This window comes from Methylocystis silviterrae (genome assembly GCF_013350005.1).
GTDB classification, from domain to species: Bacteria; Pseudomonadota; Alphaproteobacteria; order Rhizobiales; family Beijerinckiaceae; genus Methylocystis; species Methylocystis silviterrae.
Window position 1 is genome coordinate 223,807 of sequence record NZ_JABVWW010000002.1, and the last position, 111,843, is coordinate 335,649.

Consider the following 111,843-nt stretch of genomic DNA (forward strand, 5'->3'; position numbering starts at 1 on the left):
GCGCGCTCGATGAATTCCAGGCGCTGCAATTTCGGCTCGCGGACATGGCCACGCAGCTTGAAGTCTCGCGCACTTTCCTTTGGCGCGCGGCGGCGGCGCTTGACGCCAAGGCGCCCGGCGCCACGACACTATGCGCTATGGCCAAGCGCGTCGTGACCGACGCCGGCTTCGCGGTCGCCAATGAGGCGCTGCAATTGCATGGCGGCTACGGATATTTAAGCGAATATGGAGTCGAAAAGATCGTTCGCGATCTGCGCGTTCATCAGATTCTCGAAGGAACGAATGAAATCATGCGCGTCATCATCGCGCGCTCATTACTGAAGTGAATTGATGGATCTCATCGCTTCACGCGAGGGCCGTCTCGGACGCATCCTCCTCAACAGACCACAGGCGCTCAACACGCTGACGCTGCCGATGGTGCGCGAGTTCCGGCGCGCGCTCGACGACTTCGGGACCGATCCCGGCGTCAGCGCCGTGCTCGTCACGGGCGCCGGCGATCGCGGTCTGTGCGCCGGCGGCGACGTGAGGAGTCTCTACGAGCTGAAGGCCTCGCAAAAGCGGCTGTTCGCCGACTTTTGGCGCGAGGAATATGAGCTGAACGCCCGCATCGCCTCCTCTCCCAAACCCTATGTCGTGATCATGGACGGCATCGTGATGGGTGGCGGCGTGGGCATATCTGCGCATGGCAACCGGCGAGTGGTCACGGAGCGAAGCCGCGTCGCGATGCCGGAGGTCGGCATCGGATTCTTTCCTGACGTTGGCGCGACTTGGCTTCTTTCGAGAGCGCACGAAATCGGCGCCTATCTGGCGCTTTCGGCGACGTCGGTGGCGGCGGCGGACGCGATAGAGGCCGATCTTGCGGATGTTCTAATTCACGCGGAGGACATTGCGCCGCTGATCGGCAGGCTCGCGACGATAGGAGCCGCCGAAGACGTCGATGTTGCACTGCGGCGCTTCGCCCGCCATCCAGGTATCGGCCGGCTCTCGCTGCACAGGCCGTTGCTCGCTGCAGCGACGGCGCATGAGAACGTCGCAGACGTGGTCGACGCCTTCGAGCGCGAAGGATCGGAATTCTCCTTGCGCGCGGCGGAGGACATCAGCGCGAAGTCGCCGACGGCGCTGAAAGTGACGCGCGCATTGCTGCTGTGCGCCGCGGGAGCGGCTGACGTCGAGACGTGTCTGACGAATGAATTCAAGGCGGCGTGCCGGATGCTGGCGACCCACGATCTTTATGAAGGCATCCGGGCCGCGATCATCGACAAGGACCGCCGCCCGACATGGTCGCCGGACCGGCTCGACGCTGTGAGCGACGAAACCGTCGAAGGTATTCTCGCCGGGGACGACACGCCCCTCCCGGCGTTCAAAAGTTGGGATTCAACCCCATATTTTGCTTGGAGGGGTTAGCTCGCCAGCCGATGAGGAGATTGTCATGAGCGCTGCCGCACCGGTCGCCATCGTCGGCGTCGCGCGCACCCCCATCGGCGCGTTTCTGGGCGAGTTGAAGGACGTCTCCGCGCCGCAGCTCGGCGCGCACGCCATCGAGGCGGCCGTGACCCGCGCCGGCCTGGCGCCGAACGACATAGATGAAGTCGTCATGGGCTGTGTCCTTTCGGCAGGCCTTGGCCAGGCCCCAGCGCGGCAGGCGGCACTCGGCGCCGGGTTGCTTGAGACGACGGGCGCCGTCACCATCAACAAGATGTGCGGCTCTGGCATGAAGGCGGTGATGCTCGCGAGCGATCAGCTCGCCGTTGGAGGCGCGCGGGTCGCGGTCGCCGGCGGTATGGAGAGCATGAGCAACGCGCCTTATCTGCTCGATCGCGCGCGCACCGGTTATCGAATGGGACACCGCAAGGTCCTCGATCACATGTTTCTGGATGGTCTCGAGGACGCCTACGAAAAAGGTCGGCTGATGGGCTCCTTCGCGGAGGATTGCGCGACGGAGTATCAATTTACCCGCGAGATGCAGGACCAATATGCGTCGACGTCGCTGGCGCGCGCTCAAGGCGCGACGGCCGACGACTCTTTCGCGCAGGAGATCGCGCCAATAACGCTCGGCAAAGGCGCCAACGCGCGAGTCATCGCCAGCGACGAGCTGCCCGGCAAAGCCAAGGCGCAGGATATCGCCCGACTCAAGCCGGCCTTCAGGGAGGACGGCACGATCACCGCCGCCAACGCCAGCGCGATATCGGACGGCGCGGCGGCGCTCGCCCTGATGCGCGTCGACGAGGCCGAGCGCGCCGGCGCGACGCCGCTCGCCGTCATTCGCGGCTACGTCACGGTCGCGGGCGCTCCGAGCCGCTTTTCCGTCATGCCGATCGAAGCGATCCGCAAACTCCTGGACCGGGTGGGCTGGGCGGCGAACGACGTTGACCTCTTTGAGATCAATGAAGCATTCGCCGTCGTCGCCATGGCGGCGATGCGCGAACTGGACTTGCCGCATGAGAAGGTCAATGTCCGTGGCGGCGCCTGCGCCCTTGGCCATCCGATCGGCGCGTCTGGCGCACGTATCATCGTCACGCTTCTTGCCGCTCTGGAGGCTAAGGGTCTAAAAAGGGGCGTGGCGGCGCTCTGCATCGGCGGCGGAGAAGCGACCGCGATGGCGATCGAGCGTCCGGGTTAGCCCCAGCGCCTCAGTTGCATGATCTTGCGCAGCCGGTCGGTCGAAAGTTCCATCGCGGCGTCGATAGGAGAAACGCTCTCGGCCCGCGACCGCTCCAGCGAGAGCCGCGTGTTGCGCCCGATTTTTTCCTCTATCGCCGCGAAGGCCGCCGCTTCGCCGCCGCCGCTGTATTCAATGCTCGCGCAGATCACGCCGCCGGCGTTGGCGATGAAATCCGGGACGCTGACGATTCCCCGCGCGAACATCATGCGTTCCGCTTCGGCGGTGGCGGGAATATTCGCGCCCTGCACCACCAATTTACAGTCGAGCATGTCGACATTGTCCGCGCGCAGCACGTCCGGGCGCGCAGCCGGAATGAAGATCTCGCAAGGCAAGGCGATGAGCGACTCAGGGTCGACGGCGCGTGCGCGCTCCAGATCGCCGACGCTCTTGCCCTGGCGCTTCAACGCGGCGAGCGCCTCTATATCGAGCCCATCCGCGTCAGCCACTGCGCCGCGGCTGTCGGATACGCCGACCATTCGTGCGCCTTTGCTGGCCAGAAACCGCGCAGCATGTATGCCCACGGCGCCAAACCCCTGCACGACGATGCGCGCTCCGCTTAGCGAAACATCGGCGAAGGGCGCAGCTGCGCACGCGGCGATCATGACGCCAAAACCCGTGGCTCCGATTTCATCGAGAGGAATGCCGCCAATTTCAGCCGGGAGGCCGACCGCTCGGCCGATTTCGTCATGCACCCAGGCCATCGCCGTCTCGTCCGTGCCCATGTCGGGTCCGGGAATATAGTCGACGAGCTGCTCAATGGATTTGGCGAACACGCGAATGAGCCGTTCTTTGTCGGCCTGCGCCATATCGGGATCGCCGAAAATCACGGATTTTGCGCCGCCATGCGGCAATCCGCATGCCGCGTTCTTCAAAGTCATCGCCCGGGCGAGTCGGAAGCACTCCGTGACGCTGACGTCCGGCGCCATACGTGTGCCGCCGATGGCGGGACCAGCGGCGACATTATCGATGACGACGACGGCGCGTAGTTTGACCGAGGGCGACCAGATATGGACGATCTTCGCGGGGCCAAATTCGTCTCGAAATGAGAAAGGATCGATTTCCGATTTGGCGGGCATGATCGGTAAATTGGACAACCGGCCATACAGTCAAGCCCGCAGTCGAGCCCCTTTTCCTGCGCTGCGGCGCCGGAAAATCGCCAAAAAAAATGTCGCAGAGCCGTGACGTCGCCTATCGCTGCGCTACTTCGCTCATCAGGAGCGGGGCGATGGGAAACATTGAGATGGGCTTCGATCTCCACATGGATCTTGTTCAGCTGTTGTCGCCGAGCGGCGAGATCAGCAAGGCGGCCAGCAAGTCGGCGAAGGACATCGAGCGACTGGTCAGATTCTATCGCGCGATGACGCGAACCAGAATCTTCGACAACAAGGCGATCAGTCTTCAACGCACCGGTCAGCTGGGCACCTTCGCGTCGGCGCTCGGCCAGGAAGCGATCGGCGTCGGGGCGGCCGCGGCGATGGAAGAACGCGACGTGCTCGTGCCGTCCTATCGAGATCATGCGGCGCAATTCTATCGCGGCATGGCGATGTCCGAATGTCTGCTCTATTGGGGCGGCGACGAGCGCGGCAGCGACTTCAAAAATGCGCGCAGCGACTTCCCAAACTGCGTCCCCGTCGCCACGCAGGCCCCGCAGGCGGTCGGCGCGGCTTACGCGTTGATGGCGCGGAAGGAGGATCGCGTCGTCGTCACGTTCATCGGCGACGGCGGCACTTCCAATGGCGCCTTTTACGAAGCGTTGAACATGGCGGGAGTCTGGAAGACGCCTGTTGTTTTTATCATCAACAATAACGGCTGGGCGATCTCGACGCCGCGCGAACTGGAGAGCGCGGCGGAGACTCTCGCGCAAAAGGCCGTCGCCGCCGGCATAGAGGGGCGCCAGGTCGACGGCAATGACGTCATTGCGGTTCACGAAGTGGTGCGCCGGGCGATCGACAAGGCGCGATCGGGCGGCGGACCGACGCTGATCGAAGCGCTCACCTATCGCCTTGGAGATCACACCACCGCCGACGACGCATCGCGCTATCGCGATCCCGAAGTCGTGCGCGCGCAGTGGACGCGCGAGCCGATCGCTCGGCTGCGCGCCTACCTCGTGAGCGAAGGCGCCTGGTCGAAAGAGCAAGAGGCGGAGCTTCATAAAGAATGTGCGGAAGAGGTCGATCGCGAGGTTGCGGCCTATTTGAACGCCTCGCCGCTGAACTGCGACGCCATGTTCGAACATCTCTACGCAAAGCTCCCGGATACCCTGCAGTGGCAGCGGGAAGAAGCGCGCCGATTTGCCCAACGCAGCGCGAATGGCAACGGAAACGGTCATGTCTGAAATCACTCTTGTCGAAGCGGTCAATCTCGCGCTCGCGCGCGCAATGAGCGAAGACAAGGACGTCCTCCTGCTTGGCGAGGACATCGGCGTCAATGGCGGCGTGTTTCGCGCCACGAACGGCCTGCAGGCGCGCTTCGGGCGCGAGCGGGTGATCGACACGCCCTTGGCCGAAGGCGGAATCGCAGGCGTTGCGGTCGGCATGGCGGCGATGGGGCTGAAGCCCGTCGCCGAAATCCAGTTTTCCGGTTTCATCTATCCGGCGATCGACCAAATCATCAATCACGCGTCCCGCATGCGCAATCGCACGCGCGGGCGGCTGACCTGTCCAATGGTGCTGCGCTCGCCGTGCGGCGCCGGCATTCACGCGCCCGAGCATCATTCCGAAAGTCCGGAGGCGATGTTCGCTCACATGCCGGGGCTCCGCGTCGTCGCACCCTCTTCTCCTGCCCGAGCCTACGGGCTGCTGCTGGCGTCTGTGCGCGATCCCGATCCGGTGATCTTTCTTGAGCCCACGCGCCTCTATCGTCTCTTCCGTCAGGAGGTCGAGGACGACGGCGTGGAGTTGCCGCTCGACGCCTGCTTCATCCTGCGCGAAGGCGCCGACGCGACGGTCGTCACCTGGGGCGCGATGGTGCCCGAAACGCTCGCCGCCGCCGAAAAGCTCGAAGAAGAAGGCGTGATGATCGAAGTGATCGACGTCGCCACGCTGAAGCCTCTCGACGTGGAAACGATCCTGCGCTCCGTCGAAAAGACCGGACGCTGCGTCATCGTTCACGAGGCGCCGCGCACGGCGGGCTTTGGCGCCGAGGTCGCCGCCGAAATCGCTGAGCGCGCCCTCTACTCGCTGCTGGCGCCCATCAAGCGGGTCACCGGCTATGACGTGGTCGTGCCGCTGGCGAAGCTGGAGAAGCAATATATTCCGAGCGTGGACCGCATCATCGACGGCGTTCGGCAAGTGATGGAGGCGTCATGAACATCTTTCGTCTTCCCGATCTCGGAGAGGGTTTGCAGGAGGCCGAACTCGTCGAATGGCGCGTCGCCGCCGGTGAGGACGTTAAAGTCGATCAGCCGCTCGTGGCCGTTGAAACCGCCAAGGCGGTCGTCGAAATTCCATCGCCTCAGGGAGGCCGCATCGAGCGGCTGTTCGCCTCGGCGGGCGACGTAATCCGCATCGGCGCGCCGCTAGTGGGTTTCGAGGGCGCGGGAGAGGACACCGGGTCAGTGGTCGGCGCCGTTCAGCAGGGTTCCGGGGTCGTCCGCGACCAGCCGATCTCAGTCGGCCACGTCGGCGGAGCGGTGCGGGCGACGCCTGCCGTAAGAGCGCTTGCGCGCAAGCTGAACGTCGATCTCGCCATGGTGACGCCCTCCGGCGCGGACGGGGTGATTACGACGCAGGACATCGAGCGCGTCGCGCGCATTCTCAGCGAGACGGAAGCCGCCGAGCCGCTGCGGGGCATGCGCCGCGCCATGGCCCACAATATGGCGCAGGCCCAGGCGGAAGTCGCGGCGGCTACGATCGTTGACGACGCCGATATCAATGCCTGGAGTCCTGGAAGCGATACGACTGTCCGCCTGATCCGCGCGCTTGCCCAGGCCTGCAAGGCGGAGCCTGCGCTCAACGCCTGGTTCGAGCCTCACGCTTTTGCGCGCCGCGTGATGAAGAAGATCGACCTTGGCGTCGCCGTGGATCTGTCGGAAGAGGGCCTGTTCGTGCCTGTCTTGCGGGATGTCGGCAATCGCGACGCGCTGGACTTGCGCAAGGGCCTCGACCGCATGCGGCAGGACGCCGCGGCGCGGCGAATCCCGCCCGAGGAGCTGCGCGGCGCGACCATCACGCTTTCGAATTTCGGCATGATCGCCGGGCGCTACGCCGCCCCGATCGTGCTGCCGCCGACGGTCGCCATCCTTGGCGCCGGCCGGATCAGAGACGAGGTGGTCGCTGTCGATGGCGCGCCCGCCGTGCATCGGATTTTGCCTCTGAGCCTGACCTTCGATCACCGCGTCGTCACCGGCGGCGAAGCAGGCCGCTTCCTGGGGGCTGTGATCGCCGATCTGACGCTCGCGTCCTAAAATCTCATTCGGCGTCCGGCTGCGCCTCTGGACGCGCTTCCATGAAAGCAGGATGCGCGGCGCAAGCCGCCTCCACGGCAAGGATGCGCGGGCAGGCCTCAAGTGAAACGTCGAAGCGTCGCGCGTTATAGACCTGCGGAATGAGGCATATGTCGGCAAGCGACGGCTCGACGCCAAAGGCGAAAGGGGCAGGCGGCGCGATAAGCGCCTCGACCGCGGTGAGGCCGTCCAAAATCCAGCGCCTGCGCCACACGGCGATCTGATCGTCCTTCGCGCCGAACTGCTGCTGCAGCGCCTCAATCACCCGCAAATTGGCGAGCGGATGTATCTCGCAGGCGATCGTCAACGCCGCCGCCCGCGCCTGCGCCGCCAAAATAGCGTCTCGCGGCAGCAGCGGCGGCTCAGGCTTCAGCGCGTCAAGATAATCGATAATCGCCAGCGACTGGGTAATCAACGTGCCGTCATCAAGTTCCAGCGTCGGCACGATGGCCAGCGGGCTTTTGGCGCGATAGCCGGGATCACGCTGTTCGCCGCGCAAGAGATGGACTGGCCGGCGTTCGACGACGAGCCCTTTGAGCGCGATGGCGATCCGCACGCGATAGGCGGCCGAAGAGCGATAGTAGTCGTAAAGGATCATGGGCCTTTAACCGGATCGGGAACGCAATATTTAAATAGCAGGTCAGCCAAAGCTGTATATAGGGCCTGCACATGGACTCGACGCTTGGCGGCGCTGGAACGTCCGCCGAAAACCCGATGGGAACAGATGGATTCGAATTTGTCGAATTCGCTCATCCCGATCCCGCGCAACTCGCCTCGCTGTTCGAGAAGATGGGCTTCGTCGCCGTCGCGCGTCATCGCTCCAAGGACGTGACGCTGTATCGGCAGGGGGAAGTGAATTATGTGCTGAACGCGGAGCCTCACAGCTTCGCCGCCGAATTCCAGAAAGCGCACGGCCCTTCGGTGTGCTGCATCGGCTTCCGCGTCGTCGACGCTGCAAAAGCGATGCGCCGCGCCGTTTCTCTGGGCGCCAAGCCTGTCGCCTTCGGCGTTGGCCCGATGGAGCTGAACATTCCCGCCATCGAGGGCGTCGGAGGTTCGCTCATCTATCTTGTCGACCGATATGGCGCTCAGGGTTCGATCTGGGACATCGACTTTCGATGGATAGGAGAGCGCGATCCCAATCCCCCAGGCGTGGGGCTGACCAACATCGACCATCTGACACACAATGTTCGGCGCGGCCGCATGGACGCGCTTGCGGCATGGTATGAGCGCATCTTCAATTTCCGCGAGATTCGCTACTTCGACATAGAAGGCAAGATGACGGGCTTGCGCTCTCGCGCCATGACGAGCCCCTGCGGCAAGATTCGCATCCCGATCAATGAAAGCTCCGACGAAAAGAGTCAGATCGAGGAGTTTCTGGACGCATATAAAGGCGAAGGCATTCAGCATATCGCCTGCGCGTGCCGGGATATTTATGAGACTGTTGTCGCGATGCGCAACAACGGGCTCGATTTCATGCCGGCGCCGCCGGACGCCTATTACGACGCCCTCGAGCAAAGGCTGCCGGGGCACGGGGAGCCGACGCAGCGGCTCAAGGAGCTCGGCATTCTGATCGACGGACTCACGACGGGCGCCCACCGTCTGTTGCTGCAGATTTTCTCCAAGACGGTCATTGGCCCTATCTTCTTCGAATTCATCCAGCGCAAGGGCGACGAAGGGTTCGGCGAAGGGAATTTCCGGGCGCTATTTGAATCGATCGAAGAGGATCAGATCCGCCGCGGCGTTTTGAACCGGGCGGCAGGCTAGGCCATGTCGCCCACGCGCTATTTGCACGGCTTCGGCAATGAGTTCGAGAGCGAAGCTCTGCCCGGCGCGTCGCCCATGGGTCAGAACTCGCCGCAGCGGTGCCCTTATGGCCTTTACGCCGAACAATTGTCCGGCTCCGCATTCACCGCGCCGAACCACCTCAACCGGCGCTCCTGGCTCTACCGGATACGACCCTCCGTCCTTCACGTCCGCAATCCGAAGGACATCGAGCGGAGCCACTGGGAAACCGCGCCCTGCCGCGATGTTGACGCGCCGCTCGGGCAGCTGCGCTGGGGCGCAAGCGACATCCCAGAAGACGCAGGCTCCTTCATCGAAGGCATTCGCACCATCGTGACGGCGGGCGATTGCAGCCTGAGAGTCGGCATGGCGGCGCATCTCTATCTCGCCGGCCAGTCGATGTTCGACGACTACTTCTACAACGCCGACGGCGAGTTGTTGATCGTGCCGCAGCTCGGCGACCTACGCATCTTCACGGAGTTCGGCCTCATCGAGTGCTCTCCCAGTGAGATATGCGTTGTTCCGCGCGGCGTGAAATTTCGGGTTGAGCTCTCGGCGGGCCCGTCTCGCGGCTATGTTTGTGAAAACTACGGCGCGCCATTTACATTGCCCTATCGCGGCGTCATCGGCGCCAATGGGCTCGCCAATCCGCGCGACTTCTTTTCGCCGACCGCCGCGTTCGAAGACAAGGAAAAGCCCTGCCGCCTCCGCGTCAAATGGGGCGGAAGTTTCTATCGCTGCGACATAGACCACTCGCCGCTCGACGTCGTCGCCTGGCATGGGAATTACGCGCCCTATAAATATGATCTGCGAAAATTCTGTCCTGTCGGCGCCTTGCTGTTCGATCATCCCGATCCATCGATATTTACGGTGCTGACCTCTCCTTCAGACGAAGCCGGCGTCGGCAACGTCGATTTCGCGATTTTTCCGCCGCGTTGGCAAGTCGCGGAGCATACGTTCCGGCCTCCCTGGTATCATTTGAACATTATGAGCGAATTCATGGGCCTGATTTACGGGCGCTACGACGCGAAGCCGTCCGGCTTCGAGCCCGGCGGCATGTCGCTGCACAACGCGATGCTGCCGCATGGCCCGGATACTGAGGCTTTCGAACAGGCCTCTGAAGCGGATCTTGGCCCGGCGAAGATCGATGACGCGCTCGCCTTTATGTTCGAATCCCGACTGCCGCTCTATCCAACCTCTTTCGCCATGTCGCTTGAAACCCTGCAGCAGGATTACGCGGAGTGCTGGTCGGGATTGCGCCGCAATTTTACCGGCAATGGACCGTGAAGCTCGCATCCCTGAAGAGCCGACGGGACGGCGCCCTCATCCTCGTCTCGCGGGATCTCACGCGGGCTGTCGCGGCGGGCTTCGTCGCGCCCACCCTGCAATCGGCGATCGAAGATTGGGACGCCGTGGCGCCGGAGCTGCGGGCGCTGGCGGCGCGGCTCGAATGCGGACTTCGCGAGAGCTTTCCCTTTCGTGAGCAGGATTGCGCCTCGCCGCTGCCGCGCGCCTATCAGTGGGCGGACGGCTCGGCATACGTCAATCACGTCGCGCTCGTTCGCAAGTCCCGCGGCGCCGAAATGCCGGAGAGCTTCTGGAGCGACCCGCTGATGTATCAGGGAGGCTCCGACGTCTTCCTTGGCCCGCGTGACGCCATTCCCTTGCTCGACGAAAAGCACGATCTCGATCTCGAAGCCGAAGTCGCCATCGTCACCGATGATGTGCCGATGGGCGTGACGCCACAGGACGCGCGCGATCACATCAAGCTCGTCATGCTGGTCAATGACGTGACCTTGCGCGGGTTGGTCCCTCCGGAGCTTGCAAAAGGCTTTGGTTTTTTCCAGTCAAAGCCCGCTTCCGCCTTTTCCCCCGTCGCGGTGACGCCCGACGAGCTTGGCGACGCTTGGGATGGCGGGCGGCTTTCGCTGCCGCTTCTGTCCTTCGTCAATGGCGCGCCGCTCGGCCGGCCCGACGCCGGAAAGGACATGACCTTCGACTTTCCGCGCCTCATCGCGCATGCGGCGCGCACGCGCGCGCTTAGCGCCGGAACGATCATCGGTTCCGGCACCATTTCCAACCGGGACGCCGACGGCGGTCCTGGCAGACCGATTGCGCAGGGCGGAGATGGTTACTCATGCATCGCCGAGCAGCGCGTCGTCGAGAAACTTATCGAGGGCGCGCCGCGCACGCCGTTCCTGAAGGCTGGCGATGTGGTGCGCATCGAGATGCGCGCCGCCGATGGCCGCTCGATTTTTGGCGCCATAGAGCAACAGGTGGTGACCTCGGGTCCGCGCTTCTAAGCGCTGCGCTTGGCGCGGAAATAATGGAAATCGCCGCGCGAGATGATGCGGTCTCCCGGCGCCAACTCATGCGCAGCGAAGTCGGAAGCGTCGCGCAGCCGATCATAGATCGGATCAAAATCCTGATAGCCATCGGCGAGAAGCTTTTCGAAGCTTTCGATGACAAAATATGTCTGCTGGAAATCGCTGATGATGTAATTCGTTCGCATGACGCGTTCGAGATCGAAGGCGACGCGGTTCGGCGAGGAATCTTCTAGCGAAAAGATCGTCTCGGAAGGCGAGGACATGATTCCGGCCCCGAAAATGCGCAGTCCTTTTGGCGTCTCGATCAGGCCGAACTCGATCGTGTACCAGTATAGCCGCGCGAGATTGTGGAGCTGCCCGCGCGCGAGCGCGCGTCGGCCGCCCTCGCCATAGGCTTGGAGAAAGCGCGCATAGGTCGGATTGGCGAGGAGCGGCACATGGCCGAAGACGTCATGGAAGACGTCGGGCTCCTGCAGATATTCAAGCTCCGACTCCGGGCGAATGAACGCGCCGGCGGGAAAGCGCCGATTGGCGAGATGATCGAAGAAGGCGTCATCAGGAATCAGCCCGGCCACAGGGACGACGCTCCAGCCGGTCATTGCCCCCAACCGGCGGCTCAGGTCGGCGAAATCCGGAATGCCGGAGCGCGACAGTTCGAGCTTTTGCTTCGCCTCCAGGAATTCGTCGCAGGCCCGTCCGGGCAAGAGCTTTGCCTGGCGGGCGAACAGCCTGTTCCAGCGATCGTGCTCCTCATCGCTGTAGGAGGCCCAATTCTGATCGATCGTCCAGTCCGCCTGTCGCGGCGCCTGCGCGTATCTATTCTTGCTTTCGCTCGTGAGCTGCAGTCCCATCGCCGGCGTCCGTCGTGGAAGGCGTCTCTCTCCAACATATAGGCGCCCGATCCCGTCTTGCGAGATGACATCGGCCGGACGCGCCTTAGATGAGCGAACATGGAAGAGCTTTCGCATTTTATCGGCGGACGCCGGGTTAAGGGAAAGTCCGGCCGGTTCAGCGAGGCCTATGAGCCGATGACGGGCGCGGCGATCTCGCGCGTGCCGCTCGCCAGCCGCGACGAGGTGCGCGAGGCGATCGCCGACGCCGCCGCGGCGCAACGCGTGTGGGCGTCGGTCAATCCGCAGCGCAGAGCCCGCGTGCTGATGAAATTCGTCGATATCGTCGGGCGCGAGAAGGAGAGGCTCGCGGCGATTCTCGCGCGCGAGCACGGCAAGACGCTCGCCGATGCACAGGGCGAGATCCAGCGCGGCGTCGAGGTCGCCGAATTTTGCATCGGCGTTCCGCATCTGATGAAGGGCGAATTTACCGATTCCGCGGCGGCCGGCCTCGACGTCTATTCGATGCGCCAGCCGCTCGGCGTCGTCGTCGGCATTACGCCTTTCAATTTTCCGGTAATGATTCCGATGTGGAAATTCGCCCCGGCGATCGCTTGCGGCAACGCCTTCATTCTAAAGCCCTCCGAACGCGATCCAGGCGCGCCTTTGTTTCTGGCCGAACTGATGCTCGAAGCCGGCCTGCCGCCGGGCGTGCTCAATGTCGTCAACGGCGACAAGGAAGCGGTCGACGCGCTGCTCGAAGACCCTGAAGTCAAGGCCATCGGCTTCGTCGGTTCGACGCCGGTCGCCGAATATGTCTACTCGCATGGCGCCGCCCACGGAAAACGCATGCAATGTTTCGGCGGCGCAAAAAACCACATGGTGATCATGCCTGACGCCGACCTGGATCAGGCGGTCGACGCCCTCATCGGCGCCGCCTATGGGTCGGGCGGCGAGCGGTGCATGGCGATCTCGGTCGCCGTGCCGGTCGGGGAAGAAACCGCCGACGCGCTGGTCGCGCGGCTTGAGCCGCGGGTCGAAAATCTGCGCGTCGGGCCTTCGACCGATCCTTCAGCCGATTTCGGTCCGTTGATCACCCGCGCGCATCTGGAGCGGGTCAAGGATTACGTCGCGCTTGGCGTCGGGGAGGGGGCCAAACTCCGCGTCGACGGACGCGGCTTCAAAATGCAAGGCTATGAGAACGGCTTCTACATGGGCGGATGTCTGTTTGACGAGGTGCGGCCGGAGATGCGGATCTACAAGGAGGAAATCTTCGGTCCGGTGCTCTGCGTGGTGCGCGCGCGCGGCTTCGACGAGGCGCTATCGCTGGCCAATGATCACGAATATGGCAATGGCGTCGCGATCTATACCCGCGACGGCGACGCCGCGCGCGAATTCGCCTCCCGCGTCGAAGTGGGCATGGTCGGCGTCAATGTGCCGATCCCGACGCCGCTGGCCTATTACACCTTCGGCGGCTGGAAGCGCTCGATGTTCGGCGATCTCAATCAGCATGGGCCCGACGCCATCCGCTTCTATACAAAGACCAAGACGGTCGCATCGCGCTGGCCGGGCGGCGTCAGGACGGGCGCGAGTTTCGTCATGCCGACCTTGTCGTAGCCGTGATGCGAGCGGCTTTCATCGGTCTGGGCAACATGGGCCGTCCGATGGCGGCGGCGCTGGCGCGCGCCGGCGTTGAGACGCGAGGATTCGATCTCAACGCCTCGCTCGTCGAAGCCGCCGCCCGGGAGGGCGTCGCCGCCGCAGGTTCGTTGCGCGAGGCGATCGAGGGCGCTGACGTTGCGATCACCATGCTGCAAAGCGGCGATCAGACGCTTGCCGTCTGGCGCGAAATCGCGCCTCAAGCGCGTGGCAAACTCCTCATCGACTGCTCCACGATTGACGTCGGCAGCGCGCGCGCCGCGCATCGGCTGGCGCAGGAGAGCGGCGCGCTCTCGGTCGACGCGCCGGTGTCCGGCGGCGTCGCCGGCGCGAAAGCGGCGACGCTGACTTTCATGTGTGGCGGCGAGGCGGAGGCGTTCGCCGCGGCGAGGCCGATCCTCGAGCACATGGGCGCGCATGTGCTTCATTGCGGCGGCGCCGGCATGGGGCAGGCGGCGAAAATCTGCAACAATCTCATGCTCGGCATCACGATGATCGCGACGGCCGAGGCCTTCGTCCTCGCGGAAAGGCTCGGCCTCTCGCACAGGGCGCTGTTCGACGCGGCGTCGATCTCCTCGGGCCAATCATGGTCGCTCACGACCTATTGTCCCGTGCCGGAGATGACCCCCGCGTCGCCCGCGAACAATGACTACAAACCCGGCTTCATGACCGCCCTGATGCTGAAAGATTTGCGACTCGCGCAGGAAGCCGCCGCGCAGGCCGGGGCGGCCTCTCCGGTCGGGGCCGTCGCGACGCAGCTCTATGCGCTGCATCAGTCTGCCGGCCAGGGCGGCGCCGATTTTTCGAGCATCATCAGACTGATTCGCGGCGAATAACAATTTCAAACAATCTTGATGTTGAAACAAACACGACATAGCGTGCGCCCGCAGGCGCTCAAAACAGATCAGCCGCACATTCTCTTCCACGTTTTTAACGGAGGCGACACGTGTCGAATCATTTTACGGGCCTTAGTCTTGGTCCGCCGCTCGGCGATCAAAGGTTGGACCTATGCGATCTTTACGCCTTTCAGTCTCCAAGCGATCCATCTCGGACGGCGATCATCCTCAACGCCAATCCCGCTTGCGATGAATTTCATCCCGACGCCATCTACCGGCTCAATATCGACAATGACGGCGATTGCCTGACGGATATTGCGATCAGCTACGTGTTCTCGCCCAAGCAGAACGGCAGGCAGACCTTCGACGTTTACCTGGCGCGCGGGGCAGAGTCGCATTCTCCCGAAGCCGTCGGCGAGAAGATCGTTTCGGGCGCGGAAGTCTCGTTCGGGCCCAAGCCGAACATCGTGCGATCAGGCGATTTCACCTTCTTTACAGGCGTTCGCAGCGACGCGTTCTTTTTCGACTACGACGGCATTCTGGCCTTGTACGACACGTCCGGCGGCAGAAATTTCACGGCGCCGCATCTGGGCGGCAAGTCTCCCTGGACCGGCAAGGATTCAAACACCGAAGCCAATGTGCTTTCGACGGTCGTCGAAATGCCCACAAGCGCCCTTGGCGGCAATCCGGCGGTCAGAATCTGGGGACGGTGCAGCGTGCGCGAGGACGGCAAGCTGATTCATGCCGATCGCGCCGGCCATCCGTCGGTCAGCAGCTTCTTCAATACCGACGAAACAAAGGAAGAATATAACGCCAGCGAACCCGTCAACGACCGCGCGCGCTGGCTCGAGCTGTTCATCCATCTGATGGGCCATACCGGCGACTACACGAGGGATGAAGCGATTACGGCAATCGACGCGCATGGCATTCTGCCCGATATGCTGAGCTTCGATCCCACTAAGCCCGCGGGCTATCCCAATGGCCGCACCTTCGCCGACGACGTCATCAATTTCCGGTTGTCCTTTCTCTCGAAGGGCGACATCCCGCCGGATGGGCTGGAGCCGCATACCGACACTTTGAAAGAGTTCCCCTATCTCGGGACGCCGCACTCGAAGTAAATCGCGGGCGCAAAAAAACGGGCGCGCTGGCGGCGCGCCCGTTTTTCTGTCCGTTGCGTCGTCGGAGATTACCGATGCGCGCGGGTTTTCTTCGGCTTGGCGGCCGGCGCGAGCGGCGGCGGCGGCGGGGTCACCGGCATATATTGCAGGCTGACATTGCCGATGCCGGCGGAAACATTGAGGCCGGTGCCAAGGGAGACGGACACGGGCTGCAGGGAGATGGTCTTGTTCGAGCCGCCGACAAGGACCGCGCCGCCGGCGCCGGCGCCGACGGCGACCGACCCTTCTGCGCCGACATAGTCTCCGGCCAGCGCGCCAGGCGCCACGCTGTTCGTGGCCGCGAGAACCGTCCAAATCATCTGGCCCGGACCGCTGATGCCGATATTGGCGCCGACGTTGGTCAGCCTGCCGATGTAATGCTGGGGCGGGCTGCCTTTAGCGTCCGTGTAGACGCAGTCGAGCGCCTGATTCTCCATGATGATCATGCCGACGCCGCCGGAGACATGGCAGAGAAGGGTGCCGACTTGCACCGACTGAGCCATGGCGGCGCTGGACGACAGCGCGATGAAAGACATCGCGCACATCGCGCGGCCGAGCGAGAAATGAGACATTATCGAACTCCAATCGATGGGTGCGGAACTTAGCCGCGCGGCGGGACTTTAATGGCGAAAAATACAAAAAGTAACCCCGCAGCGAATCCCTTGGGCAGTCACATGAATATTTGCGCACAGCGGATCGCGCCCAAGCCGAGCGGGCGTGGGTTCGCGCCGGAGCGATCCGACGCCGAAACGCCAGCGCCGAATTTCGTACGCGGATCAATGCGCGGGCGCGGAGTTCGACGCGCCGAGCCGGACGCGGCGCAAGAACCAGGTGAGCGGGATGATCGTCGCTGCGACGAGCGTCAGGGCGTAGAAAACGTCGATATAGGCAAGATGGGACGCCTGCGTTTGCATCTGCCGGCCAATCCAGATGATCGCCTGCCGCCGCGCCTCCGACGCCGTTCCGCCGAGCGCGAGAAAATGCGCCGCGCCAGCTCCGAATTGCTACAGCCTGCCGATAAGCGCCATCACGACGATGATGGCGAGCAGGTGCCGACAATGCCGCCGGGGCCATATCCCCATTGAGAGCTATAAGGCCATGTCGGCAGGGCGCCGATAAGCAACAACAGTAGAACGACGATGAGGACGGTCGAGAGCATGGCTCAACTCCGCTTGTCCGCGCGCTTCACTTGCGCGACAGTTTCAAAGCGCAACTTTCACGCTCGAATAATGTTCCTCGCGAGCTCTGGGCGCGGAAGAGGGCGCAACGGCCCTGCTTGCTTTCGGTTGCCCTGGGCCTAGGTTTTTACCGAGAGGCGGCCGCTGCCAGCGGTAGCCCTACACGGAACGGCTCGCGACCTCGGATGTAAAGGCGCGAGCCGTTTTCTTTGAAGCGTTTTCCGCTTAGCGCACAGGCGCTCCCGCAGGCGCAATATTCAGCCGCGGGTCGTCTTTCGGATCGTAATAGTCGATCTGCCAAGGACCGGTGGCGTTGATCTGGAGCACTGAATCCTCGTCGACGAAAACATAATGCAGCACGCCGGCGGGCATTGAAATGAAGCTTCCCGCCGGTAGGTTTTCGACCGTGGCGCGGTCGGCCGCCTGCCCTCGACCGAAACTGAATGCGCCGGAGATGATCGTGACGAACTCGGCTTTGGAATGCGTGTGTGGCGGCACCCGATAGCCTTTCGGCGCTTTGATCCTGACGACGAAGTCGCCTTCTCGGCTTGGATCTCCGTACAGCACCGCCATTTCGGCGCCGCCCGGCAGCGAACTCGGCGCCAGCTCCCATTTCATGTTCTGCGGAAGAAATACGCGATGCGCTTCGACTGCGCCGCCCTGGGCCGCTCCGCCGCAGGCGAGGACGCCAGCGACGACGATCGCTATTGTTGTTTTCATGAGTCCCTCCCACCGCCGCGATCTGTTTTCCCGCACGACGCCAAGCCGCGTCGGCTCTGCGGCGCCTTCAGGGCGAGAGATATAGGGCGAGAGCGACTGGGCTCATCCCTTCGCGGCCGGAAAAAGCATAGAATTGAAAAGGCGTCACGTTGGCGCCGGCCGGGGCTAACCCCACCAGAAGATCGTCGCGACAATGACGTAAAGACCAACCAGCGCGGCCCCGTCGACCATGTCCGCCCGGCCGTCGACGGTGACCACCGTGACCACGAGCACTGAAAGAAACATGGCCGCCGCAAGAATCGGCGGAATGGCGAGCGTGAACGGCGCCGCGCCGCCCATCGCAAAGCTGACGAGCACCAGAATCGGAATAAGCGCCACGGCGACCTGAAGCGCCGAGTTCAGAATGACGCTGACCGCGAGATCGGCCTTGCCCTGAGCCGCGAGCCGAATTCCAACGACGTTTTCGACGGCGTTGCCGGCGATGGCGACGATCACGAGGCCCGAGAAGGCTTCGCTGACGCCCAGCGTTTCGATCGCTGGACCGAGCGCGTCGACAAACCAGTCCGAGACGAAGGCGGCGCCGCCGCCGCAAGCCGCGAGAACGCCGATCGCGGCGCCGAGCGACCATGCATGCGCGCGCGCATGGGTCTCGGCCGGCAGCGCGCGCTGTCCCTGACTGAGCATCGCATGGGTGAGCACAACGAAAACGAAAAGAAGCACGACCGCGCAGACGACGGCGAGCTCCTGCTCATGCGCGCCGCTCGGCAGGTGCAATTCCTGAGCGAGCGTCGGCAACACCAGCGCCGACACCGCCAGCAGAAGCAGCGTCGCGATCATTCGCGGCGTCTGACTTTCGAAGTGAAGGACGCCGACCCTCCACCCGCCGCTGATAAAAGCGAGGCCCAAGACGAGAAGCGCGTTCGACAGAATGGAGCCGATCAACGACGCCTGCACGACGGTCAGCAGTCCGGCCCTGAGCGCGAAGATGCAGACGAACAGTTCGGGGAGATTGCCGACCGCCGACTGAACAATGCCCGTCGCCGCCGGCGAGAGGTGATTGCCAAGGTGATCGGTGGCTTCGCCGATCACATGCGCGACGCTCGCCAGGGCCAAAGCCGAGGCGATGAAGTTTACGATGGGTCCGGAGTCGGTGAAATGCAGCGCCGCGGCGACTCCCACAAGTCCGGCCGCTGGAGCCATCGTCGCGAGGACTTTCCGGTTGGCGGCTGCGCTCATTTGCTTTTCCTTTATTCGGCGACGCGCGCCACAGCCCGTCGACGCCTTGCGCGGGCGCCGAGGGTGGATGGCGATCTAGACAATTCTAGAAGATGCGCTCGGCGGTCAATCCACCTTTCGCGGCTCTCGACCGAGACGCTTCTCCAGGTCGACGATGCGTCTTGTGGTCTGCAGCACCGTGTCGGGATTGAGGCTGATCGAATCGATTCCCAAGCGCACGAGGAACTCAGCGATCTCTGGATAATCCGAGGGCGCCTGGCCGCAAATCCCGCAGTGACGTCCGTTTCGCTTTGCGCCCTCGACCGCCAATCGAATGATCTCCTTGACGCCTTCGTCGCGTTCGTCGAAGTCGAAGGCGACGATTTCGGAGTCGCGGTCGACGCCAAGCGTCAGTTGCGTCAGATCGTTCGAGCCGATCGAAAAACCGTCGAAATATTTGGAGAACTGATTGATAAGCATGACGTTGTTCGGAATTTCGCACATCACGTAGATCTCGAGCCCGTCCTTGCCGCGTTCGAGACCGAGCTCGCGCATCAGCGCAATGACCTTTTCCGCTTCTTCAATCCGGCGGCAGAAGGGAATCATCAGCTTGACGTTGGTCAGACCCATCTCGTCGCGCACGCGGGTCATCGCGGCGCATTCGAGCGCGAAACCTTCCCGGTAAGCAGGGTGCGCATAGCGCGACGCGCCGCGAAAGCCAATCATCGGATTGGCTTCCTGCGTTTCGAAAACCTCGCCGCCGAGCAATGAGGCATATTCATTGCTCTTGAAGTCGGACATGCGCACGACGACAGGCTTTGGATAAAACGCCGCCGCGATCGTGCCGACGCCTTCGGACAGGCGCTTCACGAAGAATTCGCTGGGGCTCGCATAATTGGCGGTCAGTCGCGCAATTGCGGCGCGTTCGCGCGCGCCGAGCCGCTCCGGGTGAACGAGCGCCATCGGATGCGCCTTGATCGAGTCCGCAATGATGAACTCCATGCGCGCAAGGCCGACGCCATCGTTCGGCAGCGCCGCAAGGCCGAAAGCGATGTCGGGATTGCCGACGTTCATCATCACATGCGTGGCGGGTGTCGTCAGAGTTGAAAGATCGACGCTCTCCACCTCGAAGGCGATGGGCCCCTCGTAGACCTTTCCGACGTCGCCCTCGGCGCAGCTCACCGAGATCATGTCGCCGGTGCGAATGAGTCGCGTCGCCGCGTCCGTGCCGACGATTGCCGGAATGCCAAGTTCGCGCGCGACGATCGCCGCATGGCACGTGCGACCGCCGCGGTTCGTCACGATGGCGGCGGCCGATTTCATCACCGTTCCCCAGTCGGGCGACGTCGTATCGGCGATGAGGATCTCGCCCGGAACGAATGTTGAAAGCTCGCTGGCGCGCTCGATCACGCGCGCCTTGCCGCTAGCGATCCTTGCGCCGACCGCGCGTCCTTCGACTTTCACCGCGCCGTGCTTCGTCACCTTGTAGATTTCAGCGATGTTCCGGTCGCGTCGGGACGCGACGGTTTCGGGGCGGGCCTGAACGATGTAGAGCTGGCCGTCGAGACCATCCTTGGCCCATTCGATGTCCATGGGGCGGCGCGCGCCGGCTCTGGCGCTATAGTGGTCCTCGATCTCGATCGCCTGGCCGGCGAGCGTCAGCGCCTCTTCGTCGGAGATGCAGAATTTCTCTCTTTCCTTGGCGTCGGTGGGGATGTTGCGCGTCGTCGTCCGGCCCCGGTCCGAAAAGACCATCCTGATTTTTTTCGCTCCCAGCGCGCGCTTCAAAATGGCGCGCTTGCCCTGCCGATAGGTGGGCTTGAAGACGTAGAATTCGTCCGGGTCGACGGCGCCCTGCACGACGTTTTCGCCAAGGCCATAGGCGCCGGTGAGGAAGACAACGTCCTCGAATCCGCTTTCGGTGTCGATCGTGAAGATGACGCCGGACGCCGCCAAATCCGAGCGCACCATTTTCATCACGCCGACGGAGTTGAACACTTTGAAGTGATCGAATCCGTTGTCGATGCGATAGCGGATAGCGCGGTCGGTGAAGAGGCTCGCAAAGCAATGACGGATAGCGTCGAGAACGGCGGCGGGGCCGCGCACATTGAGATAGGTGTCATGTTGTCCGGCGAAACTTGCGCTCGGCAAATCTTCCGCCGTCGCCGACGAGCGCACCGCGACCGTCAAATCGGCTCCATATTCGTCGGTGAGGCGGGCTAGGGCGGTGCGGATTTCGGCCTCGACGTCCGGGGGCGTCTGCGCGCCATAAACGATGTCGCGGGCGCGCGCGGCGCGCTTGGCGAGATCATCGACGTCAGACGGGTTCAATCCGTTGAGCGCCTCTTTAAGCGCGGTCCAGACGCCCGCTTCATCGAGCGTATAGCGATAGGCTTCGGCGGTGACGGCGAAGCCATTGGGCACCAGGATGCCCTTGGCCGTCAGCTCCCGGTACATTTCGCCAAGCGAGGCGTTCTTGCCGCCCACCAGCGGCACGTCGGCGATGTCCACCTCGTTGAAAAAACGAATAAATTTCCCCGATGCCGAATTCGCCGGCTTTGTCTCTTTGGAGTTGGTGGAGTCGGTCATTTTATTCATGACGAGCTCTTTTGGTAAGGGAGCGAGCGTGAGGTCCCTGGGCTATTGCGCCAAAATTATTACAGCTGCGCGGTGATATTGAGCGCTTACACAGAATTTGTGTGAACAAGGCACGTTTTCAGTCGCATCGGCGCTCTTATTAGCTTAAGCATTGGCCCCTGGAGGCCGATCTGTCCTAGGAAAAACGCTTACCCCGCTGGTTATGGTTAAAACTTGACCTAATGGTCGAGATTTGGCCGGATTCTTGACCATAATAGGAATCTGATTGGATGGCTGGCCCAACTCAGTTCGTGCGATGGCGGGAGGCGCAAATGGATTCGCTGGATCTGGATCAGGTGATGGACGAAATCATCCCGAGAGGGGACAACAGGCCGCTGGCGCCGCCGGCGCCGAACTTTCCTGTCCGTCAGCGGCCTCGCGCCACTGACGACGCCACGGCGGCGCTGGACCTCGTGTCCCAGGCCGCCGCGGCGATCAAGGAGCTCGAAAAGCAGTCCGCTCAGGCGGTGGCGCGCGCGCATAGCGCCGCCAATGTGGTGAGAGAGAAGCTGGAGCGCGCGGAAGACCGCGGCGATCGCGCCGAAGCCGCGTTGCGCAAATCGGAGTCAGAAGCCGCCGAACTCTCCGCGGCCCTCATTCAGACGCGGAAAGATCTCGACGGGGTGCAGTCGCAGCTCGCGGCGAGGCAGGCCGAACTGGCGGCGATGGAGCAGCGGGCGGTCGCGGCGGAGAAGCGCGCCAGTGAGGCCGACGCCTCCGTTCAGAGGATCGTCGACGCGATACGCACGCAGCTTCCGGTCAAGGTCGCTGAACAGGCAAAGCCTGCGGCCTAGAATCCAGAACTTGGACGCCGGAGGGTCGCGAGCGGCGTAGGCTAATCCGGCGGTCTGAGAATTGACGAGTGGGCGCGCAAACCGGCGTCAGATGCTCCACTCCTTTGGCGCAGCGGGCAGCGCGTCAGCGCCGGTATGCTCAGGCGCAGCGCCCGCGGCGCCATCCTCCCGCACCTTTTACTATCTCGGCGACTTCATCGCAGCGTTTGGCAGGGGGCGATAAAGAAAGCTGCAAGGCTCGACCACACCACGCCGGCGCTCGACAGCAAGATGAGCAGCAACGTCGCATACATTTGAAATTCCGCCGACAGGGCGGCGTCGCCGTCGCGCTCCATCACATAGCGACGCCAGCGGCGCGCCGCGCGCGCGAGGAAAACAAGAAGCGCAAGGGCTGCGCCGCCCGCCCCGATCACACTCGCCCGTATGACTTGCGGCTCGCTGGACCAGCCGAGCACGCACATCAGCGTGTGCCCGCCATAGACAAAAAGAAAATGCAGGCCCCAGACGATGGGACCGGCGAGTAGAAAGGCGATAATCGTCGTCAGAGACCAGCGAGGATGCTCAGCCTTGCTTGCGCGCGACATCGTCTACTCCAGCATTCGCGGAAATCCATAAATGAGCAGAAATCCGAGGAGACCTTGCGCGGCTGTGTAGTAAGCCAGCAGCGCCGCGCTTTCGAATGATACGCGTCGCTGCGCATCGAGTTTCCCCGTGACGAGACGCGCCAAGGCGAATCCGGTCATCACCGCGACAGTCGCCACGAGCTGACCTGTCAAGACGATCTCCAAATACACCATCGCGCCGTAAGAGTTTTCCCCCGGCCGCAGGCCGGATCGCCATTGCGCAAAGCCTTCTATCCCGACGCCGGCGATGAGGCACAGCGCGCCGGCGATCAACAGAAGCGCCGCCGAAAGGCTGATCGAACCGGGCTTTGGAAGCGCACGGTCGGCCATCCTGAACGCAAGGATGCTGAGAAGCATCAGCGACGCGCCGCTCGCCGCCCAGCGCAGCTCCGGAAGCGGCGACGCGCCAACGACGGGCCAGACTTGCGGGCTGACGGTCCAAAGATAGAGATAGGAGAAGACGAAGGTGATGTAGAGCGATCCGGCGACGAGAATAAGCACGATCATCGCCCACCAGGCGTGCGACGAGGGTCCGGACATATAGGTGGGCAGACTGATCCCGCCGCCGATCTCCACCCGTCCGCGCGGCGGCGGATCGAGCTGCCAGCACCAGACGAGCGTGGCGAAAACGGCCAAAGCGCCGCAGACGAGCGCGATCGCAACGGCCTTTACCGTCAGCAGCAGAAAGAAGGCGGCCGTGAAGATCGCGGAGAACATATGCGCCCAGCCGGGTCCCGGCATTTCCAGTAGATATTCCGGTCGGGCCTCAATGGGCGAGGTGACGATCGTCTCGCGCCGTCCGGTTGCGGCGTTCGGCAGATAATATGCCCCCGCCGCGACGTCTTCGGCGAGATTGGGCTGATCCCATAGAGGGTAGCGACTCGTCACGATCGGAACGCTGCGCATCGAATAGAGATCGCTCGGTAGCCACTCCAGCGTTCCGGCGTCCCAGGGATTGGTCTGCGCTTTCTGCGTCTCCCAGTCGCGCTGGAAGCGCACGAAAATATCGACGACGAACACGAGCACGCCGAGCGCGAGAATGAAGGCGCCGATCGTCGATAGCATATTGAGCGTGTCCCAGCCCATGGCGCTTGGATAGGTCCAAACCCGTCGCGGCATGCCGAGGAGACCAGAGATGTGCATGGGGAAAAAGGCGACGTTGAAGCCCACGAACATCAGCCAGAACACATAGCGTCCAAGGCGCTCCGAAAGTCGGTTCCGGCTGATCATCGGATCCCAGTAATAGAAGGTCGCAAAGAGCGGAAACACCATGCCGCCGACGAGCACGTAATGAAAATGCGCGACGACGAAGTAACTGTCATGCGCCTGAAGATCGAAAGGGACGATCGCAACCATCACGCCCGTCAGACCGCCGATGGCGAAGATGAAAAGAAATCCGAGGATGAACAGCGACGGCGTGGAGAGTCTGAATCGATCGCGCGACGAGGCGATGGTCGCGATCCATGAGAAGACCTGAATGCCGGAGGGAACCGCGACCGCCATGCTCGCGGCCGAAAAGAAACCGAGGCTCAGCGCCGGTATGCCGGTGCTGAACATGTGATGCACCCACAGGCCGAAGCTGAAGAAGCCTGTCGCGATCAGCGCGACGACGATCAGCCGGTATCCGATCAGCGGCCGTTGCGCCATCGTCGGCACGATCATCGAGACGAGACCGGCCGCCGGTAGGAAGATGATGTAGACCTCGGGATGCCCGAAAAACCAGAAGAGGTGCTGCCACAGCAACGGATCGCCGCTCTGGGCCGCATTGAAGAAGGGCCAGCCGAAGGACCGCTCGATCTCGAGCATCATCGTCGCGAGGATCACGGCGGGGAAGGCGAAGACGATCATCGCCGCAAAGACCAGCATCGACCAGCCAAAGAGCGGCATCTTGTCGAGCGTCATTCCCGGCGGCCGCGTGCGCAGCATCCCGACGATGATTTCAATCGCGCCGGCGATCGCGGATATTTCGATGAAGCCGATGCCGAGCAGCCAGAAATCGGCGTTATCTCCAGGCGAAAATCTTGTCAGCGTCAGCGGCGGATACATGAACCAGCCGCCGCTCGGCGAAAGGCCGTAGAAAATCGTCGAGAAGAACACGAGGCCGCCGATGACATAGGCCCAGACGGCGAAGGCGCTGAGCCTTGGAAAGGGCAGGTCGCGTGCGGCCAGCATCTGCGGCAGCAGGATGACGCTCAGCGCCTCCATCACAGGCACGGCGAAAAGGAACATCATCGTCGTGCCATGCACGGTAAAGATCTGGTTGTAGAGATCCTGTCCGATGAAACGATTGTCGCCGTGCGAAAGTTGGACGCGCATGATCAGCGCCAGCACGCCCGCGAGCAGAAAGAACAGAAAGGCCGCGCCGATATAGATGACGCCGACGAGACTGTTGTTGATCTCGCTGATTTTTCGCCACCCTGGCGGATAGGCCCAGACGCGCTCAAGCACTTCAAGTTCGCCTGGCGGCCGCGGCGTTTCGTTTGGAAGGCGCTTCGGGTCGCTTTGTCCTTCAGGCATGGGCGCGCGCTCTAGGCGCCGTCCGGGCGATAGGTCCGCGCGCGCGAGCGATTGTCCTCCATGTCAAGAAGCCACCGCGAGGCGATGGAGACCCCGGTGAGGACATAGCTTGCCGGGCAGGCCGCCAGCATCAGCAAACCGGCAAGGCGCTGATCCGCCAACATTGTCTCCGTGGTCGCTCCCCAACTCGCAGCGCTTGTGTCGAGAACGCGCGGCGCGAACACGAGAAGCACGCCAAGAAGGCAGGCAAGCTTGCCGGTGATCGCGAGCGCCGCGACTCCGCGCCAACGCGCGACGCCGGTATCGCCGAGAATCGCCAGCCAGAACAGCAGGGCGGCCGCCAGCAGCGACGCGTGCATCAGGAGATGCGCGGTCGGATGCCGCTCGACATAGGCCGACGCCCCCGGCGCATGCCACGCATAGAGCAGGGCAAGCTGCGCCACGGTCACAATCGCCAAGGCGCGACCGGTCGCAAGGACCGGCGCCGATGTGAAATGCATCCACAGCACAGCCAGAAAAGGCGCGAGCGCGCTCATGAGCAAAATGTGCGTCGCCATGTGAGACGCGCGAGGCCCGAGGCCCGGACCCGCGGAAGCGGCAAGTCCGACGGCGCAGACGACAATCCCCGCGACGACGATCTTCGACCGCGAGTCCCAAGCGGCTTGGGCGGGGCGCGCGCCGTCCGCCGTCGATGCAATCGCCAATTTCGTTCTGCTCATCGCTTCGTTGGTGCGAGTTATGAATAGGGACCATATTGGCCAGCGCGCCAGTCAATCCAGAGCTTGCGGCGGCTATTGAAACGTCTGCCCCGTCGCCTACTGTGTAAACTTGGGGCGGCAAGCGGCGTAGACGTGGACAAATTTCAGATACTTCCCCATCTCGCGGCGCTTGCCGGCGCCTATGCGCTCGCATTGCCGATCGGCTGGGATCGGGAGCGACAGGAGCGCAGCGCAGGGCTCCGTACCTTTCCGCTCGTCGCTCTTGCCTCCTGCGGATTTGTCCAGGCGGCTGAGCAATACATGCCGAATTCGCCTGACGGCATGGCGAGAATCATCCAAGGCGTGATCACCGGAATTGGTTTCATCGGCGGCGGCGCCATTCTCAAGCAGGGCGCCATGGTCAAGGGAACGGCGACAGCGGCGAGCCTGTGGGCCACAGGCGCTATGGGCGCCGCGGTCGGTCTCGGCAGCTACGACGTTGCGGTTGCGATCGCGATTTTCACTTTTGTGACGCTCAGGGCGATCACGCCGCTCGAAAATAACGTGCCGGTCGACGACGATTCGCGCGCAAACAAAGATTCCCGCGTGAACAAAGATCCGAGTTCATAGAATTTACAGCTGCGTCGCGGTTTCGCTCACGCAGAAGCGCCGCGACGCTGGGGAACTGCGTGGGCAGCGCCGGGAACATCGACGACGCCTCGGGGTTCTATCGCCTGACGAAACGGGACTGAATCATGGAGTTTCAGTTGGACGCAGCCTGGGAGCGGCTTCAGAACATTTGGCAGGGGTTCGTCGCATTTCTGCCGAACCTTGCCTTCGGACTCTTGGTCTATTTCGTCGTTTACCTGTTCGCCCTGGGCGTCGGACGCGGCGTCGCAAGGGTCGCGACCCGTTCGGGACAGCCTCGACACATCGTCAAGATTTTTTCCAGGCTGGGGCGCGGCGCCGTTAACCTGATCGGCGCGATCATCGCCCTGTCCGTTATCCTTCCTTCGCTCGACGCCGCTTCCGTGTTCGGCGCCCTCGGCATTGGCAGCGTGGCCTTCGGCTTCGCGGCGAAGGACATATTCCAGAATATGCTCGCCGGCATACTCTTGCTGGTCACGCGGCCATTCCATATCGGCGATCAGATCGTCAGCGGCCCGCATGAGGGAACCGTTGAGGACATTCAAATCCGCGCGACTCTGCTGCGCACCTATGACAGTCGCCGCGTCGTGATTCCGAACAGCGAGCTTTATACCAATCGAGTCGTGGTCAATACCGCCTATGAGGCGCGCCGAATCCATCTCATGATCACGATCGGCGTGAGCGACGATGTCGACAAGGCGGGCGCAGTCATCCTTTCCAAGATCGCGAAAGTCGACCGCGTGCTGCACGAGCCGAAGCCTGTCGTGCTGTTCCAAGGCCTTGGCGATTTCGGCGTCAATCTGGAGGTCCGCTACTGGATCCAGCCGACGATCATGCGCGAGGTCGTCGAATCGACCGACGAAGTCTATCGCGCCATTGCGCCGGCTTTGACGGCGGCCGGCGTCGACATGCCGTTCCCGACCTATCAGATCCTCTTCCACGATCAGACTGAGGAAACAGACGGGGAGCGCGGGCGTCAGCGCGAAGGTTGGCCGCCGCCGAGCGGAACTGCGGCGCCGCGCAAGCAAAGGCGCGATCAGGCGGCGACGCCGACTCGAGCCGGCGAATTGTTTCACAGCGGCTAGGCGCGTCCTGCGCCGGCGGCTTTGTTTTCAATGAGCCTGTGGAGGGCGGAATGGATCATTCGCAGCAAACGCAATCGGTCGCGCAGACGAGACTGCTAGCGATCATCGCCTTCTTGCTCGTCGCCTTTGCGTTGAGACAAACCTATCCCGTGACGATGCCGCTCGCGGCGGCCTTTGTTGTGATCGCCGCTGTCTGGCCGGTCAAACCATGGCTGCAGCGCTATGTGCCGGAGACGCTCAGCAACATCGGCACGATTCTGGCGCTGCTCGCGGTGCTGGCGGCATTCGCCGGCGCCATTTCCTTTTCCGTCGCTCAGATCGGGCAGGCTTTTGGCGAAAATTCTGAAAAGCTGCAGCAGCTCTACGAAAGGGTTTCCGCTTGGGTGCAGAGCTGGGGCGGCTCCCTCGGCGGATTCGGCGGCTACGGCCGGATGATCGACTTCGCACAACAGGCGCTCACGAGCGTCTACAACATCATTGCCTATATCGGCGTCATTGGCGTGCTTGTCGCCTTCGGCCTTCCCGAAGTCACGCTGCTGCGTAAGAAAATCGGACAGCAACTGGGCGGAAACGAAAGACGCGAACTCGTCGACGCCGTTGATTCGACCGCGGTGAGAATTCGCCAGTATCTCTGGGTGACGACCCTCACAAGCGCAATCACCGCGGCGGCGACTCTCGTCTGGTCGCTCGTCCTTGGCCTCGATCTGGCGCTGGTCTGGGCGCTGCTCAATTTCCTGCTGAATTACATTCCGGTGATCGGCAATATCATCGGAATTCTGCCCCCGACCCTCTACGCAATCATGCAATTTGACGGTTGGGTGACCGCGGCGGTCGCGTTCATCGGTTTCGCAATCATCCAGATTGTAATCAGCAACTTCATCGCGCCGACGCTTCAAGGCCAGCGCCTATCGCTCACGCCGATGGCGGTCATCGTGTCGCTCTCGGTCTGGACATGGATATGGGGCATCGCCGGCGCATTGATCGCCGTTCCGCTGACCTCGGCGCTGATCATCCTTTGTAAGCATTTTCCCAGCGTCCGTTGGATTGCGACGCTGCTCTCGGGCGATCAGGCGGAGAGCGCCGCCTCGCCGGAGGAATCCGAGATGGCCGCTCGCCGCTCCGCCTGATGGCGCGGTCGAGTCGCGGCTGATCCGCCCTCGACCTTGGAGGCGTCCTCAGGCGACGAGGCAGGCGTTGCTCTGCAGGTGGCCAAGGACGCGATCGACGTGTTCGGCGGCGCAGACGGCGACATCGGCCGGTTCGACCACCGTCTGACCGGCGCGCTGGAAAGTCACGCGGCCTGCATCCGCCGCGGCGATCGTCGCGGCGATCAGGGCGTCGCGGTCGTTGCCGCCGTCGAGCAGCGGCGTCACCACTTGAGCGATGATGTCGAGCCGAATCGGCTCGTGGCGGAGATTGGCCGAGTGCAGAACGCCAGCGGCCGCGTCGGCCCGCAGCATGGGGCAGGCGATAGGCTTTGCCGAAAGCGCGCGGGCGATCCGCAGGGGTTCCGTTGAGCCCGTCAAGAGACCGACAAGCGTCATGCGCATCAGCGCGTCGGCGATTCTGGATCGCATCGCCTCGTCGACGGAGGCGCCGCGCAGCTCCATTGCCGCGACGAGCTCGTCGATTGAACTCGAATCCGGCAGGCGCGCGACAAGCGCTTCGATGGCCTTCCGCACGCCAGGATCCTGTGTGGAAAACCAGGCGCCGCCGCCGTCAGCGAAAAAGGCGTTGCCGTCCGCTTCGCACGAAAAACCAAAGTCCGGCCGCGCCAGAAAATGTAGATCTTGGAGCGCATCGGGCGTCACTGTGCGGACGCACTTGCCTTCCCGCTCTTTATGGATGAGCAGGGTCTGGTGGAACGTCCGGCCGGTGAAAATGTCCATATGCTGCTCAAGCGACACCTGATTGTCGCCCGCCAGCGCGCGCAGCAAGGGCGCCGCCGCCGGATTCATATTTTCGGGCATCATCGTCGAAAGCCCCGCCTCGCCGAGATAGGCCAGTCCGCGGCCACCGGCGCTCGCCATGAACTCGGAGAAACTGCACGGCTCGTTGCAGTCCTCGAGAAATTCGTGGCCGATGTAGGAGTCGTCCGCCATGCGCAAATTGGCGGCTTCGGCGCGGAAAATACTGCCCCAGGTGGTCTCCGCCGGCGTGTTCTGCTCGAGAAAGGACAGCATTTCGCGGGCGCGGGCGACGCGCTCGCGCAGCGAGCCATGCGGCCCGACGTGCAGCCCAGCGCGTCGCGTAAGGTCTGTCGGAGCCGCCATCCCGGCTGAACATTGTAGCTGATGAAGGCGACGCCGTTCGGCGCGAGGTTTTCGCGGGCGATCCGCAGAATCGCGTCGCGCACCTGCTCGGGCACCCAGCTGTAGACGCCGTGACAGATAATATAGTCGAAGCCGCCGTCCTTGGACCGAAGGTCGGTCAGGCTCTGGCGGCGCAGATTGACGTTGGACAGTCCGAGCGCGGCGATTCGGTGCTGGCCCTCCTCGATCTGCCGCTGCGACAGGTCGACGCCGAGAAAATAGGCGTCGGGGTGACGGGCCGCGAGCGGAATGAGATTGCCCCCGGCCGCGCATCCAAGCTCCAAAACGCGGGCGCGGGAGAGATCGGGGGCCGTCAGCTTGAAGATGCGGGCGACCGCGCCGAGCCGCGCCGGATGCGTCTGCGGAAAGGGATGCGAGACATAAGGAAGATCGTCGTAGGAGGCGGCGTTACGCGCAATCGCCGCCTGCACGGCCGTCCCGAAGTGAGTCGTCATCAGCAAGTTTCCGAGCGTAAAGGAGTTTCATTCTCCCTTTCGGTCGGCGGATTTGCAATGACGCGCGGCGATTCCCGCAAAACGGGAGTAATAATCACGCCTTACTTCCCATCGTGGTCGATACGGCGGTTTGAGGCGCGCCAAGCGCTCAATTGAGGCGCGCATAGCCAAAACGAAAATAGGTGAATTTCTTCAGGTATTTGACGTATTTTCAGTCACTTCCGCACTGTCTCCCAATTATCACAGCGGCCGGAAATGTGGCCAAACCGAGCGCCAAAGGTGTCGTTCGTCGTTGACTGTACATGCCCGTATAAATTGTAAACATCACGATCACTCTTCCCGCGGCTTGGCAGATTCGCGGCTCGGTGCTCATCGCAGTCTAGGAATTGGGGAACTGTTCGTGGCCAAACTTTCTCGGAAACTCAGCATGTCGAAAAATGGCGCCATCGCGCTTCGTCGCGCGCTCATGGGCGGCTCGGCCGCTGTTGCGATGGGCGCGGCGTTTGCGCCGACTTCGGCGAGCGCCGCGGTCTGCGGCAATTCATTCGGCTCCGCCGCTGCGTTTACTTCCTTTGCCTGCGGATTTCTCGACAATGCGTCGGGAGCCGTGTCCGCGGCTTTCGGCATTGGCAATACTTCCTCTGGGGCAGGTTCGGCGGCGTTCGGCAACACCAACACCGCGTCTGGGAACCTTTCGTCGGCCTTTGGCATCGGCAATACCGCCTCTGGGCTCGGCGCCGCTGCATTTGGCAACAGCAACAACGCCATCGGAGCTGGCTCTGCGGCGTTTGGCGTTCTGAACACCTCGTCGGGCCTCGGTTCCTCGGCCGTTGGCGTCGGCAACCTTTCGAAGGGCGATCTGTCGACGGCGATCGGCAATCTCAATGAGTCGAATGGCGCTGGCTCCGCGGCGATCGGCATCAGCAATACGTCCAACGGCGTCGGCTCCTCGGCGGTTGGCGTCGGCAACACCTCGAACGGACTTGGCTCGTCGGCGGTTGGCACAAAAAACACCTCCAACGGAGCTGGGTCTGCGGCAATCGGCGTAGGCAACACCTCGGATGGAGTTGCCTCGGCGGCGATCGGCGTCGGCAACAAATCGACCGGATTGGGTTCTGTCGCGCAGGGCGTCGGCAACACCGCGTCGGGGCCGCTGTCTGTCGCGCAGGGCGTCGCCAACACTTCCGCGGGAACGGGCTCCACTGCGGTGGGCGTGGCGAATTTCGCCAATGCGGACGACTCCACCGCCGTCGGCAATCTGAATTTCATCACCGCCGCGTCGACCAAGGCGACCTCGGTCGGTTCCTTTAACGCGATCGACGGCGAAAACTCGACCGCTGTCGGCACGCTCAACGGCATCCTCGGGAAGAACTCCACTTCTGTCGGCGCCAAGAACCTCGTGGTGGGAGACAGGTCCACCATCGTCGGCACGACCAACGCCGTCATCGGCGATAATTCCAGCGCCTTCGGCACGGTCAACGGCGTCATTGGCGACAACTCCGCAGCCATGGGCGCCTTCAACGGCGCGGTTGGGGACGGTTCGCACGCCGTTGGCACGCTTAACGGGGTGATCGGCGACGGCTCGAACGCGGTAGGCACGATCAACGGCGTGATCGGCGACGGCTCGAATGCGGTCGGCACGGTCAATGGCGTGATCGGCGATGGCTCGAACGCTTATGGAACGATCAACGGCGTCATTGGCGACAAATCCACCGCGGTCGGCAACACCAACCTCGTCGCCGCCGACACCGCGCAGGCCTTTGGCTCTGGCAATCTGGTCACCGGCGACAGCGGTACCGCCGTCGGCACGGGCAACGCTGCGTTGGGCGACAATTCCTTCGCCGCGGGCGTGGGTTCGAAGGCGATCGGCACGAACGCGATCGCCATCGGCAACAACGCGCAGGCGGGCGCCAATGGCGCCAACGCCATCGCGATCGGCACGAACGCGAAAGCCACCGACTCGGTCGCGATCGGTCTCAATTCGACCGCGTCGAATAACGGCACGGCCGTCGGCGACTTCTCGAAGGCGACGGGCAAGGCCTCGAACGCCTATGGGTTCGGCTCCACGTCGACCGGCTTGGGCTCCTCCGCGACCGGCGCGTTCTCGAACGCGAGCGCCGCTGGCGCCACGGCGTCTGGCGCGTTTTCAAACGCCAGCGGCATCGGCTCGACGGCGAACGGCGCGTTCTCAAACGCAAGCGGCGTGGCTTCCACGGCTATGGGCGTCGGCGCCAACGCCTCTGGGGTGGCCTCGACGGCGCTCGGCGCCGGCTCCTCGGCTGCATTTGCCGGCTCGACGGCGATCGGCGCCGGCGCAGTCACCACCGCTCCGAACCAGATCGTGCTCGGCACGGCGGCCAACACCCTCCAGGCGCCCGGCATCACGTCTGCCGCGAGCCTGGCCTCGCAGACCGCGGCTTTCGCGGATGGGACGACCTCGCATTTCACGACCACTGACGCTAACGGAAATCTCGCGACTTCCAACTTCGGTCCGCGGGACATCCAAGTTCTTCAGGCCGGCGTCCTTGGCCTGTCGCAGAGCGTGTATGACCTCGGAAGAGGGGTGCAACGCGGTTACGAGGGCACGGCGGTCGCCGTCGCGCTCGGCGGCGCCAGCTACCTGCCGGACAACAAGTTTTTCTCGGTCACCGGCAACTTCGGCACCTTCCGTGGTCAGTACGGCCTTGCCGCTCAGGCGCAACTGCGCGTGAACGAATGGGCGGTGGTCAACGCCGGCATCGGCGCGGGCCTCAAATACGGCGGCGTCGCTGGCCGCGCCGGCGTGACGCTGGCTTGGTGATCCATGATCGTAAGGATCACGCACATAATGCTCGCGGCCTTTATGGCCGCGAGTTTCTCTCCGACGATGGCTTCGGCGCAGTCGCCTAAGCCGGCGCCTAAGCCTGGGCCGTCGAGGCCGGCGCAGGCGCCAAGGCCCGCTGATATCGACAAGAACGGGGTTCTGATTCTCGTCCGCTCGACTCTGCTCGCGCTCGATCAGGCCAACAAAACCGGCAATTATACGGTGCTGCGCGACCTTGGAGCCCCGGGCTTCCAGACGAACACGGCCGCGCGGCTAGCGGAAATTTTCGCCTATCAGCGCAACCAACATCTCGACCTGTCAGGCGTCGCCGTCTTGGAGCCGCAGCTCAGCATGCTGCCGCAAATAGAGTCGACGGGCATGATGCACATGGCGGGATTTTTCCCCTCCGTGCCCACGCAGATCCGCTTCGAACTGCTCTATGCGCCGGTCCAAGGCCAGTGGAAGCTGTTCGGCCTCTCGGTTTCGCTGGGATCTTCGGCGCCGGTGGCGCCAAGCGACGCGCCAGCCCCGAGCGCCGCGGAACAGCCAAAAGGCGGGACGGGACTTCGCACCTCAAAGCCAAAGACCTGACGGCGTTCGGGAGGGGCGCCGGCAAAGCGCCGGGACGGTTCGCCATCCCGGCTTTTCGCTGAGCTTAGTTTGGCCAGCAGCGGCGGCCGTAGGGGCCGAGATGGAAGCCGCGCGGGCAGGCGCGACCGACGCCGTATCCTCCCCATTGTCCGCCCCACCGACACCCGCCATAGGGACCGCGATGGCCGTAAGGCCCGCAACCGCCATAGACTTGCATGATCGGCGCGCCCGCCGTCTCACTCGGCGCGACCGGCATGGCGGCGTGGGCCGGCGCGGCCAATGCGGCCGCGAAAACCAGCGCGAGACCCGTCCTCGATTTCATCTCCAATCTCCTCCTTAAACCGGTCCAATCGCGCGGCTCTTCGCGCCGCGCCCGCAGAATATCTGCGCGCAAACCGAATCTTGGCAATTGCAATTTGCGATCGAGGTTAGCCGACGCTCAGCGATGTTCATATAATGTTCTTGCGCCAAGATCGCGCGCCCGTTAAGCTGTCGAAGATAATTGCGCAAAAGAAATTCTCGGGAGCGCGTGATGGCGGTGAGGGTGGCGACGGTCGCGTTCGAAGGCGTCGAGGCCCGTCCCGTCGACGTTCAGGTGCAGATTTCGAGCGGCGCGGTCGTCTTCAATGTCGTCGGCCTGGCCGATAAGGCCGTCGCCGAGTCGCGCGAGCGGGTGCGCGCGGCGCTGATCGCTTCCGGTCTGGCGCTGCCGGCGAAAAGAATCACCGTCAATCTCGCCCCTGCCGACATGCCCAAAGAGGGAAGCCACTATGACGTGCCGATCGCGCTTGGCGTCATGGCGGCCATTGGAGCCATTCCCTCCGACGCGCTCGAAGGATTCGTCGTGCTTGGCGAACTTGCGCTCGACGGAACGCTGACGCCGACGGCGGGGGTCCTGCCGGCGGCGGTGGCCGCCAACGCGCGGGGCTTGGGATTGATCTGTCCGAGCCAATGCGGGCCGGAAGCGGCCTGGGCGTCGAGCGATATGGAGGTGATCGCGCCGCGCTCGCTCATCCAACTCGTCAATCACGTCAAGGGCGTGCAGGTTCTGGCCCGGCCTCAGCCGGCGGTGCGCAGGCTCGCTGCCGATCAGCCCGACCTTTCCGACATCAAGGGACAGGAGAGCGCCAAGCGCGCGCTCGAGATCGCCGCCGCCGGCGGCCACAACCTTCTGATGAGCGGCCCTCCGGGGGCGGGAAAATCGATGCTCGCCGCGCGGCTGCCTTCGATCCTGCCGCCGCTGACCCCGAGGGAATTGCTCGAAGTCTCAATGGTTCATTCGGTGGCGGGGCAGATTGCCGGAGGCGAACTGACCGACCGGCGGCCCTTTCGCGCGCCCCACCATTCCGCCTCGATGCCGGCGCTGGTCGGCGGCGGTTCCCATGCAAAGCCTGGCGAGATTTCGCTCGCCCACAACGGGGTGCTTTTTCTCGACGAATTGCCGGAGTTTCAACCGCAAGCGCTGGACAGCCTGCGTCAGCCGCTGGAGACGGGCGAGGTGGCGGTGTCGCGCGCCAATCATCGCGCCGTCTACCCAGCCCGCTTTCAGCTTGTCGCGGCGATGAATCCTTGCCGTTGCGGTCACGCGATGGATCCGGGCTACGCCTGCAAGCGCCAACCCAATGAACGCTGCGTCGCGCAATATCAGGCGCGGCTTTCGGGGCCGCTGCTCGACCGTTTCGATGTGCAGATCGAGGTGCCGGCGGTGACCGCCGCCGATCTCGTGTTGCCGCCGCCGAGCGAGGGTTCGCGGCAGGTCGCGGCGCGCGTCGCGCGGGCCCGAGAGATTCAGCGCGCACGCTACGATGCTCTCTCCCTGCCAAGGGTCGCCGCCAACGCCGCCGCGCCGGCAGCGGTCATCGAGCGCGTGGCGCGTCTTGACGCCGCCGGCACGGCGCTGATTCGGGACGCGTCCGAGCGCTTCGGCCTCACCGCCAGAGGGTTTCACAGGGTCTTGAAGCTCGCGCGCACCATCGCCGATCTCGACGGCGCTGAATCGGTCGGCCGACCGCATCTTGCTGAAGCGCTTTCCTATCGCGCAGGACTTGCGTCGGGGCGCCTTGCTGCCTGATATGGGCGCATGTCCTTAAACCATATTGTGATTCTGCTCGCGGCGCAGCTCGCCATTCTGCTGGCGGCGGCGTCCATTTTCGTTGCTCTGCGCAGGCGCGGCCGCGAACAGGTCGAGGCCGAGTTCGAATCGCTGCGCGACGAAATCTGGGAGCTGCGCGCCGCCGCCGCGGCTCGCGACAGAGCGGAAGCCGCCAGTCTTGCCAAGTCGCGCTTTCTCGCGGCGGTCAGCCACGAATTCCGCACGCCGCTCAACGGCGTCATGGGGCTGGCGCAGCTTCTCGCGATGACCAGGCTCACCGCCGAACAGGCGAGCTATGTCGAAGCGATCGGCGATTCCAGCCGTTCGCTCTCGCAGCTGATCGACGACATTCTGGATTTCTCCAAGATCGAAGCCGGCAAGTTCGAGCTGCGTCACGAAGCCTTTGCGCTCGCGCCGTTCGTCGAAAGCGTGGTCGAATTGCTGGCGCCGCGTGCGATGGCCAAAGGGCTGGAGCTTGCCAGCGTCATCTCGCCCGACACGCCGCGCGAAATCGTGAGCGATCCGGCGCGCCTTCGGCAGGTGCTCGTCAATCTCATCGGCAACGCGGTGAAATTCACCGAGCGCGGCGGCGTGGGCGTGCGCGTCGCGCGAGACGGCGCACGGCTGCGCTTCGAGGTGCGCGACTCCGGGCCGGGCGTTCCAGAGGCGGCGCGCGAGGCGATCTTCGAGGAATTCGAGCAGGCCGATCCTTCCGAGAACCACCCGCAGGAGGGCACAGGGCTCGGCCTCGCCATCTCTCGCCGTCTCGTCGCCAGGATGGGCGGCGCGCTGGCGCTCGTCAATTCATCGGACATGGGCGCCGTTTTCGCCTTCACGCTTCCTGCGCCGCCGTTCAGCGAAGACAGTGCGCCGGCGCCTCTTTCTGGGCTTAAGACGCTGATCGTTGCGCAGAGCATCTTTGAAGCGCCCTATCTCGCCAAGAGCTTGCGGTTCGCCGGAGCCGAAGCGGAGATCGTCGCGGCCGAGGATGCGCCGTCCGCACTGCAAAGGCGGCGCGAGAAACCCTTCGACGCCGTCATCGTCGACTGCGCGTTGGGCCCGCACATGACCGCGCAGTTGGCGAAAGTCGCTCGCGACGCGCAGGCGGGACGACTGTTTCTGCTCTTCTCGCCCATCGAACGGCGCGCCTTCGGCGAAGACGCTCTGTGCGACTTCGACGGCTGGCTGGTGAAGCCGGTGCGGATCGCCTCGCTGATCGCCCGTCTGTCGCCAGAGCGCGCCAAGGCGCCGGCGCCAGAGGACGACTCGCCGCCCCAGGCGCTCGCCGGGGTGAACGCGCTCATCGCCGAAGACAATGAGATCAACGCGCTCATCCTCACGCGTCACCTCGCGAAGCTTGGCGCGACGGTGACTCGGGCGGAAAGCGGCGCGCTTGCGCTCGCGCGCGCCCGCGAAGCGATCGAGGGCGCGGGCGCGCCCTATGACGTGATCGTCATGGATCTTTTCATGCCGGATTTCGATGGACGCGAGGCGAGCCTCCGCATTCGTGAGGCGGAGGCGCGGGCAGGCGCGCCGCGCACGCCGATATTGGTGCTCACGGCCAGCGCGCGCGAAGAAGACGAACGCGCCGCCCGCGCCGCCGGAGTCGATGCTTTTCTCACCAAGCCGGTGGAGTTCGCTTCGCTCGCGGCGACGATCGAAGAGCTGAGGTTGGCGCCGCGTCGCAGCAGCGCTTCCACTTAGGGCAGGTTCCGAAAAAGTTGACAGACTTTTTCGATGAGAACCTGCTCCAACATTTTGATTTTGAGCGATTCCTTATCGATCACATGATTCCATGCGATCGGGAAGTTCTAGCCGCCCTGCGGCGCGATGACGCCGAACCGTCCCGATTGATAGTCGGCGAAGGCCTGCCGCAATTCATCCTGCGTATTCATCACGAATGGCCCGTGTTGCTCCACGGGCTCGTCAATCGGCTCGCCGCTCATGAGGATCAGCTTCACGTCATTGTTGGCTTCGAAGGCGATGTCGCCGCCTTCCTCGTCGAATACGACAACGTCCGTCGCGCGCGCGATCTTCTCGCCATTGACTTCGACCGTTCCTTCGAGAACAGCCGCAAGCGCCGTATGGCCTTCGGGAAGCGCGAATCGGGCGCGCTTTCCTGCGTCGATCCGCACGTCCCAAAGATCGATCGGCGTCGCCGTTTGCGCCGGTCCGCGATGGCCATCGAATGCGCCGGCGATGACGCGGACGATTCCGGCGTCATCCGGCAGATCGACGCGCGGAATGTCCTTGTCGAGGAGGGTCTGGTAGCGCGGCGGGCTCATCTTCTCGCGCGCCGGCAGATTGACCCAAAGCTGCACGACCTCGAAGCGCCCGCCCGACTTGCCGAAGCTTTCGGAATGATACTCCTCGTGGACGACGCCCGAGGCCGCGCGCATCCACTGCACGTCGCCGGGACCGATAAGTCCGCCGGCGCCGGTCGAGTCGCGATGCGCGAGTTCGCCGTCCAGGACGAGCGTCACCGTCTCGAAGCCGCGATGCGGATGGGCGCCGACGCCGCGCCGCTTGGCGGTCGGTGGAAAGTCAAACGGTCCCGCGTAGTCGAACAGTAAAAAGGGGCTCACCCGCGCGCCATGTTCGTGATGCGAAAACAGGGATCGCACCGGAAAGCCGTCGCCGACCCAGTGCATGGAGTCCGGGGCGGGGTAAACGTCGATAATTCTTCTCATGGGGAAGCTCCTTGCGGCCTATGTGGGCGGCATTGGGCGAAATGCAAATTGGCGGTTCTTGACGGATCGGACCGCAAAACCCACAAGTCGCCGGACGCGGCGACGACGTCGCATTGGCAAGGACGGTTAGATGGATTGGATCATCCTTTTTATCGGCAGCATCTGCGAAGTCGGCTGGCTCATCGGGATGAAATATGCGGAAGGATTCACGCGGCTCTGGCCTTCGCTCGTCATGGTGTTTTTCATGGCGGCGAGCGTCGGATGCCTGGGCATTGCGGTAAAGACGATTCCCGCCGGCACGGCTTACGCCGCATGGACGGGAACAAGCATCGCCGCGGCGACGCTTGTGGGCGTCTACCTCTTTAACGAACCGACGACCTTTCTGCGTTTAGGCTCGATCGGCCTTATTGTTCTGGGCATCATCGGCCTGCGGCTCGGCGGCGTCGACCTGAAATAGAGGTCGCCCGGCGCTCCTTGCCAGAAGCGTCGGGCGACAGAAGCGCTATTGAATCAAAAATAGCTTTCGAGCGTTCCGCGTCGCCGCACGTCGAGCGTCGCGCAATGGAACGCGCCGCCGAACGCCGCATAGTGCAGGAACGAGCAGGGGATGGGCTCGTAGCCCCATTTCTCCATCTGCCGCATCATGTTGGTATGATGCGGATCGACGATGACGCGTTTCTCGTCAATCATCAGAATGTTCATGCTGAGCCATTTGCCGCACATCGAGGTGATCGCGAGAATGCGGTCGTTGATCGGATCGGGCTCCGGCGCGACGAGAATGTCCCATTTCTTCAAAATGTCGGGCAGTTCGTCGGGATTGATATATTCGGGATTGATGAGCACGCGACCCGGCCCCAGCGGCAGGATCGTCGTGTCGATATGCATCGGGTTCGGGCAGCGGCTCTTGATCTCATGAATCCGATAGCCGTCGCCAAGATGGCGGCGCAGCCAGTCGATGCCCATGGCGTTCGTCACATTGGAGCGCGTGACGAAAATATCGCGGCCGCAGCGGAAGAAATCGGCGGCGTCGAACACCGGCTCGAATTCGGTGAGAATGTAGCGGAGCGGCTCGCCCTTCTCGGGCAGCGTGAAATCGGGGTCGAAGAGTTCGTCGGTGAGTTGCGGCTTGGGCGCCGAGGTCCAACGCGCGCCGCGCTTAAAATAGTCCTTCAGGATCGGCCGATAGGAGTGCGTTTCGAAATAGCGACAGGGCCAGGCCATGGGCGTTTCGAGAATTTCGTCGCCGAAGACGAGCATGGAATCGCGCGGGCAGGAATTGCAGAAGCCGCGCGACGACCAGTGCGGCGTCGAGAATTTCGCCTTGTGATTGAAGGGCTCCGGCCGCGTCACCGTGACGCCGAGCGATTCGAGCACCTTGATGAAATTGTCGAGCTCCTGCTGCGCCGGTTCGATCATGAATTTCGGAAAGCGGAAGCCTGCGGCGAGCGATTGGGCGCGCGCGGCCATGCCGGGGATGTTGCAGGTGACGACCGGATGGTCGGAAGGAATCGTCGAGCCCTCGAGGCGGCCGACGATGATCTCCTCCAAAGGATCCCACTCATTGTGGGAATTGACTGGACAGTCCGCGGCAATCGCGGTCCCCATAGATGCATGTATATTCATAATGCGCCCCGGATCGTTTCCAGCGAGTGACATCTAGCGCTTTCCGATTGTTGTTCAATTTTACGAAAAAACGGCGTTAATTCTTGGTTCAACGTCGCGCTGCTTGGTCTTCCTCGCTCTGTTGCCGACTCAAGCCTTCTTGGCGGTCGGACTATGTCGCCAAGAGGCGGGGCCGTCTACTCCAGCCGCTCCCAAGGCTTGTCCTGGCGCTCCCAAGGCTTGCGCGGACTTGCGTTTCCCCCGGCATTGGGCAATAAACCGCGCTCTACAGAACCGCCCGGCCAGTGATGGGCTGCCGTGGCGGTTCTTTCGCTCGCGCGAACACGCGTCGTTCGGACCAATTTCCTGCGGCGCAAACAACAGGGCCCAGAGCCCGGGAGAGCAAAATGCCCAAACTGAAGACGAAATCCGGCGCGAAAAAGCGCTTCAAGATCACCGGCACCGGGAAAGTGGTCTACGCCCAGCAAGGCAAGCGCCACGGGATGATCAAGCGGACGAACAAGCAGATCAGAAATCTGCGCGGCACGGCCGTCTTGTTCAAGACTGACGGCGACAACGTCAAGAAATACTTCCTGCCGAACGGCTGATCCGCAGAACCGCACTTTTTCGCAAAGGAGTTCGTCATGGCTCGCGTCAAGCGTGGCGTCACATCGCACGCCAAACATAAGAAGACCCTCAAGGCGGCCAAAGGCTTCTATGGCCGCCGCAAGAATACGATTCGCGCCGCCAAGGCCGCCGTCGACCGCTCGATGCAATATGCGACGCGCGACCGCAAGGCGAAGAAGCGCGTGTTCCGCGCGCTGTGGATCCAGCGGCTCAACGCCGCCGTGCGCGAGCACGGGCTGACCTATTCGCGGTTCATCGACGGGCTCGCCAAGGGCGGGATCGAAGTCGACCGCAAGGTTTTGTCGGACCTCGCCATCCACCAGCCGGAAGCCTTCGCGGCGATCGTGGCGCAGGCCAAATCGGCGTTGCCGCAGGCCGCCTAAGACTTATATCGCGAACACATTCGAGCCTCCCGCAGCCGGCTGCGGGAGGCTTTTTGTTTTTAAAATGTTTTCTATTCTTGGCCTGCCTATTGCCAGGCGGTTTCATCTCGCCCGCCCACGAATTTTGGGAGCGTCCGCCGCCGGCCGATTTGGCTCTGGAGGCATAGGCGCGCTCTGTAGTTCGGCTGGCGTTGACGGCACGGGCCAGCGTGTTGGCCGATCCATGACGAATTGATTGATCGCGCAAATGAACGAACTGAACATGAAGCCGCCATGGCTCATGAGCACATCGTCATAGGCGCGCATGTTCCAGAACGGGTCGTTAGCGCGCGTGATCGGGAGCATTCCCGCAAGCCGGAAGCCGTGAGTCATCTCGACCGCTGGACGACCGCCGCTGCCGCGAGGATTCGCAGGATCTGGGTCGAGCGGCGGCGCCAATCGTGCGCTCTCCCACTGAGTGCCATTCATTTGCGCCTTTCGGGCGCGCGTTAGCCAGTCATGGCTGATCGGACAGTCCAATGACGGGTCGGCGGGGATCTGCTCGTAGGGCGCCTGGTTGGGCGGCGCCCAACCGATGCTGCGGATTTCATGCGTCGTGCCGAGCTGGCGCGCCGGCATGCGATAAGTGTCGACGAGACTTACCGACGACCGCGGCGGATCGAGATGGCCGATGGTGCGGGAAGATTCGATATCCGTATTCTGGAAGGGAAGATCGCTCACGAATTCTCCGACCCTCTGCCAAAAGCTCAGCGCCCGCTGTTCTCGCCGGTTTGCCGGCAGCTCGAAGCTTTCGCAGGCGGCGCGCCAATCGCGCGCGGCGCCGGCGATCATCGCGCCAAGGGGACGGAGGTCGCCGCGAAAAAGCGGGAAAGCGAGATAGGTCGCGAGGTCAGACTTGATGCCGATTTTCTTTTTTCGATCGATATCCTCCACCGCTTGATCGAGCGCAAACGGCGTTCTTAGCGCCCCGCAGGCGCGCTCGTCGGGGTTCGACGTCTCGTCATGGAAGATGAATTCCCCGGGTTTTTTTGCCTCTAGGAACCGCTTGTATCGCGCGCACATTTCGCTCGGCGAATTCATATCCGGACCGAGCAAACTCAGTTTGTCGTGCATGGCGATGGCGCAGTCTGCCGGCCGAATCCCGCCGGGAGGCCAGGAAAAGGCCGAGGTGACTGAAATCACGACAGGATTTTGATGAGCCGGAAAAAAGCGGTGACCCGCAATGAGGTCGCCTTCGCCCTCGAAGAAAGCGACTTTCTCCCAGACGGCGCGCTGAACATCAGTCCATTTGGACGCTTCAGCCGCTGGGTTAATGAGAACCACGAGATCGCCGAGCGGGGGATAAAAATAGGCGTTGGCGCCCGGATGATTACGCACAGCCTTGATCAAATGGTCTTTCAAAGCCGTGGCCAACATGTTGCCGCCGAGGCTATGACCGATCACGATCATCTTGTTTGGATTGTCTCGTTGCTTTGCCTTCGTCCCGAGCTGTTTGTTGAGAACCTGCTCGATTTTTCTCAGCGCCATGAGGGCGTGCGGCGCAATATATTCGCTGACGGGTTTGCGGTCGAAGAGGGTCAGCGTCGCGACGCCGGAAGCGAGCGAATCGCCCCAGGAATTGATCCAGTTCTTCCAGCACAAAGGCTTTTCGCTGGGTAAAACGCCGTTCGAACAATGTGAGGCGTCGCCATCTAAGAGCGCGCCCACGCTATTGCCCAGGGCGATAAAGGGAAGATGCAGTCGCGTCTCGTTCAGGCGTGCGCCTCGCCAGCCGACGTACGCCGCCGTCACCTCGCGCCCGCAATGCTCGCGTTCGCCAGCGTTGCACCGGTCGCGAAGGTATCGCGCGACATGCGCCGCGTAAGCGCGAAGATCGGTGACATTGCCGTCTCCGATTGATGCATCATGCCGCCAGCCATGAACGAAGACGATTACATAATTGCTATGCCTGACGACATTCCCGAATTCGTCGCTGTGGGTGCGCTTTTCAACTGATCGAAGATGCGCGTTGAGCGCCTCAAGTTGTGTGATCGGCTTCCATTCGCTGCGCTCGATATAGCTCACGCGATCGGTCAATTCGTTCAGGGTAAACAGCTGATGAGGGTCCTTGATCAGCTCGAACGGCTCGCCCTCCTCCTTGAATTCGAGAAAGGCCAGCGTGTAGCCAAGCGGATTCGATCGATTGTTGGCATCAGCGCTGGGAACAGGAACTTCGTGACGCTGTATCGCGCATTGAAATCTCGTGTCCCAATGACCTGCCTCGTCCTTGAGCGCCGCTTCGTTTTCGGCGTTGCCATAAGCAGCGAGAATATTCCATGCCGGCGACGCGTAGTTTCCGTTTTCGCCGATCCGCATGTTGCAGTCGCGCGAGTCGGGATCAAGAACGCGATAGGGGTGGTCCTTCGGCGTGGAAATGGCCCAAGCGGTCACGAGAACCATCAGAAAGGCCAAAAGCAAAAGACGCACGACAGTTATTGCGGCGCGCCAGATGAAACGAGCTGCGCGACGCAGACCAGTGAGGATCTTGAAAGAAAGTGAACGCAGCGAGCCGGTCGTAGATGCAAGACGGGCGCTCATTCAAAGCCCCCTTATGGTCACGTGACTGCAAACGCCTAAACAATATATGCTTTTCTCCAAGCCGTAAATTTTCGTGAATTTTTTAGGTTTGCCGATAACGCTGAAGACTGGGTCACATCGAAGCTAGGACGAAGCATGGCCGACACATATGATCTCATCGTCATCGGCGGCGGACCCGGCGGCTATGTCGCCGCGATTCGCGCCGCGCAATTGGGGCTGAAGACCGCGGTCGTCGAGCGCGAACATCTTGGCGGCATTTGCCTGAACTGGGGCTGCATTCCGACCAAGGCGCTGTTGCGCTCGGCCGAGGTCTACCGTCTCGCCAAGGAGGGCGAGCGGTTCGGCGTTTCGCCTGGCGCTCTGAGCGCGGACGTTACGCGCATTGTCGCGCACTCGCGCGAGGCGGCGACGCGGCTCAATGGCGGCGTGGCGTTTCTGCTCAAGAAGAACAAGATCGACGTCATCTGGGGCGAGGCGACGATCGCGGCAAAGGGCGAGGTGCGCGTCGCCGCGCCGACCAAACCGCCCATGCCGCCGCAATTGCCCTCGCCGAAAACGAGGCTCGACCACGGCGTCTATCAGGCGAAACACGTCATCATCGCGACCGGCGCGCGCCCGCGCGTTCTGCCGGGCCTCGAGCCCGACGGACGACTCGTCTGGACTTATTTCGAGGCGATGAAGCCGGAGCGCTTTCCGAAATCGCTGCTCATCGTCGGCGCCGGCGCCATCGGCGTCGAATTTGCGTCTTTCTATCGGACGTTCGGCGTCGAGGTCATTCTCGTCGAAGCGCTGCCGCATATTCTTCCGAGCGAAGACGAAGAGATCGCCGCTCTGGCGCATCGATCGTTCAAGAAACAGGGGATCGACATTCGCGCCGCGACGACGGTGACGGGGGTCGAGAAGAAGGCTGACAGCCTCGCCGTGACGCTGAAACCCGCAGACGGCGAGACGCAGACGCTCGAAGTCGAGCGCGCGCTGTCGGCGATCGGCGTCGTCGCCAATGTCGAAAATCTCGGGTTAGAGGCGCTCGGCGTGGCGCTCGAGCGGGGCGTCATCAAGACCGACGGCCTGGGGCGCACCAATGTCGAAGGCGTTTACGCGATCGGCGACGTCGCCGGCGGCCCGATGCTTGCGCATAAGGCGGAGCATGAGGGCGTCACTTGCGTCGAGGCGATCGCCGGACTGGACGCCCATGCGCTCGATAAATCTCGCGTGCCGGGCTGCACCTATTGTCATCCGCAGGTCGCTTCCGTCGGCCTGACCGAGGCGAAGGCGAAAGAGCAGGGGTTTGACGTCAAAGTCGGCCGCTTCCCCTATCTCGCCAATGGCAAGGCGATCGCGCTCGGCGAACTCGAGGGCGTCGTGAAGACGATCTTCGACGCCAAGAGCGGGCGGCTGCTCGGCGCGCATATCTTCGGGGTGGAAGCCACGGAAATGATCCAGGGCTTCGTCATCGCCATGAATCTCGAGACGACCGAAGAAGAGCTGATCCGCACGATCTTTCCGCATCCGACGCTGTCGGAAACGATGCATGAGAGCGTGCTCGCGGCCTTCGGCCGCGCGATTCACGTTTGATTCGACGTCCGGTTGAGCAGTTCGTCTGGGCTGTCATTCCTGGCAGGCCGAAGGCCTGACCGGGAATCCAGAGCCGATCCAACAATGCTCGCTTTGCTCTGGATTCCCGATCGCGCGCAAAGCGCGCGTCGGGAATGACATCCGGGGAATTCAACGGAATGTTGCGAGGCGTGGCGCGCGCCGAGGGCGCCAGGTGAGGGGCCTCCGCAACGAAAGGCGGTTCTCGTCGCGTCAGCTCTGCAGCACATAGGTTCCCGGCGCGTCGCAGAGCGCTTCGGCCATCAGCGGCGGCGCGACCGGCGGACCGGAACGAGCGGCGAGCCAGGCGCTCCATTCCGGCCACCAGGATCCTTCCCTGACAGCCGCGATCTTCACCCATTCTGCGGGGTCGGCGTAATGCTCGCCGTCCACACGGCTTGTGAAGCGGTACTCGCCGCGCTTCTTCTCGGGCGCCGAGACGATGCCGACGTTATGGCCGCCGCTCGTCAACAGGAAGGTGATTTGGGCGTCGACGAGCAGGTGGATCTTATAAACCGAGCGCCAGGGCGCGACATGATCGCGCTCCGTGCCGACGGCGAAAATCGGCGCGCCAATATCATTGAGCGCGACGGCGCCGCCGTTGGCGCGAAGCCGCCCTTCGGCGAGATCATTGTTGAGGAAAAGCCGGCGAAGATATTCGGAGTGCATCTTGTAGGGCATGCGCGTGGCGTCGGCGTTCCAGGCCATCATGTCGGTCATCGGCTCGCGCTCGCCCATGAGATAGGATTTGAGCGCATAGGACCAGACAAGATCATTGGAGCGCAGGAGTTGGAACGCGCCGGCCATCTCTTTGGAATCGAGAAAGCCGTGCTCCCACATCAGATCTTCAAGGAAGTCGAGCTGACTCTCATTGACGAAGAGCGTGAGTTCTCCGGCTTCGGTGAAATCGGTTTGCGCCGCGAGGAGCGTCAGGCTCTTGAGGCGCTCGTCATTGTCGCGCGCCATGGCGGCGGCGGCGATCGCGAGCAGCGTTCCGCCAAGACAATAGCCGGCCGCATGGATCTTTCGGTCCGGCATGAGCCGCGAGATGACGTCGAGCGCGGCCATCACACCGAGCCTGCGATAGGCCTCCATATCGAGATCGCGATCTTCGGCGCTCGGATTGCGCCAGGAGATCATGAACACCGTGAAGCCTTGCTCGGTCAAAAACCGAACCAGCGAATTATGCGGCGATAGATCGAGGATGTAATATTTCATGATCCAGGCCGGCGTGATGAGCACGGGCTCGGGCCGCACCGTTTCCGTCGCCGCCGCATATTGGATGAGTTCGATCAGCCGGTTGCGATAGATCACCTTGCCCGGCGTGATCGCGACATTCTGTCCAGGGACGAAGGCTTCGGCGCCGACAGGCCGCTTGCCGCCGGCGCGCCGCTCCAAGTCTTCAAGAAAATTCTGCAGGCCATAAACGAGATTGACGCCGCCGGTCTCGAACGTGCGTTGCAGCGCCTCGGGATTCGTCAGCAGAAAATTCGACGGCGAGAACATGTCGAGCAATTGCCGCGAGGCGAATTCGACGACGTTTTCATGCTGCTTGGTGACGCCGCCGATTCCCGTCGTGGCGTTGTGCCACCACTGCTGATTGAGCAGAAAACCCTGGTAGAGCAGCGCAAAGGGCCAGCGCCGCCACGCTTCGCCGGCAAATCTCTTGTCCTGCGGCAGCGGCTCGATGCAGGGCGCGGCGTTCGGCTGCAGCGCGCAGCGTGAGGCGTAATTGGCGAAACGCCAGCTCTTGCGCATCGCCTTTTCGGCGAGCTGCATCTGCTTTCCTGGCGCTGTCGCGAGATGGGCCGCCCAATCCCAATAGGCGCCGGCCATCGATGCGGGCGAAAGGCCGCCGGTCAGATGGGCGACGCTCGCATGAAGCGAGCGGTCGATGACATTGCTCAGCGCAGCGTAGCCGTAAGGGTCTCTGTCGGCGGCGCGCTCCGCCGCCAGAAAGGCGCTTGGCCACGCTTCGACGAAGGCTTTCGACGCGAGCCGCGGAAAGTCATGGGCAGGGGAGGGGTGGCGATGGCTGGAAGATGCTTGCTCTGCGCGCGCAGGGTTCGTCTGCTCGGCATTGGGGTGCTTTGTCATCAACGTCCTTTAAGCGGAGGCGCTCGACTGGATTCTGATCCTATTTCGGGCGATGCTGCGCCGCAACATTGTGTTTCGCGGGCTTGGCCGGGAGGCGAGCGCTACCATGTCCCTGTGAAGGAATGCCGACCGCTTAGGAGACCCCTATGAGAGCCATCGCCGCAGCCGCCTTATTGACTCTCGTCTCGAGCGCCGCGCTCGCCGCTCTCAAGCCTGGAGACGCCGCGCCCGACTTCAGTCTGGAGGCCGCGCAGGGCGGCAAGGAGTTCTCCTTCTCGCTGCGTCAGGCGCTCGAGAAGGGTCCGGTCGTGCTGTATTTCTATCCGAAGTCGTTCACGAGCGTCTGCACGCTCGAGGCGCATGAATTCGCCGAAGCCATGGAGCAGTTCTCCGCCATGGGCGCGAGCGTCATTGGCGTATCGAGCGACAAGATCGCCACGCAGCGCGAATTCTCGACGAAAGAGTGCCGGGATAAATTTCCCGTCGGCGCCGATCCCGACTTCAAGGTGATCAACGCCTATGACGCCGCCTTCAAGGTTCCGGTCGCGGGAGCGATGTTCGCGAACCGCATCTCATATGTCATCGCGCCGGACGGGAAGATTCTCTCGGCGCTCGAGGATTCTGGCGCAACGAAGCATATTGAGAATGCGCTTGCCGTCGTGCGGCAGTGGCGCGATTCGCACGGGAATTGAGCCACCCGATGCGCAAAGACGCCATCGCGCATCCTGCGGTGGCCCGTCGTTCACCCCCTCTTCGGGCGAATGCGGATGATCACGTCGCAGCCGACGATTTCCATCCCTTCCGGCGGCGCCGGCAACCGCGTAAATTCGACAGAGCCATCGGCGGCGTCGAACATGCGGCCCGTCGCTTCATCCATGAAATGGTGGTGCGGCGAGGTGCGCGTATGGAAGTAGGTACGAGGTCCCTGCACGGCGATTTCGCGCAACAGCCCTGCTCCGGCGAACTGGTTGAGCGTGTTGTAGACCGTGGAGAGAGACATCGTCAGACCGGCTTCGCGCGCTTCGGCGTGCAAAGCCTCGGCGCTCACATGTCGATCGCCGTTGCCGAACAGCAGCCGGCTCAGAGCGAGCCGCTGAACGGTTGGGCGCAGACCTGCGCCGCGCAGCCGCGCTTTGATATCCGACACCTTCGTTGCGCTCTCGGGGGATTGATCGCGCAGTTTGATCGAACGGTCGAAACTCGTAGTCGAAGGTTGATGAGTCATTCTTCGCGACAGGCGAGCATCACTCGCTCCCTATTCATACATTAAGCTTTTTTCAGTAGAGGGCAGCGCCCGCCCCCTGTCAAACGAAATGGCGGAAGGTGTAATATTTCCAAAGAAGCAGCAAAGGACTGGCTAATGATGCGGCGCCTTGAGCCAATACTCTGTGCAGGGATTGATCGACGTCAGATGCTCGGCGCGTCGGTTCGTGCGGTCGCCGCTCTCTGGCTTGCCGAAGGCAGCGCCAAAGCCGACACGTTCGAGGCGTTTTTGCAGGGCCTGTGGCCGTCAGCGCAGGCCGCCGGCGTCTCGCGCGAAACCTTTGACGCGGCGATCGCCGGACTTGCGCCGGACCCCTCGGTCTCGGCGAAGCCGCGCGCGCAGTCCGAGTTCACCATCTCGATTCCCGCCTATCTCGCTGGCGCTGTGACGAATGGTCGCGTGGCGCGCGGCCGGGCGGTCGCCGCCGAACTCGCGGGGCCGCTCGGTCGGGCCCAGTCCCGTCACGGCGTTCCAAGCGAGATCGTCGTCGCCATTCTGGGAGTCGAGAGCAATTTCGGAACGGCGGCCGGCGGCTCTGACGCGCTGCGCGTCCTGGCGTCGCTGGCGTGGAAGGGGCATCGCGCCGAAACCTTCATTGAGGAATTTGTCGCCGCGCTCGTGATGCTGGAGAGGGGCTATGCGACGCGGGCGCAATTGCGCGGCTCTTGGGCTGGCGCCATGGGCCAACCGCAGTTCATGCCCTCCGCCTATCTCAAATATGCCGAAAGCGACGAGGGCGGCGGCGCGCCGGACATCTGGCGCTCGCGCGGCGACGCCGTGGCCTCCATCGCCAATTTCCTGGCGAAATCCGGATGGGTCGCCGGATTGCCCGCCGTCGTCGAAGTGCGACTGCCCGAGGGGTTTGACTACGGCGCCTTCGATCTCGATTTCGCGCGCTGGCGGCAACTTGGCGTGACGCGCGCCGACGGCGGCGCGCTGCCAAGCAGCGGCGCTGCAAGCCTATATCTGCCGGCCGGCGCGAACGGCCCGGCCTTTCTGATTACCGACAATTTTGAAGTCATCCGCCAATACAATACGTCCGACGCCTATGCGATGTCGGTCGCGCTGCTCGCCGAGCGCATCGCCGGGCGCAATATCCCGATCGCGCCCTGGCCGAAGGTCGCGCCGCTGTCGACCGCCGACGTCAAGGCGATGCAGAAGCTCTTGACGGAGCGCGGCTTTTATCGCGGCACGTTCGACGGCAAGCTCGGCCGCGCGAGCCGCAACGCGATCCATGCCTTTCAATTGAGCGAGCGCATCCAGCCGGCCGACGGGTTTGCGACGAAAGACGTTCTGGCGCGGCTGCGCGGCCGATAGAGCGCGCTCTAAGCTATTGGAATCGATCACGCTGCATTTTGGCGATTCCGCCAAAATGCAGCGTGATCTAGAGTCGCTGCGGTTCAGACGTCGAGATCGCGGTAGACGGAGACTTCCCTTTCGCGCGCGATCCGCGCCGCATCGCCGGCGCGAAAGCCGCGCCAGACGTCGAAGGCCATGACCAGCGTCGTGAACAGTCCGGAAATTTTCCCGACGATGAAGCTGAAGGGAAAAAAGAGACGGTCCGGCGGAAGGATGAATTGCGCGCCAAGAAAGATGAGCGCTGCGTTGACGAAATAGGCCGGCCGAAACAGTGATTTTTCTTCCCAGGCGCTTTGCGCATAGCTGCGCGAATTCTTCTTCACCGCGCGATTGTAAGCTGGATTTGGAAACATGCCCCAGAAGCGCCGTTTGGGCGGAAGCGCGTTCGGCCCCGCGAGCAGCGCGCGATAGCTTTGACGCACCGAGGAATGCGCAAGCAGCGCGAGGATGATGTTGGCGATCACGAAAGCGAATTTGAGCTGGAGGAACGAGAACGACAGTTGCGCGGCGAGGTCGACGAAAAACAAATGCGTGAATGCGTTCAGCACAAAGGCGGAGCGATGAAAGCTCGCGCGGTTGATGTCTTGAGTCTTCTCGTCGATGAAAGTCGCGCCCGCCTTGGTCTCGGCGAGTTCCTTGAGAGTCAGCCGATCATAGTCGTCGGTCTTGAACCGCTTCGCGATCTCGCCAATCGTTTCGAGCGGCGGCCCGCGCTTGATCTTGAAGGTCGCCTTGTTGAGGAAAGTTGAGATACGCGCGAAAATGTCGCGCGCCATTGCATAACGTGACGTGACCGAACTGAGAAAATCGGGCTCTCCCGCCATTGCGCGCACCTAAGCTGATTCTTTCGCTCCCATACTGTTATAGACGCAACAGGCGCCGGCGCCGACCCTGACCGCAGGTTGATCCCGTCCGGCCTCTTGCCATATTTAAGCTTGCCCCGCTCCTCGCGTCTTCGCTTGTCGGAGCCGCCCATTTTGGTCCCCGCCATGTTCAGCGCCCGTTCTTTCTTCCATTCGATCGCCGAAGCTCCCGCCGCGAAGACCGCGGAACGACTGCCGGAATGGAATCTCGCCGATCTTTATCCGGGGGTCGATTCTCCCCAGGTCGCGTCCGATCTCGCCAAGGCCGCGCAGGAGGTTGCGCAATTCGGCAAGGATTATCGCGGCCAGCTAGAGTCGCTGGCGAAAGCCCCGGACGCCAGCGTCAAGCTTGGCGAGGCGCTGGCGCGCTACGAGGCGCTGCAGGACTTGCTCGGGCGACTGATGTCCTTCGCCGGCCTGCTCTATAGCGGCGACACCACCGATCCGGCGCGCGCGAAATTCTATGGCGACGTGCAGGAGAAGGTCACCAACGCTTCGGCGCAGCTCCTGTTTTTTCAGCTTGAGCTCAATCGGATGGACGACGCCACGCTGATGGCCGCGGCCAGCAAGGAGCCGCTTTCGCGCTGGAAGCCGTGGCTCGAAGACATCCGCAAGGAGAAGCCCTACGAACTCGAGGACAAGCTGGAAGAGCTGTTCCACGAGAAATATATCTCCGGCGCGGCCGCCTGGAATCGTCTTTTCGACGAGACCATCGCCGGGCTGCGCTTCAAGGTCGCGGGCGAGGAGCTCGCGATCGAGCCCGTGCTCAATCTGATGCAGGATTCGCGCGAAGAGACGCGCCGCGAAGCGGCGCAGGCGATCGGCGTGACGCTCAAAAACAATCTGCGCACCTTCTCGCTCATCACCAATACTTTGGCGAAGGACAAGGAAATCTCGGATCGCTGGCGCGGCTTCCAGGACGTCGCCGATTCGCGCCATCTCTCCAACCGCGTCGAACGTGAGGTCGTCGAGGCGCTCGCGCAAGCGGTGGAGACTGCGCATCCCCGCTTGTCGCATCGCTATTACAAGCTCAAGGCGAAATGGTTCGGCAAGGACGCGCTCGACTATTGGGATCGCAGCGCGCCGCTGCCGTCGACGCCGGCCAAACGCTATTCCTGGCCCGAGGCGCGCGAAATCGTGCTCAACGCTTACGACGGATTTGCGCCGCGCATGGCGGAGATCGCCGGGCGCTTCTTTGAGAAGAACTGGATCGACGCGCCGGTGCGGCCGGGCAAGGCGCCGGGCGCCTTCTCACATCCGACCGTGCCCTCCGCGCATCCCTATGTGCTGCTGAATTTTCAAGGAAAGACGCGGGACGTGATGACGCTCGCGCATGAACTCGGCCATGGCGTGCATCAGGTGCTTGCGGCGCGACAGGGCGCCTTGATGGCGCCGACCCCGCTGACGCTCGCGGAGACGGCGTCCGTCTTCGGCGAAATGCTCACCTTCCGCGCGCTCATCGCGCAAGCGTCGGATAAGGCGCAAAAGCGGGCGCTGCTCGCCTCCAAGGTGGAGGACATGCTCAACACCGTGGTGCGGCAGATGGCGTTCTACGCCTTCGAACGAAAGGTGCATAACGCGCGACGCGAAGGCGAGCTGACCGCAGATCAGATCTGCGAATTATGGATGAGCGTGCAGGCCGAAAGCTTTGGTCCTTCGATCCGCCTGGGCCCCGGCTATGAAACCTTCTGGGCCTATATCCCGCATTTCATCCATTCGCCGTTCTATGTCTACGCCTATGCGTTCGGCGATTGCTTGGTGAATTCGCTCTACGGCGTTTATCAAAAGGCGCATGAAGGATTCGCCGAGCGCTATTTCGCTTTGCTCGAGGCAGGCGGCGCCAAGCCTTACAATGAGCTTCTCAAGCCCTTCGGATTGGACGCGCGGGATCCGGCGTTCTGGAACATCGGCCTTGAAATGATCGAGGGCCTGATTGCGGAACTCGAGGCGATGGAGGACGCTTAGAGCGCTTCCCGGTCACATGGAATCATGTGATGAATTGCTCAAAATCAAAATGTTGGAGCAGGTTCTCATCGAAAAGGACTGTCAACTTTTTCGGAACCGGCTCTAATCGGCGCGATACGGCACGCGCGCCAAACAAAAAACGCCGGCGTTGAGCCGGCGTTTGTTGCTTGAGAAGCTGTTGTCAGGCGTCGCTTAATTCTGGCCGCCCCTGATCACGATTTTTTCGCCGTCGCAGACGGCTTCGCCCATGTACACGTTATGGGCGCCCTCGACGGGCTTGCCGGTCCATACGCAATTCTTCTTGGAATCGGTGCGGTCCAAGAGTTTGAGCGTGTAAACGCCGCCGGTGAGTTCGCCTTCAAGCTTGTAGGTCAGCACGGAGCCGTTATCGAGCTGCATTTCGCTCTTGCCCGTAACCTTGTCGCCTTCCGTCGCGACAGTCCAGGTGCCCTGCGCGCGCTTGATGCCCGCCTTATTTGCTTCGGTCACATTCCACTGCGCGGCATAGGCCGATGCGCTAAAGGCGGCGGCGGCAAGGGCCGTCGTCAAAGCAAGCTTGATCATTTGTTGTGCTCCCATAAAGTGTTGTGATGAGCAGCATATCGGCCGCAGTCCAACTGGGGCTCGTGAAATGCGGCTATCAAGCCTTTTTGCGTCCGTGCGCTTTGGCGCGCGAACGACGGCGGAACATCGCGTGATATCGCGCGAGATGTCAATTTATTTTCGCCTTAGCTAACGTTAAGCGTTCGATGTAAGGGACGTCAAATGTTCGAAGAAAAAGCCTGGCGTCGCGTGGACGACTATATCGGCGCGGCGCTGATTTCCAAAGAAGAAGCGCAGGAGGAAACGCTTGCGGCAAATGCGCGCGCTGGCCTGCCCGCGATCGATGTTTCGCCGCCGCAAGGCAAATTGCTGCATCTGCTCGCCTGCGCGATCGGCGCAAGACGCGTTCTCGAAGTCGGGACGCTTGGAGGCTACTCGACGACCTGGCTGGCGCGGGCGGTGGGCGAGGGCGGCAAGGTCGTCACCTTCGAAGTCGATGCGCGACACGCCGAGGTCGCTCGCGCCAATATCGCCCGCGAAGGCATGAGCGCGCGCGTCGATCTGCGCGTCGGCCCCGCGCTCGAAATGTTGCCGCGGCTTGAATCAGAGCGGGCGCAGCCTTTCGATCTTGCCTTCATCGACGCCGACAAGCCCAACAACGCCGCCTATTTCGATTATGCGCTGAAGCTGTCGCGTCCCGGAGCGCTGATCATCGTCGACAATGTCGTGCGCGAGGGCGCCGTCGCCGACCCTTCGAAGACCGATGGCGGCGCGCTCGGGGCGCGCGCGCTGTTTGACGCCGTCGCCGCGGAAGGGCGGGTCGAAGCGACGGCGGTGCAAACCGTCGGCGCTAAGGGTTGGGATGGATTTCTGATCGCGCGCGTCAAATAGGACGCCTCGTCAGCCCCCTTCAGACGCTCTGTCGAACGCCCGCTTGCCGCGCCGCTTGCGGGGCAAGGGCGCGCCGTCGGCTCCGAAGAAGGCTGCTTCGACCTGGTTGCCGCTGTCGTCATAGCGCCAGGAGATACGCGCCGCGCCAAGATCCTTGCGGATCGTCGGCTTACCTTCGGCGTTGAAATAGGCCTCCTCGACCTGATTGCCCTTGGCGTCATAGAAGCGCGCCACCCTGGCTGCGCCCAGGCTTTTGCGCTTCATTGGCCGCCCGTCGGGGTCGAAATAGGTCTCGACGACCTCCACCCGTCCGCGCGTCGGCGCCGGGGCCGCGATGGCTTCAGGCGCGACGCGGATGTCGCCGTCGCTCGCGGCGGTCAGCTTCCCGCTCTGAGAGCAGCGCCGTTCTCCCGAGGCGGCGCTGCGCGCCCGCTTAACGAGGCGCGGCGCCAAATGAGTTTTCTGTTCCATGATCCCAAATCGCTGCGCGGTCCGATGGCTTGTCGCAACCGCCAGTCTGAGAACTGAGCGGCGCGTGCTCTCTGCGATGCACGCTGACAAACGACGGATACGCTGGTCTGACTCTCCCCCGCCGGCGGCATGCCGACATGTCGGGCGTGACGCCGCAATGCTGCGGCAAGCGTCAGATCAGGACGGGAGGAGCGCGGGAGCCGAGCGGCGGGGTCGACGCCTCTGGAAGACGAGATGTCTCGTCAAAGGCCAGTCCGATCGTCGAATAGGACGCGGCCGGAGGCGTCTCGCCGATGAATGGCGAGGCGGCGGTCGCGCCTCCGAGCGATGCGCAATGCACGACGCAACAGACGTCGCCGTGCCGCGCCGGACGTGCGGGCGTCGCGGGATCTCCGGAAAGCGGTCCGGAAGCCTTGCTAAAGCAGATCGTGTTGGCGAAGAGGCCCGAACCGCGTCCGCTGAACGAAACGCCGACGGCGAGGCCCTGCAAAACAAACAGATAGGCGACGAGCAGCGTGACTGCCGTCGAACCGTACTGCGATGTTTTGACTTCGCTGCGCGCGCTCATAGCCCGTCGAAGCTATTCACTGATCTTGTTAAGGTCAATGGCGCCGCCGCGCGCCGGCGGCGATTAAAGGTTTCGCGTCCGAAGTCAGGGGGTCCAGGGCCCCTCGGCTTCCGACGCGCGCTCGTACGCCTTTTGCGCTTCGATGGCGTCGAACAGAGCGCGGAGCGCTTCCCTGACGCCGGCGCCGCTCGCCGACGAAAGGAGCAAGGGCGCCGGATGGCGCTCGTGCGTCTCGGGCCCGGCGGCGGCGATCGCCCGCTTCAGCCGCTCCCGCTGCTTCTTGAGATGATCCGCGTCGACCGCATCGATCTTTGAAAGCGCGACGATTTCCGGTTTCTCGGCGAGACCGGCGCCATAGGCGGCGAGTTCGCCGCGGACGATCTTGTAATCCTTGCCGGCATGTTCTCCGGTCGCGTCGATAAGATGCAGGAGCGCCCGGCATCGCTCGACATGGCCCAGAAAGCGGTCGCCGAGGCCGTGGCCTTCATGTGCGCCCTCAATCAGACCCGGGATGTCCGCCAGAACGAGCTCCCTTTCGTCGCTGCGCACGACGCCAAGTCCGGGATGAAGCGTCGTAAAGGGATAGTCGGCGATCTTGGGCTTCGCCGCCGTCACCGTCGCCAGGAATGTCGACTTGCCGGCGTTGGGCAGGCCAATCAGCCCCGCGTCGGCGATGAGTTTCAGCCGCAGGATGATGGTGCGCTCCTGGCCCTCGAGTCCCGGATTGGCGCGCCGCGGCGCCCGATTGGTCGAGGTGGTGAAATGCGCGTTGCCGAAGCCGCCATTGCCGCCTTTGCAGATGACGACGCGCTGCCCGACCTCCGTCATGTCGGCGATGAGGGTTTCCCCATCCTCCTCGAAGATTTGCGTCCCGACGGGCACTTTCAGCACGGCGTCGGCGCCGCGCCCGCCGGCGCGGTTCTTGCCCATGCCGTGGCCGCCGGTCTTGGCTTTGAAGTGCTGCTGGTAGCGGTAATCGATCAGCGTATTCAGCCCGGCGACGCATTCGGCGACGACGTCGCCGCCGCGTCCGCCATCGCCGCCGTCCGGCCCGCCGAATTCGATGAACTTCTCGCGCCGAAAAGAGACGGATCCGGCGCCGCCGTCGCCGGAGCGGACAAAAACGCGGGCCTGGTCGAGGAATTTCATCTGCCGCTCACGGTGAAAAGAATCGCGGCCGGCGCGCGCCGAACAGCGTATGCGCTTCGCCGCGCTTTAATTCGAAAAGCTCGACTTCCATTTCGCCGCCGCGCGCGGGCGCCGGCCGCATGCCGCGGCCCGTGCGGTGGAACCCGAGCTTCTCATGCACGTGCAACGAGGAGCGATTGTCCGGCCGCGCCGAGGAGACGATCCGATCCAGCGAGGTGATTCCGAAGGCGAGGTCGATGAGGGCCCTGGCCGCCTCGGTCGTATAGCCTTGTCCCCAATAGGGCTTGCCGAGCCAGAATCCGAACGTCGCCGAGCCGCGGCGGTCCGCGCCATGAAGGCTCACAAGCCCGATCGGCTCATTCGGCCTATGCTTGGGGGTGACGACGAGATGGAGGCCGCCGCCGGCGCCGTTCTCCTCGCGCACCGATGCGATGAACGCGTCAGCGTCGTGCGGCGCGTAAGGATGCGGGATGCTGGCCGTCATCAGCGCGACGTCGGGATCGCCGACGTGCTGGCGAATCTCGTCGGCGTCGGCGGCGCGCGGCCAACGCAGCCACAGTCGCTCAGTCTCGAGCCGGAAAACGTCGTCGCGGGTAATTTCGGGAAACATTGATTGCTCCAAGCGACATCGGAAATATTGGCCCAAGAGCCTGAAAGGAGAGCGCTCCCCACTGGCCCTTCACGGCGCTTCCGGACATCTCGCCTGAAACGTTCCCGCCTGAATTCGCGAGAGAGGTAGTCGAGACGACTGTCCGCCGGAAGGCCGGCGGCGGGTCGTCCCCTACCGCCTTACTCGGCTGCTGCGGCGGGCGCCGGCGCCACCGATACGCTGGCGCGTCCGCCGCTGGACTTGAATTCGACGACTCCTTCGACGAGCGCAAAAAGCGTGTGGTCCTTGCCCATGCCGACATTGCGGCCCGGGCGCCACTTCGTGCCGCGTTGGCGCACGATAATATTGCCGCCGATGACGGCTTCCCCGCCGAATTTCTTGACGCCGAGGCGCCGGCCGTCCGAATCGCGGCCGTTGCGCGACGAGCCGCCTGCCTTTTTGTGAGCCATGGTCTTGCTCCGACTATCCTGCGCGGCGACTGGGCCGCTCGATTTCTATTACGCGAGAGGGCGATCAGCTCTCGATCGCGGTGATTCTCACAAGCGTCAGGTCCTGACGATGGCCGCGCTTGCGCTTTGAATTCTGCCGACGACGCTTTTTGAAGGCGATCGACTTGGGGCTGCGGGTCTGCTCGGCGATCTCGCCGGAGACTTTCGCGCCGGCGATCGTCGGGGCGCCGACCTTCGGGCTGTCGCCGCCCAGCATGAGCACTTCGTCGAAAGTGACGGCGTCGCCCGGCGCGCCGTCGAGCGCCATGACGGTGATCACGTCCCCCGCGGCGACGCTATATTGCTTGCCGCCGGTTTTGATGACTGCGAACATCTTTTTTTCCTGTGTTCGTCCCGACGCTGGCGTCTCCGCCGGCCGGCTTCTTGGCAGTTAGTGGCTTCGCCTCGAACTTGCGCCAGGCGCAAACGAAAAGCGCGGCGAAACCGCCGCGCCGAAGCGACGTTCATCTACCCTTCAAAGCCGGCGACTGTCAATATGTGGGGCGGAGGGGCGATGGATCAGTTTGAATTTCAGATTTGGGTAAAAACAGAACTTTTGCTGGCAGGGGGGCCGCTTCGCGCCAGAAGCAGACGCCACGCCACGCCACGCCGATCGGCGAGGGTGAGTGAAATATGGAATAGGATCCGTCAAGAGCGGTGGCGCGCGCGATGGGCACAGCCGGTACGGGAGCGGAATCGCAGCTGGGTTGGCCTCGTATGTTGACCATGAGCTGGCCTGCCCATCAAAAAAGAGGCCGGGGCGCTGTAGATTTCAATTAAGATTGGCCTTCTGTCGAATCGAGACTCGTCGCGATCCAGATGACGTGCCGGGCGCCACCACGTTGGCCGTTGGCGCGCACCTTGACTTCATCCACGTGGAACCCGGCTTTGCGGAGGCGCGACGCGAAATTCCGATCCGGCCCCGATGACCAGACGGCCAACACCCCATCATGGCGCAGCGCCTTGCGGGCCGCCCTCAATCCCTCGATATCGTAAAGTCCGTCATTGGCTTCGCGAGTCAGGCCCTCGGGTCCATTATCGACATCGAGAAGGATTGCGTCATACGTCGAGCGGCCAGACCGGATCAGGCGTCCAACATCCGCTTCCTCGATGCTGACGCGCGGATCCGTCAGGCTGGCGCCGAAGACTTCCGCCATCGGACCGCGCGCCCAGTCCACGACCGCCGGAATGAGTTCGGCGACAACGATCCGCGCTTTCGCGCCAAGGACGGTGAGCGCGGCGCGCAGAGTGAAGCCCATCCCCAGCCCGCCAATCAGAACACGCGGCTGTGGGCGCGCCTGAATTCGCTCGCAAGAGAGCGTGGCGAGCGCCTCCTCCGAGCCACTGAGGCGACTGTTCATCAGTTCGATATTGCCCAGCGTGATCGAGAATTCTGCTCCGCGACGCTTGAGGCGGAGTTCGCCCTCGCCGCCCGGTATCGGCGTTGTGTCGAGCAGGGTCCAGGGAATCACTGATAACACTCCGTTTCATTGGGAAGCGCTTCATGCGACTTGGCTTCCAGGTCGAAGCGCACGACTAAAAATCGGCTAAAAGCCGCCCGTCGAGAATGGTCCCTAAGGGTCAAATCAAGCCATTCATCCGCCACTCGGTGGGGGAGAGGCTGGAGTTCGAACCCTTCACGAAAAATGGCGCAGCAGCGACAGGCCGGCGAGGAGGCCGGCGACCGCAAGTCCGACCGACGCCACGACATAGAGCGTCGCCATCGCCAGTTCGCCGCGTTCGTAAAGCAAAACCGTCTCGAGCGAGAACGCCGAAAAGGTGGTGAAGCCTCCAAGGATCCCGGTCGTGAGGAACAGACGCCAGTTCTGCGACGCCTCGCCCTGGAAGGCGAAATAACCGACGATCACGCCCATCAGGAACGAGCCGAGCACGTTCACGGCCAGCGTCCCGAATGGAAAACCGACGCCGATCAGTCGGGCAAGAAGAAGGTTGACCCCGTGGCGCGCGGCCGCGGCCAGTCCCCCGCCAGCAAATACGATGAAGAAGCCCATGACGTCGTCCTTTCCAACAAGCGGACGACAAACATGCTGCGGCAGGCGGCGTTTTAGGCGCGCTCCTCCCGCAGGACGCGCGTCCTTGCGGCAGGAGCCATCAGCCTCATCAGGCGGTTATCGGGAGCCCCATCCCGGGAGCCAGCTTAGTCGAGCCGGCGCAAACGATCAACCGGCCGCCGCCGCCGTCAGGGCTTCGAACTCTGGTTAATTTCAGCTCACTCTCAGCCGTCATGCCCGGCCTTGTGCCGGGCATCCACGCCGGTCAACCGCGAAACGCATCGCGCGGAGACGGTAGGTTCGGCTCATATCCTCACATTTGCCTCGCGTCATCGCGTGGATGGCCGCGACAAGCGCGGCCATGACGCGGCGAGATGACCCCTCGTTAACCTGGATTCGGGGCCCTGCAGTCGCCGTCGCCCGAGGGGGAACGCTCGCCGGCTGTAGGCGTTATCCCACCGTTACGAAAGCATTTTTGGTGAATTGCTATGCATTTGCGCCTTGGCTTGCGCCTCCGCGCGCTCAGCGCTTCGACGCTCTTCGTATTCTTTGCTCCCGCGCCCGTCTCTGCCGCCAAGGTCGGCGAGATGTGCGCAGGCATCGCCGGCATTCAATGCGACACAGGCTTGTGGTGCGACCCCGAGCCGGGCCAATGCCACGGAGCTGACATCGCTGGCAAGTGTGTGGAGGTTCCAAAGATCTGCACCAAAGACTATCGTCCCGTTTGCGGCTGTGACGATAAAACCTATGGCAACGACTGCACGCGTCGCGCCGCCAAGGTCGCGAAAAAGTCCGACGGCGAGTGCCCGAAACCTTACAGGTGAGATCTGGTGGCTGAGATCTGGCGGCGGCGCGGCGCAATCGAGCCGCGCCATTGCTTCGGCTAGTTGAAGCAGCCGCTGGCCTGCATCTGAGCGATCCAGATCGCGCAGGCCGCCTTAGAGCGCTCGTGACGGTGGTGACGGCGGGAGCCGCCGCCATAGCCGTCGTCCCCGCCAAATCCGCCGTAGCCATCATAGTCGCCGCGATCGCCGCCGAAGCCGTCGCCGGGATAGCCACGGCGATAGCCTTGGTCGTAGCCTTGCCCGTAAACCGGACCATAACCGCCATGCCCGCCGCGCCCGTGCTGATGCTGGCGCATGCATTTGTTGTAGTTTTCGGCGATCGCGAAGCACAGCGGCGCATTGGCCGCCTGGGCGATCGGCGCGAAGAGGATGCCGAGCGCGCAAGCCGCGCCGACGATAGAGTAGGTCACGAGCCGCATGCGGGCGTTTTCCTTGTTTGCGCTCCCCAGCGCTTTTGCCGAGGCATCCTCGCGCGTTCCGGCTGAAACCAAGCTGAACAGCGCCTCAGCGGGCCGCGATCACCAGCCGGCGATGCGTCGGCAGGACGAATCGCCCGCGCCAAAGGCGTAATGATCGCCGCAGGCGAAGGCCACCGGCGGTTCGCCGGTCTGCTCGAAGATGTCGTAGCCTTCCTTCAGATTATGCCAAAATGCGGTCCAGTGCTGGTAATTGCCGCCTGCGCCGACGAAGGCGAGCCAGCTGCCGCCGGTTTCCCGAGCGATCGCATGCTCCGTTAAGCGGAAGGGAAAAATGTGCACTTGCACTTCGCGCTGGCCGGCGCGCATCGCCGCTTCGACAAAGGCGTAGATTTCCTCGATGCCGCGGTCGGTCATGGCGAAGCAGCCGACCGACTTGCACGCGCCATGCACCATGACGAGGCCGCCGGTCCGGCCGTTCTGGCGATCAAAGGCGTTCGGATAACCGACGTTGAACGCGCGGTGATAGTTCGAATGCGGATGCAGCTGCTTCGCCGAGACGCTGTAGAAGCCTTCCGGCGACTGGTAATCGGCTTCCTTGAGCTTGGGTCCAAGCTTGCCGGACCATTTGCAGATTGGATAGGTCTTGTAGAGCGAGAAGCGGCTGTTGCTCTTTCGAAGCCAGAGCTCGAGCTGCCCTTCCTGCTTGAAAATGCGCACGAAGACCTGATCCCCCATGCCGTAACGGATCGGGGCCTCCTGCTGAAACGCGTCCTCGGGCGCAGCCCGCAAGGTCGGCTCGACGGCGCGCGCCACCTGGGTCGGCGGCGCCGACTCCTGCGCCGTGGACGTCGCCTCAACAGCGGCTCGCGCCGACGGCTCCTGCGGCCGGGGCGGCGGCGGCGCATTGGCGAGCGCCGGCGGCGTTGCGGGGACCTCTGTGGCCTGCGGCTGCGCGGCAGGGGCTGTCGCCGCCGTCTCGGCGAATTTGTCCGCAAGCTCGGCGAGATTGGCCGGTCGCGACGGGGGCAGCGGCGTGGGCTTTTCGACAATTTCCGGCCGCGCGGGCGGCGGCGCGGGCGGGAACGACACCGACCCTTCGACGTCGTCTTGCGGGAGAGTCGCCACCTCGACGCTCGGCTCTTGCGGCGCCGGCGCCTCAAGAGCGGGCGGCGGAGCAGGGGGGAACGCGCCGGGCTTCACCCGCAGGGCCATGCTGCGCAGGCCGGTCGGCAGCGCGCCGCTCCAGGCGCTGCGCGCGGCGTCGCTCCGAACAGGAGAGTTGCTCTCAAGGCTGGGCAAGTAGCGGAGCGCCGCGACTCCGCCGACGAGCGCGGCGAGAGCGAACGCCGCCAGCGCCAAATGGGTCTGTCGCGGCGTCATGCGCCTATGCAAGCCTCTCCTGGAAGATTCTGAAACTCGAGCCTGGGCTGAGCAAGACCATTCGAAAAAGGCGGTTTAGTGGCCTTGGAAGGCGACCAGCGTGCGCACCGGGACGCCGAGCGCCTGGAGCCTTTTCACGCCGGCGAGGTCGGGCAGGTCGATGACGAAACAGGCGGCGACGACGTCGGCGCCGGCCTGGCGCAGGAGTTTCACCGCGCCCTCGGCGGTGCCGCCGGTGGCGATCAGATCGTCTACGAGAATGACGCGCTCGCCGGGGAGGACCGCGTCCTCATGCATCTCCATTTCGTCGACGCCATATTCGAGCTCATAGGCGATCGAGACGACGCGATGCGGCAGCTTGCCCTTCTTGCGAATCGGGATGAAGCCGGCGGAAAGCTGATGCGCCACCGCGCCTCCCAGGATGAAGCCGCGCGCCTCCATCCCAGCGACCTTGTCGATCTTGCCGCCGCACCAGGGCTGCACGAGTTCGTCGACCGCCTTGCGGAACGCCTTGGCGTCGCCGAGCAGGGTGGTGATGTCGCGAAAGAGGATTCCCTTCTTGGGATAATCGGGAATGGTGCGAATGGCGGCGGCAAGCGGCATGAAACGGCCTTGCGATCAGCGGCGAATTTGGCCGCGTGGATGGAATGGCGAACCGCCACGCTCAAAGAGATACACGGATGGCGGGGGAGGGCGCAAATGCGGCGGGCGTGGCTGGGGACGGGCATCGCGCACAGATCACTACCTGTTGTCGCCCCTTAATTTCCGGACATGGTCTCCAAAAAGAACTTGGCAAAAAAGAACAAAGCGTGCACACTGGAGTTCAGGGTCGAGCGCGCGCTTTCGCCCAGCGCCCTTGCCTCGCGACCGCCCTCGCAGCCGCATTGCCTGCGCCTAGCTAACCGTGTCAGAAGGAATTTTCAGCCGTGAGCCAAGCCAATCTCCGCCTCGTGGAAGGGACGTCCGTGGACAAGACCAAGGCGCTCGACGCCGCTCTGTCGCAGATCGAGCGCGCATTCGGCAAAGGTTCGATCATGCGGCTCGGCAAGAACCAGAAGGCTGTCGAGATCGAGACGATCTCGACGGGCTCGCTGGGACTCGACATCGCGCTGGGCGTCGGCGGCCTGCCGCGCGGCCGCGTCGTTGAAATTTACGGGCCGGAATCCTCAGGCAAGACCACCCTCACCCTGCATGTCATCGCCGAGGCGCAGAAATTGGGCGGCGTCTGCGCCTTCGTCGATGCGGAACATGCGCTGGATCCGATCTACGCCCGCAAGCTTGGCGTCAATCTCGAAGATCTCTTAATTTCTCAGCCCGACACCGGCGAGCAGGCGCTCGAAATCACCGACACGCTGGTGCGCTCTGGCGCCGTCGACGTGCTCGTCGTCGATTCGGTGGCGGCGCTGACGCCCCGCGCCGAAATCGAGGGCGAGATGGGCGACGTGCAGCCGGGCCTGCAGGCGCGGCTGATGAGTCAGGCGCTGCGCAAGCTTACCGCCTCGATCGCCCGCTCCAACACGCTCGTCATCTTCATCAATCAGATCCGCATGAAGATCGGCGTGATGTACGGTTCGCCGGAGACGACGACCGGCGGCAATGCGCTGAAATTCTACGCCTCGGTGCGGCTCGACATCCGCCGCATCGGCGCGATCAAGGACCGCGACGAGACGACCGGCAACCAGACCCGCGTCAAAGTGGTCAAGAACAAGGTGGCGCCGCCGTTCAAACAGGTCGAATTCGACATCATGTATGGCGAGGGCGTCTCCAAATTCGGCGAATTGATCGATCTTGGCGTCAAGGCCGGCGTCGTCGAGAAGTCGGGCGCCTGGTTCTCCTACGACAGCCAGAGGCTTGGCCAGGGCCGCGAGAACGCCAAGAGCTTCTTGAAGCAAAACCCCGAGGCCGCGCAGCGCATCGAACAGGCGATCCGCGAGAACGCCGGGCTGATCGCCGAGCGCATTCTGGACGCGCCGGATGAAAACGAGGCCTAGGCCGTGTGGACTCTAAGAATTCCCGCAAATCAGATTCAAGGCGGCCTTTGGGGAGGCGGCCTTGGATGTGGTGGACCGACTGGTTTGACCGACGTGGCTTGGGAGCGGATGGCGCCGTGGATCGTGCGTACGGGCTCTCCCTGGCGTGATCTTCCGGAAGCGTTTTGGGGGTTGGAACAGCGTGTTCCGGCGTTTCAGGCGAGCCTCAAGGGGGCTGGCGGCGAATTTTTATCGAGGCGATGTCTGGTGATCCGGACTTCGAATATCTGATCGTCGACTCCACCACGCCGATCACTTGCGTCACGTCATCGCCGCCAAGGGCCGCTCGCCGTCATCCCCAACAACCCTCATCATAAGACGAGCGGCCGTGGCTTGTGACCGCGAAGGCGAAGACGCCACGCGCGCGGACAATCGAGAAATTTGCATGGATATGCGCCAAAATATGCGCCAGGTGAGAGCGCCAGCGCCCACACAGATCGCGGCCGCCGTGATTGGGAATGCGCTCGAATGGTACGATTTCGTCGTCTACGGCTTTTTTGCTTCCGTTCTGGCGCAGGCGTTCTTTCCAAGCCGAGACGAGACGGCCTCTCTCTTGCTGGCGCTCGCGACCTTTGGCGCGGGCTTCTGCACGCGCCCGCTCGGCGGCCTCTTCTTCGGATTTTACGCGGATCGCAAAGGGCGAAAGGCTGCGCTGCAACTCATCATGTTCGTTATGACCGCGGCGATCGCCATCATCGCCTTCGCCCCGACCTATGCGACGATCGGCCTCTTCGCCCCCATGCTCATCGTGATCGGCCGATTGCTGCAGGGCTTTGCGACCGGCGGAGAATTCGCGAGTTCGACGGCATTTCTGATCGAAGTCGCGCCCGCCGGTCGGCGTGGAGTCTATGGCTCTCTGCAAATGGTCGGGCAGGGCCTGTCAATCCTGCTCGGGACGCTCGCCGGCATGGTCGTCGCGGGCGTCTTTTCGGTCGAAGCGTTGCACGACTGGGCCTGGCGACTGCCCTTTTTCGCTGGCCTGCTGATCGGCCCGATAGGGCTCTATGTCAGACGTCATCTCGACGAAACGCCAGCCTTCAAGGCGTCGCCGCAGGAAGAAGGCGTCGCGCGCGCGTTTCTCGACCTCGTTCGGCGGCGGGGCGATCGACTTCTCGCCTGTTTCGCCGCCACCATCGGCGCGACAATCTCCTTTTACGTGATCCTCATCTACATGCCGACCTATGGAAAGACGGAGATGGGACTGAGCCTCGCACAGTCCTTCGTCGCCCAGGCGCCAGGTCTTCTGTTGCTGATCGTGCTGACGCCATTGATCGGCGCTCTCTCCGACGCAATCGGCAGGCGTCCCTTGCTCCTCGCGTCTTATGGGACGCTTCTCCTTTGCGTCTATCCGCTGTTCGTCTGGCTGCAGGTCGAGCGCACGCTGTTGGCGCTTACAGCGGCGCAGACCGCGTTCTGCGTCATTCTCTCGGGCCTCTTTGGCGCGCTCTCGACGGCGCTCGCGGAGCAGTTTCCGACGCATGTCCGCACCGTGGGACTCGCGATCGCCTATAATGTCGCGGTGATGATCTTCGGCGGCTTCGCACCCTTCATCGTCGCTTGGCTGATCGACGATCTCGCCACGCCGATCGCGCCGGCCTTCTATCTGATCTTCGGGGCGACTGTCGGGCTGCTCGGCGTCGCAGGTCTGCACGAGCGGCGACATGAGCCGGGACTCGAATAGGCCCGGACCCTGGGTCTTGCGACGGGAGGATTTGATGAAGAGAATTGCTGTTTTGATCGCGTCTTTCATCATGACGCAGCAACTCCTGATCGGAGAGGCGATCGCCAGACCCGCGAGATGCGTCGTCAATGGCGCCGGCGCGGCGCCCTATCAGGGGAAATGCGAGTTTTCGCCTGAAACTGGCGGCAGCTTTTCGATCACGCCAGTTGGAAAAAGCGCTTTCGACGGCGCGACGGTGATCAGCGTCTCTGTCACTTTGCCAGGAGTGGCGGAAGTGCGAGGACTGACCCGCGACGGGATCAATTCCCGGTGGGGAGAGGCGCAGCGCTCCAAGGAGGACCCCGCCTGCTGGATCGGAAGCGACTTCAAGATCTGCGTCTACTGACCAAAATAAAAGCGGCGCCGAAGCGCCGCTTTGCAAATGCTTGCCTTGAAGATCGCGAAGCTTAGCGCTTCGAGAACTGGAAGCTGCGGCGCGCTTTCCGCTTGCCGTATTTCTTGCGCTCGACGACGCGGGAATCTCGCGTCAGGAAGCCTTCCTTCTTGAGCGCGGGACGCAGGTCCGGCTCGTAAGCGGTCAGCGCCTTGGCGAGGCCGTGGCGCACCGCGCCGGCCTGACCCGAAAGTCCCCCGCCGGCGACCGTAACGACGATGTCGTATTGACCCGCGCGCTTGGTGACGCCGAAGGGCTGGGCCAGAATCATGCGCAGCACCGGACGGGCGAAATAGACTTCGACGTCGCGGCCGTTGACGGTGATCTTGCCGGGGCCCGGCTTGATCCAGACGCGCGCGACGGCGTTTTTGCGCTTGCCGGTCGCATAGGCGCGGCCCTGCTTGTCGAGCTTTTGCACATAGCGCGGCGACTCGGGCGCCGTGGCGACGCTTCCCTGAAGGTCGGAAAGCGAGGAAAGAGTGGTCTCGGCCATGATCAGGCGCTCCGGCTATTCTTGACGTTCAGGGCGGCGACGTCGAGCGTCTGTGGGCTCTGCGCCTCATGCGGATGTTCCGCGCCCTTATAGACGCGCAGATTGCCGAACTGCTTGCGGCCCAAGGGGCCTCGCGGCAGCATGCGCTGCACGGCCTTCTCCAGGACGCGCTCCGGGAAGCGCCCGTCGAGAAGGAACTTCGCCGAGCGTTCCTTGATGCCGCCGGGGAAACCCGTGTGGTGGTGATAGACCTTCTGGTCGCGCTTGCGGCCGGTCAGGACCACCTTTTCGGCGTTGATGACGATGATGTTGTCGCCGTCATCCATATGCGGCGTGAACGTCGCCTTGTGCTTGCCGCGCAGACGCAGCGCGATGATGGTGGCGAGGCGGCCGACGATGAGCCCGGAGGCGTCGATCAGCACCCACTTCTTTTCGATGTCGGCGGGTTTCGCCGAATAGGTGTTGCCAAACATGGGATGAGAATTCCGTGTGAACGGTGTGTTCGGATGGGCGTGGATAGGCGATGCGGCAGGAGGGGTCAAGTAATTTTTGCGCGGCAAAGTCTCTACAACGCCAAGAAAACTGGGCGCTGGGGTTTGTTGGTATTATGATACCTTACACTCCGCCCCGATCTGGAGTGAGATTGCGACGCGATTTGGCCGGGACAAGCCCGGCCATGACGCATAGGAGACCTGCGTTCCAGCGGCTCGCTACTGATGCAGCGCTTCGCCATGCAGCGCGATGTCGAGACCCTCGCGTTCATCGTCGTAATTCACGCGAAGCGGCGTGATCATCGAGACAATTTTCAGCGTCGCCAAGGTGCCGATCACGCCCCAGACGATCGTGACGAGGACGCCGATCGCCTGCACGTAAAGCTGATGCGGATCGCCTTCCAACAGACCCGCGACGCCCGGATCGCCTTCCGAAGCCGTGATCGCGCGGGTGGCGAAGACTCCGGCGAGCAGCGTGCCCATAATGCCGCCGACGCCATGCACGCCGAAGACGTCGAGCGTGTCGTCGTAGCGGAATTTATATTTCGCGACGGTGCAGAACCAATAGCAGACGCCGCCGGCGATGATCCCGATGACGACGCCGTGCCAAGGCAGGACATAGCCCGAGGCCGGCGTGATCGTGCCCAGACCGGCGACGGCTCCCGAGATGACGCCGAGCACCGACGGCTTGCCGCGCTGGAGCCACTCCAGGCCGCTCCACACCAGCGCGCCGGCGCAGGCGGCAAGATGCGTCGCCACAATGGCGAAGACCGCGCGGGAATTGGCGGCGAGCGCCGAGCCGCCATTGAAGCCGAACCAGCCGACCCAGAGCAGTCCGGTCCCGACGACGGCGAGCGAGAGATCGAAGGGCGAGAGGTTTTCGCGCCCGAACCCGACGCGGTTTCCGAGAACGAGCGCGCAGACGAGGCCGGCGATCCCGGCATTGATGTGCACGACCGTCCCGCCGGCGAAATCGAGGAGGCCCAGCTTCTGCAGAAATCCGCCGCCCCAGACCCAATGCGCGGAAGGCACATAGACGATGAACAGCCACAGCGCGCAAAACAGCATGAAGGCGGAGAACTTCATGCGTTCGGCGACGGAGCCGGCGACCAGCGCGCAGGTGATCACCGCGAAGGTCATCTGATAGAGCATGAACAGGATTTCGGGGATCGTCTTGGCGAATGGGCTCACCGTGTCGAGGCCGATCCCTGCAAGCAGCGACCGCGACGCGTCGCCGATATAGGCGCCCTCGCCGCTGAAGGCGAGGCTGTAGGCGACGCCGATCCACAGTAGCGAGACGAGCGCGGTGGCGATGAGGCTCTGCGCCATGGTGGCGAGCACATTCTTCTTGCGCACCATGCCGCTGTAAAAGAGCGCGAGCCCCGGCAGCGTCATCATCAGCACCAGCGCGGTGGCGGCGATCATGAAGGCGGTGTCGGCGGCGTCGATCTTGCTCCCGCCGTCCTGCGCGAGGGCGGGTTGCGAGACCAGGAAAGCCGCCAGCGCGGCCGCCGCTGCTGAAATCGAGCGGCGCAATGTGTCGCCCTCATGCTGAGGAGCGCCTGAAAGGCGCGTCTCGACGCGCGAGGGCGAGAGATGCTGCAGGAGCGGATTTCCCCGTCCTTCGAGACGCCCGCGTTGCGGGCTCCTCAGGATGAGGAAATCCTTACTCAAGCTGCGCGCAAACGAGCTCTGCATCGTGGATCCTGATTGATGATTGGGAAGGCGCTTAGAGCGCGTCGGTGTCGGTTTCGCCGGTGCGGATGCGCATGGCGCGGTCCAGCGGCGAGACGAAAATTTTGCCGTCGCCGATATGGCCGGTGTAGGCGGCGAGTCTGATCGCCTCGATGGCGCGATCGACGAGCGCTTCAGGGAGCGCGATGTCGATTTTAACCTTGGGCAGGAATGCGACGATATATTCGGCCCCGCGATAGATTTCGGCATGGCCCTTCTGTCGGCCATAGCCTTTCACTTCGGTCGCGGTCATTCCGTGCACGCCGATTTCCGTCAGCGCCTCGCGCACCTCGTCGAGCTTGAAAGGTTTAATAATCGCCGTGATGATCTTCATTTGCGCAGACATGCCCTCATGGTTGGCGAATTGAACATTGTCTCAGCAATTGGCATGCCATTATGCGCAGAAAATAATCGTTTTCTATCTTGGCGTCGAGTTTAAGCCTGGCCAGTCGTGAGGCGCCAGGCGGCTAAGTTTTATACACTATGCGTACATTGTTGGCTGACATGGGCGCGGCTCGCCACCCTTCACCCGCCACGCCGCTTGAGATGAGCGATCTTTCCCTTTTGTGTGATGCGGGCGCCCGGTAGAGATAGAAGCCGATCGTCGGGAGCGCATAAAGCGGCGGAAGCGGATGAAGCTTGAAGACTGGTCGCCCGAGGCGACCGCCATCGATTTCGTGAACAAGGAAGACTGGTTCGAACGCCGCGCAAAGCTTCCTGAGCCTACAGCGCGTCTCGCGGAGCTTGCGGGATTTGAGGCGAAGCCCGGCTCGCTTCTGATCGCGCCTGACGCCGCGGGCGCGCCGCGGGTCTTTTTCGGCGCGGAGGGCAGGGCGCCAAAGGCGCGCGATCCGTTCTTTGCCGGAAAGCTCGCGACTGCGCTGCCCAAGGGGCTCTACCGGTTTGGCGATGGCGTCGACGCGCCGGCGCTGGCGGCGCTGGCGTTCCTTCTGTCGACCTATTCCTTCTCGCGCTACAAGGCTCCAAAGAGCGAAGTCCCGCGTCTGTGCGCGCCGCAGGGCGTCGACCGCACGCGCATCGAGCGCATCGCCGGAGCCGTCGCCCTCGGGCGCGATCTGGTCAATACGCCCACGAACGACATGGGGCCGGAGGCGCTCGCCGAAGCGGCGCTCGCTCTCGGCGCGAAACATGGCGCCAAGACTCGCGTCATTGTCGGCGATGCGTTGCTTGCGGAAAACTTCCCCTTGATTCACGCCGTCGGGCGCGCGGCTGCGGAGGCGCCGAGGCTCGTCGAATTTGAGCACGGCCCGGAGGACGGTCTGCGCGTCACGCTCGTCGGCAAGGGGGTCTGCTTCGATACGGGCGGGCTCGACATCAAGCCTTCGAGCGCGATGGCGCTGATGAAGAAGGACATGGGCGGCGCCGCGACGACTCTGTCGCTTGCGGCGATGCTGCTTGACGGGAATACGCCGGTCCGTTTGCGCGTGCTGCTTCCGATCGTCGAGAATTCGATCTCGGCGTCGGCGTTTCGAACGAGCGACATTTACCGCAGCCGCAAAGGGCTGAGCGTCGAAATCGGCAACACCGACGCCGAGGGCAGGCTCATCCTTGCCGATGCGCTCGCCTATGCGAGCGAAACGCCATCCGATCTGCTGTTCGATTTCGCGACGCTGACGGGCGCCGCGCGCGTCGCGCTCGGTCCGGAAATTCCGCCCTTCTATACCGGCGATGACGCACTTGCCCAAGAGATCGCCGGGCAGGCTGGCGCCGTGAATGATCCGGTGTGGCGGATGCCTCTATGGGACAATTACGACAGCGGTCTCGATGGCAAGATCTCCGATCTGGTCAACGTCACGAGCGGCCCCTTTGCGGGATCGATCACCGCCGCGCTGTTTCTGAGGCGCTTCGTGGCGGATCCCAGGCGCTGGGCGCATTTCGACGTTTATTGCTGGAACCCCTCGACGAAGCCCGGCCGCCCAGAAGGCGGCGAGGTGCAGGCGGCGCGCCTGCTTTATGAATTGATCGAGGCCCGCGCCGAGCAGAGGAACGCGAAGCCGTGAGCGAAGAGTTCGATCGCCGGCTGACGCCCGCGCGCCCAGAAGTCGCCGCCGCCTATCTCAAGGGACGCGTGACCGCCGACCGCTATGTGGAAGGCGTCGCGATGGAAGTCAGAGACTGCGTCGTCGACCTACGGCGTGAACCACGTCCCGACGCCGCCGTCGACACTCAGGCGATCTACGGCGAGCGCGTCACCGTTTACGATGAGGAGGAAGGCTGGGCGTGGGCGCAACTTGCGCGCGACAATTATGTCGGCTGGATCGCGACGAATACGCTGTGGCGCGAATTGAGCGCGCCGACGCATCGCGTCCGTGTTCCACGGACCTTCATTTATCCCGGTCCGAACATCAAATTGCCGCCGCTCAACGCGCTGCCGCTCGGCGCCGAAGTCGCGATCGCCGAGGAGCGCGGCGGCTTTGGCGTGACGCCGGAGCTCGGATTCATCTATCGCAAACATCTCGCGCCGCGCGAGGCGCAGGCGCCCGACTTTGTCGCCGTGGCCGAGACGCTTCTAGGCGCGCCCTATCTCTGGGGCGGCAAGTCTTGGATGGGCGTTGATTGCTCCGGACTGTTGCAAGTTTCCTTGCTGATGGCGGGGATGAAAGCGCCGCGCGACACCGATATGCAGGAAGCGGCGCTCGGCGCCGCACTTGATCCTGGCGCCCCGCTCCTGCGCGGCGACATCGTCTTTTGGAAGGGGCATGTCGGCGTCATGCGCGACCCCGTGACGCTGCTTCATGCAAACGCCACGCATATGCAAGTCACCAGCGAGCCGCTCGACGTCGTGCGCGCGCGTAACGAGGCGGCGGGGGCTGGACCGGTCACGAGCTTGAAGCGGTTGCCGAGAGACATTTCGGCATGACGAAAAGGCTTTATCTGGAAGATCTTCGCGTTGGGCAGCGGTTACGCTCAGCGAGCGTCACGATCACTGCGCAGGACATCATCCGCTTCGCGCGCGACAGCGATCCGCAGTATTTTCATCTCGACGAAGAGGCGGCCAAAGACAGCATGTTCGGCGGGCTCGTCGCCAGCGGTTGGCAAACCGGCGCCCTGAGCGTGAAGCTTCTCATCGACTCAGCCGACCCGCCTTTTGCAGGCGGGCTCGTCGGCGTTGAGGCGCATATCGCCTGGAAACTCCCGGTGCGGCCCGATGATTCCTTGAGGGTGGAAGCCGAAGTCACGCGGATTGTTCATCCGCGCCGCTATGCCGATCGCGGCTTCGTTTCGATGGACATGGCGACCTATAACCAGCGCGGCGAAGTCGTGCTGACGCAGAGCGTCACGGTCGTCGCCTTCCGCGACCCGGCGCGGGCAGGCGAAAGTTCAAACGACGCTACGGCGATTCCGGGATCATTTTCCGGCGACTGAGTTGCCCGGAATGGGCTCCGCCTCGTTGCGAAACGCCGCTGCGAAGAGCGCGCGCGTATACTCGCTCTTGGGCTGCGAAAACACCTGGCTCGCCGGCCCTTCCTCGACCACCTTGCCATAGCGCATGACGATGAGATGGGCGGCGAGCGCCTTCACGACGCGCAGATCGTGACTGATGAAGAGATAGGCGAGCGCGCGGCGACGCTGCAGGTCGCGTAAGAGATCGATGATCTGCGCCTGCACGGACATGTCGAGCGCCGAGGTCGGCTCGTCGAGCACGACAAATTTCGGTTCGAGCACGATGGCGCGGGCGATGGCGATCCGCTGCCGCTGGCCGCCGGAAAATTCATGCGGGTAGCGGTCCATCGTCGATGGATCGAGCCCGGTTTCCTGCAGCGCGCGCGCAACGATTTCGCGGCGCTGATTGAGCGTAAGTTCGGGCCGCTGAACGGTCAGTCCTTCGGCGACGATTTCCGCGACCGACATGCGCGGAGAAAGAGAGCCGTATGGGTCTTGGAAGACGATTTGCATGTCGCGGCGAAGCGGACGCATGGCGTCGACGCTTTTGCCGTCGATGCGCTCTCCGAGAAAGACGATCGGACCTTCCGAGCGGATGAGCCGCAGCATCGCCAGCGCCAGCGTCGTCTTGCCGGAGCCCGACTCGCCGACGACGCCGACGGTCGCGCCCTCGCGCACTGAAAGAGTGACGCCGTCCACCGCCTTCACATGGCCGACGATCCGACGCATGAAGCCGCGGCGGATCGGAAACCAGACGCGCAGTTGCTCGGCCGATACGACGACTGGCGCTTGCGTATTTTCGATAATGGGCGCGCCCTTGGGCTCCGCCGTGAGCAGCGCCTTGGTGTAGGGATGTTGCGGCGATGTGAAGACCTCTCCCACCTCGCCCTGCTCGACGATGCGGCCCTGCTGCATCACGCAGACCGTGTCCGCGAAACGGCGCACGAGCCTAAGGTCGTGGGTGATGAACAGCATCGCCATGCCGTAGGTTTTTTGTAGCCGCTCGAGCAGCGCGAGAATCTGCGCCTGAACCGTGACGTCGAGCGCAGTGGTCGGCTCGTCGGCGATCAGCAGATCTGGCTTGTTGGCGAGCGCCATGGCGATCATGACACGCTGACGCTGGCCGCCCGAGAGCTGATGCGGATAGGCGCTCAGCCGCGCCTGAGGATCAGGAATGCCGACTTCACCCAGAAGCTCAATGACTCGGTTCCGAACGGCTTCCTCGCCGCGCATGCCATGCAGTTCGAGAATCTCCGCAATCTGCCGCTCGATCATGTGCAGCGGATTGAGCGAGGTCATCGGCTCCTGGAACACCATTGTGATGCCCGCGCCACGAATGGCGCGCAGACGATTGTCGTCGACGGTGAGCATATTCTCGCCGTCGAACAGCGCCTCGCCGGACGCGATCGCGCCAGGGGGGAGCAGGCGTACGATCGACAGAGCGCTGATCGACTTGCCGGAGCCGGATTCGCCGACGAGCGCCAGCGTCTTTCCCCGCTCAAGGGAGAAGGAGACGCGATCGACGGCCTTGGTCTCGTGCCCGCCTTGCCGAAAGGTGACCGAGAGATCGCGAATGTTGAGGAGGGGAGACGCTGCGGCGCCGTGAGGTGTCACCGGAAATTCTTCCTCGGGTCGAAAGCGTCGCGCACCGCCTCGCCGACAAAGACCAGAAGCGACAGCATCAGCGCGATGATCGCAAAGCCGGTCAGTCCCAGCCATGGGGCCTGGAGATTGGATTTTGCCTGCAGCAACAGTTCGCCGAGCGAGGGCGAGCCCGGCGGCAGGCCAAACCCCAGAAAGTCCAGCGCCGTGAGCGTGGTGATCGACGAGTTGAGAATGAAGGGCAGGAAGGTCAGCGTCGCCACGGTGGCGTTCGGCAGCAGGTGCTTGACGATAATCTTGAAATTGCTCAGCCCAAGCGCACGCGCCGCGTTGACATATTCGAAGTTGCGCGCGCGCAGGAACTCGGCGCGAACGACATGCACCAGCGACACCCAGGAGAAGAGCAGCAGGATGCCGAGCAGCACGAAAAAGCCGGGCGTCAGGAAGGACGAAATGATGATGAGCAGATAGAGCTGCGGTAGCGACGACCAGACTTCGATGAAGCGTTGGAACACGAGATCGACGCGCCCGCCGAAGTAGCCCTGTATCGCCCCCGCGGCGACGCCGACGATCGAGGAGATCGTCGCCAGGATCAGTCCGAACAGCACCGAGATACGAAATCCATAAAGCAGGCGCGCGACGACGTCGCGGCCCTGATCGTCGGTGCCGAGCCAATTATATTCGAGCGCGGCGCAGCCGCGGTTGGTCTCGCCCGGCCGCAGACCTTTCGCCGCGGCGACCTCGCATTGCTGCTGCGTCAGCATCCAGGTCGGCGGCGAGGGCGCGGGCGTCGGCAACTCCAGATTATGCGTGTCATAGGAAAAGCGAATCGGCGGCCAAAGCATCCAGCCATGCGCTTTGATTTCGTCGGCGATGACAGGATCGCGATAATCGGTGCGGGCCAGGAAGCCGCCGAATTTTTCTTCCGGATAGGACACGAAGGCGGGGAACAGCAATTGGCCCTTATACCAGGCCAGAATCGGCCGGTCGTTCGCCAGAAAGTTCGAGCCGAGCGCCATGATGAACAGCGTCATGAAGACCCAGAACGACCAATAGCCGCGCTTGTTCGCCTTAAAACTGTCGAGACGTCGCCGGTCGAGCGGCGTGAGCCGCAGCCAGCCTTCGCGATGAAGAGGCGGGGCGAGGTGCGTTTCGGCGTCGGCTGCTGCTGCGCTCACCGTCATACCTCGCGCGTTTCGAAATCGATGCGCGGATCGATCCAGGTATAGGTGAGATCGGAAAGGAGATTCACCACAAGTCCGAGCAGCGCAAAGATGTAGAGGTTGGCGAAGACGACCGGATAGTCGCGATTGACGATGCTCTCGAAGGAAAGATAGCCCAGTCCATCAAGCGAAAAGATCGTTTCGATCAGCACCGAGCCGGTGAGAAAGGCGTGTACGAAGGCGCCGGGAAAGCCGGCGATGACGATCAGCATGGCGTTGCGAAACACATGTCCATAGAGCACGCGCCGCTCGGTCAGGCCCTTCATGCGCGCCGTCTGCACATATTGCTTGCGGATCTCGTCGAGGAAAGAGTTCTTTGTCAGAAACGTCTGCGTTGCGAAGGCGCCAAGCGTCATCGCGGAAACGGGCAGAATGATGTGCCAGAGATAGTCCTTCACCTTGTCGAACAGCGACAGCTGCCAGAAGTCGTCCGAGGTCAGGCCACGCAGCGGAAAAATCTGCCAGAAGGAGCCGCCGGCGAAGAGCACGATCAGCAGCATCGCAAAAAGAAAACTCGGAATGGCGTAGCCGACGATGATGGCGTTGGACGTCCACATGTCGAATTTCGTTCCATCGCGCACCGCTTTGGCGATGCCGAGCGGAATTGAAATCGAATAGGAGAGAAGCGTCATCCAGAGCCCGAGCGAAATCGAGACGGGAAGCTTTTCTCCGATCAGCTTGAGGACGCTCTCGTCGCGAAAGTAGCTGCGCCCGAAATCGAACATCGCATAATTCTTCACCATCAGCAGGAATCGCTCCCACGCCGGCTTGTCGAAGCCGAACTGCTTTTCGAGTTCCGCGATGAATTTCGGGTCGAGCCCCTGCGCTCCGCGATATTTTGAGGCGGTTTCGGCGGCCATCGTTCCGGTCTGGCTCGCGCCGCCCTGTCCGACGTCGCCGCCCCCGCCGGAAAAGCGTCCGGTCGCGCCGACGTCGAAGCCTTGCAGTTGCGCGATGATGCGCTCCACAGGACCGCCCGGCGCGAACTGCACGATGACGAAGGAGATGAGCATGATGCCGAGGATCGTCGGGATCATCAGCAGCACGCGGCGGGCGATATAGGCTCCCATTAACGTCTCGCGTTCTTTTGCATCGGCCGCATTTCGGCTCCCGACGGACTGCGCCGGGAAATCCCCTTAGCGTCCCGTGAAGTTGATCTTTTTCGCCTTATCGTCGTCCCACCACCAGGTCCACAGCACGCCGGTGTCGAACTTCGGCGGGCGCTCGGGCTGGCCGAAGAGATCCCAATAGGCGAAGCGATGCACCGGATTATACCAGTGCGGAACCCAATAGCGCTGCGCGCGCAAAGCGCGGTCGAGCGCACGGCTGCAGGTGACGAGCTCTTCGCGCGTTTGCGCCTGGAGCGCCTTTTCGACGAGCGAATCGATCGCCGGATTGGAGACGCCCGGCAGGTTGCGCGAGCCGGGCAGATTGGCGGTCTTCGAGCTGAAATAAGCGCGAAGCTCCTCTCCGGGGTTCCAGCTCATCATCAGCACGTCATGAACGACGTCGAAGTCAAAGTTTTCAAGTCGCTGCTTGTATTGCGCGGCGTCGACGACGCGGATGTGGGCGTTGACTCCGAGAAGCTTCAAATTCTTGATGTAGGGCTGGGTGTGCCGCTCGAAGACGTTGGAATTGTCGAGAAACTCGAATTCCAGCGGCGTTCCGTCGGGCAAGCATAGAACGCCATCCTTGCGCGTGCAGCCGGCCGCGACGAACAGATCATTCGCCTTTTTGAGCAGGACGCGATCCTGACCCGTGCCGTCAGAAACCGGCGCGACGAAGGGTTCGCCAAAAACTTCCGCGGGTAGATCAACGCGATAGGGCTCCAGCAAAGCCTTTTCCTGTTCGCTCGGCAAGCCTTTCGCTTCAAGCTCGGAGTTCTCGAAATAGGACGAGATGCGCTTATAGGCGTCATACATCAGGTTGCGGCTTGTCCATTCGTAATCGAAGGCGTAGCCGATCGCTTCGCGCACCCGCGGATCTTTAAAAATCTTGCGGCGCGTGTTGAAGAACCATCCCTGGATCTGCGGAATATTGTTGTTGGGCGTCGTCGTTCGCTTGACGCGCCCGTCCTTGAACGCCGGAAAATCATAGCCCGTCGCCCAAACGCGCGCGATGTTTTCCTCTCGCTCGGTGAATGCGCCGGCCTTGAAGGCTTCAAAGGCGACCTGGCTGTCGCCGAAATATTCGAAGCGCACGACGTCGAAATTTGCCTGGCCTGTCGTGATCGGCAGGCCCTTCGCCCAATAGTCAGGATTGCGATGATAGGCGATGTAACGACCCTGCTCGAAGGCGCCGACTTTGTAGGGCCCGGAGCCAAGCGGCGGCTCCATCGTCGTCGCTGCGAAGTCGCGGTCCTTGTAATAGGCGCGCGAAAAGATCGGCTGACCCACGACGCTGAGCGGCAGATCGCGCGTGCGATCGGGCGCGAAGCGCAGCACGAGAACGTCGTCCGCCTCCGCCTCGGCGCTTTCGAGGTCACGCAGCATCTGGCTGATGACAGGATGGCCCTTGCTCTTGAGAATGTTGAGCGAAAAGGCCGCGTCATGCGCCGTGAGCGGCGAGCCGTCGTGGAACCGCGCCTCTTTACGCAACAGGAAGGCGTAAGTGAGTTTGTCAGGCGAGATGCGCACCTTCTTGGCGACGAGGCCGTAGTAGGCGTCGCGCTCGTCGAGGCTCTGATTCATCAGACTGTCGAAGACGAGCGTCATGCCCGTCGCGGGATTGCCCCGCAGCACATAGGCGTTGAAACTGTCGTAGGTCGAGCTTGCCGGCGACAGCGCCAAAGTCCCTCCCTTGGGGGCTTTTGGATTCACGTAGCCGAAATATTTGAAGTCGGCTGGCTCGCCAAGGTCGCCGAAGGTCGAAAGGCCGTGGCTCTCGACTTCGCCCTGGGCGAGAGGACCGAAGCGGTTGGGGGCGCCGGTCGGCGCGCCGGGCTTGGCCAGAACGCGCGGCGCGATCAAGGCGGCGGCGCCGGCGCCGATAACAGAGCGACGGGACAGGCGAATGCGCGTCAGATCGACGATTGTGGAATGAGCCAAATGTGACCTCAGGCGGCGGCGGGCGCTTGCCCATGAGCCGCGATTATGTCGGTTTTTTTGCGGGTTCGCGAGCGGCCCGTTAAGGACCGTCACGCCGCTTTGGCCCTTTGTAGCAAAAATGCGCGACGCGCGCCCAGGGGGAAGTCGAAATGAACTCTGTCAGCCTAGGCCTTCGCGAGCAAGCATTCGTCGGCGGGCTTTGGGTCGGCGCCGACAGCGGCGCAACCTTCGCCGTCAACAACCCAGCCACCGGGGCGGTCCTCGGCCAAGTTCCCGACATGGGCGTAGCCGAGACGCGCCGGGCGATCGAGTCTTGCGCGCGGGCGCTGCCGGACTGGCGCGATCGCGCCGCCAAGGAGCGCGCGCATATCATGCGCCGCTGGTTCGAGCTGATCTTGGCCGATCAGGAGCGGCTGGCGCGCATCATCACCGCGGAAATGGGCAAGCCGCTCGCCGAGGCCCGCGGAGAAATCGCTTACGCCGCCAGCTTTATCGAGTGGTTCGCGGAGGAGGGCCGGCGCATCTATGGCGACGTCATACCGGGTCCGACCGACCGTCGGCTGCTCGTCTTCAAACAGGCGATTGGCGTCACCGCGGCGATCACGCCATGGAATTTCCCGTCCGCTATGTTCGCGCGCAAGGTCGGCGCGGCGCTTGGCGCCGGCTGCACGATGGTGGTGAAGCCTGCCGAGCTGACGCCCTTCTCCGCGCTGGCGCTGGCGGAGCTTGCCGAACGCGCCGGCGTGCCTTCCGGCGTGATCAATGTGGTCACGGCGAAAGACCCCGCGCCGGTCGGGCGCGAATTCACGCAAAATCCGCTCGTGCGCAAACTGACCTTCACCGGTTCGACCGAAGTGGGCAGAATTCTCCTGCGGCAAGCGTCCGAGAATATTCAGAAATGCTCGATGGAGCTTGGCGGAAACGCGCCGCTGATCATCTTTGAAGACGCCGATCTCGATCGCGCCGTCGAGGGCGCCGTCGCGACCAAATACCGCAACAGCGGCCAGACCTGCGTTTCGGCGAACCGCATCCTCGTGCATGCGTCGATCGTCGACGTCTTCGCCGAAAAACTCGCGGCGGCGGCCGGCGCGTTAAAGGTCGGCGAAGGGACGGAGGAGGGCGTCGCCATCGGTCCGCTGATTGAAGAAGCGGCGGTCGAAAAGGTCGAGCGTCACGTCGCCGACGCCGTCGCCCGCGGCGCAAAGGTGCTCACCGGGGGCGCCCGCCACGCGCTCGGCGGTTCTTTCTTTCAACCCACGGTGCTTGCCAATGTGCCGGCCGACGCGCTCATCTTCAACGAGGAGACCTTCGGTCCGGTCGCGCCGCTCATTTCCTTTAAAAGCGAGGCGGAAGCGGTGCGTCTCGCCAACGCCACGCCTTACGGTCTCGCCGCTTACTTCTACAGTCGCGACGTCGCCCGCGTCATCCGCGTCGCCGAGCAGTTGGAATTCGGCATGGTGGGCGTCAACGAGACGCTGATCTCGACCGAAACGGCGCCATTTGGCGGAGTGAAACATTCGGGCCTGGGACGCGAAGGATCGCGTTACGGCGTCGATGATTACATCGAGATCAAATATGTCTGCCTCGGTGGAATATGATCATTCGATCCTGATGCGGCCGTCGACGACAGGCGCAATCGCGCCGGCTTTTTCGATGGCGCCGATGATGATGTTCGTCAGCAGCGGACCCTCGAGGTCGCTGACCAGCGGTTTCCCCCGCGCAAGCGCGACATAGCCGTCCTTGCCACGCGCCAGGAAGTCGATCGTCGCAACCTTGTAGAGCTTCATGTCGTCGAGCGGCTTGCCGCCGACCTCGATTGAAACAAGCCGCGCGCCAGGAACCGCGTCGCGCCGCACGACGATGCGGACCCCGGAAATCTGGGCGAAGCGGCCGGCGTCCTTGCCGATCAGCCAGACGGCGTTTTCCAGGGCGGCGCGCAGATCGGCGCCTGAAAGCTCCAGAGTCACAAGCTGATTGTTGAACGGCAGCTCCTTGGCGATGTCCTTGCGCGTCAGCGTTGTCCCGGGAGCGTAGCTGCGGTTGCCGCGAATGCCGCCGCCGTTGATGATCGCAACGTCGGCGCCGGCGGCGGCGCGCATCGCGTCGGCGAAAAAGTCGCCGATCGCGGTCTCTTCACCGCGCACGCTCGCCTTTCGGCTGTCGAGCGGCGTCTTTGTGCGCCCGATGTCGACGTCGAGCGCCTTGTCGACTTCGGCTTCATATTGCGCGACGCGTTCTGCGATCGCGGCGTCCGGCGTCACGTCGGCCGTGTCGATGATGCGGAACCTGGGCGTCCAGCGCTTTACGCCGTCGTCGGCGATCCGCATCTCGACATCGATCGCAACGAGATTGACGCCGTCGGCCTGTGTCTCGCCGACCGCGGCGCGGCCGTCATAAGCGACAAGAAGATTGTGATCGTGCCCCGACAGAACGATGTCGATCGATCCAAGCTTCGCCAGACGCAGATCGTCCTGCCATTCGGAATGCGTGACGACGACGACAAGATCGGCGCCGGCGTCGCGAAGCGCCTTGGCCTGGCGTTTGGCGGTCTCGATCGCGGGCAGAAGTTTCAGGCTTCCGGGACTGGACCGTCTCGCGGCCTCGTCGTCGGTCAGACCGAAGATTCCGACCTTCACCCCGTCGATATCGATGATCTTGCTGTCGGCGAAGCCCGGCACAGTATGGCCGGAGGCGTCGCGCAAATTTGCGGCGAGCAGAGGGAACTTCGCTTCGCCCATGCGCTGGCGAAAAACCGCTTCGCCAAAATCGAACTCGTGATTGCCGGGCGTGAACACGTCGAGGCCGACTCGGTTGAGGAGTTCGATGATATGCGCGCCCTTGTCGACGCTCGAGGTGAGCGAAGGCGACAGCGTGTCGCCGGCGTGCGCGACGATGACGTTCTTCTTTTTCGCGCGCTCGGCTTTCAGCGCGCCGGCGATCCGCGCGAAGCCGCCGCGTCCGTCTCTCTCAGCCATTTCGTAGATGTCGCTGAAGACGACGAAGGAGAGATTGACGACGCGCTCGGCTGCGCGCGCGGGGAAGGCGAAAGCCGCGAGGAGAAAGAGAATTACGCCGGAGCGATGAAGCGTTCGAAACATTTTGCTCACTTCGAATGACACATGGGATCACGGTTTTGGTAAGCGGCGATGTTCGCTCATCGAGCGAGGCGCCTGCCGCTTCCTCTCCCCGCTTGCGGGGAGAGGTGAGGTGAGGGGCGTGGTGAGTGCCGGAAATCTATCCGCTTCCATGGAGGTCCGCCAAGATGACCTCCATGACAGCCGCGATATTTTCATAGAGCTGCGCATTGTCGAAACGGATGACGCGGTAGCCGCAGGATTCAAGAAATGTAGTCCGCATAGCGTCGTGCGCGATGTCAGCGGCGCTCGAATGGGTTTCGCGATCGATTTCCACGATCAGGCTGCGCTGACGACATAGGAAATCTGCAATGTAGGGACCGACCGGCGCCTGTCGCACGAATTTGAATCCTCCGAGCGCCCTGTTCTGCAGGCCCTTCCATAGGAGGCGGTCGGCGCTTGCGGCGTCGCGCCGCAGGGCGCGCGCGCGGCGCGTTTCCAGTATGCGGAGGCCTCTCATCCGTCATTCGCTTCGCTAAATCACCTGGCCCCTCACCTTACCTCTCCCCGCTCTCCGCGGGGAGAGGGGCGGCAAGCGTTGCGCCGTAACAATTTGCGTCCGCTATAAAAAAGAAACGGCGCCCGTGGGCGCCGCTTCGCATCGTGTCAGGAGACTAAACTTAGTAGTTGTAAGCGCGCTCACCGTGATCGGTGATGTCGAGGCCTTCGCGCTCTTGATCGGGCGTCGGCCGCAGACCGACGATGACATCGACGAGTTTGTAGAGGATCGCCGAACCGATGCCAGACCACAGAAGAGTCGCGACGACGGCGATCGCCTGCGCCTTCATCTGCGCCATCATGTCATAGGTTCCGGCGAAGGTTTCCAGATTGGTGTAGTCGGTGATGCCGACGCCGCCGAGGTCGGGACTGACCAGAATTCCAGTCGCCAAGGCGCCGGTGATGCCGCCGATGCAGTGCACGCCGAAGACGTCGAGCGCGTCGTCATAGCCCGCCATCTTCTTCACGAAATCGACGAAGAAGAGGCAGATCGGCGAAACGGCGAGGCCAAGGACGATGGCGCCGACCGGACCGGCATAGCCCGACGCAGGCGTCACTGCGACGAGGCCGGCGACCGCGCCGGTGATGAGGCCGAGCATGGACGGTTTGCCCTTCACCAACCACTCGACGATCATCCAGGAGAGCGCCGCAGCCGCCGTCGCCACCATCGTGTTGACGAATGCGAGGGCGGTCGCGCCGTTCGCCTCGAGATTGGAGCCGGCGTTGAAGCCGAACCAGCCGACCCACAGTAATGAGGCGCCGACCATCGACAGGGTCAGCGAATGCGGCGGCAAGGCCTCTTTGCCGTAGCCGATGCGCTTGCCGACGATGATCGCGCCCACGAGGCCCGCGATGCCGGCGTTGATGTGCACCACCGTGCCGCCCGCGAAGTCCAGCGCGCCCTTGCCGGCGAGCCAGCCCACGGCGGCGTTGATCTCATCGATCTTCGTCTGCGCGGCCGCTTTCGCCGCCTCATCGCCGGCCGCGGCGAGTTGGGTCGCGGCATCAACGAGCGCGTTCGGATCGGCGACGCCCCACACCCAATGCGCGATGGGGAAGTAGATGACCGTCACCCAGAAGGCGACGAACAGCAGAACGGCCGAAAATTTCATGCGCTCGGCGAAGGCGCCGATGATCAGCGCCGGGGTGATCATCGCGAAGGTCATCTGGAAGACGAAATAGGCATATTCCGGAATGACGGTGCCGGGAGTGAAGGTCGCCACATTGGAAGCGGCCGTCACGCCCTTGAGAAACAGCTTGTCGAGGCCGCCGATATAGTTGCTGAGCGAACCGCCGTCGCCGAAGGCGAGCGAATAGCCATAAACCGTGTAGATCACGCCGACGAGCGCGACGATCGCGAAAGTTTGCGACAGGATTGACAGCATGTTCTTGGCGCGCACCAGGCCGCCGTAGAACAGCGCGAGGCCCGGAATCGACATCATCAGCACCAAAAGCGACGACGTCAGCATCCAGGCGGTGTCGCCGGGATTGGGAGTCGGGTCGTTCGCGGCGAAGGCCGGAAACGCCAACGATGCCGAAATCGCCGCTCCCGCGATGACCGAAGCGACAGAAGCGCTTCGAGGCGAAGGAAGTTTCATGTGTGAGAGCTCCTGATGTTGCGGGGAGGCGATCAAAGCGCGTCGGCGTCGGTTTCGCCGGTGCGGATGCGGATGGCGCGCTCGAGCGGCGTGACGAAAATCTTTCCGTCGCCGATCTGTCCGGTGCGCGCGGTGTTGGAGATTGCCTGGATCACCTGTTCGACGAGGGCGGCGTCGACAGCGACTTCGATTTTTAGCTTTGGCAAGAAACTGATCGCATACTCAGCGCCGCGATAAATTTCCGTATGTCCCTTCTGACGTCCGTAGCCCTTGACTTCAGTCACGGTAAGGCCGTGCACGCCGATGTTGGTCAGCGCGTCGCGGACCTCATCGAGCTTGAACGGCTTGATGATCGCTGTGACGATTTTCATCTGCCAATCCTGTTGGTTATCGACCTCGTTGGCGAGCGTCGCTCGCGTGACGGCGGCGTCTCTTGATTGCAATTCGCGGGAGGACGCCGCCGCGTCGGCGACTTGCCGCTTTCAAATGCCGTGCCAGCCGCGCTAACGACAGAAATCTACTGACCGGAAGCGTATCTGCTGTGACACAGGCTGTGCCGCAGCTTGCTGCGGGGCTGGCTATCGCCTTTGCGGGCCTCGGCTATGCGCTCGAATCAGGGGCGGCCCTGCTTCGCCCGCGCGCTTTCGCTTAGGGGGCCGCCGCCCGGCTATGTGCCTAGCTATTACGCAGGCTTTCTTTATCTGCCTACAGTGTAGGCAGTCGCTCAGGATCGCGTCGAGTCGCGCTGGCGCACCAGGCCTTCCTGGCTCACCGAGGCGACGAGGCGTCCCTCGCGGGTGAAGATCTGGCCGCGCGTCAAGGCGCGCGCGCCGCCGGCCCACGGGCTTTGCTGCGCATAGAGCAGCCATTCGTCGACTCGCATCGGCCCATGTATCCACAGGGCATGATCGAGGCTCGCCACCTGGATCTTCGGATCGAAGATCGTAAGGCCGTGAACGAGCAGCGCCGTATTGAGCAGCGTCATATCGGAAAGATAGGCGAGCAGCGCCGTATGAACGGCGGGGTCGTCTGGCGCCGCGCCGCGCACGCGAAACCAGATCATCTGGCCGGCCGCCCGGCGTTCGGGAAAAAACACGTCGTCGGGCGCGACGACGCGCATGTCGAGCGCGCTTCGTCGCTGCAGCCAGCTCTCGGCCTGTTCCGGAAGGAAGGCGCGAAAGCGCTCGACGAGCGCATGCACGTCGTCGAGACTCTCCGGGTCCGGGGCGTCCGGCATGTGGGCGGCGTGCGTAAGACCTTCTTCGCGCCGCTGGAACGACGCCTCCATTGAAAAGATCGTGTGTCCGCGCTGAGTGGCGTTGCAGCGCCGCGTCGTGAAGCTCTTGCCGTCGCGCACGCGTTCGACGGCGAAGTCGATTGGGATCACCGGATCGCCGGCGAGGACGAAATAGCCGTGCAGGGAATGAACCGGACGGTCTTCGGGCGCCGTCCGCGTCGCGGCGACGAGCGCCTGAGCCACGGCCTGACCGCCATAGACCTGACGGCCGGAAGAGGCCGGGCTATGGCCGCGGAAGAGGTCTGGTCCGACCTCCTCGAGATCGAGAAGCGCCAGAAGCTTGGATGGCGCGGTTTCGTCCATAGCGGACGAGCCGGTCAATCGATCTGGCGCGCCTCTTCGGGCAGCATGATCGGAATGCCGTCGCGGATCGGATAGGCAAGCCGCGCCGAGCGCGAAATGAGCTCCTGGCGCGCGCTGTCATATTCGAGCGTCGTCTTCGTCAACGGGCAGACGAGGATTTCGAGCAGGCGCGGATCAATCCGCGTCGGCTCCGCTGGGGATTCAAATCTCTCGGCGCCGGAATCGCGTTCGTCAGTCATGGTCGTCAATTTCCCTTAATGCCACTGCGGCCGGTCGCCGGCGCGTTGCGCGAGATCGAGCTTCGCGAGCGCGATAAGCGTTTCCGCGCGGGTTTTCAGATCGATGGCTTCGATCAGCGCCTGCTTGTCGTTGGCGCCGAACGGACACATCATCGCGAGCGCGTTGACGAGCGTCTCCGTCGGCGCCGCGTCTATGCTCGCCCAGTCGACTTCAAGTTTCGAACATTCGGCGAAGTTGCGCAACATTGACACCATGCTTTCGCGGTCGACCGCGTCGGCGCCGGCGCCCGTCGTCAAATCCTCCAAAAATTCGTCATATCCGACCTGACACTGCCGATACTGCGTCCGAACCCTAAGCTCCTCGAGAACGCGAAACCGCACCACGCCGGTGAGGGTGATGAGATAGCGGCCGTCTCCGGTCTCGGCGAGGCGCGTGATCCGTCCGGCGCAGCCGACATTATAGAGCTGCGTCGCGTCGGCGACCGTCTCGTCGCCCGGCAGCGGCTGGATCATGCCGATCAGCCGCGCGCCGGCGATCGCGTCGTCGACCATTGCGAGATAGCGCGGCTCAAAAACATTGAGCGGCAGTTCGCCGCGCGGCAGCAATATGGCGCCCGAAAGCGGGAAAAGCGGCAGAACCTTCGGCAATTCGTCGATGTCGGCATAGGGATGGTTCAGGCTCATATCGGCGAACGCCTCCCTAGGAGTAGAGCAGCGTGGACAGTCGTCGCCGTGCGTTCACGGCCGCCTTGTCCATCGGTCCCCACGCCTCAAAAAACTGAATGAGCTGCCTTCTTGCGCCATCGTCATTCCAACTACGGTCGCGGCGGATGATTTCAAGCAGCGCATCCGTCGCTTCCTCGCGCAGTCCCTTGGCGTTGAGCGCGAGCGCGAGATCGAAATAGGCCTGCAGGTCGTTGGGATCGAAATTGACGCGATTTCTCAGCTCGTCGATCTCGCCGAGATCCTGGGCCTGCTGGGCGTTCTGAAGCGCCGCCCCAGCCGCCGCGACGCTGCTGTCGCGGCGAATGGCGTCAGGAAGGGCCTCAAAGAGCGCCCCGGCCTCATCGAAGCGTCCCGAATCGATGTAAAGACGCAGCAAGGCGGCTGCGGCTTTGGAGTTGGGCGGTTCGTCGCCGGCGAGCTCGCTCAGCAGCGACTCCGCGCCGGCGAGATCGCCGTCCGCGATCATCGCCTGCGCCGCTTCGAGCGCATCGCCCTCGTCCTCGATCGGGCCGATCAGCCGCTCCAGAAAGCCCTTGATTTGACTTTCGGGCAGCGCGCCGACGAAACCATCGATCGGGCGTGCGCGCTGAAACGCCACGACGGCGGGAATCGACTTGACGCCGAGCTGATCGGCGATCAGCGGATCGGCGTCGATATTCATTTTGACGAGCGCGATCTTGCCGCCCGAGGCGGCCACCAGACGCTCGATGACGGGCGTGAGCTGGCGACAAGGGCCGCACCATGGCGCCCAAAAATCGACGAGCACGATCTGCCGCATCGAAGCGTCGAGAACGTCGGCGCGGAAACGATCCGTGGTCGTTTCGACCGGCGTCGTCGGCGCGTTAGCCATTCCCGCCGTCTCAACCATGCGATTCTCCCTCTGTCGTCATCGTCGGCCGTGTGATTTTTGAAGGCTTTGCAGCTTGGAGGCGGCTCAGCGCAGCGCCCGGACGAAGGTCAGATAGACCGGATCGCGGCCTTCGGCCATGGCTTTGGCTTCATATTTGGTTCGGGTCCAGCCTGACCATGGCGTTCGCCAATCCTCGGCGCGCTGCGCGCGCCAGCGGAAGGCTGGGTGCGCGCGCAGCCGCGCCAAGGTCCAGGCGGCGTAATCGTCGATATCCGTCGCAAAACGCAGCTCTGCGCCCGCATGCATCGCCCGCGCCAGCCGGTCGAGATTGTCACGCGCAACGAACCGCCTCTTGCGCTGGCGCCTCTTTGGCCATGGATCAGGGTAGAACAGATACACGCGCGACAGGCTGTCGTCTGGCAGCCAGTCGAGCACATCTGCGGCGTCGCCTTGATGCAGGCGGATATTCGTCAGGCCACGCTCGTCGATTCGGGCGAGGAGCTTCGCCACGCCGTTGAGGAAAGGTTCGCAGCCGATGAATTCGACCTCGGGGCTGTCGCTCGCCGCCGCAATCAGATGCTCGCCGCCGCCAAAGCCGATCTCGAGGCGCCTTTCTCGGGCGGTAGGCGCCGGCGGCTGCGCAAGGTCGAGCGACAGACGCGGCAAGAGGTCGTCGATCAGCGCCGCCTGACGCTTTCGGAGCGCCTTGCCTTTCGAGCGGCCATAGAGACGGGCGTGAGCGCCGCGTTGCTGAGAGGTCTCGCTCATAAGCGCTAATTGGCTGCGATCATTTGGAGCGTCGTCCAGTTTGTGGCGCTGGCTTGCATGCCCGCGTCACAAACAGAGCCATCGCGCGCCGGACAGAGCATTTCCCCGCTGCGGCGTTCGCCTTTCGAGCCGTTCGTCGATCCGGCCGAACTTATGCGAAATGCGACTTCAGCTGGTCGACGAGATCGGTCTTCTCCCAGGAGAAGCCGCCGTCCGCGTCAGGCGTCCGGCCGAAGTGACCGTAAGCGGAGGTGCGCGCATAGATCGGTCGGTTCAGCTGAAGATGCTCGCGAATCCCGCGCGGCGAGAGGCGAATGAGCTGAGGCAGCAGCTCTTCCACCTTTTCCTCGCACACATGGCCGGTGCCGTGCAGATCGACATAGATCGAGAGCGGCTCGGCGACGCCGATCGCGTAGGACAGCTGCAGCGTGCAGCGGTCGGCGAGCCCCGCCGCGACGACGTTCTTGGCGAGATAGCGGGCGGCGTAAGCGGCCGAACGATCGACTTTGGTCGGATCCTTGCCGGAGAACGCGCCGCCGCCATGCGGCGCGGCGCCGCCATAGGTGTCGACGATGATCTTGCGGCCGGTGAGGCCGGCGTCGCCGTCGGGGCCGCCGATGTAGAACTTGCCAGTCGGATTGACGTGCCAGACGGTTGTGTTGGTGATCCAGCCGTCGGGCAGCGCGTCGCGGATATAGGGCTCGGCGATGCTACGTATGTCGGCCGGCGACAGGGTCTCGTCGACGTGTTGGTGCGACAGCACGATCTGCGTCGCCTCGACGGGCTTGCCGTCGGCGTAGCGCACCGTGACCTGGCTCTTGGCGTCGGGACCGAGGCCTTTTTCCTTGCCGCTATGGCGCGCCTGAGCGAGCAGCTCCAGAATCTTATGCGAATAATAGATCGGCGCCGGCATCAGTTCGGGCGTTTCGCGCACGGCGTAGCCGAACATGATGCCCTGGTCGCCCGCGCCTTCGTCCTTGTTGCCGGCGGCGTCCACGCCCTGCGCAATGTCGACGGACTGCTCGTGCAGCAGCACTTCCACATTGGCGGTGTTCCAATGGAACCCGCGCTGCTCGTAGCCGATGGCGCGAATCGCGCCGCGCGTGATCTCGATGATCCGATCGAAGGGAATATGCGGTCCGCGCACTTCTCCGGCGATGACCACGCGGTTTGTGGTCGCGAGAGTCTCCGCGGCGACGCGTATGGCGTAAGGATCGATGCCCGCCTTGGAACCTTCACGGAAAAACTCGTCAACGATTTCGTCAGAAATACGGTCGCAAACCTTGTCCGGATGGCCTTCGGAAACGGACTCGCTCGTGAAAAGATAATTTTTCCGGGTCACTTCCAAATCTCCGATGGCTTTGAGGAAGAGTTGAATAACTGCGGAGCAGGGGGGAGTCATCTGCCAGCGCGCGTTCGGTGCGTCAAGCCGAAAAGGCCAGATCGTTCGTTTTGGAGAACGACATTCTCTTATTCCCGCGCCGGCTCCGACTGGTCTGCGAGCGTCGTCACCAGATCGAGCACGCGCTTTCGCACCTTGGGATCGCGGATGCGGGCGAAGGCGCGATTGAGATGCAGGCCTTCCGTCGTCGATAAAAAATCGACGACGTATTGCGACGAGGACTCCTCAGCGAATCCGCCGGACGGCGCTGGCGCGCCGCTCGTTGGCGCGCCTTCGAAGAAAAAGGACGGCGGCACGTTCAGAGTCTTCGAAATCTGTTGCAGGCGGCTCGCGCCGATACGATTGGCGCCTTTCTCGTATTTCTGCACTTGCTGAAAAGTGAGTCCGAGCGCGTCTCCAAGCTTCTCCTGACTCATTTTCATGAGAATACGCTGCATGCGAACGCGGCTGCCGACGTGAAGATCGATCGGGTCTGGCGCCTTCTTCAACTTTACCGCCTCCTGCTCAGTTGTAGCCGAATTGTCGTCGGGCGCGCAAGCTACATCGCAGTTAGGTGCATGAATTTCAAGAAGATTTCCGTTAAGCGCGGTCGGTCGGCGATCTTCCCGGCAAGGACCGTCTACATTTCCCTGCCTGCCCGATAGCTGCGCGGCCCGTGAACCACGAAAAATTGCAAGTTCCAGGGATCGAGGAAAGCGCTCGGCCAGCATGCAAGCGGCGTCTTTTCGCCGCGGGCGGATCATCGAACGCCAGACGAAGCAGGAGCGACTTTATGGCGCGCGCCGGGCGACGCCGAGCAAGGCCATGGCCGTCGCGAAGGCGAGGAGCGCTGGGAACGCCAGCGCGCCATAGGTGGCGAAGACGGTGGGCGCCGCCTCCCTCGGCAGACGTCCGTCAATGAGGCCTTCTTCGCCGAGCGGCAGCGACTGAAGGATGCGTCCGTAGGCGTCGATGATCGCCGAAACGCCGGTATTGGCGACGCGGATCATTGGCAGCCCTTCTTCGATCGCGCGCAGGCGCGCCTGGGCCAGATGCTGATAGGGGCCGGTCGTGCGGCCGAACCATCCGTCATTGGTGACATTGAGAAGCAGGAGGGGGCGATCGGCGGCCCCGCGCTGGATCGTCTCGCCCGAGAAAATCGCTTCGTAGCAGATGAGCGGCGCAATTGGCGGCAGACCGGGCGCCGCGAGAAGGCGTGGCCCCGCGCCGCGGTCCCAGATGCCCGGAACGAGGTGATTGACTCCAAGCGGCCGCAGCGCATCCTCGAGCGGCAAATATTCTCCGAAGGGGACGAGATGAACCTTGTCGTAAAAGGCGACGATCGACTCTCCCTTTAGCGCCTCGATCGAATTGAAGATTCTGCTCCGCCCTCCGTCGTCATCGCGTTCGGCCCGCGCCGCGCCGGTCAAAAGAACGCCGCCCTTGAGCGCGCGGGCGATCGCCGCCAGCGCTTCCGGGTGGCGTGAAATGACATAGGGAAACGCGGATTCCGGCCAGATGAGATGGGTGACCTCGGCGAGCCCCGACGGCCGCGCGTTTGTCGCGCGTTCCGAGAGGTCGAGATAGTGATGCAAGATTTTCGCGCCATTCTCGGGGCGAAATTTCGCGTCCTGAGGGAGATTGGGCTGCATCAGGCGCAACGCCACGCCGTCGACATATTGCGTTTCGTTGGCGCCCAGACGAAACACGCCATAGGCGAACATCAGCATGGCGAGCGCCGCCGCTGCGAGCATCGTCCCGCCGATACGGCGGGCGCCGCGGGGCGCGCGATCGATGAGCGTCGCAGGCGCGGCGAAAATCACGATCGCGATGATGTCGAGCCCGTGCAGGCCGACGAGAGAGGCTGTCTGCGCCAGCGGCCCGGCGCTCGTGAGCGCCATGCCGAAATCGTTCCAGGGGAAGCCGGTGAACAGATGGCCGCGCAGCCACTCCGCGGCCCCCAGTCCCGCGGCGAGCGCGAAGACGCGGGCGCCGCCAGGCGACCACAAGAGGCGCGCGACGGCGAAACCCGCGGCCGGAAAAAACGCGAGAACCGCGGGCAACCCGAACACAGCGAGCGGTAGCGCCCAGGCGAATTGGTCGGCTTCGACGAGCATCGCGGCGCCCATCCACCATAGGCCAGCAACGAAATAGCCGAAGCCCAGCCACCAGCCGGCTCCGGCCGCCGAGAGAATCGGGGCCAGGGCAAAGCGCGGCGAGTCGTCGCCATCCGCCGCGCCGTCGATGAGCCAGACGGCGACGGTGAGCGGCGCGAACATCGCCGGAATGAAATCGAAAGGCGCGAGGGCGAGAGCGCCGGCCGCGCCGGCGCAGAAGGCGATCGCGCGGCGCGTCCAGCCGCGGGCAAGGACAATGCGCTGCAAAAGAGTCGGCGCCGACGCGCGCACGCTGGCGATTTCGGCAATCTGCGCCATCGATCCTCGAAGCGCCGCGAATCGGCGGGCCGACTTTACAGCGGATTTAGCAGACAATTTTATGCGCGTGCGAAGGATGTCTCACGCCGGCCGGCGCGACCGCACGCGCAGCTTGCCGACGCGCCGCGGATCGGCGTCGACGATCTCAAATTCGTGGGAGTCGACCGGCGTCGCGATGATCTCGCCGCGCATCGGGACGCGGCCGGCGAGCCACGCGACCATACCGCCGAGCGTCGTCACCTCGGCGGGCGTATCTTCAAGTCTGAAGTCGACGCCGAGCCGCGCCGTCACTTCATCAAGATCGGCGCGCCCGTCGATGATGAAATCGCCGTTCTCAAGCTCGACGAAGCCCGACTCGTCGATGACGTCATGTTCGTCCTCGATGTCGCCGACGATCATCTCCATGATGTCCTCGATGGTGACGAGGCCGTCGGTGCCGCCATATTCGTCGATGACGAGCGCCAGATGCGTGCGCGTCGCCTGCATACGGATCAAAAGATCGAGCGCAGGCATGGAGCGCGGCACGAAGAGCACCGGCTTGAGCAAATTCGCCTGCGACAGCGGCGTGTCGAAGTCGATCTTTCTCGGTTCGACGGTCGTCGCGTCGGAGTCTTCGCGCCGATCGGCGCAGCAGGCGATATGATTGACGAAATCGCGGATATGGATCATCCCGCGCGGATCGTCGAGCGTATCGGCGTAAACCGGCAGGCGCGAATGGGCGGCGGTGCGAAACAGCTCCAAGGCTTCGCGCAGCGGCGCGTCAAGCGAGATGGCGACGATGTCGGCGCGGGGGATCATCGCGTCGGCGACGCGCATGTCGTGCAGGCCGAGGACGTTCTTCAAGAGCGCCCGCTCATGCGGGGTCACGTCGCCCGCCGACTCTTCAAGCCTGTCTTCGATGTCCTCGCGCACCGAGGCCGGCGCAAGACCGAGCAGCCCGCGCAGCCTGTCGACGAGGCTCAGGCGCGGTCCATCGCCAGTGCGTCTTAATGGAATGGGATCGTCGGCGTTATCGTATCGCGTCGACATGCGCTTTGTTCAATTCGCTCCGCCGGCCGGCCCGTCTGCGTCTTCCGCATAGGGGTCGGGAAATCCAAGCGCCATCGCGATCTTACGCTCCAGCGCCTCCATCCGCTCGGCCTCGGCGGCGGTCTCGTGATCATATCCGATCAGATGCAGAAATCCATGTGCGACCATATGCGCCGTGTGGGCGCGCAAAAGCTTGCCCTGTTGCTCCGCCTCTTTGGCGACGGTTTCGAAGGCGACGATCACGTCGCCAAGCAGAGGCTTGCGCCCAATCGCGCCAGGCGTCGGAAAAGACAGGACATTCGTCGGTTGATCCTTGCCGCGCCACTCGGCGTTGAGCTGCTGGATCGCCGCGTCGTTGCAAAATGTGACGCTGATTTCACATTCGGGAGCGAGCGCAGCCCCGCTTACGGCGAGACTCTGACGAACGCATTCTTTCGTCAAATTTTCCAGATCCCCGACGCGCCGCCATGCAGGCGCCGCGACATTCACGTCGATCTCCAAAGTCAGGGTTCCCCGCGCGTCTGCTTGTTGGCGCGCGCGGCGCGCTCATAGGCCCCAACGATTTGCCGCACAAGATCGTGACGCACCACGTCGCCTTCCGAAAATCTCACGCGACCGACGACGTCGAGATTGGCGAGCAGGCTTACGGCTTCCGAGAGGCCGGATTTCTGGCCGGGAGGCAGATCGGTCTGCGACGGATCGCCGGTGACGATCATCCGCGAGCCTTCGCCGAGCCGGGTGAGAAACATCTTCATCTGCATCGAACTGGCGTTCTGCGCCTCGTCGAGCAGAATGCAGCTTCGCGTCAGCGTGCGCCCGCGCATGAACGCGAGCGGCGCGACTTCGATGAGTCCCGTCTGCATGCCGCGCTCGACCATCCGCGCATCCATGAAATCATGCAGCGCATCGTAGATCGGGCGGAGATAAGGATCGACCTTGTCGCGCATGTCGCCGGGCAAAAAGCCGAGACGCTCGCCAGCCTCGACGGCGGGACGGGACAGAATGAGCCGTTCGACCGCGCCTTGCTCCATCAACTGCACGGCGTGGCCGACTGCGAGCCAAGTCTTGCCCGTGCCCGCAGGACCTTCCGCAAAAACCAGCTCGTAGCGTTTGAGCGCCCGCAAATACTGGTCCTGCGCGGCGTTGCGCGCGCGCACCGACCCGCGTTTGCGGGTCAGGATCTGCTCGAAAGCGCCACGCGACGGCTCCGAATCCGGAAACAGGCTGCGTTGGCGCGCTGATTCTTCTATGGCGCCGTCGACGTCGCCCAGCGTGATCGTCTGACCCAGCGCGACGCGCTCATAAAGCGCCTCGAGCACGCGTCGCGCATGTTCGCAGGCCTCGGACTTGCCTTTGAGCGTGACGTGATTGCCATTGGCGAAGGAGGCGACGCGCAAGCGTCGTTCGATCTTGGCGAGATTCTGGTCGTAGAGGCCGAAAACGAGCGAGGCGTGACGGTTGTTTTCAAAGGCGAGCGTGATTTCCGCTTCCGGGTCAACAGGCTCCGGTCCCCGTGCGGCGAGCAACGGGTCGTCGATCGTCGTCAAGCCTTCGCCTCCTCGCTCATGAGCCGTCCGCCCAAGGAATTCGAGCCCGCCGCGATGATCTTCACTTTAGCTTCGCGGCCGATGCACGCCATCGGGCCTTCAACATGCACAGCCTGCATATAAGGACTCTTGCCCCCAATTTGCCCCGCATGCCGACCGGCTTTTTCAAAGAGCACGTCGAACTCTCGGCCGACCGTCGCCGCGTTGTAGGCTTGCCGCTGCTCTTCAAGCAAAACCTGTAGCGCCGCGAGGCGTTCGCTCTTGACGGTCTCGTCGATTTGATCGTCGCGGTCGGCGGCGGGCGTGCCGGGCCGAGGCGAATATTTGAAAGAAAAGCTTGAAGCGAAGCCCACAGCGCGAGCGAGCGCCATCGTCGCTTCGAAATCGGCGTCGCTTTCGCCGGGGAAGCCAACAATGAAGTCCGACGACAGGGCGATGTCCGGACGCGCCTTTCGCAGGCGCTCGACGATGGAGAGGTATGCGTCTGCGCCGTGCTTGCGGTTCATGGCTTTCAGAATGCGGTCCGAGCCCGATTGAACCGGCAGATGCACATAGGGCATGAGCTTTGGATTTGCGCCATGCGCGTCAATCAACTCCTGCGCCATGTCGACCGGATGACTTGTGGTGTAGCGCAGGCGCGCCAACCCCTCGATCCGCGCCAGCCGGTCGAGAAGCTGCGCAAGGCTTGCCTCCCGGCCGTCGCCATCAGGGCCGAGATACGCGTTGACGTTTTGGCCGATCAGCGTGATCTCGCGCACGCCGGCGTCGACGAGCCGCATGGTCTCGCCGATGATCTCGGCGACGGGACGCGACGCTTCGGCGCCGCGCGTATAGGGCACGACGCAGAACGAGCAGAACTTGTCGCAGCCTTCCTGAACGGTGACGAAAGCCGAAACGCCGCGGGCGCGAATCTGCGCGCGGTTCGGGGCGGGCAGGGTGCGAAATTTGTCCTCGACGGCGAAATCCGTGTCGGCGAGGCGGGCGCCGTCCCTGGCCTGGCGCAGAAGCTCCGGCAGTCGGTGATAGCTCTGCGGACCGACGACGACATCGACGGCGCGCTGGCGCTTGAGCACCTCTTCGCCTTCAGCCTGGGCGACGCAGCCGGCGACGACGATTTTCATGTCGCGACCTTGCGCGTTCAGCGCGCGTTTGGCGATCGCAAGCTTGCCGAGTTCAGAATAGATTTTTTCCGCGGCTTTTTCGCGGATATGGCATGTGTTGAGGATGACGAGATCGGCGTCTTCTTCGCTTTTGGTCTCGGCGTAGCCCTCTTGGCGGAGCAGGTCCGTCATGCGCGTCGCGTCATAGACGTTCATCTGGCAGCCGTATGACTTGACCAGAACTTTGGATAGTCGTGCAGCTTCTGACCGCTGAGGTTTGGATCGCGCCTCAATCAGTTCTTTGACGTCTGTGACTATTTTTCTGCTCCATCGCTCGCCCCGGCGACTCGGCGCGCCACCCGAGCAGACGCAGTATACGACTTTTCTTGCGCCTTAGCGCTGCAAGAGGCGCCTTGCACTCATATTTTCTGAACTGGCCCGCCATAGCGCAGGAGCAGGGCATCGGCCGTGAGCAGCGTAACGCCCTCGACGACCGCCTGAGCAATAAGCAGTCGATCGAACGGATCCCGATGAATCAACGGCAGCGCATCCGTCGCGAGCGCGTGTTGATCGAGCACGGGCAGCTCGTCGTACCCATTGGTCAAGAGACCCTGACGCAGCGCACGCGGGTCGACTTGAAAGTCGGCCCGATTGAGGCTGCGTTTGATGGCGACTTCCCACAGGCTTGCGACGCTGTAGACAAGTTCATTCGCCTCTTCGAGCAGGACCGCTTGAGCCTTTTTCGAGAAGCGATCGGGCGACACTGCGGCCCATAGAATGATCTGGGTATCAAGCAGCAGTCTCACACGTCGCCTGCGAATAGCCGTCCAATCTCGATCTCGCCCATACGGTCGAAATCTTCTGGGATAACGCCCTGTCCGGCCATAAAGCCGAGCCGCTGGATCTTAGGCTTAGCGGCCGTCTCGAGCGGCGTGACCTTTACCAATGGTTTTCCGGCCTTCGCGATGATGAAAGGCTCTCCCTTAGAGGCAAGATCGACCAACTTGGAGAGCTGGGTCTTGGCTTCGTGCATGTTGACGATGCGCATGAGCGTCTCGGCTGGACTAAACCAAGTTAGTCTAGTTTACCGAGAGGCGTCCTGCAAGCCGCGCGCACTCAGATCTCCAGCCGCAGAGCGATCGCCGCGCGCCGTTCGCCGTCGGCGCGTTGATAGTAATTCTCCCGCCGGCCGATCTCTTTGAAGCCTTCCCGCGCGTAGAGCTTCAGCGCGGCCTCATTGTCGTCGGCCACCTCAAGAAAGACGAGCCGGGCGCCGCCGCGCTCGAGATTTTCGAGATGCTTTTCAAGAATGCGCCGGCCCAGTCCCGCGCCGCGTCTCGCGGGGTTCACGGCGAAAGTGAGGACTTCGGCGTCGGGCGGCGTCAGCCGCGAGAGGATGAAGCCCCCAAGCTCGCCCTTGCGGCCCTCCGCGACCGCGCCGTCGGCGATGATATGGGCGTCGGTCAGATAATTCTCGAAGTCGATTTTCGACCAGCCAAAGGCGAAGGACGCTCCGTGCAGACGTTCGCAGTCATCGGCGCGCTCCGCCCCGATGGGTTCGATGATGAAAGTCGGCTTGGCGAAGAAAGACGAAAGCAGCGTCATGGCGCAAGCTCACGCCTGAGCCGCAGCGGCGGCGCGCGCGGCCGCATCGCCCAAGCCCGCGGCGCCCTTTAGGGCGTCGGGCCGCGCAGCCGGCATCGTGACGTCGGGCTCTTTAAGATAAAGCGGCCGCGCGGGCGCAGTATCAGGCTGAGCGGCAAGGCCCAGACGCGCCACGAGGGCGATATCGGGCGCAAGTCGCTCGCTCGCGATCCGGACCGGAACGCCGCGGGCGCGCGCTTCCTTCGCAAGGAGCGGCGCGCCGGAGCCGGTCAGAAGCAGCGGGCCGGTCCCGAGCGCGCGTAGCGCTTCATGGGCGTTCATGCGGCGCGCGGTGAGCAGCGGGCGGCCGCCCGGGCCAAAGGCGGCGATGTAGACTTTGTCGTGGCGCGCGTCGATCGCCGCCGCGACGACGCCGTCGAAAGGATCGATAATCAGCGGCGCCGCAAGCGCGGCCAGCGTCGAGACGCCGACAATCTCGGCTTTGCAGGCGAGCGCGATCGCCTGACCGGCGGCGAGGCCGATACGAATGCCGGTGAAGGAGCCGGGGCCGACCGTCACGGCGACCCGGTCGAGCGAGGCGAAGCCGCCCTCGACCTTGCTCATGACGCGTTTGATCAGCGGCAGCAGCGCCTCGGCGTGCCCCCGCTCCATCTCAATCGACTCGGCGGCGCTCGGCGCCGCCGCGTCATGGTCCAGCACGCAGGCCGAGACGGCTGGCAGAGCGGTGTCAATCGCAAGGATTCGCATGATTCGTCGATTATGACGGTTTTCGGAGCGCGATCAACGTCGCTGCCGGATACGCCGCCCCTACGCCGGCTCGACCGCCTTCACCTGCGGCAGGAAATGCTTGAGCAGGTTCTCAATGCCGTTTCGCAAAGTGGCGGTGGACGACGGGCATCCGGAGCAAGCGCCCTTCATGGCGAGATAGACGACGCCGTCTTTGAAGCCGCGGAAGACGATGTCGCCGCCGTCGCCGGCGACCGCCGGGCGCACGCGCGTCTCGATCAGCTCCTTGATCGTGGCGACCGTCTCCGCGTCGGCCGAGTCATAGAACTCGCCGCTGGGCTGCGCCGGCGCCGCGCCTTCGGTCAGGAGCGGCGCGCCGGAGGCGAAATGCTCCATGATCGTGCCAAGAATGGCGGGCTTCAGATGCGGCCATTCGGCGCCGTTCTTCGTCACCGAGACGAAATCCGCGCCATACATCACAGCTTCGACGCCATCGATGGAGAGCAGCGCCTGGGCGAGCGGCGCATGGGCGGCGGCGTCGCGCGAGCGGAATTCCATGGCGCCCTGGCCCAGAACGTCCTGGCCGGGCAGAAACTTGAGCGTTGCGGGATTGGGGGTGGCTTCAGTCTGGATGAACATTGGGGGACTCCTACGTCCGGTTCAAGGCCGGCGGAAGTGCGCGAATATCACAAATTGAGCGCTCTGTGACATCTCGACATTACTACTTAAGCGCTTCGCCGCAGTCTTGCGAGACTCTTCGGCGCGAGCGCCACCGCTTGAGCGCGACTCCCGCCCACACCGCTTACGGCGAAGAGCCCGAACCAGGTCAGCGCATCCATCGAACAATCTCTTTGGGCCCCGTCTTGCATTTGCCATGCCCAAGAGAATCTCGCAGTGTCCCCCGATGGATGAAACCTCGCTGCTCGACGCCAACGCTGCTTATTACCAAGCCTTCGCCGCACGTGACCTTGGCGCTTTGAACGATCTTTGGGCGGAGAAGGGCTGTTCCTGCGTTCACCCAGGATGGCCGGCGCTCGTCGGGCGCATGCCGGTGCTCGCCTCCTACCGCGATATTTTTCGTAATCCGGCGCAGGAAGCGGTCACGACGCGAGATCCACAGACGCTCATCGAGGGCGTCGACGGGCGGGTCTTTTGCATCGAGGAGGTCGGCGGCGGGTTGCTGCTCGCGACCAATTGGTTTCGTTGGAGCGGCGAGCGCTGGCGGCTCGTGCACCATCAGGCGAGCCCACTGGCGCCGCCGCCCACGCGGCGAGAAGGCAAGCGATCGCTTCACTAGGACGGTCGCGCGAAGGGACGCGGCTCAGGAGTCGGCGCCTTCCGCCTGCTTCTTCCGGCTCGTCTTCTTCGGCTCACGGCGCGGGCCTTCGACGAGCCGCACGACCATGCCCCACAGCGTGCGCACGTCCTGCTGGGTGAGGCCCATGCGGTGGAACATGTTGCGCAGATTGCGCGACATGACGGGCTTTTTCGTCAGCGGACGGAAGAAGCCGCGCTTGTCGAGTTCGCCTTCGAGGAAATCGAAAAAGGCGAGCGTCATCTCGCGCGTCGCCGGGGGCGAGCGTTCTTCGATCTCAAAGGGAATGGCGTCGCCATGCGCGGCGCGAAACCACTCATAGCCGGTGAGCAGCACCGCCTGCGCGAGATTGAGCGAGGCGTAGGCGGGATTGACCGGAAAGGTGAGGATGGCGTCGGCGAGCGCGACGTCGTCATTGTCGAGGCCGGTGCGCTCGGGGCCAAACAGCACGCCATGCTTTTCGCCCGCCGTCATGCGCGCCGCCGTGCCCGGCATGGCCTGGGCAGGCGTCAGCACCGGCTTCATCTGGCCGCGTCCGCGCGCCGTCGCGGCGTAAACGAAGGAGAGATCCTCGATCGCCTCGCGGACGCTCTCGTAGAGTTTCGCGCTTTCCAGGAGATGCACGGCGCCGGCGGCCGCCGCATAGGCGCCCTTGCGATAGGCGCCGGTGCGCGGCCAGCCTTCGCGCGGCGAGACGAGCCGCAAATCGGAGAGGCCGAAGTTGGCCATGGCGCGTGCGCACATGCCGATGTTGACGGCGAGCTGCGGACGCACGAGCACAATCGCCGGCCCCCCGGAAAGGGCCGTCTTGCTGCGATCCGTTCCGGCCCCGACCAATTCGCCTCCTCGCCCCGAGCGGCGGCAAATTAGGGCGGAAAGCGCGCGGGGGGAAGGGCGCTTCGGCGCCTAGAGAAAGGCCTCCCAATTGCTACCCAAAACCTCTAGCCGACGCTATAAGGCGCGCGGCACAGGAGGAGCCGGCGCATGCGGAAGATCAAGGTTGCAAGCCCTGTCGTCGAACTTGACGGCGACGAAATGACCCGCATCATCTGGGCCGCCATCAAAGAAAAGTTCATTCGGCCCTATCTCGACGTCGATCTCCTTTATTACGATCTCTCGATTCAAAATCGCGACGCCACCAATGATCAGGTGACGATCGACGCGGCTTACGCCATCAAAAAGCATGGCGTCGGAGTGAAATGCGCGACGATCACGCCCGATGAAGCGCGGGTGAAGGAATTCCATCTCAAGGAGATGTGGAAATCGCCGAACGGCACGATCCGCAACATCTTGGGCGGCGTCATCTTTCGCGAGCCGATCATCTGCAGAAACGTGCCGCGATTGGTCCCAGGATGGACGCAGCCGATCATTATCGGGCGCCATGCATTCGGCGATCAATATAAGGCGACTGACTTCCAAGTGCCGGGCAAGGGTCGTCTGACGATCAAATTCGAAGGCGTCGACGGCGACGTCATCGAGAAGGAAGTCTTCAACTTCCCCGGCTCGGGCGTCGCGCTGGCGATGTACAATCTTGACGACTCGATCAGCGAATTCGCGCGCGCCACGTTCAACTACGGGCTCACACGCAGATATCCGGTGTATCTCTCGACCAAGAACACGATCCTGAAAGCCTATGACGGCCGTTTCAAAGATTTGTTCCAGGAGATTTTCAACGCCGAGTTCAAATCGAAATTCCAGGCGCTCGGCCTCACCTACGAGCATCGTCTGATCGACGATATGGTCGCCTCGGCGCTCAAATGGTCAGGGGGCTACATCTGGGCGTGCAAGAATTACGACGGCGACGTCCAGTCCGACACGGTGGCGCAGGGCTTCGGTTCGCTCGGCCTGATGACGAGCGTGCTCATGACGCCCGACGGCAACACCGTCGAGGCTGAAGCCGCTCACGGCACGGTCACGCGCCATTATCGCGAGCACCAAAAAGGCCACGAGACCTCGACCAACTCGATCGCCTCGATTTTCGCCTGGACGCGCGCGCTCGGGCATCGCGGCAAGCTCGATGGGAACGACGAGCTGATCCGCTTCGCCCGCACGCTTGAGGAAGTGTGCGTCGCGACCGTCGAGTCGGGCTTCATGACCAAGGATCTGGCCCTGCTTGTCGGCTGCAATCAGAAATGGCTGTCGACGACAGGCTTCCTGGACAAGATCGACGAAAATCTGCGCAGAGCCATGGAGTGAGGGCGGCGCGGGGAATGATTGTATGTGGCGCCCGTCGCGGCTATATAGGCGTCGCCTATAGGCCAATTAAGGATTCGCGAGATGGCGGTGGATCTGGAAGAAACGTATAAGCCTTCCGAAGACGAACCCTTCATGTGCGATCGGCAGCGCGAATATTTCCGGCGCAAACTGCTGGCTTGGAAGGAGGACATTCTGCAAGAGAGTCGCGAAACGCTGGCCACTCTGCAGAATGAAAATGAAAACCATCCTGATCTTGCTGATCGCGCGTCGTCCGAAACCGATCGCGCCATCGAACTGCGCGCCCGCGACCGCCAGCGCAAGCTCATCGCCAAAATCGACGCGGCGCTGACGCGCCTCGACGACGGCAGTTACGGCTATTGCGAGGAAACGGGCGAGCCGATCTCCCTCAAGCGCCTCGATGCGCGGCCAATCGCGACCTTGTCGATCGAGGCGCAGGAGCGTCACGAACGGCGCGAAAAAGTCTATCGAGACGATTGAGTCTGAAACCTTTGGGGGAAACGAAAAGGGCGTCGCCGCTGGCGACGCCCTTTTTCATTCCTTCTGATCCGAGCGGCCGAGCAGTCGCGCCATCTCCGCTTCAAGCGAGTCCAGCGGATCGACGTCGGCCGGAGCCGGCGGCGGTGGAGGAGGCGGCGCCGCGGGCCTGGGCGGCGGCGCTGCAGGCCTGGCGGCGGCCGGCGGCGGGGCGGGAGGCGGCGGCGCTGCGGGCCTTTGCGCCGCAGGCGGCGGTTCTGCCGGCCTCGGAGGAGCCGCGGGCGGCGGAGGAGGCGGGGCCGCGGCTTCTGACGGCGGCGGCTCTTTCGGACGCGGCGCCAGCCGCTGCTGAGCGCGCGCAAGGAAAGGCGGCGTCGGCGAGCGGGGCGGAGCCGGGCGCTGCGGGGCGGCTGGACTCGAAACTCTTGGTCCGGCTGGCGGCGGCGGGGGAGGCGGCGGCGGCGCAGCAGGCCTCGGAGGCGCCGGCGCGAAGAGGTCAGGCGGCAGATTGACGGGGCCCGCCGCCGCGGGCTTCGGCAGCGGCGTTTCTAGTTCTCGTGGCGGAGCCGGGGGCCCGGCCGGCCAGTTCGCCGCCGCCGGCGGTCCCGGGCGCTGCTCCGGCCCGCGGCTGACAGCGCCTTCGAGCCGGTTGATCGTCGCTTCGACGAGGATGTCGGTAGGGCCGCCGATCAGGAGCAGATGTTCAACGTTGTCGCGCCGCACAATGACGAGCTGGCGCTCGCGGTCGAGGTCATAGACATCAACGACGTCCAGCCGGCGCGCGCGATTGCGGCCGCCGGGCGAACGGATGCGGCGTCCGAACAACAGACGGTAAATATAAAGCACGAGCACCGCAGCGACGAGGAACGCAACGAGCGCTCCAAGCGCCGGCAGCAGTTGAGTGAATTTATCGGGCATGAACGGCTAGTCTCTCGTTCGAACGCGCGTGAACCTTGCCAAATTAACAGCTTTCCTGGCAAGCGCCGAAAAAAGGTTAATGATTGGTTAATGTTTGGCTAATCAGCGTCCTTCCAACGTCCGGCGTTGCTATTATTGGCGTTCACGGCCATTCTTTTAGATGATTCTGTAGGCGTCGGCAGACTAATAATCGGCGCGCCGGCGTCAGCATGGCCGTCGCGATCGGCGATATATGACGCGGGTGGTTAAGAAATGAGCGACAGGACCGAAGCGTCCGACTTGGGACGCAGCGAGCGGCCCGCCAATGTGGGATTGACGCTCGCCCTCGTCATTGCGTTGGTCGCAGGCGTCGCCGCCTATTACCTGACGCCTTCGGACCTCGCGCCGCGCGTCACCATTCTGGCGCTCGCGGTTTTCGGCGTCGCCGGAATCTTCTTTCTCTTCGCCTATGCGGTCGGATTGATTCACTTCTCCGGCCGAGTCGCGGGTAACGACGTGACGAAACTCATCGCCGACACATCCGGCGAAGGGCTGCTCGTCACCAGAGGCGATGCGCGCATCGTATACGCCAACGAAGCCTATACGGCGATGTGCGATGCAAAAGACGCTTCCGGCGTTCAGCTGGTCGAGCGGCTGTTCTCAGGGCCGCCCGAGGTCTCCGAGGCGATCTACAGACTGGTCCAGGCGGCGCGCGCCGGCGTTTCGCATAGCGAAGATCTGCGACTTTCGCCGCCGCTCTCGGGGCAGGGGCCGGTCGGCTGGTACCGGATTCGCGTTCGGCCGCTGCCGACGACGTCGAGCGGGCGGTTCTGTCTATGGGCGGTCGCCGACGTGACCGCCGATCGACAGCGGCAGGAGAACGTCTTCCAGGAGCTGCAGCACGCGATCGACTTTCTCGATCACGCGCCGGCGGGCTTTTTTTCCGCGAGTCCGGACGGCGCCGTCTCTTATATGAACAGAACGCTTGCCGGATGGCTGGGCTACGATCTCACGCAAGTTGGATCTGGCGGCGCGACGCTGTCCTCCATCGTCGCGCATAGCGGCGCGGCGCTTCTCGCCGCCATGTCGGGCGCGCCGGGCGATGTGCGCACCGAGCAGATCGACCTTGACCTGCGATGCCGCAACGGCAAGTCGCTGCCGGTCAGGCTGCTGCACCAGGTCGCTTTCGGCCAGGACGGCGAATCCGGCCCCTCGCGAACCTTGGTGCTCAACCGCGCCTCCGGCGAGCAGCCGGAAGAGAATTTGCGCGCGGCAGAGGTGCGTTTCGCGCGCTTCTTCAATTCGACGCCGATGGCGATGGCGACGCTCGACGGCGAGGGCCGCGTGCTGACGTCGAATGCGGCTTTCGCGAAATTGCTGCCGCAGGCGCTGAAGTCGGGCCAGGGCGCGGCCGCGGCGCCATGGTCGGTGCTGACGGGACTCGGCGAACGCGACGGCGCCGCCCTGCGCGCCGCGATCGAAGATGCGATCGAAGGCAAAGGCGAAGTGCGCCCGATCAACGTCGTGTTCGAGGAAGACGCCGCCGGCGCGGCGATACGTTCAGCGCGTTTCTTCGTCTCTTCCGCCGAGGACGCCGGCAAGAAAGGCGCGATGGTCTATGCGCTCGACACGACCGAGCAGCGCAAGCTGCAGGAGGAGTTCGCGCAGTCGCAGAAGATGAATGCGGTCGGCCAGCTCGCCGGCGGCATCGCGCATGACTTCAACAATATGCTGACGGCGATCATCGGCTATTCGGATCTGCTGCTCTCCAGCCACCGGCCCACCGACCCCGCCTTCCGCGACATTCGCCAGATTAAGGAAACCGCCAATCGCGCGGCGGGCCTGACGCGGCAGCTGCTCGCCTTCTCTCGCCGGCAGACGCTGCGCCCGCAAGTCCTGCAGCTCGGCGACGCGCTCTCCGAAGTGCAGAATTTGCTGCGCCGCGTCGTCGGCGAAAAGAACGAACTCGAACTGCGTCTTGGTCGCGATCTCTGGTTCGTGAAGGCCGACATCACCCAGTTCGAACAGGTGATCATCAATCTCGTCGTCAACGCCCGCGACGCCATGCTTGAGTCAGGCGGACGAGTGCAGATCCGCACGCGCAATGTCGCCGCCTCGGAATGCGCCGCCTTCAATGAGGCGGCTCTGCCGCCGGCGGATTATGTGCTGGTTGAGGTCGAGGACTCGGGCAGCGGCATTCCCGCCGATGTGAAAGAAAAGATCTTCGAACCCTTCTTCACGACGAAGGAGGTCGGCAAAGGCACGGGCCTCGGCCTTTCGACCGTCTTCGGCATCGTCAAGCAGTCGGGCGGCTTCATCTCCCTCGACAGCGAGGTCGGGCGGGGCGCGGTTTTCCGCATTTTCCTGCCGCGCTACGTGCCGGAGGAGAAAGAGACGTCGCAGAAGGCGGATGCACCCAAGGTCGCTGCGGACTACACAGGACAGGGCGTGGTTCTCCTCGTCGAAGACGAGAACGCCGTGCGCTCGATCGGCGCACGCGCCTTGAGTTCGCGCGGATTCACGGTGCTCGAAGCGGCGACGGGCATGGAGGCGCTCGAGGTCGTCGAGCGCGTCGACGGCAAGATTGATCTCATCGTCTCCGACGTGGTGATGCCGGAGATGGACGGCCCCGCGATGTTCGCCGAACTGCGCAAGCGCGGCGTCGCGGCGAAGGTGATCTTCGTTTCCGGTTATGCCGAAGAGGCCTTCGCCAAAAACCTTCCCGAAGGCGATTTCGGCTTCCTGGCGAAGCCGTTCTCAATCAAACAGCTGATCGAGACGGTCAAGGCGCATATGCCCTGACGCGGCGCAGAAATCAGCTCACAATGCCGGCGCGACGACTCGTACGCGGCGCTTGATTCCATCAGCTCCGACGATTTCGCGATAGGTTTCCGGCGCCGCGGCCGCGCCGTCCTCGGCGCTGGGCTGCGCCTGGGCCGCGGGTTCCGCCGTCATCGTCGGCTCTGGCGCCGCCGGCGCGGAGCCCTTCGCCTTCCGACCGCGCGCAACGCCGGGCGGCAGCGCGCGCGACAATTGCTCGGCCTGCTCCGCCGTCACGACCTGATCCTTTGCGTGGCGCTCGGCGATGAGCCGCTCGGCTTCGGCGAGCGCCTCGGCCCACGACTGCCCCGGCGGCTTGCAGCCGCAGGACGGATCATAAGTCTTCTCGAACTTATGCGCGTTGGGATGGTCCGAATAAGCTTCGCCGTCGATCGAAAGCGCGGAACTGAGACCCTTCCCTTGCGACGCCGTATAGAGTTTCACCTCGGCGTTGGGACACAGCGCCCGGCACATCGTCGCGAGATCATCGAGATTGGAGCTGCGCGCCGAGTAGGTGATCGGGAAAAAGCCGCCGTCGCACGCGCGCACGCAGATCGCCATTGGGCCCCCGCGCGGTTTCCCGTCTGACGGGTCGTACTCCTGCTCCGCGTCCGGACCGACGGGCATGTCGCGCGCGCCCGGGCTTTCGTCGGGAGCGACGCCAAACAGCTCTTCAAAGAAATTGCGCGGGCGTGCAACGCGCGCTTGCGCCGCCTGAGGATTGCGGCATTCAGCCTCATAGCGGGCGGCAAGCGCCTGACGCTGGCCGCCGTCGTCGGAGGTCGCCCGCTCATAGGCGGCGACGGCGCCCGAGAGCTGGCGCAGTTGGGCGTTGATTTGTCCGCACTGGGGCGGCGGCGGATCGCCGAAGAACAGGAACTGGCCCCGGTCGCAGCCCAGCGCGCGACCTCGCGCGGCGACGCGCGCGTATTCGCCGCGCTGCTTGGCCGCCGCGGCCTGGAATTTACCCGCCCGGCTGCCGGCGCTGGCGCGGGCGATCTGCGCGCGCAACTCCGTACAGTAGGGACTTTCCCCTGCCGCCGGCGAAACGGCGAGAAGTCCGAATGCGACGCCGGCGGCGACCGCCAGCTTCGTCCGCTTGGAGGCGCATTTCGTCAAAAAGAGGTCTATGATCGCGGCCTCATTGAAGTTTTCGCTCTTCACACGCTCGTAAGGAGCCTAGAAACGCTTGCGCGGTCACTTGGCTGCGAATGCTCCGGCGCGCGTCGCTTGCGACGAATCGCGTCATTTTCACCAATCCAGGCCGCGGAGCAAATGTCGCTCGATTAATCGCGTCCATCATGTCGGCAACAAGGCGCCGGCCGACGCGGTCAACCCTCCTGGCGCGCGTCGAATTTTTTGCCGCGCCCAGGGCCGAAGCCCTTCCCTTGCCGCAGTGCTTCGCCCATATCGGCAACGGCGTCGCTAGAGCGCGGCGCGCGAAAAAGTGGAATTCGGCTTTTCGCCTAGAGCGCGCTCTAAGTTCGAGATCGATCACGATATCTGCCCTTGGGCGATTCTGCCTAGAGGCGGCGTGATCTAGGAGGTTGCCGACATGAAGCGTTCCAAATTGCTGGCTCTGATTTCGACGGCCTTTCTTTGTTTCGGCGCCGCGCCGGCCTTCGCGCAGAATGGGCCGGATCTCATCTTCCGCAAATCGGTGGATTTCAAGCTCCTCACCCCGAACGACAAGCTCGCGACCTACGGAATCGACGACCCGGTGATCGACGGCGTCGTCTGCTACTATACGGCGCATGAAAAAGGCGGCGTCGCCGGCATGTTCGGCGTCGCAGAGCAGTCGTCGGAGGTTTCGCTCGCCTGCCGGCAATATGCCCCGATCAAATTCAAGGAGAAGTTCGGCCAGGGCGATACGGCGTTCAGCGAGCGGCGGTCGCTGCTGTTCAAGCGCATGCATATCGTTCGCGGCTGCGATGCGAAGCGCAATGTATTGATCTATATGGTCTATTCCGACAAGCTCGTCGAAGGCTCGCCCGAAAGCTCGACCTCGACCGTCGCCATTCAGCCCTGGGCCGGCCAGAACGAAGTCCCGCAGTGCGGAGAGTTCCTGCGCTAGCGCTAATCGCCGCAGGCGACGACCGCCGCATCCGGCTCGATAGAGGCGCGCGCAGCGTGGACGTCGGCCGAGGCGGTCACATCGTTGGCGCGGCCGAAGGTTCGGGCCGCGCCATGGCCGTGCGCCGCGCACCAGGAGTCGGCGACGATCTTGCCGCAATCGGCCTTGTGCGTGAGGCATTCCGTCAGGCCGTAGCCCTCCTGATCGGAGATGACATAGGCGGCGCCCGCGCTCGCCTCGGCCTGTGCGTCGCAGGCGTAGCCGGCGCCGAACAGCGCGCCCGCGAGCAGCAGCGCAAGCGCGCGCCGCGCGATCGGCGCCTGATATTTCCACATAATGAACGAGTCCCAAATGACCGAGACGGCCCCGGTCAGAGCTAGCGCAAAGCGGTAAAACCCGAGTTAAACCGCCGCGGCTCGAATTGGCCTCGCGCTTGACGCGGCGGCGCGCTTTGGCGCATGGTCGCCGCCATGACGCCTCGGCTCACCATTTGTCGGAAGACCATTATCAGCTAGCGATCACGCTGGCCGGAGCCGTCACGTCTCTCCAAACGACATGAAGCGACGCCCCGGCCGGCGGCCTTGCGGGGAAATTCATGTCGACGCCTGCGCTGAAAATCTACAATACGCTGACCCGGACGAAGGAGGAATTCCGTCCGATCGATCCCGCGCATGTGCGCATGTATGTCTGCGGACCGACGGTCTACGACTACGCCCATATCGGCAACGCCAGGCCGCTGATCGTTTTCGACGTGCTGTTTCGCCTGCTGCGCCATCTCTACGGCGCCGAGCATGTCACGTACGTCCGCAACATCACCGACGTCGACGACAAGATCAACGCGCGGGCGTTCGAGCGCGGCATCTCGATTCGTGAACTGACGGAAGAGACCAACAAGGTTTTCCAGCAGGACGTGACGGCGCTCGGCTGTCTCGAGCCGACCGTGCAGCCGCGCGCGACCGAGCATATCGCGCAGATGGTCGCGATCATCGAGCGGTTGATCGCCTCTGGCCATGCCTATGCGGCCGATGGCCATGTGCTCTTCGACGTGCCGTCCATGCCGACCTACGGACGACTCTCGCGGCGCTCGCTCGACGAAATGATGGCCGGCGCGCGCGTCGACGTCGCGCCTTATAAGCGCGGCGACATGGATTTCGTGCTGTGGAAGCCGTCAAAGGCGAACGAGCCCGGTTGGGACAGCCCATGGGGCAGGGGGCGTCCCGGCTGGCACATCGAATGTTCGGCGATGTCTTGGGCGCATCTTGGCGAAACTTTCGACATTCACGGTGGCGGCATCGACCTCGTTTTTCCGCATCACGAAAATGAGATCGCACAAAGCTGCTGCGCCTTCGGGCAGGACGTGATGGCGAATTACTGGATGCATAATGGCTTCCTGCAGGTCGAGGGCGAGAAAATGTCCAAGAGCCTGGGGAATTTCGTGACGATCCACGAGCTGCTGCACACGGAGAAGTTTGGTGGACGCGAGTGGCTTGGGCCGGTGCTTCGTCTCACGATGCTGCGCACGCATTATCGCCAGCCGATCGATTGGACCGTAAAGGCGCTGGAGGAGGCGGAGGCGAAGCTTACATATTGGATGACCGTTATGGATTTTTCCGTCGCGCCTTTGGGTTCGGACGGGAGGATCGCCGATCAACCTCCGCGCTCTGATGAGGTTCCATCGACCTATATGGAAGCGCTTTCCGATGACCTGAACACTCCGCTTGCAATGCAAATTTTAGATCGCGCATTTTCTGAAGCTCGCACAGATCGAGTTCTCTCGATCATGCTAGGGCTTTCCGGCATCGATTTGAACGCATTTCGGGAAGGGAGGAACGCTCGGGATCAGGCGTTCTTCGAAAAACATGGCGGCGAAGAGGCAACCGAAGAATTCGTCGATCGGCTTGTCTCCGAGCGCCTCGCCGCCCGCGCTTCAAAAAACTGGGCCGAGTCGGACCGCATCCGCGACGAACTCGCCGCCATGGGCATCGCCCTCAAGGACAACAAGGACGGAACGACGAGCTGGGAGGTGAAGCGGTGATCGTGCCTCTTTCAATCAAGCGCGCGCAACCCTCTCCCATTGGGAGAGGGTGGCCGCGGAGCGGCCGGGAGAGGGGTTGCCGCGCTGCTCGTTTGCGCGCGCCTTTGCGCCCCGGAACATTGCCCCTCACCCCGGTCCTTCGGACCGACCCTCTCCCTCTGGGAGAGGGTGACGCGAACCTTTTTTCAGTCGAGGCGGGGCAGGGGCGTTCGCGGCGTGCGTGCGCGCGCAATATCGACGGCGCGAAGGATTTCCTGCAGAACCCAATCCAATCGTTCTTTCACCTCGTCATTCGTGAAACGCAATTCCAGATAGCCGTGGCTTTCGATTGCGGCGCGGCGCGTGGCGTCAGAAAGCGGTTGATCTGCATGATGGCCGCCATCGAGTTCGATGGTGAGTCCGAGGCTGTAACAGCAGAAGTCTGCGATATACCCCGCAATCGGAACTTGACGGCGAAACTTGAGCCCATGGAAACGCGAGGCGCGCAGTTCACGCCAGAGGATTTCCTCGGGACCCGTGCTCTCGCGCCGCAGTCTGCGCGCGACGGAAATGTTCTTGCCCGCCATTTATCGATCAAATCGCAAAATTCGATAGCGGGAAACCCCTCTCCCGGCCGCTCCGCGGCCACCCTCTCCCATCGGGAGAGGGTTCGTTCCGCGAGGTCGCGACATGTCCAACGATGACTGGAAAAAGACGCTTCCCTTCAAGCGCCACTGGGCGCTCTATCTCGCGTTCAAGCTGATCGTGCTGGCGCTCGCCGCCTTCATCGCCTGGCATCTGCTGCGCGCCTTCGAGATCGTGTGATGGCGCGCGGCGCGCAAACGCCCGGTCTGCGGCCGTTTCTTCCCGCAGACGCCGCAACGCTCGCGGCGCTCTTTCGCGCCAGCGTCGAGGCGCTGGCCGCCGATGACTATGACGATGCGCAGCGTGTAGCCTGGGCGTCCGCGGCTGACGACGAAGCGGCCTTCGCGTCGCGCCTCACGGACGCGCTGAGCATCGTCGCGCTTGTTGACGGGGACATCGCCGGTTTCGCGTCGCTGCGCGACAATAAGATGTTCGACATGCTCTATGTGCGGCCCGACATGGCGCGCAAGGGCGTCGGGTCGGCGCTGGCGGAGGCGATTGAAAAACTCGCCGCCGCGCGCGGAACGACACTGCTGACGGTCGAGGCTTCCGACGCGGCGCAGGACTTTTTCGCGGCGCGCGGCTACGTGGCCACGACGCGCAATATGAAAACGGTCGCCGGCCAATGGCTCGGCAATACGACGATGACCAAGGAGCTGGCGGCGCCCGCCGCCGGGAGAGCGCATTGATGGCCAAAGAACGGCTGACGCTATACGACACGACGCTGCGCGACGGCGCGCAGACGACGGGCGTCGATTTCTCGCTCGACGACAAGCATCAGATCGCCGCCATGCTGGACGAAATCGGGATCGACTATATTGAAGGCGGCTATCCCGGCGCCAATCCGCTCGACACCGAGTTTTTTGCGCGGCGTCCGAAATTGCGCGCGCGCTTTGCCGCCTTCGGCATGACGCGGCGGCAGGGCCGCTCGGTGGAGAATGATCCGGGCGTCGCGGCGCTGCTCGACAGCAGCGCCGACGTCGTCACCTTCGTCGCCAAGAGCTGGGACTTTCAGGTTCGCGTCGCCTTACGCTCCACGGAAGAAGACAATCTCGAGAGCGTTACGCAATCCGTAAAAGCCGCCGTCGCGCGCGGCAAGGAAGTCGCCGTCGATTGCGAGCATTTTTTCGACGGCTTCAAGGCGAACCCCGGCTACGCGCTGGCCTGCGCCAAGGCCGCCTATGACGCGGACGCGCGCTGGATCGTGCTCTGCGACACCAACGGCGGCACGCTGCCGCACGAGGTCGAGCGCATCGTTGCGGAGGTGGTCAAGCAAATTCCAGGAGACCGCGTCGGCGTGCATTGCCACGACGACACGGGGCAGGCGGTGGCGAATTCGCTTGCCGCCGTGCGCGCCGGCGCGCGGCAGATTCAAGGCACGCTCAACGGTCTTGGCGAACGCTGCGGCAACGCTAATCTCACGACGATCATCCCGACACTATTGCTAAAGAGCGAATTTGCCGAGCGTTTCGAGATCGGCGTGACGACGGAGAAGCTGACGCATCTGACGCGCGTGAGCCATGCGCTCGACGAGCTTCTCAATCGTGC

The 111,843-nt window shown here is 63.3% G+C and carries 112 protein-coding genes, 2 pseudogenes and 1 riboswitch (2 of these 115 cut by a window edge); of the genes and pseudogenes, 47 read left to right on the top strand and 67 right to left on the bottom strand.

Annotation, left to right across the window (positions count from 1 at the left end):
* The 3 genes in view from HUN39_RS02935 to HUN39_RS02945 are tightly spaced (at most 25 nt apart) and all read left to right on the top strand, a layout consistent with a single transcriptional unit that may run on beyond the window.
* Positions 1-326, top strand: the final stretch of a protein-coding gene (locus tag HUN39_RS02935) for an acyl-CoA dehydrogenase family protein (protein WP_175093005.1). Its footprint begins 826 nt before the window's first position; only the last 326 of its 1,152 coding nucleotides appear in the window; its start codon lies off the left edge, out of view; the stop codon is at positions 324-326.
* 4 nt (positions 327-330) lie between these two features.
* Positions 331-1,404 (top strand): 3-hydroxyisobutyryl-CoA hydrolase, encoded by a 1,074-nt coding sequence (locus tag HUN39_RS02940; protein ID WP_175093006.1) that lies wholly within the window; start codon positions 331-333, stop codon positions 1,402-1,404.
* 25 nt (positions 1,405-1,429) lie between these two features.
* Positions 1,430-2,620 carry an acetyl-CoA C-acyltransferase gene (locus HUN39_RS02945; protein ID WP_175093007.1) on the top strand — a complete coding sequence of 397 codons (1,191 nt, stop codon included), beginning with the start codon at positions 1,430-1,432 and terminating at the stop codon, positions 2,618-2,620.
* Here HUN39_RS02945 and HUN39_RS02950 read toward each other — a convergent pair.
* Positions 2,617-3,738: a Glu/Leu/Phe/Val family dehydrogenase gene (locus HUN39_RS02950; protein WP_175093008.1), complete on the bottom strand. Its 1,122-nt coding sequence runs from the start codon at positions 3,736-3,738 to the stop codon at positions 2,617-2,619. The two genes, HUN39_RS02945 and HUN39_RS02950, sit on opposite strands and share 4 nt — an antisense overlap.
* A gap of 149 nt (positions 3,739-3,887) precedes the next feature.
* On the opposite strand from HUN39_RS02950, the gene pdhA reads away from it, so the two are divergent.
* From pdhA to HUN39_RS02965, 3 genes are read left to right on the top strand one after another with little or no spacing between them, the layout of a single operon-like run.
* The gene (gene pdhA, locus HUN39_RS02955) at positions 3,888-4,997 is read left to right on the top strand and encodes a pyruvate dehydrogenase (acetyl-transferring) E1 component subunit alpha (protein ID WP_175093009.1); all 1,110 of its coding nucleotides are present in this window, start codon (positions 3,888-3,890) and stop codon (positions 4,995-4,997) included.
* Positions 4,990-5,970 (top strand): alpha-ketoacid dehydrogenase subunit beta, encoded by a 981-nt coding sequence (locus tag HUN39_RS02960; RefSeq protein ID WP_175093010.1) that lies wholly within the window; start codon positions 4,990-4,992, stop codon positions 5,968-5,970. Before pdhA ends, HUN39_RS02960 begins: the two co-directional genes overlap by 8 nt.
* Positions 5,967-7,067: a dihydrolipoamide acetyltransferase family protein gene (locus HUN39_RS02965; protein WP_175093011.1), complete on the top strand. Its 1,101-nt coding sequence runs from the start codon at positions 5,967-5,969 to the stop codon at positions 7,065-7,067. Before HUN39_RS02960 ends, HUN39_RS02965 begins: the two co-directional genes overlap by 4 nt.
* A gap of 4 nt (positions 7,068-7,071) precedes the next feature.
* Here the strand turns inward: HUN39_RS02965 and maiA are convergent, their stop codons facing one another.
* Positions 7,072-7,704: a maleylacetoacetate isomerase gene (maiA, locus tag HUN39_RS02970; RefSeq protein WP_175093012.1), complete on the bottom strand. Its 633-nt coding sequence runs from the start codon at positions 7,702-7,704 to the stop codon at positions 7,072-7,074.
* Positions 7,705-7,775: 71 nt separating this feature from the next.
* On the opposite strand from maiA, the gene hppD reads away from it, so the two are divergent.
* From hppD to HUN39_RS02985, 3 genes are read left to right on the top strand one after another with little or no spacing between them, the layout of a single operon-like run.
* Positions 7,776-8,873, top strand: a complete 1,098-nt coding sequence (hppD, locus tag HUN39_RS02975; protein ID WP_175093013.1) for a 4-hydroxyphenylpyruvate dioxygenase — start codon at positions 7,776-7,778, stop codon at positions 8,871-8,873.
* A gap of 3 nt (positions 8,874-8,876) precedes the next feature.
* A complete protein-coding gene (gene hmgA, locus HUN39_RS02980; protein ID WP_175093014.1) occupies positions 8,877-10,178 on the top strand; it encodes a homogentisate 1,2-dioxygenase in 1,302 nt (433 codons plus the stop codon).
* The gene (locus HUN39_RS02985) at positions 10,175-11,194 is read left to right on the top strand and encodes a fumarylacetoacetate hydrolase family protein (RefSeq protein WP_175093142.1); all 1,020 of its coding nucleotides are present in this window, start codon (positions 10,175-10,177) and stop codon (positions 11,192-11,194) included. The genes hmgA and HUN39_RS02985 overlap by 4 nt, the downstream gene beginning before the upstream one ends.
* Here HUN39_RS02985 and phhA read toward each other — a convergent pair.
* Positions 11,191-12,069 carry a phenylalanine 4-monooxygenase gene (phhA, locus tag HUN39_RS02990; RefSeq protein ID WP_175093015.1) on the bottom strand — a complete coding sequence of 293 codons (879 nt, stop codon included), beginning with the start codon at positions 12,067-12,069 and terminating at the stop codon, positions 11,191-11,193. The two genes, HUN39_RS02985 and phhA, sit on opposite strands and share 4 nt — an antisense overlap.
* A 99-nt stretch (positions 12,070-12,168) precedes the next feature.
* Between phhA and HUN39_RS02995 the strand changes: the two genes are divergently transcribed.
* From HUN39_RS02995 to HUN39_RS03005, 3 genes are all read left to right on the top strand, one after another.
* The gene (locus tag HUN39_RS02995; RefSeq protein WP_175093016.1) at positions 12,169-13,665 is read left to right on the top strand and encodes a CoA-acylating methylmalonate-semialdehyde dehydrogenase; all 1,497 of its coding nucleotides are present in this window, start codon (positions 12,169-12,171) and stop codon (positions 13,663-13,665) included.
* Between the two features lie 2 nt (positions 13,666-13,667).
* Positions 13,668-14,543 carry a 3-hydroxyisobutyrate dehydrogenase gene (gene mmsB, locus HUN39_RS03000; protein WP_175093017.1) on the top strand — a complete coding sequence of 292 codons (876 nt, stop codon included), beginning with the start codon at positions 13,668-13,670 and terminating at the stop codon, positions 14,541-14,543.
* A 110-nt stretch (positions 14,544-14,653) separates the two neighbouring features.
* Positions 14,654-15,661, top strand: coding sequence for a DUF4331 family protein (locus tag HUN39_RS03005; protein WP_175093018.1), 1,008 nt, complete (start codon positions 14,654-14,656; stop codon positions 15,659-15,661).
* A gap of 68 nt (positions 15,662-15,729) precedes the next feature.
* On the opposite strand, the gene HUN39_RS03010 is transcribed toward HUN39_RS03005, so the two are convergent.
* The 6 genes and pseudogenes from HUN39_RS03010 to ppsA form a co-directional block, all read right to left on the bottom strand.
* Positions 15,730-16,272: a DUF992 domain-containing protein gene (locus tag HUN39_RS03010; protein WP_175093019.1), complete on the bottom strand. Its 543-nt coding sequence runs from the start codon at positions 16,270-16,272 to the stop codon at positions 15,730-15,732.
* 204 nt (positions 16,273-16,476) lie between these two features.
* On the bottom strand, positions 16,477-16,614 hold the full coding sequence (locus HUN39_RS03015) for a hypothetical protein (protein WP_175093020.1): 138 nt from the start codon (positions 16,612-16,614) through the stop codon (positions 16,477-16,479).
* 90 nt (positions 16,615-16,704) lie between these two features.
* Positions 16,705-16,859 (bottom strand): annotated as a pseudogene (locus HUN39_RS03020) (DUF3309 family protein).
* A gap of 244 nt (positions 16,860-17,103) precedes the next feature.
* Positions 17,104-17,598, bottom strand: a complete 495-nt coding sequence (locus HUN39_RS03025) for a cupin domain-containing protein (protein ID WP_175093021.1) — start codon at positions 17,596-17,598, stop codon at positions 17,104-17,106.
* Positions 17,599-17,763: 165 nt separating this feature from the next.
* Complete coding sequence (locus HUN39_RS03030; RefSeq protein ID WP_175093022.1) at positions 17,764-18,834, bottom strand: sodium:proton exchanger; 1,071 nt, start codon at positions 18,832-18,834, stop codon at positions 17,764-17,766.
* A 105-nt stretch (positions 18,835-18,939) separates the two neighbouring features.
* Positions 18,940-21,402, bottom strand: coding sequence for a phosphoenolpyruvate synthase (gene ppsA / locus HUN39_RS03035; protein WP_175093143.1), 2,463 nt, complete (start codon positions 21,400-21,402; stop codon positions 18,940-18,942).
* 320 nt (positions 21,403-21,722) lie between these two features.
* On the opposite strand from ppsA, the gene HUN39_RS03040 reads away from it, so the two are divergent.
* Positions 21,723-22,244: an ABC transporter permease gene (locus HUN39_RS03040; protein ID WP_175093023.1), complete on the top strand. Its 522-nt coding sequence runs from the start codon at positions 21,723-21,725 to the stop codon at positions 22,242-22,244.
* Between the two features lie 194 nt (positions 22,245-22,438).
* Here HUN39_RS03040 and HUN39_RS03045 read toward each other — a convergent pair whose 3' ends face one another.
* From HUN39_RS03045 to HUN39_RS03055, 3 genes are read right to left on the bottom strand one after another with little or no spacing between them, the layout of a single operon-like run.
* Entirely contained in the window at positions 22,439-22,828 is a 390-nt protein-coding gene (locus HUN39_RS03045; protein WP_175093024.1) for a hypothetical protein, read from the bottom strand.
* A gap of 3 nt (positions 22,829-22,831) precedes the next feature.
* Positions 22,832-25,384, bottom strand: a complete 2,553-nt coding sequence (locus HUN39_RS03050) for a cbb3-type cytochrome c oxidase subunit I (protein WP_175093025.1) — start codon at positions 25,382-25,384, stop codon at positions 22,832-22,834.
* Between the two features lie 11 nt (positions 25,385-25,395).
* Positions 25,396-26,103, bottom strand: coding sequence for a cytochrome c oxidase assembly protein (locus HUN39_RS03055; RefSeq protein ID WP_175093026.1), 708 nt, complete (start codon positions 26,101-26,103; stop codon positions 25,396-25,398).
* 132 nt (positions 26,104-26,235) lie between these two features.
* Between HUN39_RS03055 and HUN39_RS03060 the strand changes: the two genes are divergently transcribed.
* From HUN39_RS03060 to HUN39_RS03070, 3 genes are all read left to right on the top strand, one after another.
* On the top strand, positions 26,236-26,712 hold the full coding sequence (locus HUN39_RS03060; protein ID WP_175093027.1) for an MgtC/SapB family protein: 477 nt from the start codon (positions 26,236-26,238) through the stop codon (positions 26,710-26,712).
* A 137-nt stretch (positions 26,713-26,849) separates the two neighbouring features.
* The gene (locus HUN39_RS03065) at positions 26,850-27,815 is read left to right on the top strand and encodes a mechanosensitive ion channel family protein (protein WP_175093028.1); all 966 of its coding nucleotides are present in this window, start codon (positions 26,850-26,852) and stop codon (positions 27,813-27,815) included.
* 50 nt (positions 27,816-27,865) lie between these two features.
* Complete coding sequence (locus tag HUN39_RS03070) at positions 27,866-28,942, top strand: AI-2E family transporter (RefSeq protein WP_175093029.1); 1,077 nt, start codon at positions 27,866-27,868, stop codon at positions 28,940-28,942.
* A gap of 48 nt (positions 28,943-28,990) precedes the next feature.
* Here HUN39_RS03070 and HUN39_RS19115 read toward each other — a convergent pair whose 3' ends face one another.
* The gene (locus tag HUN39_RS19115; protein WP_332310719.1) at positions 28,991-29,899 is read right to left on the bottom strand and encodes a methyltransferase regulatory domain-containing protein; all 909 of its coding nucleotides are present in this window, start codon (positions 29,897-29,899) and stop codon (positions 28,991-28,993) included.
* Positions 29,785-30,582: a class I SAM-dependent methyltransferase gene (locus HUN39_RS19540; RefSeq protein WP_332310714.1), complete on the bottom strand. Its 798-nt coding sequence runs from the start codon at positions 30,580-30,582 to the stop codon at positions 29,785-29,787. The genes HUN39_RS19115 and HUN39_RS19540 overlap by 115 nt, the downstream gene beginning before the upstream one ends.
* A 1,108-nt stretch (positions 30,583-31,690) precedes the next feature.
* On the opposite strand from HUN39_RS19540, the gene HUN39_RS03080 reads away from it, so the two are divergent.
* A complete protein-coding gene (locus tag HUN39_RS03080; protein WP_232365873.1) occupies positions 31,691-33,382 on the top strand; it encodes a YadA family autotransporter adhesin in 1,692 nt (563 codons plus the stop codon).
* Positions 33,383-33,409: 27 nt separating this feature from the next.
* Positions 33,410-33,976 (top strand): hypothetical protein, encoded by a 567-nt coding sequence (locus tag HUN39_RS03085; RefSeq protein ID WP_232365874.1) that lies wholly within the window; start codon positions 33,410-33,412, stop codon positions 33,974-33,976.
* A 64-nt stretch (positions 33,977-34,040) separates the two neighbouring features.
* Here the strand turns inward: HUN39_RS03085 and HUN39_RS03090 are convergent, their stop codons facing one another.
* Entirely contained in the window at positions 34,041-34,298 is a 258-nt protein-coding gene (locus HUN39_RS03090; RefSeq protein ID WP_175093032.1) for a GCG_CRPN prefix-to-repeats domain-containing protein, read from the bottom strand.
* Positions 34,299-34,508: 210 nt separating this feature from the next.
* On the opposite strand from HUN39_RS03090, the gene HUN39_RS03095 reads away from it, so the two are divergent.
* Together HUN39_RS03095 and HUN39_RS03100 are read left to right on the top strand one after the other, a co-directional pair.
* On the top strand, positions 34,509-36,047 hold the full coding sequence (locus HUN39_RS03095) for a YifB family Mg chelatase-like AAA ATPase (RefSeq protein ID WP_175093033.1): 1,539 nt from the start codon (positions 34,509-34,511) through the stop codon (positions 36,045-36,047).
* Between the two features lie 9 nt (positions 36,048-36,056).
* Positions 36,057-37,772 (top strand): ATP-binding protein, encoded by a 1,716-nt coding sequence (locus HUN39_RS03100; RefSeq protein WP_175093034.1) that lies wholly within the window; start codon positions 36,057-36,059, stop codon positions 37,770-37,772.
* A gap of 107 nt (positions 37,773-37,879) precedes the next feature.
* Here HUN39_RS03100 and HUN39_RS03105 read toward each other — a convergent pair whose 3' ends face one another.
* A complete protein-coding gene (locus HUN39_RS03105) occupies positions 37,880-38,758 on the bottom strand; it encodes a pirin family protein (RefSeq protein WP_175093035.1) in 879 nt (292 codons plus the stop codon).
* A 130-nt stretch (positions 38,759-38,888) separates the two neighbouring features.
* Here HUN39_RS03105 and HUN39_RS03110 point away from each other — a divergent pair, with 130 nt between their 5' ends.
* A complete protein-coding gene (locus HUN39_RS03110) occupies positions 38,889-39,215 on the top strand; it encodes a DMT family transporter (RefSeq protein WP_175093036.1) in 327 nt (108 codons plus the stop codon).
* Between the two features lie 53 nt (positions 39,216-39,268).
* Here HUN39_RS03110 and HUN39_RS03115 read toward each other — a convergent pair whose 3' ends face one another.
* Positions 39,269-40,363 (bottom strand): amidinotransferase, encoded by a 1,095-nt coding sequence (locus HUN39_RS03115; protein WP_232365875.1) that lies wholly within the window; start codon positions 40,361-40,363, stop codon positions 39,269-39,271.
* A gap of 404 nt (positions 40,364-40,767) precedes the next feature.
* On the opposite strand from HUN39_RS03115, the gene rpmI reads away from it, so the two are divergent.
* Positions 40,768-40,968, top strand: a complete 201-nt coding sequence (gene rpmI, locus HUN39_RS03120; protein ID WP_109025906.1) for a 50S ribosomal protein L35 — start codon at positions 40,768-40,770, stop codon at positions 40,966-40,968.
* A 36-nt stretch (positions 40,969-41,004) separates the two neighbouring features.
* The gene (gene rplT / locus HUN39_RS03125) at positions 41,005-41,370 is read left to right on the top strand and encodes a 50S ribosomal protein L20 (RefSeq protein ID WP_018409162.1); all 366 of its coding nucleotides are present in this window, start codon (positions 41,005-41,007) and stop codon (positions 41,368-41,370) included.
* Positions 41,371-41,472: 102 nt separating this feature from the next.
* Here the strand turns inward: rplT and HUN39_RS03130 are convergent, their stop codons facing one another.
* Entirely contained in the window at positions 41,473-43,947 is a 2,475-nt protein-coding gene (locus HUN39_RS03130) for a hypothetical protein (RefSeq protein WP_175093037.1), read from the bottom strand.
* A 135-nt stretch (positions 43,948-44,082) separates the two neighbouring features.
* Between HUN39_RS03130 and lpdA the strand changes: the two genes are divergently transcribed.
* Positions 44,083-45,522 carry a dihydrolipoyl dehydrogenase gene (gene lpdA, locus HUN39_RS03135; RefSeq protein ID WP_175093038.1) on the top strand — a complete coding sequence of 480 codons (1,440 nt, stop codon included), beginning with the start codon at positions 44,083-44,085 and terminating at the stop codon, positions 45,520-45,522.
* Between the two features lie 231 nt (positions 45,523-45,753).
* Here lpdA and HUN39_RS03140 read toward each other — a convergent pair whose 3' ends face one another.
* A complete protein-coding gene (locus HUN39_RS03140) occupies positions 45,754-47,637 on the bottom strand; it encodes a PHA/PHB synthase family protein (RefSeq protein ID WP_175093039.1) in 1,884 nt (627 codons plus the stop codon).
* 146 nt (positions 47,638-47,783) lie between these two features.
* Here HUN39_RS03140 and HUN39_RS03145 point away from each other — a divergent pair, with 146 nt between their 5' ends.
* Positions 47,784-48,329 (top strand): peroxiredoxin, encoded by a 546-nt coding sequence (locus HUN39_RS03145; RefSeq protein ID WP_175093040.1) that lies wholly within the window; start codon positions 47,784-47,786, stop codon positions 48,327-48,329.
* A gap of 50 nt (positions 48,330-48,379) precedes the next feature.
* Here HUN39_RS03145 and irrA read toward each other — a convergent pair whose 3' ends face one another.
* Positions 48,380-48,862, bottom strand: coding sequence for an iron response transcriptional regulator IrrA (gene irrA, locus HUN39_RS03150; protein ID WP_175093041.1), 483 nt, complete (start codon positions 48,860-48,862; stop codon positions 48,380-48,382).
* Positions 48,863-49,048: 186 nt separating this feature from the next.
* On the opposite strand from irrA, the gene HUN39_RS03155 reads away from it, so the two are divergent.
* On the top strand, positions 49,049-50,218 hold the full coding sequence (locus tag HUN39_RS03155; protein ID WP_175093042.1) for a lytic murein transglycosylase: 1,170 nt from the start codon (positions 49,049-49,051) through the stop codon (positions 50,216-50,218).
* A gap of 83 nt (positions 50,219-50,301) precedes the next feature.
* Here the strand turns inward: HUN39_RS03155 and HUN39_RS03160 are convergent, their stop codons facing one another.
* Entirely contained in the window at positions 50,302-51,084 is a 783-nt protein-coding gene (locus tag HUN39_RS03160; RefSeq protein ID WP_175093043.1) for a hypothetical protein, read from the bottom strand.
* Between the two features lie 165 nt (positions 51,085-51,249).
* Between HUN39_RS03160 and HUN39_RS03165 the strand changes: the two genes are divergently transcribed.
* Positions 51,250-53,088, top strand: a complete 1,839-nt coding sequence (locus tag HUN39_RS03165) for a M3 family oligoendopeptidase (RefSeq protein WP_175093145.1) — start codon at positions 51,250-51,252, stop codon at positions 53,086-53,088.
* A gap of 192 nt (positions 53,089-53,280) precedes the next feature.
* Here HUN39_RS03165 and HUN39_RS03170 read toward each other — a convergent pair whose 3' ends face one another.
* On the bottom strand, positions 53,281-53,652 hold the full coding sequence (locus HUN39_RS03170) for a hypothetical protein (RefSeq protein ID WP_175093044.1): 372 nt from the start codon (positions 53,650-53,652) through the stop codon (positions 53,281-53,283).
* Between the two features lie 201 nt (positions 53,653-53,853).
* On the opposite strand from HUN39_RS03170, the gene HUN39_RS03175 reads away from it, so the two are divergent.
* The gene (locus HUN39_RS03175) at positions 53,854-54,522 is read left to right on the top strand and encodes an O-methyltransferase (protein WP_175093045.1); all 669 of its coding nucleotides are present in this window, start codon (positions 53,854-53,856) and stop codon (positions 54,520-54,522) included.
* Positions 54,523-54,531: 9 nt separating this feature from the next.
* Here the strand turns inward: HUN39_RS03175 and HUN39_RS03180 are convergent, their stop codons facing one another.
* The 12 genes from HUN39_RS03180 to HUN39_RS03235 all read right to left on the bottom strand — a co-directional run bounded on the left by HUN39_RS03180 (position 54,532) and on the right by HUN39_RS03235 (position 63,067).
* Complete coding sequence (locus HUN39_RS03180) at positions 54,532-54,993, bottom strand: hypothetical protein (RefSeq protein ID WP_175093046.1); 462 nt, start codon at positions 54,991-54,993, stop codon at positions 54,532-54,534.
* A gap of 172 nt (positions 54,994-55,165) precedes the next feature.
* Entirely contained in the window at positions 55,166-55,561 is a 396-nt protein-coding gene (locus tag HUN39_RS03185; protein ID WP_175093047.1) for a DUF2946 family protein, read from the bottom strand.
* Between the two features lie 84 nt (positions 55,562-55,645).
* Entirely contained in the window at positions 55,646-56,710 is a 1,065-nt protein-coding gene (obgE, locus tag HUN39_RS03190) for a GTPase ObgE (RefSeq protein WP_175093048.1), read from the bottom strand.
* Positions 56,711-56,717: 7 nt separating this feature from the next.
* A complete protein-coding gene (locus HUN39_RS03195) occupies positions 56,718-57,320 on the bottom strand; it encodes a GNAT family N-acetyltransferase (RefSeq protein ID WP_175093049.1) in 603 nt (200 codons plus the stop codon).
* A 179-nt stretch (positions 57,321-57,499) separates the two neighbouring features.
* On the bottom strand, positions 57,500-57,769 hold the full coding sequence (gene rpmA, locus HUN39_RS03200) for a 50S ribosomal protein L27 (RefSeq protein WP_175093050.1): 270 nt from the start codon (positions 57,767-57,769) through the stop codon (positions 57,500-57,502).
* 64 nt (positions 57,770-57,833) lie between these two features.
* Positions 57,834-58,142, bottom strand: coding sequence for a 50S ribosomal protein L21 (gene rplU, locus HUN39_RS03205; protein WP_175093051.1), 309 nt, complete (start codon positions 58,140-58,142; stop codon positions 57,834-57,836).
* Between the two features lie 442 nt (positions 58,143-58,584).
* Positions 58,585-59,280: a spermine/spermidine synthase domain-containing protein gene (locus tag HUN39_RS03210; RefSeq protein ID WP_175093052.1), complete on the bottom strand. Its 696-nt coding sequence runs from the start codon at positions 59,278-59,280 to the stop codon at positions 58,585-58,587.
* Positions 59,281-59,445: 165 nt separating this feature from the next.
* Positions 59,446-59,820: a fluoride efflux transporter CrcB gene (gene crcB, locus HUN39_RS03215; RefSeq protein WP_175093053.1), complete on the bottom strand. Its 375-nt coding sequence runs from the start codon at positions 59,818-59,820 to the stop codon at positions 59,446-59,448.
* An 84-nt stretch (positions 59,821-59,904) separates the two neighbouring features.
* Positions 59,905-59,966: riboswitch (Fluoride riboswitch) on the bottom strand.
* A 315-nt stretch (positions 59,967-60,281) separates the two neighbouring features.
* Complete coding sequence (locus HUN39_RS19720) at positions 60,282-60,695, bottom strand: hypothetical protein (RefSeq protein WP_456299336.1); 414 nt, start codon at positions 60,693-60,695, stop codon at positions 60,282-60,284.
* Between the two features lie 8 nt (positions 60,696-60,703).
* Complete coding sequence (locus tag HUN39_RS03225) at positions 60,704-61,084, bottom strand: hypothetical protein (protein ID WP_232365876.1); 381 nt, start codon at positions 61,082-61,084, stop codon at positions 60,704-60,706.
* Between the two features lie 99 nt (positions 61,085-61,183).
* Complete coding sequence (locus tag HUN39_RS03230; RefSeq protein WP_175093056.1) at positions 61,184-62,464, bottom strand: L,D-transpeptidase family protein; 1,281 nt, start codon at positions 62,462-62,464, stop codon at positions 61,184-61,186.
* A gap of 75 nt (positions 62,465-62,539) precedes the next feature.
* The gene (locus HUN39_RS03235) at positions 62,540-63,067 is read right to left on the bottom strand and encodes an adenine phosphoribosyltransferase (RefSeq protein ID WP_175093057.1); all 528 of its coding nucleotides are present in this window, start codon (positions 63,065-63,067) and stop codon (positions 62,540-62,542) included.
* 323 nt (positions 63,068-63,390) lie between these two features.
* Between HUN39_RS03235 and recA the strand changes: the two genes are divergently transcribed.
* From recA to HUN39_RS03255, 4 genes and pseudogenes are all read left to right on the top strand, one after another.
* Positions 63,391-64,455, top strand: coding sequence for a recombinase RecA (gene recA / locus HUN39_RS03240; protein WP_175093058.1), 1,065 nt, complete (start codon positions 63,391-63,393; stop codon positions 64,453-64,455).
* A 108-nt stretch (positions 64,456-64,563) separates the two neighbouring features.
* Positions 64,564-64,739 (top strand): annotated as a pseudogene (locus tag HUN39_RS03245) (transposase); the annotation flags it as partial.
* Positions 64,740-64,879: 140 nt separating this feature from the next.
* Positions 64,880-66,175 carry an MFS transporter gene (locus HUN39_RS03250; protein ID WP_175093059.1) on the top strand — a complete coding sequence of 432 codons (1,296 nt, stop codon included), beginning with the start codon at positions 64,880-64,882 and terminating at the stop codon, positions 66,173-66,175.
* A 34-nt stretch (positions 66,176-66,209) separates the two neighbouring features.
* Positions 66,210-66,560, top strand: coding sequence for a hypothetical protein (locus HUN39_RS03255; protein WP_175093060.1), 351 nt, complete (start codon positions 66,210-66,212; stop codon positions 66,558-66,560).
* Between the two features lie 61 nt (positions 66,561-66,621).
* Here the strand turns inward: HUN39_RS03255 and rpsI are convergent, their stop codons facing one another.
* The 4 genes from rpsI to HUN39_RS03275 all read right to left on the bottom strand — a co-directional run bounded on the left by rpsI (position 66,622) and on the right by HUN39_RS03275 (position 69,672).
* On the bottom strand, positions 66,622-67,101 hold the full coding sequence (gene rpsI / locus HUN39_RS03260; RefSeq protein WP_175093061.1) for a 30S ribosomal protein S9: 480 nt from the start codon (positions 67,099-67,101) through the stop codon (positions 66,622-66,624).
* A gap of 2 nt (positions 67,102-67,103) precedes the next feature.
* Positions 67,104-67,574: a 50S ribosomal protein L13 gene (gene rplM, locus HUN39_RS03265; RefSeq protein WP_175093062.1), complete on the bottom strand. Its 471-nt coding sequence runs from the start codon at positions 67,572-67,574 to the stop codon at positions 67,104-67,106.
* A gap of 237 nt (positions 67,575-67,811) precedes the next feature.
* Complete coding sequence (locus HUN39_RS03270; protein WP_232365877.1) at positions 67,812-69,290, bottom strand: ammonium transporter; 1,479 nt, start codon at positions 69,288-69,290, stop codon at positions 67,812-67,814.
* Positions 69,291-69,321: 31 nt separating this feature from the next.
* Positions 69,322-69,672: a P-II family nitrogen regulator gene (locus HUN39_RS03275; protein WP_269750295.1), complete on the bottom strand. Its 351-nt coding sequence runs from the start codon at positions 69,670-69,672 to the stop codon at positions 69,322-69,324.
* Between the two features lie 286 nt (positions 69,673-69,958).
* Here HUN39_RS03275 and HUN39_RS03280 point away from each other — a divergent pair, with 286 nt between their 5' ends.
* Genes HUN39_RS03280 through HUN39_RS03290 form a run of 3 tightly spaced genes read left to right on the top strand, consistent with a single transcriptional unit; the run spans position 69,959 to position 72,713 of the window.
* Positions 69,959-71,347: a leucyl aminopeptidase family protein gene (locus HUN39_RS03280; RefSeq protein ID WP_175093063.1), complete on the top strand. Its 1,389-nt coding sequence runs from the start codon at positions 69,959-69,961 to the stop codon at positions 71,345-71,347.
* A complete protein-coding gene (locus HUN39_RS03285; protein WP_175093064.1) occupies positions 71,344-72,207 on the top strand; it encodes a C40 family peptidase in 864 nt (287 codons plus the stop codon). Before HUN39_RS03280 ends, HUN39_RS03285 begins: the two co-directional genes overlap by 4 nt.
* Positions 72,204-72,713: a MaoC/PaaZ C-terminal domain-containing protein gene (locus HUN39_RS03290; RefSeq protein ID WP_175093065.1), complete on the top strand. Its 510-nt coding sequence runs from the start codon at positions 72,204-72,206 to the stop codon at positions 72,711-72,713. Before HUN39_RS03285 ends, HUN39_RS03290 begins: the two co-directional genes overlap by 4 nt.
* On the opposite strand, the gene HUN39_RS03295 is transcribed toward HUN39_RS03290, so the two are convergent.
* From HUN39_RS03295 to HUN39_RS03310, 4 genes are all read right to left on the bottom strand, one after another.
* Positions 72,696-74,345, bottom strand: coding sequence for an ABC transporter ATP-binding protein (locus HUN39_RS03295; RefSeq protein ID WP_175093066.1), 1,650 nt, complete (start codon positions 74,343-74,345; stop codon positions 72,696-72,698). The two genes, HUN39_RS03290 and HUN39_RS03295, sit on opposite strands and share 18 nt — an antisense overlap.
* Positions 74,342-75,517 carry an ABC transporter permease gene (locus HUN39_RS03300; protein WP_175093067.1) on the bottom strand — a complete coding sequence of 392 codons (1,176 nt, stop codon included), beginning with the start codon at positions 75,515-75,517 and terminating at the stop codon, positions 74,342-74,344. Before HUN39_RS03300 ends, HUN39_RS03295 begins: the two co-directional genes overlap by 4 nt.
* Complete coding sequence (locus HUN39_RS03305; protein ID WP_123176602.1) at positions 75,514-76,626, bottom strand: microcin C ABC transporter permease YejB; 1,113 nt, start codon at positions 76,624-76,626, stop codon at positions 75,514-75,516. Before HUN39_RS03305 ends, HUN39_RS03300 begins: the two co-directional genes overlap by 4 nt.
* A 66-nt stretch (positions 76,627-76,692) precedes the next feature.
* Positions 76,693-78,603 (bottom strand): extracellular solute-binding protein, encoded by a 1,911-nt coding sequence (locus tag HUN39_RS03310; RefSeq protein WP_175093068.1) that lies wholly within the window; start codon positions 78,601-78,603, stop codon positions 76,693-76,695.
* 149 nt (positions 78,604-78,752) lie between these two features.
* On the opposite strand from HUN39_RS03310, the gene HUN39_RS03315 reads away from it, so the two are divergent.
* A complete protein-coding gene (locus tag HUN39_RS03315; RefSeq protein WP_175093069.1) occupies positions 78,753-80,201 on the top strand; it encodes an NAD-dependent succinate-semialdehyde dehydrogenase in 1,449 nt (482 codons plus the stop codon).
* Here HUN39_RS03315 and HUN39_RS03320 read toward each other — a convergent pair whose 3' ends face one another.
* The 21 genes from HUN39_RS03320 to HUN39_RS03420 all read right to left on the bottom strand — a co-directional run bounded on the left by HUN39_RS03320 (position 80,202) and on the right by HUN39_RS03420 (position 98,478).
* Positions 80,202-81,701 (bottom strand): bifunctional metallophosphatase/5'-nucleotidase, encoded by a 1,500-nt coding sequence (locus HUN39_RS03320; RefSeq protein WP_175093070.1) that lies wholly within the window; start codon positions 81,699-81,701, stop codon positions 80,202-80,204.
* Positions 81,702-81,837: 136 nt separating this feature from the next.
* A complete protein-coding gene (locus HUN39_RS03325) occupies positions 81,838-82,197 on the bottom strand; it encodes an endonuclease domain-containing protein (RefSeq protein ID WP_175093071.1) in 360 nt (119 codons plus the stop codon).
* Between the two features lie 160 nt (positions 82,198-82,357).
* The gene (locus HUN39_RS03330) at positions 82,358-83,833 is read right to left on the bottom strand and encodes an ammonium transporter (protein ID WP_175093072.1); all 1,476 of its coding nucleotides are present in this window, start codon (positions 83,831-83,833) and stop codon (positions 82,358-82,360) included.
* Positions 83,834-83,865: 32 nt separating this feature from the next.
* The gene (locus tag HUN39_RS03335) at positions 83,866-84,204 is read right to left on the bottom strand and encodes a P-II family nitrogen regulator (RefSeq protein ID WP_014890399.1); all 339 of its coding nucleotides are present in this window, start codon (positions 84,202-84,204) and stop codon (positions 83,866-83,868) included.
* 353 nt (positions 84,205-84,557) lie between these two features.
* Positions 84,558-85,433: an acyl-CoA thioesterase gene (locus tag HUN39_RS03340; protein WP_175093073.1), complete on the bottom strand. Its 876-nt coding sequence runs from the start codon at positions 85,431-85,433 to the stop codon at positions 84,558-84,560.
* Positions 85,434-85,447: 14 nt separating this feature from the next.
* Positions 85,448-85,672, bottom strand: coding sequence for a Trm112 family protein (locus HUN39_RS03345; RefSeq protein WP_175093074.1), 225 nt, complete (start codon positions 85,670-85,672; stop codon positions 85,448-85,450).
* A 15-nt stretch (positions 85,673-85,687) separates the two neighbouring features.
* Positions 85,688-86,356: an LON peptidase substrate-binding domain-containing protein gene (locus tag HUN39_RS03350; protein ID WP_175093075.1), complete on the bottom strand. Its 669-nt coding sequence runs from the start codon at positions 86,354-86,356 to the stop codon at positions 85,688-85,690.
* Positions 86,357-86,372: 16 nt separating this feature from the next.
* A complete protein-coding gene (locus tag HUN39_RS03355; protein ID WP_232365878.1) occupies positions 86,373-87,266 on the bottom strand; it encodes a thioredoxin family protein in 894 nt (297 codons plus the stop codon).
* Positions 87,267-87,332: 66 nt separating this feature from the next.
* Positions 87,333-88,016 carry a tRNA (guanosine(46)-N7)-methyltransferase TrmB gene (gene trmB / locus HUN39_RS03360; RefSeq protein ID WP_175093076.1) on the bottom strand — a complete coding sequence of 228 codons (684 nt, stop codon included), beginning with the start codon at positions 88,014-88,016 and terminating at the stop codon, positions 87,333-87,335.
* 151 nt (positions 88,017-88,167) lie between these two features.
* On the bottom strand, positions 88,168-89,358 hold the full coding sequence (gene metK, locus HUN39_RS03365; protein WP_175093077.1) for a methionine adenosyltransferase: 1,191 nt from the start codon (positions 89,356-89,358) through the stop codon (positions 88,168-88,170).
* Positions 89,359-89,486: 128 nt separating this feature from the next.
* Entirely contained in the window at positions 89,487-89,906 is a 420-nt protein-coding gene (locus HUN39_RS03370; RefSeq protein ID WP_175093078.1) for a helix-turn-helix domain-containing protein, read from the bottom strand.
* 282 nt (positions 89,907-90,188) lie between these two features.
* Positions 90,189-91,832, bottom strand: a complete 1,644-nt coding sequence (gene lnt / locus HUN39_RS03375) for an apolipoprotein N-acyltransferase (protein WP_175093079.1) — start codon at positions 91,830-91,832, stop codon at positions 90,189-90,191.
* A gap of 81 nt (positions 91,833-91,913) precedes the next feature.
* Positions 91,914-92,861 (bottom strand): hemolysin family protein, encoded by a 948-nt coding sequence (locus HUN39_RS03380; RefSeq protein WP_175093080.1) that lies wholly within the window; start codon positions 92,859-92,861, stop codon positions 91,914-91,916.
* 9 nt (positions 92,862-92,870) lie between these two features.
* Complete coding sequence (gene ybeY, locus HUN39_RS03385) at positions 92,871-93,362, bottom strand: rRNA maturation RNase YbeY (protein ID WP_175093081.1); 492 nt, start codon at positions 93,360-93,362, stop codon at positions 92,871-92,873.
* Positions 93,363-93,364: 2 nt separating this feature from the next.
* Positions 93,365-94,408 carry a PhoH family protein gene (locus tag HUN39_RS03390; protein ID WP_175093082.1) on the bottom strand — a complete coding sequence of 348 codons (1,044 nt, stop codon included), beginning with the start codon at positions 94,406-94,408 and terminating at the stop codon, positions 93,365-93,367.
* Positions 94,405-95,826 (bottom strand): tRNA (N6-isopentenyl adenosine(37)-C2)-methylthiotransferase MiaB, encoded by a 1,422-nt coding sequence (gene miaB / locus HUN39_RS03395; RefSeq protein WP_408631385.1) that lies wholly within the window; start codon positions 95,824-95,826, stop codon positions 94,405-94,407. Before miaB ends, HUN39_RS03390 begins: the two co-directional genes overlap by 4 nt.
* A 101-nt stretch (positions 95,827-95,927) precedes the next feature.
* Complete coding sequence (locus HUN39_RS03400) at positions 95,928-96,314, bottom strand: type II toxin-antitoxin system VapC family toxin (RefSeq protein ID WP_175093083.1); 387 nt, start codon at positions 96,312-96,314, stop codon at positions 95,928-95,930.
* On the bottom strand, positions 96,311-96,556 hold the full coding sequence (locus HUN39_RS03405) for a type II toxin-antitoxin system Phd/YefM family antitoxin (protein WP_175093084.1): 246 nt from the start codon (positions 96,554-96,556) through the stop codon (positions 96,311-96,313). The genes HUN39_RS03400 and HUN39_RS03405 overlap by 4 nt, the downstream gene beginning before the upstream one ends.
* 68 nt (positions 96,557-96,624) lie before the next feature.
* Complete coding sequence (locus HUN39_RS03410) at positions 96,625-97,113, bottom strand: GNAT family N-acetyltransferase (protein WP_175093085.1); 489 nt, start codon at positions 97,111-97,113, stop codon at positions 96,625-96,627.
* Positions 97,114-97,122: 9 nt separating this feature from the next.
* Positions 97,123-97,860, bottom strand: a complete 738-nt coding sequence (gene tsaB / locus HUN39_RS03415) for a tRNA (adenosine(37)-N6)-threonylcarbamoyltransferase complex dimerization subunit type 1 TsaB (RefSeq protein ID WP_175093086.1) — start codon at positions 97,858-97,860, stop codon at positions 97,123-97,125.
* Positions 97,861-97,920: 60 nt separating this feature from the next.
* Complete coding sequence (locus tag HUN39_RS03420; protein WP_175093087.1) at positions 97,921-98,478, bottom strand: NifU family protein; 558 nt, start codon at positions 98,476-98,478, stop codon at positions 97,921-97,923.
* Between the two features lie 265 nt (positions 98,479-98,743).
* Here HUN39_RS03420 and HUN39_RS03425 point away from each other — a divergent pair, with 265 nt between their 5' ends.
* Positions 98,744-99,136: a nuclear transport factor 2 family protein gene (locus HUN39_RS03425; protein ID WP_175093150.1), complete on the top strand. Its 393-nt coding sequence runs from the start codon at positions 98,744-98,746 to the stop codon at positions 99,134-99,136.
* Positions 99,137-99,160: 24 nt separating this feature from the next.
* Here HUN39_RS03425 and HUN39_RS03430 read toward each other — a convergent pair whose 3' ends face one another.
* Positions 99,161-99,991 carry an RNA methyltransferase gene (locus HUN39_RS03430; protein WP_175093088.1) on the bottom strand — a complete coding sequence of 277 codons (831 nt, stop codon included), beginning with the start codon at positions 99,989-99,991 and terminating at the stop codon, positions 99,161-99,163.
* Positions 99,992-100,138: 147 nt separating this feature from the next.
* Here HUN39_RS03430 and HUN39_RS03435 point away from each other — a divergent pair, with 147 nt between their 5' ends.
* From HUN39_RS03435 to cckA, 5 genes are all read left to right on the top strand, one after another.
* The gene (locus HUN39_RS03435; protein WP_175093089.1) at positions 100,139-101,350 is read left to right on the top strand and encodes an NADP-dependent isocitrate dehydrogenase; all 1,212 of its coding nucleotides are present in this window, start codon (positions 100,139-100,141) and stop codon (positions 101,348-101,350) included.
* Between the two features lie 81 nt (positions 101,351-101,431).
* Positions 101,432-101,848: an RNA polymerase-binding protein DksA gene (gene dksA, locus HUN39_RS03440; RefSeq protein WP_014890379.1), complete on the top strand. Its 417-nt coding sequence runs from the start codon at positions 101,432-101,434 to the stop codon at positions 101,846-101,848.
* A gap of 143 nt (positions 101,849-101,991) precedes the next feature.
* Positions 101,992-102,357: a hypothetical protein gene (locus HUN39_RS19545; RefSeq protein ID WP_332310715.1), complete on the top strand. Its 366-nt coding sequence runs from the start codon at positions 101,992-101,994 to the stop codon at positions 102,355-102,357.
* Between the two features lie 187 nt (positions 102,358-102,544).
* The gene (locus tag HUN39_RS19125; RefSeq protein ID WP_232365893.1) at positions 102,545-102,865 is read left to right on the top strand and encodes a hypothetical protein; all 321 of its coding nucleotides are present in this window, start codon (positions 102,545-102,547) and stop codon (positions 102,863-102,865) included.
* Positions 102,866-103,015: 150 nt separating this feature from the next.
* Entirely contained in the window at positions 103,016-105,544 is a 2,529-nt protein-coding gene (gene cckA, locus HUN39_RS03450; protein WP_175093091.1) for a cell cycle histidine kinase CckA, read from the top strand.
* Positions 105,545-105,562: 18 nt separating this feature from the next.
* Here cckA and HUN39_RS03455 read toward each other — a convergent pair whose 3' ends face one another.
* Complete coding sequence (locus tag HUN39_RS03455; RefSeq protein WP_332310716.1) at positions 105,563-106,726, bottom strand: DUF2865 domain-containing protein; 1,164 nt, start codon at positions 106,724-106,726, stop codon at positions 105,563-105,565.
* Between the two features lie 391 nt (positions 106,727-107,117).
* On the opposite strand from HUN39_RS03455, the gene HUN39_RS03460 reads away from it, so the two are divergent.
* Positions 107,118-107,636: a CreA family protein gene (locus HUN39_RS03460; protein ID WP_175093092.1), complete on the top strand. Its 519-nt coding sequence runs from the start codon at positions 107,118-107,120 to the stop codon at positions 107,634-107,636.
* A gap of 2 nt (positions 107,637-107,638) precedes the next feature.
* Here HUN39_RS03460 and HUN39_RS03465 read toward each other — a convergent pair whose 3' ends face one another.
* Positions 107,639-107,971, bottom strand: coding sequence for a hypothetical protein (locus HUN39_RS03465; protein ID WP_175093093.1), 333 nt, complete (start codon positions 107,969-107,971; stop codon positions 107,639-107,641).
* A 260-nt stretch (positions 107,972-108,231) separates the two neighbouring features.
* Here HUN39_RS03465 and cysS point away from each other — a divergent pair, with 260 nt between their 5' ends.
* Positions 108,232-109,671: a cysteine--tRNA ligase gene (gene cysS, locus HUN39_RS03470; protein ID WP_175093094.1), complete on the top strand. Its 1,440-nt coding sequence runs from the start codon at positions 108,232-108,234 to the stop codon at positions 109,669-109,671.
* 185 nt (positions 109,672-109,856) lie between these two features.
* On the opposite strand, the gene HUN39_RS03475 is transcribed toward cysS, so the two are convergent.
* On the bottom strand, positions 109,857-110,237 hold the full coding sequence (locus HUN39_RS03475; RefSeq protein ID WP_175093095.1) for an endonuclease domain-containing protein: 381 nt from the start codon (positions 110,235-110,237) through the stop codon (positions 109,857-109,859).
* 103 nt (positions 110,238-110,340) lie between these two features.
* Here HUN39_RS03475 and HUN39_RS19410 point away from each other — a divergent pair, with 103 nt between their 5' ends.
* The 3 genes in view from HUN39_RS19410 to cimA are tightly spaced (each overlapping or abutting the next) and all read left to right on the top strand, a layout consistent with a single transcriptional unit that may run on beyond the window.
* A complete protein-coding gene (locus tag HUN39_RS19410) occupies positions 110,341-110,475 on the top strand; it encodes a hypothetical protein (protein WP_269750296.1) in 135 nt (44 codons plus the stop codon).
* Complete coding sequence (locus tag HUN39_RS03480; RefSeq protein ID WP_175093096.1) at positions 110,475-110,984, top strand: GNAT family N-acetyltransferase; 510 nt, start codon at positions 110,475-110,477, stop codon at positions 110,982-110,984. Before HUN39_RS19410 ends, HUN39_RS03480 begins: the two co-directional genes overlap by 1 nt.
* Positions 110,984-111,843 carry the 5' portion of a citramalate synthase gene (cimA, locus tag HUN39_RS03485; RefSeq protein WP_175093097.1) on the top strand. It continues 766 nt past the right edge of the window, so only the first 860 of its 1,626 coding nucleotides appear in the window; it begins with the start codon at positions 110,984-110,986; its stop codon lies off the right edge, out of view. Before HUN39_RS03480 ends, cimA begins: the two co-directional genes overlap by 1 nt.

Bases quoted from the DNA above. Each gene is read 5' to 3' on its own strand.
- HUN39_RS03405 (WP_175093084.1), bottom strand. From the start codon at position 96,556: ATGCGCATCGTCAACATGCACGAAGCCAAGACCCAGCTCTCCAAGTTG.
- HUN39_RS03315 (WP_175093069.1), top strand. From the start codon at position 78,753: ATGAACTCTGTCAGCCTAGGCCTTCGCGAGCAAGCATTCGTCGGCGGG.
- crcB (WP_175093053.1), bottom strand. From the start codon at position 59,820: ATGGGCTTCTTCATCGTATTTGCTGGCGGGGGACTGGCCGCGGCCGCG.
- rpmI (WP_109025906.1), top strand. From the start codon at position 40,768: ATGCCCAAACTGAAGACGAAATCCGGCGCGAAAAAGCGCTTCAAGATC.
- HUN39_RS03195 (WP_175093049.1), bottom strand. From the start codon at position 57,320: ATGTTTCCCGAAATTACCCGCGACGACGTTTTCCGGCTCGAGACTGAG.
- HUN39_RS03480 (WP_175093096.1), top strand. From the start codon at position 110,475: ATGGCGCGCGGCGCGCAAACGCCCGGTCTGCGGCCGTTTCTTCCCGCA.
- hppD (WP_175093013.1), top strand. From the start codon at position 7,776: ATGGACTCGACGCTTGGCGGCGCTGGAACGTCCGCCGAAAACCCGATG.
- HUN39_RS03015 (WP_175093020.1), bottom strand. From the start codon at position 16,614: ATGCAAACGCAGGCGTCCCATCTTGCCTATATCGACGTTTTCTACGCC.
- HUN39_RS03255 (WP_175093060.1), top strand. From the start codon at position 66,210: ATGAAGAGAATTGCTGTTTTGATCGCGTCTTTCATCATGACGCAGCAA.
- HUN39_RS03090 (WP_175093032.1), bottom strand. From the start codon at position 34,298: ATGAAATCGAGGACGGGTCTCGCGCTGGTTTTCGCGGCCGCATTGGCC.
- HUN39_RS03325 (WP_175093071.1), bottom strand. From the start codon at position 82,197: ATGAGAGGCCTCCGCATACTGGAAACGCGCCGCGCGCGCGCCCTGCGG.
- HUN39_RS03320 (WP_175093070.1), bottom strand. From the start codon at position 81,701: ATGTTTCGAACGCTTCATCGCTCCGGCGTAATTCTCTTTCTCCTCGCG.
- phhA (WP_175093015.1), bottom strand. From the start codon at position 12,069: ATGGGACTGCAGCTCACGAGCGAAAGCAAGAATAGATACGCGCAGGCG.
- HUN39_RS03340 (WP_175093073.1), bottom strand. From the start codon at position 85,433: ATGGACGAAACCGCGCCATCCAAGCTTCTGGCGCTTCTCGATCTCGAG.
- HUN39_RS03465 (WP_175093093.1), bottom strand. From the start codon at position 107,971: ATGTGGAAATATCAGGCGCCGATCGCGCGGCGCGCGCTTGCGCTGCTG.
- HUN39_RS03290 (WP_175093065.1), top strand. From the start codon at position 72,204: ATGACGAAAAGGCTTTATCTGGAAGATCTTCGCGTTGGGCAGCGGTTA.
- HUN39_RS03110 (WP_175093036.1), top strand. From the start codon at position 38,889: ATGGATTGGATCATCCTTTTTATCGGCAGCATCTGCGAAGTCGGCTGG.
- HUN39_RS03335 (WP_014890399.1), bottom strand. From the start codon at position 84,204: ATGAAAATCGTCACAGCGATCATCAAGCCGTTCAAGCTCGATGAGGTC.
- HUN39_RS03030 (WP_175093022.1), bottom strand. From the start codon at position 18,834: ATGAGCGCAGCCGCCAACCGGAAAGTCCTCGCGACGATGGCTCCAGCG.
- HUN39_RS03225 (WP_232365876.1), bottom strand. From the start codon at position 61,084: ATGCGGCTCGTGACCTACTCTATCGTCGGCGCGGCTTGCGCGCTCGGC.
- rpmA (WP_175093050.1), bottom strand. From the start codon at position 57,769: ATGGCTCACAAAAAGGCAGGCGGCTCGTCGCGCAACGGCCGCGATTCG.
- rplT (WP_018409162.1), top strand. From the start codon at position 41,005: ATGGCTCGCGTCAAGCGTGGCGTCACATCGCACGCCAAACATAAGAAG.
- HUN39_RS03250 (WP_175093059.1), top strand. From the start codon at position 64,880: ATGGATATGCGCCAAAATATGCGCCAGGTGAGAGCGCCAGCGCCCACA.
- HUN39_RS03145 (WP_175093040.1), top strand. From the start codon at position 47,784: ATGAGAGCCATCGCCGCAGCCGCCTTATTGACTCTCGTCTCGAGCGCC.
- HUN39_RS03025 (WP_175093021.1), bottom strand. From the start codon at position 17,598: ATGAAAACAACAATAGCGATCGTCGTCGCTGGCGTCCTCGCCTGCGGC.
- HUN39_RS02995 (WP_175093016.1), top strand. From the start codon at position 12,169: ATGGAAGAGCTTTCGCATTTTATCGGCGGACGCCGGGTTAAGGGAAAG.
- HUN39_RS02945 (WP_175093007.1), top strand. From the start codon at position 1,430: ATGAGCGCTGCCGCACCGGTCGCCATCGTCGGCGTCGCGCGCACCCCC.
- HUN39_RS03330 (WP_175093072.1), bottom strand. From the start codon at position 83,833: ATGAAACTTCCTTCGCCTCGAAGCGCTTCTGTCGCTTCGGTCATCGCG.
- HUN39_RS02965 (WP_175093011.1), top strand. From the start codon at position 5,967: ATGAACATCTTTCGTCTTCCCGATCTCGGAGAGGGTTTGCAGGAGGCC.
- HUN39_RS03235 (WP_175093057.1), bottom strand. From the start codon at position 63,067: ATGCCGCTTGCCGCCGCCATTCGCACCATTCCCGATTATCCCAAGAAG.
- cckA (WP_175093091.1), top strand. From the start codon at position 103,016: ATGAGCGACAGGACCGAAGCGTCCGACTTGGGACGCAGCGAGCGGCCC.
- HUN39_RS03305 (WP_123176602.1), bottom strand. From the start codon at position 76,626: ATGGGAGCCTATATCGCCCGCCGCGTGCTGCTGATGATCCCGACGATC.
- HUN39_RS03425 (WP_175093150.1), top strand. From the start codon at position 98,744: ATGGATGAAACCTCGCTGCTCGACGCCAACGCTGCTTATTACCAAGCC.
- HUN39_RS03050 (WP_175093025.1), bottom strand. From the start codon at position 25,384: ATGCCTGAAGGACAAAGCGACCCGAAGCGCCTTCCAAACGAAACGCCG.
- HUN39_RS03055 (WP_175093026.1), bottom strand. From the start codon at position 26,103: ATGAGCAGAACGAAATTGGCGATTGCATCGACGGCGGACGGCGCGCGC.
- HUN39_RS03040 (WP_175093023.1), top strand. From the start codon at position 21,723: ATGGATTCGCTGGATCTGGATCAGGTGATGGACGAAATCATCCCGAGA.
- HUN39_RS03435 (WP_175093089.1), top strand. From the start codon at position 100,139: ATGCGGAAGATCAAGGTTGCAAGCCCTGTCGTCGAACTTGACGGCGAC.
- HUN39_RS03140 (WP_175093039.1), bottom strand. From the start codon at position 47,637: ATGACAAAGCACCCCAATGCCGAGCAGACGAACCCTGCGCGCGCAGAG.
- HUN39_RS03355 (WP_232365878.1), bottom strand. From the start codon at position 87,266: ATGGTTGAGACGGCGGGAATGGCTAACGCGCCGACGACGCCGGTCGAA.
- rplU (WP_175093051.1), bottom strand. From the start codon at position 58,142: ATGTTCGCAGTCATCAAAACCGGCGGCAAGCAATATAGCGTCGCCGCG.
- HUN39_RS03175 (WP_175093045.1), top strand. From the start codon at position 53,854: ATGTTCGAAGAAAAAGCCTGGCGTCGCGTGGACGACTATATCGGCGCG.
- HUN39_RS19410 (WP_269750296.1), top strand. From the start codon at position 110,341: ATGTCCAACGATGACTGGAAAAAGACGCTTCCCTTCAAGCGCCACTGG.
- HUN39_RS03010 (WP_175093019.1), bottom strand. From the start codon at position 16,272: ATGTCTCATTTCTCGCTCGGCCGCGCGATGTGCGCGATGTCTTTCATC.
- HUN39_RS03230 (WP_175093056.1), bottom strand. From the start codon at position 62,464: ATGACGCCGCGACAGACCCATTTGGCGCTGGCGGCGTTCGCTCTCGCC.
- HUN39_RS02940 (WP_175093006.1), top strand. From the start codon at position 331: ATGGATCTCATCGCTTCACGCGAGGGCCGTCTCGGACGCATCCTCCTC.
- HUN39_RS03350 (WP_175093075.1), bottom strand. From the start codon at position 86,356: ATGAGCCTGAACCATCCCTATGCCGACATCGACGAATTGCCGAAGGTT.
- HUN39_RS03275 (WP_269750295.1), bottom strand. From the start codon at position 69,672: ATGTCTGCGCAAATGAAGATCATCACGGCGATTATTAAACCTTTCAAG.
- ppsA (WP_175093143.1), bottom strand. From the start codon at position 21,402: ATGACCGACTCCACCAACTCCAAAGAGACAAAGCCGGCGAATTCGGCA.
- lnt (WP_175093079.1), bottom strand. From the start codon at position 91,832: ATGGCGCAGATTGCCGAAATCGCCAGCGTGCGCGCGTCGGCGCCGACT.
- HUN39_RS03045 (WP_175093024.1), bottom strand. From the start codon at position 22,828: ATGTCGCGCGCAAGCAAGGCTGAGCATCCTCGCTGGTCTCTGACGACG.
- cysS (WP_175093094.1), top strand. From the start codon at position 108,232: ATGTCGACGCCTGCGCTGAAAATCTACAATACGCTGACCCGGACGAAG.
- rplM (WP_175093062.1), bottom strand. From the start codon at position 67,574: ATGTTTGGCAACACCTATTCGGCGAAACCCGCCGACATCGAAAAGAAG.
- HUN39_RS03345 (WP_175093074.1), bottom strand. From the start codon at position 85,672: ATGACTGACGAACGCGATTCCGGCGCCGAGAGATTTGAATCCCCAGCG.
- HUN39_RS03475 (WP_175093095.1), bottom strand. From the start codon at position 110,237: ATGGCGGGCAAGAACATTTCCGTCGCGCGCAGACTGCGGCGCGAGAGC.
- HUN39_RS03270 (WP_232365877.1), bottom strand. From the start codon at position 69,290: ATGCAGAGCTCGTTTGCGCGCAGCTTGAGTAAGGATTTCCTCATCCTG.
- obgE (WP_175093048.1), bottom strand. From the start codon at position 56,710: ATGAAATTCCTCGACCAGGCCCGCGTTTTTGTCCGCTCCGGCGACGGC.
- HUN39_RS02960 (WP_175093010.1), top strand. From the start codon at position 4,990: ATGTCTGAAATCACTCTTGTCGAAGCGGTCAATCTCGCGCTCGCGCGC.
- HUN39_RS03105 (WP_175093035.1), bottom strand. From the start codon at position 38,758: ATGAGAAGAATTATCGACGTTTACCCCGCCCCGGACTCCATGCACTGG.
- HUN39_RS03300 (WP_175093067.1), bottom strand. From the start codon at position 75,517: ATGACGGTGAGCGCAGCAGCAGCCGACGCCGAAACGCACCTCGCCCCG.
- HUN39_RS03280 (WP_175093063.1), top strand. From the start codon at position 69,959: ATGAAGCTTGAAGACTGGTCGCCCGAGGCGACCGCCATCGATTTCGTG.
- HUN39_RS03410 (WP_175093085.1), bottom strand. From the start codon at position 97,113: ATGACGCTGCTTTCGTCTTTCTTCGCCAAGCCGACTTTCATCATCGAA.
- rpsI (WP_175093061.1), bottom strand. From the start codon at position 67,101: ATGGCCGAGACCACTCTTTCCTCGCTTTCCGACCTTCAGGGAAGCGTC.
- HUN39_RS03115 (WP_232365875.1), bottom strand. From the start codon at position 40,363: ATGGGGACCGCGATTGCCGCGGACTGTCCAGTCAATTCCCACAATGAG.
- maiA (WP_175093012.1), bottom strand. From the start codon at position 7,704: ATGATCCTTTACGACTACTATCGCTCTTCGGCCGCCTATCGCGTGCGG.
- pdhA (WP_175093009.1), top strand. From the start codon at position 3,888: ATGGGAAACATTGAGATGGGCTTCGATCTCCACATGGATCTTGTTCAG.
- HUN39_RS03180 (WP_175093046.1), bottom strand. From the start codon at position 54,993: ATGGAACAGAAAACTCATTTGGCGCCGCGCCTCGTTAAGCGGGCGCGC.
- HUN39_RS03130 (WP_175093037.1), bottom strand. From the start codon at position 43,947: ATGAGCGCCCGTCTTGCATCTACGACCGGCTCGCTGCGTTCACTTTCT.
- HUN39_RS19720 (WP_456299336.1), bottom strand. From the start codon at position 60,695: ATGGCGCGGCTCGATTGCGCCGCGCCGCCGCCAGATCTCAGCCACCAG.
- tsaB (WP_175093086.1), bottom strand. From the start codon at position 97,860: ATGCGAATCCTTGCGATTGACACCGCTCTGCCAGCCGTCTCGGCCTGC.
- hmgA (WP_175093014.1), top strand. From the start codon at position 8,877: ATGTCGCCCACGCGCTATTTGCACGGCTTCGGCAATGAGTTCGAGAGC.
- HUN39_RS03070 (WP_175093029.1), top strand. From the start codon at position 27,866: ATGGATCATTCGCAGCAAACGCAATCGGTCGCGCAGACGAGACTGCTA.
- HUN39_RS03095 (WP_175093033.1), top strand. From the start codon at position 34,509: ATGGCGGTGAGGGTGGCGACGGTCGCGTTCGAAGGCGTCGAGGCCCGT.
- HUN39_RS03085 (WP_232365874.1), top strand. From the start codon at position 33,410: ATGCTCGCGGCCTTTATGGCCGCGAGTTTCTCTCCGACGATGGCTTCG.
- HUN39_RS02950 (WP_175093008.1), bottom strand. From the start codon at position 3,738: ATGCCCGCCAAATCGGAAATCGATCCTTTCTCATTTCGAGACGAATTT.
- HUN39_RS19125 (WP_232365893.1), top strand. From the start codon at position 102,545: ATGTTCAACGTTGTCGCGCCGCACAATGACGAGCTGGCGCTCGCGGTC.
- trmB (WP_175093076.1), bottom strand. From the start codon at position 88,016: ATGAGCGAGACCTCTCAGCAACGCGGCGCTCACGCCCGTCTCTATGGC.
- HUN39_RS03420 (WP_175093087.1), bottom strand. From the start codon at position 98,478: ATGTTCATCCAGACTGAAGCCACCCCCAATCCCGCAACGCTCAAGTTT.
- HUN39_RS19540 (WP_332310714.1), bottom strand. From the start codon at position 30,582: ATGACGACTCACTTCGGGACGGCCGTGCAGGCGGCGATTGCGCGTAAC.
- HUN39_RS03160 (WP_175093043.1), bottom strand. From the start codon at position 51,084: ATGGCGGGAGAGCCCGATTTTCTCAGTTCGGTCACGTCACGTTATGCA.
- lpdA (WP_175093038.1), top strand. From the start codon at position 44,083: ATGGCCGACACATATGATCTCATCGTCATCGGCGGCGGACCCGGCGGC.
- HUN39_RS03185 (WP_175093047.1), bottom strand. From the start codon at position 55,561: ATGAGCGCGCGCAGCGAAGTCAAAACATCGCAGTACGGTTCGACGGCA.
- HUN39_RS03100 (WP_175093034.1), top strand. From the start codon at position 36,057: ATGTCCTTAAACCATATTGTGATTCTGCTCGCGGCGCAGCTCGCCATT.
- HUN39_RS03380 (WP_175093080.1), bottom strand. From the start codon at position 92,861: ATGTCGACGCGATACGATAACGCCGACGATCCCATTCCATTAAGACGC.
- dksA (WP_014890379.1), top strand. From the start codon at position 101,432: ATGGCGGTGGATCTGGAAGAAACGTATAAGCCTTCCGAAGACGAACCC.
- HUN39_RS03460 (WP_175093092.1), top strand. From the start codon at position 107,118: ATGAAGCGTTCCAAATTGCTGGCTCTGATTTCGACGGCCTTTCTTTGT.
- HUN39_RS03155 (WP_175093042.1), top strand. From the start codon at position 49,049: ATGCTCGGCGCGTCGGTTCGTGCGGTCGCCGCTCTCTGGCTTGCCGAA.
- HUN39_RS03165 (WP_175093145.1), top strand. From the start codon at position 51,250: ATGTTCAGCGCCCGTTCTTTCTTCCATTCGATCGCCGAAGCTCCCGCC.
- irrA (WP_175093041.1), bottom strand. From the start codon at position 48,862: ATGACTCATCAACCTTCGACTACGAGTTTCGACCGTTCGATCAAACTG.
- HUN39_RS03170 (WP_175093044.1), bottom strand. From the start codon at position 53,652: ATGATCAAGCTTGCTTTGACGACGGCCCTTGCCGCCGCCGCCTTTAGC.